General features: G+C 66.0%; 77 protein-coding genes, 1 other RNA gene and 9 pseudogenes. 55 read left to right on the top strand and 32 right to left on the bottom strand.

Annotation, left to right across the window (positions count from 1 at the left end):
- From OR16_RS48045 to OR16_RS02895, 3 genes and pseudogenes are all read right to left on the bottom strand, one after another.
- A pseudogene (locus OR16_RS48045) lies at positions 1 to 793 on the bottom strand (xanthine dehydrogenase family protein molybdopterin-binding subunit); the annotation flags it as partial.
- 49 nt (positions 794 to 842) lie between these two features.
- Positions 843 to 1,685, bottom strand: a pseudogene (locus OR16_RS48040) (xanthine dehydrogenase family protein molybdopterin-binding subunit); the annotation flags it as partial.
- Between the two features lie 10 nt (positions 1,686 to 1,695).
- Entirely contained in the window at positions 1,696 to 2,178 is a 483-nt protein-coding gene (locus tag OR16_RS02895) for a (2Fe-2S)-binding protein (RefSeq protein ID WP_006156462.1), read from the bottom strand.
- 366 nt (positions 2,179 to 2,544) lie between these two features.
- Between OR16_RS02895 and OR16_RS02890 the strand changes: the two genes are divergently transcribed.
- From OR16_RS02890 to OR16_RS02845, 10 genes are all read left to right on the top strand, one after another.
- Positions 2,545 to 3,123 carry a YqaA family protein gene (locus OR16_RS02890; protein WP_006156461.1) on the top strand — a complete coding sequence of 193 codons (579 nt, stop codon included), beginning with the start codon at positions 2,545 to 2,547 and terminating at the stop codon, positions 3,121 to 3,123.
- Between the two features lie 158 nt (positions 3,124 to 3,281).
- Complete coding sequence (locus tag OR16_RS02885) at positions 3,282 to 7,256, top strand: DUF3683 domain-containing protein (protein WP_006156460.1); 3,975 nt, start codon at positions 3,282 to 3,284, stop codon at positions 7,254 to 7,256.
- A gap of 52 nt (positions 7,257 to 7,308) precedes the next feature.
- Positions 7,309 to 7,743 (top strand): HIT family protein, encoded by a 435-nt coding sequence (locus tag OR16_RS02880; protein ID WP_006156459.1) that lies wholly within the window; start codon positions 7,309 to 7,311, stop codon positions 7,741 to 7,743.
- 139 nt (positions 7,744 to 7,882) lie between these two features.
- Positions 7,883 to 9,766 carry an ABC transporter ATP-binding protein/permease gene (locus OR16_RS02875; RefSeq protein ID WP_006156458.1) on the top strand — a complete coding sequence of 628 codons (1,884 nt, stop codon included), beginning with the start codon at positions 7,883 to 7,885 and terminating at the stop codon, positions 9,764 to 9,766.
- A 52-nt stretch (positions 9,767 to 9,818) separates the two neighbouring features.
- Positions 9,819 to 10,232, top strand: a complete 414-nt coding sequence (locus OR16_RS02870; protein WP_006156457.1) for a gamma-butyrobetaine hydroxylase-like domain-containing protein — start codon at positions 9,819 to 9,821, stop codon at positions 10,230 to 10,232.
- 44 nt (positions 10,233 to 10,276) lie between these two features.
- Positions 10,277 to 11,008 (top strand): bifunctional demethylmenaquinone methyltransferase/2-methoxy-6-polyprenyl-1,4-benzoquinol methylase UbiE, encoded by a 732-nt coding sequence (ubiE, locus tag OR16_RS02865; RefSeq protein ID WP_006156456.1) that lies wholly within the window; start codon positions 10,277 to 10,279, stop codon positions 11,006 to 11,008.
- Positions 11,009 to 11,060: 52 nt separating this feature from the next.
- Entirely contained in the window at positions 11,061 to 12,077 is a 1,017-nt protein-coding gene (locus tag OR16_RS02860) for a Tim44 domain-containing protein (protein ID WP_006156455.1), read from the top strand.
- A 361-nt stretch (positions 12,078 to 12,438) separates the two neighbouring features.
- Positions 12,439 to 13,113, top strand: a complete 675-nt coding sequence (locus tag OR16_RS02855; RefSeq protein ID WP_006156454.1) for a ubiquinone biosynthesis accessory factor UbiJ — start codon at positions 12,439 to 12,441, stop codon at positions 13,111 to 13,113.
- 97 nt (positions 13,114 to 13,210) lie between these two features.
- Positions 13,211 to 14,788 carry a ubiquinone biosynthesis regulatory protein kinase UbiB gene (ubiB, locus tag OR16_RS02850; RefSeq protein WP_006156453.1) on the top strand — a complete coding sequence of 526 codons (1,578 nt, stop codon included), beginning with the start codon at positions 13,211 to 13,213 and terminating at the stop codon, positions 14,786 to 14,788.
- 69 nt (positions 14,789 to 14,857) lie between these two features.
- Positions 14,858 to 15,493 carry a methyltransferase domain-containing protein gene (locus OR16_RS02845; RefSeq protein ID WP_006156452.1) on the top strand — a complete coding sequence of 212 codons (636 nt, stop codon included), beginning with the start codon at positions 14,858 to 14,860 and terminating at the stop codon, positions 15,491 to 15,493.
- A gap of 42 nt (positions 15,494 to 15,535) precedes the next feature.
- On the opposite strand, the gene OR16_RS02840 is transcribed toward OR16_RS02845, so the two are convergent.
- Positions 15,536 to 16,123, bottom strand: a complete 588-nt coding sequence (locus OR16_RS02840) for a hypothetical protein (protein WP_043418197.1) — start codon at positions 16,121 to 16,123, stop codon at positions 15,536 to 15,538.
- A gap of 342 nt (positions 16,124 to 16,465) precedes the next feature.
- On the opposite strand from OR16_RS02840, the gene OR16_RS02835 reads away from it, so the two are divergent.
- The 7 genes from OR16_RS02835 to OR16_RS02805 all read left to right on the top strand — a co-directional run bounded on the left by OR16_RS02835 (position 16,466) and on the right by OR16_RS02805 (position 23,530).
- Positions 16,466 to 17,902, top strand: coding sequence for a sodium:solute symporter family protein (locus tag OR16_RS02835; RefSeq protein ID WP_006156450.1), 1,437 nt, complete (start codon positions 16,466 to 16,468; stop codon positions 17,900 to 17,902).
- Between the two features lie 198 nt (positions 17,903 to 18,100).
- On the top strand, positions 18,101 to 18,472 hold the full coding sequence (locus tag OR16_RS02830; RefSeq protein ID WP_006156449.1) for an FmdB family zinc ribbon protein: 372 nt from the start codon (positions 18,101 to 18,103) through the stop codon (positions 18,470 to 18,472).
- A gap of 14 nt (positions 18,473 to 18,486) precedes the next feature.
- Positions 18,487 to 19,185: a DUF502 domain-containing protein gene (locus OR16_RS02825; protein ID WP_043418195.1), complete on the top strand. Its 699-nt coding sequence runs from the start codon at positions 18,487 to 18,489 to the stop codon at positions 19,183 to 19,185.
- 43 nt (positions 19,186 to 19,228) lie between these two features.
- Positions 19,229 to 21,040 (top strand): aspartate--tRNA ligase, encoded by a 1,812-nt coding sequence (gene aspS, locus OR16_RS02820; RefSeq protein WP_043418174.1) that lies wholly within the window; start codon positions 19,229 to 19,231, stop codon positions 21,038 to 21,040.
- A 376-nt stretch (positions 21,041 to 21,416) separates the two neighbouring features.
- Positions 21,417 to 22,307, top strand: coding sequence for a hypothetical protein (locus OR16_RS02815; protein WP_006156446.1), 891 nt, complete (start codon positions 21,417 to 21,419; stop codon positions 22,305 to 22,307).
- A gap of 105 nt (positions 22,308 to 22,412) precedes the next feature.
- Complete coding sequence (nudB, locus tag OR16_RS02810) at positions 22,413 to 22,889, top strand: dihydroneopterin triphosphate diphosphatase (RefSeq protein ID WP_043418192.1); 477 nt, start codon at positions 22,413 to 22,415, stop codon at positions 22,887 to 22,889.
- Entirely contained in the window at positions 22,886 to 23,530 is a 645-nt protein-coding gene (locus tag OR16_RS02805) for an endonuclease/exonuclease/phosphatase family protein (RefSeq protein WP_006156444.1), read from the top strand. Before nudB ends, OR16_RS02805 begins: the two co-directional genes overlap by 4 nt.
- On the opposite strand, the gene OR16_RS02800 is transcribed toward OR16_RS02805, so the two are convergent.
- Complete coding sequence (locus OR16_RS02800; protein WP_006156443.1) at positions 23,505 to 24,386, bottom strand: LysR family transcriptional regulator; 882 nt, start codon at positions 24,384 to 24,386, stop codon at positions 23,505 to 23,507. The two genes, OR16_RS02805 and OR16_RS02800, sit on opposite strands and share 26 nt — an antisense overlap.
- 135 nt (positions 24,387 to 24,521) lie before the next feature.
- Here OR16_RS02800 and OR16_RS02795 point away from each other — a divergent pair, with 135 nt between their 5' ends.
- Entirely contained in the window at positions 24,522 to 25,121 is a 600-nt protein-coding gene (locus OR16_RS02795) for a short chain dehydrogenase (protein ID WP_006156442.1), read from the top strand.
- Here OR16_RS02795 and mobB read toward each other — a convergent pair.
- Entirely contained in the window at positions 25,106 to 25,663 is a 558-nt protein-coding gene (gene mobB / locus OR16_RS02790) for a molybdopterin-guanine dinucleotide biosynthesis protein B (RefSeq protein ID WP_006156441.1), read from the bottom strand. The two genes, OR16_RS02795 and mobB, sit on opposite strands and share 16 nt — an antisense overlap.
- A gap of 138 nt (positions 25,664 to 25,801) precedes the next feature.
- Between mobB and clsB the strand changes: the two genes are divergently transcribed.
- From clsB to OR16_RS02755, 7 genes and pseudogenes are all read left to right on the top strand, one after another.
- Positions 25,802 to 27,118 carry a cardiolipin synthase ClsB gene (gene clsB / locus OR16_RS02785; protein ID WP_006156440.1) on the top strand — a complete coding sequence of 439 codons (1,317 nt, stop codon included), beginning with the start codon at positions 25,802 to 25,804 and terminating at the stop codon, positions 27,116 to 27,118.
- 373 nt (positions 27,119 to 27,491) lie between these two features.
- Positions 27,492 to 28,082, top strand: coding sequence for a TetR/AcrR family transcriptional regulator (locus tag OR16_RS02780; RefSeq protein WP_043418171.1), 591 nt, complete (start codon positions 27,492 to 27,494; stop codon positions 28,080 to 28,082).
- 73 nt (positions 28,083 to 28,155) lie between these two features.
- Positions 28,156 to 29,943 (top strand): acyl-CoA dehydrogenase C-terminal domain-containing protein, encoded by a 1,788-nt coding sequence (locus tag OR16_RS02775; RefSeq protein ID WP_006156438.1) that lies wholly within the window; start codon positions 28,156 to 28,158, stop codon positions 29,941 to 29,943.
- 207 nt (positions 29,944 to 30,150) lie between these two features.
- Positions 30,151 to 32,577: a 3-hydroxyacyl-CoA dehydrogenase/enoyl-CoA hydratase family protein gene (locus OR16_RS02770; protein WP_006156437.1), complete on the top strand. Its 2,427-nt coding sequence runs from the start codon at positions 30,151 to 30,153 to the stop codon at positions 32,575 to 32,577.
- 217 nt (positions 32,578 to 32,794) lie between these two features.
- A pseudogene (locus OR16_RS02765) lies at positions 32,795 to 33,737 on the top strand (acetyl-CoA C-acyltransferase).
- Positions 33,738 to 33,886: 149 nt separating this feature from the next.
- Positions 33,887 to 34,843 (top strand): DegV family protein, encoded by a 957-nt coding sequence (locus OR16_RS02760; protein WP_006156436.1) that lies wholly within the window; start codon positions 33,887 to 33,889, stop codon positions 34,841 to 34,843.
- Positions 34,844 to 34,896: 53 nt separating this feature from the next.
- On the top strand, positions 34,897 to 35,673 hold the full coding sequence (locus OR16_RS02755; protein ID WP_006156435.1) for an enoyl-CoA hydratase: 777 nt from the start codon (positions 34,897 to 34,899) through the stop codon (positions 35,671 to 35,673).
- 86 nt (positions 35,674 to 35,759) lie between these two features.
- Here OR16_RS02755 and OR16_RS02750 read toward each other — a convergent pair whose 3' ends face one another.
- From OR16_RS02750 to OR16_RS02740, 3 genes are all read right to left on the bottom strand, one after another.
- Positions 35,760 to 36,443: a Fe2+-dependent dioxygenase gene (locus OR16_RS02750; RefSeq protein ID WP_006156434.1), complete on the bottom strand. Its 684-nt coding sequence runs from the start codon at positions 36,441 to 36,443 to the stop codon at positions 35,760 to 35,762.
- A 52-nt stretch (positions 36,444 to 36,495) separates the two neighbouring features.
- The gene (locus OR16_RS02745; RefSeq protein WP_043418168.1) at positions 36,496 to 38,661 is read right to left on the bottom strand and encodes a TonB-dependent receptor; all 2,166 of its coding nucleotides are present in this window, start codon (positions 38,659 to 38,661) and stop codon (positions 36,496 to 36,498) included.
- A gap of 201 nt (positions 38,662 to 38,862) precedes the next feature.
- Positions 38,863 to 39,267 (bottom strand): acyl-CoA thioesterase, encoded by a 405-nt coding sequence (locus OR16_RS02740; protein ID WP_043418166.1) that lies wholly within the window; start codon positions 39,265 to 39,267, stop codon positions 38,863 to 38,865.
- Between the two features lie 200 nt (positions 39,268 to 39,467).
- Here OR16_RS02740 and OR16_RS02735 point away from each other — a divergent pair, with 200 nt between their 5' ends.
- The 4 genes from OR16_RS02735 (at position 39,468) to OR16_RS02720 (ending at position 44,330) form a co-directional block, all read left to right on the top strand.
- Positions 39,468 to 41,363: an ABCB family ABC transporter ATP-binding protein/permease gene (locus tag OR16_RS02735; RefSeq protein WP_043418163.1), complete on the top strand. Its 1,896-nt coding sequence runs from the start codon at positions 39,468 to 39,470 to the stop codon at positions 41,361 to 41,363.
- A 185-nt stretch (positions 41,364 to 41,548) separates the two neighbouring features.
- Positions 41,549 to 42,682, top strand: a complete 1,134-nt coding sequence (locus tag OR16_RS02730; RefSeq protein ID WP_006156430.1) for an ABC transporter substrate-binding protein — start codon at positions 41,549 to 41,551, stop codon at positions 42,680 to 42,682.
- 17 nt (positions 42,683 to 42,699) lie between these two features.
- Positions 42,700 to 43,542: an ABC transporter ATP-binding protein gene (locus tag OR16_RS02725; RefSeq protein WP_050982867.1), complete on the top strand. Its 843-nt coding sequence runs from the start codon at positions 42,700 to 42,702 to the stop codon at positions 43,540 to 43,542.
- A 2-nt stretch (positions 43,543 to 43,544) separates the two neighbouring features.
- A complete protein-coding gene (locus tag OR16_RS02720; RefSeq protein ID WP_006156428.1) occupies positions 43,545 to 44,330 on the top strand; it encodes an ABC transporter permease in 786 nt (261 codons plus the stop codon).
- Positions 44,331 to 44,800: 470 nt separating this feature from the next.
- Here OR16_RS02720 and OR16_RS02715 read toward each other — a convergent pair whose 3' ends face one another.
- Positions 44,801 to 45,238, bottom strand: a complete 438-nt coding sequence (locus OR16_RS02715) for an Lrp/AsnC family transcriptional regulator (RefSeq protein WP_043418185.1) — start codon at positions 45,236 to 45,238, stop codon at positions 44,801 to 44,803.
- Positions 45,235 to 45,837 carry a cysteine dioxygenase family protein gene (locus OR16_RS02710; protein WP_006156426.1) on the bottom strand — a complete coding sequence of 201 codons (603 nt, stop codon included), beginning with the start codon at positions 45,835 to 45,837 and terminating at the stop codon, positions 45,235 to 45,237. The genes OR16_RS02715 and OR16_RS02710 overlap by 4 nt, the downstream gene beginning before the upstream one ends.
- Positions 45,838 to 46,011: 174 nt before the next feature.
- On the opposite strand from OR16_RS02710, the gene OR16_RS02705 reads away from it, so the two are divergent.
- The 6 genes and pseudogenes from OR16_RS02705 to OR16_RS40735 form a co-directional block, all read left to right on the top strand.
- Positions 46,012 to 46,983, top strand: a complete 972-nt coding sequence (locus tag OR16_RS02705) for a LysR family transcriptional regulator (protein WP_006156425.1) — start codon at positions 46,012 to 46,014, stop codon at positions 46,981 to 46,983.
- A gap of 168 nt (positions 46,984 to 47,151) precedes the next feature.
- Positions 47,152 to 48,459 carry a Glu/Leu/Phe/Val family dehydrogenase gene (locus tag OR16_RS02700; protein WP_006156424.1) on the top strand — a complete coding sequence of 436 codons (1,308 nt, stop codon included), beginning with the start codon at positions 47,152 to 47,154 and terminating at the stop codon, positions 48,457 to 48,459.
- A gap of 367 nt (positions 48,460 to 48,826) precedes the next feature.
- Positions 48,827 to 49,726, top strand: a complete 900-nt coding sequence (locus tag OR16_RS02695; protein WP_006156423.1) for a glutamate/aspartate ABC transporter substrate-binding protein — start codon at positions 48,827 to 48,829, stop codon at positions 49,724 to 49,726.
- 63 nt (positions 49,727 to 49,789) lie between these two features.
- Entirely contained in the window at positions 49,790 to 50,518 is a 729-nt protein-coding gene (locus tag OR16_RS02690) for an amino acid ABC transporter permease (RefSeq protein WP_006156422.1), read from the top strand.
- 11 nt (positions 50,519 to 50,529) lie between these two features.
- Positions 50,530 to 51,213, top strand: coding sequence for a glutamate/aspartate ABC transporter permease GltK (gene gltK / locus OR16_RS02685; protein ID WP_006156421.1), 684 nt, complete (start codon positions 50,530 to 50,532; stop codon positions 51,211 to 51,213).
- Positions 51,210 to 51,647 (top strand): annotated as a pseudogene (locus OR16_RS40735) (amino acid ABC transporter ATP-binding protein); the annotation flags it as partial. The gene gltK and the pseudogene OR16_RS40735, both read left to right, overlap by 4 nt.
- On the opposite strand, the pseudogene OR16_RS02680 reads toward OR16_RS40735, so the two are convergent.
- Positions 51,648 to 52,427: pseudogene (locus OR16_RS02680) on the bottom strand (class II glutamine amidotransferase); the annotation flags it as partial.
- 130 nt (positions 52,428 to 52,557) lie between these two features.
- Here OR16_RS02680 and OR16_RS02675 point away from each other — a divergent pair.
- The 5 genes and pseudogenes from OR16_RS02675 (at position 52,558) to rnpB (ending at position 57,144) form a co-directional block, all read left to right on the top strand.
- On the top strand, positions 52,558 to 53,646 hold the full coding sequence (locus OR16_RS02675) for a tartrate dehydrogenase (protein ID WP_006156419.1): 1,089 nt from the start codon (positions 52,558 to 52,560) through the stop codon (positions 53,644 to 53,646).
- 17 nt (positions 53,647 to 53,663) lie between these two features.
- Positions 53,664 to 54,777: pseudogene (locus tag OR16_RS02670) on the top strand (glycerate kinase type-2 family protein).
- Positions 54,778 to 54,824: 47 nt separating this feature from the next.
- Positions 54,825 to 55,873 (top strand): annotated as a pseudogene (pyrC, locus tag OR16_RS02665) (dihydroorotase).
- Positions 55,874 to 55,899: 26 nt separating this feature from the next.
- On the top strand, positions 55,900 to 56,760 hold the full coding sequence (locus tag OR16_RS02660) for a DUF3025 domain-containing protein (protein WP_006156417.1): 861 nt from the start codon (positions 55,900 to 55,902) through the stop codon (positions 56,758 to 56,760).
- A 42-nt stretch (positions 56,761 to 56,802) separates the two neighbouring features.
- Positions 56,803 to 57,144, top strand: an RNA gene (gene rnpB / locus OR16_RS39445) — RNase P RNA component class A.
- An 81-nt stretch (positions 57,145 to 57,225) separates the two neighbouring features.
- Here the strand turns inward: rnpB and OR16_RS02655 are convergent.
- Entirely contained in the window at positions 57,226 to 57,648 is a 423-nt protein-coding gene (locus OR16_RS02655) for an OsmC family protein (protein WP_006156416.1), read from the bottom strand.
- 763 nt (positions 57,649 to 58,411) lie between these two features.
- Between OR16_RS02655 and rplM the strand changes: the two genes are divergently transcribed.
- The 5 genes from rplM (at position 58,412) to erpA (ending at position 60,705) form a co-directional block, all read left to right on the top strand.
- Complete coding sequence (rplM, locus tag OR16_RS02650; protein ID WP_006156415.1) at positions 58,412 to 58,840, top strand: 50S ribosomal protein L13; 429 nt, start codon at positions 58,412 to 58,414, stop codon at positions 58,838 to 58,840.
- Positions 58,841 to 58,851: 11 nt separating this feature from the next.
- Complete coding sequence (gene rpsI / locus OR16_RS02645) at positions 58,852 to 59,244, top strand: 30S ribosomal protein S9 (protein WP_006156414.1); 393 nt, start codon at positions 58,852 to 58,854, stop codon at positions 59,242 to 59,244.
- 327 nt (positions 59,245 to 59,571) lie between these two features.
- Positions 59,572 to 59,778 carry a hypothetical protein gene (locus tag OR16_RS02640; RefSeq protein WP_006156413.1) on the top strand — a complete coding sequence of 69 codons (207 nt, stop codon included), beginning with the start codon at positions 59,572 to 59,574 and terminating at the stop codon, positions 59,776 to 59,778.
- Positions 59,779 to 59,812: 34 nt separating this feature from the next.
- Positions 59,813 to 60,226 carry a bactofilin family protein gene (locus tag OR16_RS02635; RefSeq protein WP_006156412.1) on the top strand — a complete coding sequence of 138 codons (414 nt, stop codon included), beginning with the start codon at positions 59,813 to 59,815 and terminating at the stop codon, positions 60,224 to 60,226.
- A gap of 110 nt (positions 60,227 to 60,336) precedes the next feature.
- Complete coding sequence (gene erpA, locus OR16_RS02630; RefSeq protein WP_006156411.1) at positions 60,337 to 60,705, top strand: iron-sulfur cluster insertion protein ErpA; 369 nt, start codon at positions 60,337 to 60,339, stop codon at positions 60,703 to 60,705.
- 108 nt (positions 60,706 to 60,813) lie between these two features.
- On the opposite strand, the gene OR16_RS02625 is transcribed toward erpA, so the two are convergent.
- Positions 60,814 to 61,611 (bottom strand): phytanoyl-CoA dioxygenase family protein, encoded by a 798-nt coding sequence (locus tag OR16_RS02625; RefSeq protein WP_006156410.1) that lies wholly within the window; start codon positions 61,609 to 61,611, stop codon positions 60,814 to 60,816.
- 92 nt (positions 61,612 to 61,703) lie between these two features.
- Between OR16_RS02625 and OR16_RS02620 the strand changes: the two genes are divergently transcribed.
- A complete protein-coding gene (locus OR16_RS02620; RefSeq protein WP_006156409.1) occupies positions 61,704 to 62,618 on the top strand; it encodes a LysR family transcriptional regulator in 915 nt (304 codons plus the stop codon).
- Between the two features lie 30 nt (positions 62,619 to 62,648).
- Here OR16_RS02620 and OR16_RS02615 read toward each other — a convergent pair whose 3' ends face one another.
- Both OR16_RS02615 and OR16_RS02610 read right to left on the bottom strand, forming a co-directional pair.
- Entirely contained in the window at positions 62,649 to 63,791 is a 1,143-nt protein-coding gene (locus OR16_RS02615; protein WP_006156408.1) for an anhydro-N-acetylmuramic acid kinase, read from the bottom strand.
- A 19-nt stretch (positions 63,792 to 63,810) separates the two neighbouring features.
- Entirely contained in the window at positions 63,811 to 65,190 is a 1,380-nt protein-coding gene (locus tag OR16_RS02610; RefSeq protein ID WP_006156407.1) for a M23 family metallopeptidase, read from the bottom strand.
- Between the two features lie 227 nt (positions 65,191 to 65,417).
- Between OR16_RS02610 and tyrS the strand changes: the two genes are divergently transcribed.
- The 4 genes from tyrS to OR16_RS02590 all read left to right on the top strand — a co-directional run bounded on the left by tyrS (position 65,418) and on the right by OR16_RS02590 (position 68,613).
- Complete coding sequence (gene tyrS, locus OR16_RS02605) at positions 65,418 to 66,659, top strand: tyrosine--tRNA ligase (protein WP_043418160.1); 1,242 nt, start codon at positions 65,418 to 65,420, stop codon at positions 66,657 to 66,659.
- A gap of 19 nt (positions 66,660 to 66,678) precedes the next feature.
- Positions 66,679 to 67,179 carry a D-aminoacyl-tRNA deacylase gene (gene dtd, locus OR16_RS02600; protein ID WP_006156405.1) on the top strand — a complete coding sequence of 167 codons (501 nt, stop codon included), beginning with the start codon at positions 66,679 to 66,681 and terminating at the stop codon, positions 67,177 to 67,179.
- A 12-nt stretch (positions 67,180 to 67,191) separates the two neighbouring features.
- A complete protein-coding gene (locus tag OR16_RS02595) occupies positions 67,192 to 67,827 on the top strand; it encodes a YbhB/YbcL family Raf kinase inhibitor-like protein (RefSeq protein WP_423739628.1) in 636 nt (211 codons plus the stop codon).
- 111 nt (positions 67,828 to 67,938) lie between these two features.
- Positions 67,939 to 68,613, top strand: coding sequence for a histidine phosphatase family protein (locus tag OR16_RS02590; RefSeq protein ID WP_006156403.1), 675 nt, complete (start codon positions 67,939 to 67,941; stop codon positions 68,611 to 68,613).
- Positions 68,614 to 68,629: 16 nt separating this feature from the next.
- Here OR16_RS02590 and OR16_RS02585 read toward each other — a convergent pair whose 3' ends face one another.
- The 16 genes and pseudogenes from OR16_RS02585 to OR16_RS02510 form a co-directional block, all read right to left on the bottom strand.
- The gene (locus tag OR16_RS02585) at positions 68,630 to 69,355 is read right to left on the bottom strand and encodes a queuosine precursor transporter (protein ID WP_006156402.1); all 726 of its coding nucleotides are present in this window, start codon (positions 69,353 to 69,355) and stop codon (positions 68,630 to 68,632) included.
- Between the two features lie 129 nt (positions 69,356 to 69,484).
- Entirely contained in the window at positions 69,485 to 70,069 is a 585-nt protein-coding gene (locus tag OR16_RS02580; RefSeq protein WP_006156401.1) for a BPSL1445 family SYLF domain-containing lipoprotein, read from the bottom strand.
- A 174-nt stretch (positions 70,070 to 70,243) separates the two neighbouring features.
- Positions 70,244 to 71,302, bottom strand: coding sequence for a Holliday junction branch migration DNA helicase RuvB (gene ruvB / locus OR16_RS02575; RefSeq protein WP_006156400.1), 1,059 nt, complete (start codon positions 71,300 to 71,302; stop codon positions 70,244 to 70,246).
- Positions 71,303 to 71,349: 47 nt separating this feature from the next.
- The gene (ruvA, locus tag OR16_RS02570) at positions 71,350 to 71,931 is read right to left on the bottom strand and encodes a Holliday junction branch migration protein RuvA (RefSeq protein ID WP_006156399.1); all 582 of its coding nucleotides are present in this window, start codon (positions 71,929 to 71,931) and stop codon (positions 71,350 to 71,352) included.
- Between the two features lie 196 nt (positions 71,932 to 72,127).
- Positions 72,128 to 73,306 (bottom strand): glycerophosphodiester phosphodiesterase, encoded by a 1,179-nt coding sequence (locus tag OR16_RS02565; RefSeq protein WP_006156398.1) that lies wholly within the window; start codon positions 73,304 to 73,306, stop codon positions 72,128 to 72,130.
- Positions 73,307 to 73,393: 87 nt separating this feature from the next.
- On the bottom strand, positions 73,394 to 73,939 hold the full coding sequence (ruvC, locus tag OR16_RS02560) for a crossover junction endodeoxyribonuclease RuvC (RefSeq protein WP_006156397.1): 546 nt from the start codon (positions 73,937 to 73,939) through the stop codon (positions 73,394 to 73,396).
- Between the two features lie 542 nt (positions 73,940 to 74,481).
- Positions 74,482 to 75,997 (bottom strand): annotated as a pseudogene (gene purH, locus OR16_RS02555) (bifunctional phosphoribosylaminoimidazolecarboxamide formyltransferase/IMP cyclohydrolase).
- A gap of 17 nt (positions 75,998 to 76,014) precedes the next feature.
- Positions 76,015 to 76,248: a Fis family transcriptional regulator gene (locus tag OR16_RS02550; RefSeq protein ID WP_006156396.1), complete on the bottom strand. Its 234-nt coding sequence runs from the start codon at positions 76,246 to 76,248 to the stop codon at positions 76,015 to 76,017.
- Entirely contained in the window at positions 76,245 to 77,348 is a 1,104-nt protein-coding gene (dusB, locus tag OR16_RS02545; protein WP_006156395.1) for a tRNA dihydrouridine synthase DusB, read from the bottom strand. The genes OR16_RS02550 and dusB overlap by 4 nt, the downstream gene beginning before the upstream one ends.
- Before the next feature lie 228 nt (positions 77,349 to 77,576).
- Positions 77,577 to 78,818: a UbiH/UbiF/VisC/COQ6 family ubiquinone biosynthesis hydroxylase gene (locus tag OR16_RS02540; RefSeq protein WP_006156394.1), complete on the bottom strand. Its 1,242-nt coding sequence runs from the start codon at positions 78,816 to 78,818 to the stop codon at positions 77,577 to 77,579.
- Positions 78,799 to 79,301, bottom strand: a pseudogene (locus OR16_RS02535) (hypothetical protein). Before OR16_RS02535 ends, OR16_RS02540 begins: the two are co-directional and overlap by 20 nt.
- Positions 79,298 to 80,680 (bottom strand): aminopeptidase P N-terminal domain-containing protein, encoded by a 1,383-nt coding sequence (locus OR16_RS02530; protein WP_043418157.1) that lies wholly within the window; start codon positions 80,678 to 80,680, stop codon positions 79,298 to 79,300. The pseudogene OR16_RS02535 and the gene OR16_RS02530 overlap by 4 nt, the downstream one beginning before the upstream one ends.
- A gap of 80 nt (positions 80,681 to 80,760) precedes the next feature.
- The gene (gene murU, locus OR16_RS02525) at positions 80,761 to 81,501 is read right to left on the bottom strand and encodes an N-acetylmuramate alpha-1-phosphate uridylyltransferase MurU (protein WP_006156392.1); all 741 of its coding nucleotides are present in this window, start codon (positions 81,499 to 81,501) and stop codon (positions 80,761 to 80,763) included.
- A gap of 17 nt (positions 81,502 to 81,518) precedes the next feature.
- A complete protein-coding gene (locus OR16_RS02520; RefSeq protein ID WP_006156391.1) occupies positions 81,519 to 81,857 on the bottom strand; it encodes an AzlD domain-containing protein in 339 nt (112 codons plus the stop codon).
- Entirely contained in the window at positions 81,854 to 82,603 is a 750-nt protein-coding gene (locus tag OR16_RS02515; RefSeq protein WP_043418155.1) for an AzlC family ABC transporter permease, read from the bottom strand. Before OR16_RS02515 ends, OR16_RS02520 begins: the two co-directional genes overlap by 4 nt.
- A gap of 31 nt (positions 82,604 to 82,634) precedes the next feature.
- Positions 82,635 to 83,669, bottom strand: coding sequence for an aminoglycoside phosphotransferase family protein (locus tag OR16_RS02510; protein WP_006156389.1), 1,035 nt, complete (start codon positions 83,667 to 83,669; stop codon positions 82,635 to 82,637).
- Between the two features lie 156 nt (positions 83,670 to 83,825).
- Between OR16_RS02510 and OR16_RS02505 the strand changes: the two genes are divergently transcribed.
- The 5 genes from OR16_RS02505 to trpS form a co-directional block, all read left to right on the top strand.
- Positions 83,826 to 86,231, top strand: coding sequence for an LPS-assembly protein LptD (locus tag OR16_RS02505; RefSeq protein ID WP_043418153.1), 2,406 nt, complete (start codon positions 83,826 to 83,828; stop codon positions 86,229 to 86,231).
- Between the two features lie 9 nt (positions 86,232 to 86,240).
- Positions 86,241 to 87,731 (top strand): peptidylprolyl isomerase, encoded by a 1,491-nt coding sequence (locus OR16_RS02500; protein WP_043418178.1) that lies wholly within the window; start codon positions 86,241 to 86,243, stop codon positions 87,729 to 87,731.
- Positions 87,732 to 87,749: 18 nt separating this feature from the next.
- The gene (gene pdxA, locus OR16_RS02495) at positions 87,750 to 88,799 is read left to right on the top strand and encodes a 4-hydroxythreonine-4-phosphate dehydrogenase PdxA (protein ID WP_006156386.1); all 1,050 of its coding nucleotides are present in this window, start codon (positions 87,750 to 87,752) and stop codon (positions 88,797 to 88,799) included.
- Between the two features lie 20 nt (positions 88,800 to 88,819).
- Positions 88,820 to 89,641: a 16S rRNA (adenine(1518)-N(6)/adenine(1519)-N(6))-dimethyltransferase RsmA gene (gene rsmA / locus OR16_RS02490; RefSeq protein WP_006156385.1), complete on the top strand. Its 822-nt coding sequence runs from the start codon at positions 88,820 to 88,822 to the stop codon at positions 89,639 to 89,641.
- A 155-nt stretch (positions 89,642 to 89,796) separates the two neighbouring features.
- On the top strand, positions 89,797 to 90,514 hold a 718-nt coding region (gene trpS, locus OR16_RS02485; protein ID WP_006156384.1), incomplete at its 3' end, for a tryptophan--tRNA ligase.

The following is a 90,514-nucleotide window of genomic DNA, read 5'->3' as shown; positions in this document are numbered from 1 at the left end:
GAGCCGCCCACCGAGAGCGAGCGCGAGCCATAGGTGCCCATGCCGAACGGCACGCGCCCGGTGTCGCCATGCACGACTTCCACCGCATCCAGCGCAATGCCGAGCCGGTCCGCCACGATCTGCGCGAAGGTGGTTTCATGCCCTGGCCGTGGCTGTGCGAGCCGGTGAAGACGGTTACGGAGCCGGGTCGGGTGGACGCGGATCTCGCCCACTTCGAACAGCCTGCGCGCGCGCCCAGCGCGCCGGCGATATTCGACGGCGCCAGCCCGCATGCCTCGATGTAGCAGGAGTAGCCCAGCCCGCGCAGCTTGCCGCGCTGCCTGGCTTCATCACGCCGCGCGGCGAAGCCTTTGACATCCGCGAGTTCTTGCGCGCGCGCCAGGCACGGCTCGTAGTCGCCGGTGTCATAGGTCAGGCCGACCGGGGTGGCGTACGGGAAGTCGTGGATGAAGTTCTTGCGGCGAATTTCCGCCGGGTCCATCTTCATCTCGCGCGCCGCGGCTTCCACCAGCCGCTCCACCACGTAGGTGGCTTCCGGGCGGCCCGCGCCGCGGTAGGCATCCACCGGCGCGGTGTTGGTGAAGACCGCGCGCACCTCGGCGTAGATCGCTGGCGTGGTGTATTGCCCGGCCAGCAGCGTGGCGTACAGGATGGTCGGCACGCTGCTGGCAAAGGTCGACAGGTACGCGCCCATGTTGGCGGTGGTGTGCACCCGCATGGCCAGGAACTTGCCGTCGGCGTCCATCGCCAGCTCGGCCTTGGTGACGTGGTCGCGGCCGTGCGCATCGGTCAGGAAGGACTCCGAGCGTTCGCTCCGAGCGTTCGGCGGTCCACTTGATCGGGCGCTTGATCTTCTTCGAGGCCCAGGTCAGCGCCACGTCTTCCGCGTACAGGAAGATCTTGGAGCCGAAGCCGCCGCCCACGTCGGGCGCGATGATGCGCAGGCGGGACTCCGGCAGGCCGAGCACGAAGGCGCCCATCAGCAGGCGCTCCACGTGCGGGTTCTGGTTCGATACGTAGACGGTGTAGCTGTCGTCCTGCCGGGTGTAGCTGGCATTGACGGCGCGCGGCTCGATGGCGTTCGGGATCAGGCGGTTGTTGACGATCTCCAGCGTGGTCACGTGGGCGGCCTTGGCAAAGGCGGCGTCGGTGGCGGCGCGGTCGCCGTGGCCCCAGACATAGCTGGTGTTCTCCGGCACGTCGTCATGCACCAGCGAGCTGGCGGACGCCGCATGCGCGGTGTTCACCACGGCGGGCAGCTCCTCGTATTGCACATCGAGCTTCTCGGCTGCGTCCTTGGCTTGCTGCAGCGTCTCGGCCACCACCAGGGCGACCTGGTCGCCGACATGGCGGGCCTTGCCCTGTGCCAGCACGGGGTGAGGCGGCTCTTTCATCGGGCTGCCGTCGATGTTGTGGATCAGCCAGCCGCAGGGCAGGCCGCCGACCTTGTCGGTGGCCACGTCGTCGCCCGTGAAGATGGCGACCACGCCGGGCGAGGCCAGGGCCTCGGTCTTGTCGATGGAGACGATGCGCGCGTGCGCGTGCGGCGAGCGCAGGAAGAAGCCGTAGCTTTGCTGCGGCAGCACGATGTCATCGGTGTACTGGCCGTTGCCGGTGAGGAAGCGGTAGTCTTCCTTGCGCTTGACCGGGGCGCCGATCAGGTGCTGGTTGTCAGGTGCGTTCATGGCGGTCCCCTTATTCAGCGCTGACGCCATGCATCGCGGACTGGCCTTCCTGCACCGCGCGCACGATGTTGTGGTAGCCGGTACAGCGGCACAGGTTGCCTTCGAGCTGCTCGCGGATGGCGGTGGCGTCGGCATTGGGCTGCTGCCTGACCAGCGCGACGGCGCTCATCACCATGCCGGGCGTGCAAAAGCCGCACTGCAGGCCATGGCAGTTGCGGAAGGCTTCCTGCATGGGGTGGAGCTGGCCCTCCGGGGCGAGTCCTTCGATGGTGGTGATGCTGGCGCCATCCGCCTGCAGCGCCAGCATGTTGCACGACTTGACCGCACGGCCGTCCATGTGCACGGTGCAGGCCCCGCACTGGGCGGTGTCGCAGCCGACATGGGTGCCGGTCAGGCGGAGTTGTTCGCGCAGGAACTGGACGAGAAGGGTGTGGGGTTCTACCTGCGCATCGACGGCGCGGCCGTTGACGGTCAGGCGGATAGGAATCGCCATGCTTGTCTCCATGTGGGTGGACACGTGCACGACCAATCCCTGAATCCCGAAAAGCTGCGCGGGACTGGCCACGACGCGTTACTGCCGTTTGCTGGGTACGGCTATTTCGTGATGTTGGTACTGCGGTGCTGCCGGTAAGGCTGAATGCCGCCAGCTGACGCCGCGCCGCGAACGTTTGGCTGCGGCAGGCTCTAACAGTTAATCACAAATCGCCGGCGCATGCCATGCGGGTTGCCCCTTCGCCACCTGATGCAGCCAGGGCGGCGGACGGCCTCCGGCGCCGGCGCGCTGCGCGGCGCTGCTAGAATGGCCCGCCGTCCGATCGCTACATCAAGGCGCCGCCGCACCGGCACCAACATTGTCCATATGGAAGGCTTCATCGACTGGTTGTTCGAAACCGCTGCCCTGCCCAAAGTGGGGCTGCCGGCCATCTTCGTGGTCAGCCTGGTGTCCGCTACCTTGCTGCCCCTGGGCTCCGAGCCGGCCGTCTTTGCCTATATCAAGCTCAACCCGCATCTGTTCTGGCCGGCCATCATCGTGGCCACGCTCGGCAATACCGCTGGCGGCGCCATCGACTGGTGGCTGGGCTATGCGGCCAAGCTGGCACTAGTGCGTTTTCGCCGGCGGCGCCAGCAGCGCGCGCACGAGGAGGAGCATGCCGAGCACCGCCGCCATCCCCGCCGGCCGCGCAAACCGGCGCTGGACGCGCGTTACTTCCGCTGGATGCGCCGCCTGGGGCCGCCGACCCTGCTGGTATCGTGGCTGCCGGGCATTGGTGATCCTTTGTGCACTTTGGCGGGCTGGCTCCGGCTACCGTTCTGGCCTAGCCTCGTTTACATGGCGATTGGCAAGTTTCTGCGCTACCTTGCCATGACCATGGCCTTGCTCTGGATCCCGAACAGTTTCTGGCACGGCATCGCTACCAGCCTCAAGAGTCTGTTCTAGCCAGCGGCTCCGGCGCCACGACAGGGGTAAAGCAACCCTTGCCCAAGCAAGGTTCTGCCATGTTGCGGTGCGGCGAAACCAGGCCTTGAAGTACAATTGCCCTTTAAAGACGATCCGGCGCACCGTCCCCGTGCGCTACAGGAAGCGGTCCCCTCCCCATGAACGCCCCACTCGTGCTCGATGCCAAACTCGCCGTGCAGGATGCCCCCGCGCGCCTGCGAGAGATCCCTTATAACTACACGTCATTCTCGGATCGCGAGATTGTCATCCGGCTGCTAGGCGAAGAAGCCTGGCGTATCCTGGCGGAGCTGCGCGGCGAACGCCGCACCGGCCGCTCCGCCCGCATGCTGTATGAAGTGCTGGGCGATATCTGGGTGGTACGCCGCAATCCTTACCTGCAGGACGACCTGCTGGAGAACCCCAAGCGCCGCCAGATGCTGGTTACGGCACTTCATCACCGGCTCTCCGAGGTTGAAAAGCGCCGCGCCGCCGACCGTGCGGAGCACGCCGAGCCGGCCGCCGAGGACCGCTCGCACCGGGTCGAGCAGCTGGTCAGCTTCGCCAAGCAGGCCATCGAGGACTTCAAGCAGGAGTTTGCCGACGCCTATGACCTGCGCAAGCGCACCCAGCGCGTGCTCGGCCGCGTCACGCAGAAAGACAACATCAAGTTCGACGGCCTGTCCCGCGTCTCGCACGTGACCGACGCGACCGACTGGCGCGTGGAATATCCGTTCGTGGTCCTCACTCCGGACACCGAGGAAGAGATCGCCGGCATGGTCAAGGGCTGCTTCGAGCTGGGCCTGACCATCATCCCGCGCGGAGGCGGCACCGGTTATACCGGCGGCGCCGTGCCGCTGACGCCGATGAGCGCGGTCATCAACACCGAGAAGCTGGAACAACTCGGGCCGGTCGAGCAGACCGACCTGCCGGGCGTGTCGCACAAGGTCGGCACCATCTTCTCCGGCGCTGGCGTGGTGACCCGCCGCGTGGCGGATGCGGCGGACAAGGCAGGGCTGGTGTTCGCGGTCGACCCGACCTCGATCGATGCCTCCTGCATTGGCGGCAACGTGGCCATGAACGCCGGCGGCAAGAAGGCCGTGCTGTGGGGCACCGCGCTGGACAACCTGGCCTGGTGGCGCATGGTGGATCCGGAAGGCAACTGGCTGGAAGTCACCCGCCTGGACCACAACCTGGGCAAGATCCACGACGTGGCGGTTGCCACCTTCGAGCTGAAGTGGTCGGACGGCAACCGCGCGCCCGGCGAAAAGCCGCTGCGCACGGAAACCCTTGCCATCGAAGGGCGCAAGTTCCGCAAGGAAGGCCTGGGCAAGGACGTCACCGACAAGTTCCTGGCGGGCCTGCCCGGCATCCAGAAGGAAGGCTGCGACGGCATCATCACCAGCGCGCGCTGGATCCTGCACCGCATGCCGGCGCATGTGCGCACGGTCTGCCTGGAGTTCTTCGGCCAGGCGCGCGACGCCATTCCGAGCATCGTGGAAATCAAGGATTACCTCGACGCCGAATCGCGCACCCCCGGCGGCGCCATCCTGGCTGGCCTGGAGCACCTGGACGAGCGCTACCTGCGCGCGGTGGGCTATGCCACCAAGAGCAAGCGCAACGCCTTCCCGAAGATGGTGCTGATCGGCGACATCGTCGGCGACGACCAGGACGCGGTCGCCCGCGCCACCTCGGAAGTCATCCGCATGGCCAACGGCAAGAGCGGCGAAGGCTTCGTCGCGGTCAGCCCGGAGGCCCGCAAGAAGTTCTGGCTGGACCGCTCGCGCACCGCCGCCATCGCCAAGCACACCAACGCCTTCAAGATCAATGAAGACGTGGTGATCCCGCTGCCGCGCATGGGCGAGTACACCGATGGCATCGAGCGCATCAATATCGAGCTGTCGATCAAGAACAAGCTCCAGCTGACCGACGCGCTGGAAGCCTTCTTCGCGCGCGGCAACCTGCCGCTGGGCCGCAGCGACGACGCCAACGAGATTCCCAGCGCCGAGCTGCTGGAAGACCGCGTGCAGCACGCGCTGCAGCTGCTGCGCGAGATCCGCTCGCGCTGGACCTACCTGCAGAACCATCTCGACACGCCGCTGGCCACCGCGCGCGCGTCGCTGATCGGCCATGGCCTGGGCCTGCTCGGCCAGGCCTTCGAGGCGCGCCTCGAGCAGCAGCCGGACGCGACCGTGTTCCACCTGCTGCAGGACCGCACCATCCGCGTGTCCTGGAAGAACGAAGTGCGTGCCGAGCTGCGCAATATCTTCAACGGCGGCGAGTTCAAGCCCATCCTGGACGAAGCGCAGAAGATCCACAAGCAGGTGCTGCGCGGCCGCGTCTTCGTGGCGCTGCACATGCACGCCGGCGACGGCAACGTGCACACCAATCTCCCGGTCAACTCCGACGACTACGACATGCTGCAGGACGCCCACCGCGCGGTGGCCCGCATCATGGCGCTGGCACGCTCGCTCGACGGCGTGATCTCGGGCGAGCACGGCATCGGCATCACCAAGCTGGAGTTCCTGACCGAGGACGAGATCGGCGAATTCCGCGAGTACAAGCAGCGCGTGGACCCGCAGGGCCGCTTCAACAAGGGCAAGCTGTTGCCCGGCGCCGACCTGCGCAACGCCTATACGCCGTCGTTCGGGCTGATGGGGCATGAGTCCATCATCATGCAGCAGAGCGATATCGGCGCCATTGCCGACAGCGTCAAGGACTGCCTGCGCTGCGGCAAGTGCAAGCCGGTGTGCGCCACCCACGTGCCGCGCGCCAACCTGCTGTACAGCCCGCGCAACAAGATCCTGGCGACCTCGTTGCTGGTCGAAGCCTTCCTTTACGAGGAGCAGACCCGCCGCGGCATCTCGATCAAGCATTGGGACGAGTTCTCCGACGTGGCCGACCACTGCACGGTCTGCCACAAGTGCGTGACGCCGTGCCCGGTCAAGATCGACTTCGGCGACGTGTCGATGAACATGCGCAACCTGCTGCGCAAGATGGGCCAGAAGAAGTTCAATCCCGGCACCGCCGCATCGATGTTCTTCCTCAACGCCACCAACCCGCAGACCATCAACATGACCCGCAAGGTCATGATCGACTGGGGCTACAAGGCGCAGCGCCTGGGCAACGACGTACTCAAGAAGTTCGCCAGGAAGCAGACCGCGCACCCGCCCGCCACGGTGGGCCGTGCGCCGGTGCAAGAGCAGGTGATCCACTTCATCAACAAGAAGATGCCGGGCAACCTGCCCAAGAAGACCGCGCGCGCGCTGCTCGACATCGAAGACAACGAGATCGTGCCGATCATCCGCGACCCGAAGCGGACCTCGCCCGAGACCGAGGCGGTGTTCTACTTCCCGGGCTGCGGCTCGGAGCGGCTGTTCTCGCAGGTGGGCCTCGCCACGCAGGCCATGCTGTGGCATGTGGGCGTGCAGACCGTGCTGCCGCCGGGCTACCTGTGCTGCGGCTATCCGCAGCGCGGCAACGGCCAGTTCGACAAGGCCGAGAAGATGGTCACCGACAACCGGGTGCTGTTCCACCGGGTCGCCAACACGCTCAACTACCTCGATATCAAGACCGTGGTGGTGAGCTGCGGCACCTGCTACGACCAGCTGGCCGGGTATGAATTCGACAAGATCTTCCCGGGCTGCCGCATCATCGACATCCACGAGTACCTGCTGGAGAAGGGCGTCAAGCTGGAGGGCGTGACCGGTACGCGCTACATGTACCACGACCCCTGCCACACCCCGATCAAGACCATGGACCCGACCAAGCTCGTCAACGAGCTGATGGGCGGCAACGAGGGCGGCGGCAAGATCGAGAAGAACGAGCGTTGCTGCGGCGAGTCCGGCACCCTGGCGGTGTCGCGCCCGGATGTCTCCACCCAGATCCGCTTCCGCAAGGAAGAGGAGATGACCAAGGGCGCGGACAAGCTGCGCACCGACGGTTTCGTCGGCGACGTCAAGATCCTGACCAGCTGCCCGTCCTGCCTGCAGGGCCTGTCGCGCTACAAGGAAGACGCCACGGTCACCGCGGACTACATCGTGGTGGAAATGGCCAAGCACCTGCTGGGCGAGAACTGGATGCCGGACTACGTGGCCAAGGCCAACTCGGGCGGCATCGAGCGGGTGCTGGTGTGATGCCGAGCGGAGCTAATCCTGGACAGTGGGTTGATGCGCCAGGAGTCCGCGCGTGAACCTCGTCCCCAACTGCCCCCTGTGCGAGACCGACGGCGGGGAACTGGCCTGGCGCGGCGAGCGCGCCCGCGTCATCCTGGTCGAGCACGAGCGCTTTCCGGGATTTTGCCGGGTGGTCTGGAACGGCCACGTGGCTGAGCAGACCGACCTCTGCGAGGACGACCAGGCCTGGCTGATGCGCCTGGTGGCGCGCGTGGAGCGCGCGGTGCGCGCGACCATGTCGCCCGACAAGGTCAACCTTGCCGCCTTCGGCAATATGGTGCCGCACCTGCACTGGCATATCATTCCACGCTATCGCTGGGACACGCATTTTCCCGAAGCCGTCTGGGCGGCCCCGCAGCGCGAGCCCGACGCCGCGCGCCTGGCTGGCCTTGCGCAGCGCCTGCCGGCACTGCGTGCGGCCCTGGCAAAACTGGACGAAGTACGCTGACCCAAGGCGCGGATTGCTGCCGGTTTTTTGGAGTTCCCGGAACCAGTCGGGCAGCGCCGTCTTCTAACACCCGTTGTCTTTACTCCAACAAGAGCGGGGGCCGGTGGATCAGCCATGGCCCGCCCGCGCGAAAGGTGCCATGTCCACACCGACTTCCGTTACCGTTCCGGGCCCTGCCGTGCCGGCCCGTGCCCTCAAGATCCAGAGCCGCCTGCGGGTGGCCGAGACGTGGGACCTGATCAAGCCTTACTGGAAATCCGAGGACCGCAAGGCTGGCCTCGGGCTGCTAGGCTTCGTGGTCGCGCTCAATCTGGGCATCGTCTATATCAACGTGCTGCTCAACGAGTGGAACCGCGTGTTCTACAACGCGCTGGAGCAGCATGACTACGTCTCCTTCAAGGCGCTGCTGATCCGCTTTTCCTGGATCGCCGGTTTCTTTATCGTGGCGGCGATTTCCCGGCAGTACTACACCATGATGCTGCAGATGCGCTGGCGTACCTGGATGACGGGACGCTTCATGGAGCACTGGCTCAGCCACCAGGCGTATTACCGCATCGAGCAGACGCGCGCCACCGACAACCCCGACCAGCGGCTGGCGGACGACTTGCGCTCCTTCACCGACGGCGCGCTGTCGCTCTCGCTCGGGCTGCTCAACTCGGTGGTGACCCTGCTGTCGTTCGTCGGCATCCTGTGGGCGGTGTCCGGGCCGATCAGCTTCATGCTGGGCGGCAGCCAGGTCACGATCCCCGGCTATATGGTGTGGTTCGCCGTGGGCTATGCGCTGATCGGCTCGCTGATTGCCCACCTGGTGGGCCGGCCACTGATTGGCTTGAACTTCCAGCAAGAGCAGTACGAGGCGGATTTCCGTTTCACGCTGGTGCGCCTGCGCGAGAACAGCGAGCCGGTGGCGCTGTACCGCGGCGAGCCTACCGAAGAAGCCGGCCTGCGCTCGCGCTTCGACCGCATCCGCGCCAACTGGAACCAGCTGATGCGGTATACGCGGCGGCTGACCTTCGTCAATTCCGGCTATGGCCAGTTCGCCATCATTTTCCCGCTGATCGTCGCCGCGCCGCGCTACTTCGCCGGCAAGATGACGCTGGGCGGGCTGATGCAGATGAGCTCGGCCTTTGGCCAGGTGCAGGGCGCGCTGTCCTGGTTTGTCGACAGCTACGCCACGCTGGTCGGCTGGAAGGCCGCGGCCAACCGGCTGATCGATTTCCGCGACGCCATCCGCGTGGCCGAGCGCCAGGACCAGGAGCACACCGGCGTGCGCGACATCGAGGTGGTCAAGGCCGAGGCCGGCGCCGGCACGGACAACGACGGCATCCGCATCGACACCCTCGCGCTGGCGTTGCCGGTGCGCACCGGCAACGGTGGGGAGATCCAGCAACGGCCGCTGGTGGCGCCGTTCTCGCTGCAGATCGCGCCTGGCGAGCGCTGGCTGGTCAGTGGCCCCTCCGGCTGCGGCAAGAGCGTGCTGTTCCGCGCGCTGGCTGGTATCTGGCCTTATGGCAGCGGCACGGTAGCCATGCCGGGAGCGGCTCGCATGCTGTTCCTGCCGCAGCGCAGCTACCTGCCGATCGGCTCGCTGGCCGATGCGCTGGCTTATCCCGACGCCGGCACCGTGCATAGCAGCGAAGCCTTGCAGAAGGTGCTGCGCGAAGCCCGGCTCGGCGCCCTGACCGAGCAGCTCGACGTGTTCGATAACTGGTCGCTGCGGCTGTCGCCGGGCGAGCAGCAACGCCTGGCCTTTGCGCGCGCGCTGCTGCAAAAGCCCGATTACCTGTTCCTGGATGAGGCCACCAGCGCGCTCGACGAGGAAACCGAAAGCGCGATGTACCGCCTGATGGTGGAATCCCTGCCCGGCGCGGCCATCATCAGCATCGCCCATCGCAGCACCGTGGCCGCGTTCCACGGCCGCCGCCTGCAGTATGTGGCAGCACACGGAGCGCACTGGGAGGCGGACCGAGATGGGCAAGGCGAGGCGGCTGCGGTAAGCTATCGGGTCGTACACGAAGCGTAAAGGCCGGTGTGGCCGCAACTTGCGGCTCGCCCACAGCCGCACGCCACCCATCATGGCAGGCCTCGAAAAAGATACTCCCCATCCCACCGCCCTTACCGTGCACACCCAGTCGCGTGTGCTGGAGGTGGGTTTTGACAACGGATCCGCCTTCCGGCTGCCGTTCGAATACCTGAGGGTGAACTCACCCTCGGCCGAAGTGCAGGGCCACGGCCCGGGCCAGGAAGTGCTGCAGACCGGCAAGCGCGAGGTCACCATCGCCGCGGTGGAGCCGGTCGGCAACTACGCCATCCTGATCCGTTTTTCCGATGGTCACGATACCGGCATCTATTCCTGGGAACTGCTGTACCGCCTGGGCGCCCAGCAGGACGCCATCTGGCAGTCCTACCTGCAGCGGCTGGAAGCGGCCGGCGTCGATCGCGACACCCCCATGGTGGCCCCCGGCGGCCATGCCTGCGGCAACCATTGAGATTGCGTGCCCCCGCGGGCCATTACTGAATTCTGGAGCGAGTCATGAGCGAAACCCACTTCGGGTTCGAGAAGGTCAAGGAAGAAGAGAAGGCCGGCAAGGTGGCCGAAGTCTTCCATTCGGTGGCCAACAAGTACGACGTCATGAACGACCTGATGTCGGGCGGCATGCACCGGCTGTGGAAGATGTTCACCATCGCCCAGGCCGGTGTGCGGCCCGGCTTCAAGGTGCTCGACATCGCTGGCGGCACCGGCGACCTGGCCAAGGCCTTCGCACGCCAGGCGGGGCCCACCGGCGAGGTCTGGCTGACCGACATCAACGAGTCGATGCTCCGGGTTGGCCGCGATCGCTTGTTGAATAAAGGCATCGTCACCCCCACCTGCCTCTGTGACGCGGAGCGGATTCCGTTCCCGGACAACCACTTCGACCTGGTCACCGTCTCTTTCGGGCTGCGCAACATGACGCACAAGGATGTGGCGTTGTCCGAGATGCGCCGGGTGATCAAGCCGGGTGGCAAGGTCATGGTGCTGGAGTTCTCCAAGGTGTGGAAGCCGCTGGAAAAGGCCTATGACATGTACTCCCTGAAGTTCCTGCCGTGGCTGGGGCAGCGGGTGGTACAGGATTCCGATAGCTATCGCTATCTGGCTGAATCGATCAGAATGCATCCAGACCAGGCTTCACTTGTACGTCTTATGGAACATGCGGGCCTGGAGAATGTCGAATACTTCAACCTGACCGCAGGAGTGGTGGCACTCCACGTCGGGCGAAAGTACTAGACCGATATAGGCTCAAAGAAAAATGAGCGAACTTAACAGGGAAAGCACTGATATGTCGCTATTTCGCGCAAAATTCATGGCGGGTGTGCTGATTGGTACGCTTGCTCTCGGCATGGCGCTCGACGCCAATGCCAAACGCCTCGGCGGGTCGCGCAGCATTGGCAAGCAATCGTCCGGCGTGACGCAACGCCAGCAGGCGCCGGCCCAGCAATCGCCGTCGCAAACGCCCGCGCAACCGGCCCAGCAGGCCGCACCGGCTGCCGCAGGCGCCGCCGGCGCGGGGGCAGCCGCTGCTGCCGCACCCAAGCGCAATTGGGGTGGCATGCTCGGCGGCATCGCCGCCGGCCTGGGCATTGGCTGGCTGCTGTCGCACTTCGGCCTGGGTGGCGCCGCCATGGGCTTCCTGTCCAACCTGATCCTGATCGCGCTGGTGGCATTCGCTGCAATCTGGCTGATCCGCAAGTTCCGCGGCGGCGCCAAGACTGCGCAGCAACCGGCCTATGCCGGTGCAGGCGCCGGTAGCGGCTCGGGTAACGGCTTCGGCGGCAGCAACGAACCGGTACTGCGTCAACAAGAGCCGCTTGGCGCACCCAACCCCGTCATGCCCACGCCCCTCTCGTCGATGCAGTCCGCGGCGCCGGTGATGGCAGGCGCGGCCGCCGGCGCCGTAGCAGGCGCGGCCCAGCCCTGGGGCGTGCCGGCTGACTTCGACACCGCAGCCTTCCTGCGCAACGCCAAGATCTACTACGTTCGCCTGCAGGCAGCCTGGGACGCCGGCAACCTCGACGACATCCGCGAGTTCACCACCCCGGAGATGTTCGCCGAGATCAAGATGGACCTGTCCGAGCGCGGCGCCGAGGTCAACAAGACCGACGTGGTCACGCTGGAAGGCGAACTGCTCGGCATCGAAGACAGCGCGGCCCAGCATCTGGCCAGCGTGCGTTTCTCCGGCATGATCCGCGAAAAGGCCGGAGACCCCGCCCAGCCCTTCGCCGAAGTCTGGAACCTGGCCAAGCCTGTAACCGGCCCCGGCGGCTGGCTGCTGGCCGGGATTCAACAGAGTTCCTGAGTGCAGCGAGTGCCTCGCCGGCAGGTTCAAGTCCGGCAGGTGGCATAGAATGGAGGCCCACGTGAAAACGTGGGCTTTTTTTGTATGCGGGCATGAATCCTCTGGCCTGGCAGGCCCCCGGGATCGTGCATCCAAACGATGCGCGGCGAGGCGTGTAGGTGTGCCAAGGCTGTATGGGGCGCCTCGGGGGCGCCTCGGGGTCGCCGCCCCGCAGGGGTGGTGAAGCTGCAATCGCGGTTGCAGTTGTTCCTGAAGTCAAGCCTTTGAATTGATGCAGTTGAAGTTGAAGTTGACGTTGAATCCGACTCTAAAACCGACCAACCCACTACCCTGAAAGGCCCGCCCCCAGCCACACCCGATCATGACCACGCTCCCCACCCCCCTGGCCACGCCCCCCATCACCGCCCTGAACCACCTGCTAGAGCAGGAACCCTGGGCAACCTCGATGCTCCAGCCCTTTGCCGGGCGCATCATCCGCTTCGACGCGGCTGCGTTCGTGCTCGCATTGAAGGTGACGGGGCAGGGTCTGACGGAACTGGCCCCGGTGGACGAGACCCCGGCGGTCACCCTGACAGTGCCGCTGCAGCAATGGCCGCTGGTGGCCTCCGACGTGGCGGGCGGCGGCCAGGCGGCGGCGATGAAGCATGTGCGCATCGAGGGCGATGCCGAGCTGGCCAACACGGTCTCCACGCTGGCCCGCAGCCTGCGCTGGGATGCGGCCGAGGACCTGTCGCGCGCACTGCGCGGCATCCTGGGCGGCCCGCTTAGCGACAGCGTGGCGCAACGGGTGGTGGACGGCGTGCAGCAGGTGCATGCCCAGGCCACGCGGGTGGGCCGCGCGCTGGTCGATAACGTGACCGAATACCTGCTCGACGAGCAGCCCACCCTGGTGCGCCATGTCGCGCTCGACGAGTTCGCTTCCGGTGTGAGCGCGCTGCGCGACGATCTCGCCCGGCTGGAGAAGCGGCTGGAAAAGCTGGAGCAGCGTACCCGCTCCGAGCGCGGCGCTGGCACGCTGCCGTCCGCTCACCGCTGATCGTCCGCTGCCCGCCACCGCCAGACCCTTGCTTCTCCACGGCTTGAGCCATTGCCAGACCGGCCAATCAGCACGGCCACAACACTGAAGAACCTGCATGACCCGCTTCCTGCGCCTTTGCAAGATCGTTTTCGTCATCCTCTACTACGGCCTCGACGAACTCGTGCTGTCCGGTTTCAAGAGCCGCCGCATCCGTTTCCTGGTGCGTGTCATCACCATTGGCCGCAAGCTCGACATGCCCCGCGGCGAACGCCTGCGGCTGGCGCTGACGCGCCTGGGGCCGATCTTCGTCAAGTTCGGCCAGGTGCTCTCCACCCGGCGCGACCTGATGCCCGAGGATATCGCCGACGAGCTGGCCAAGCTGCAGGACCAGGTGCCGCCATTCGATTCGGTCGTGGCGGTCAAGATCATCGAGCGCTCGCTGGGCCGGAAACTGGCGACGCTGTTCGAGAGCTTCGATCACAAGCCGGTGGCCAGCGCGTCCATCGCCCAGGTGCACTTCGCCATCCTGAAGGGTGGCCCCAACCACGGCCGTGAAGTGGCAGTGAAGGTCTTGCGCCCGGGCATGCTGCCGGTGATCGACAGCGACCTGGCGCTGATGCGCGACCTGGCCGCCTGGCTGGAGCGTTTCTGGGCCGATGGCAAGCGTCTCAAGCCGCGCGAGGTGGTCGCCGAGTTCGACAAATACCTGCACGACGAGCTCGACCTGATGATCGAGGCCGCCAACGCCAGCCAGCTGCGCCGCAACTTTGCCGATACCAAGCTGCTTCTGGTGCCCGAGGTGTTCTGGGACTGGTGCAGCAGCGAGGTCTTCGTGATGGAGCGCATGCACGGGATCCCCATCTCGCGCACCGAATCGCTCCGGGCGGCCGGTGTCGACATGCACCTGCTGGCCGAGGAAGGCGTGGAGATCTTCTTCACGCAGGTGTTCCGCGACGGCTTCTTCCACGCCGACATGCACCCGGGCAATATCCTGGTGTCGGTGGCGCCGCAGAGCTTTGGCCGCTACATCGCGCTGGACTTCGGCATCGTTGGCGCGCTGTCCGAGTTCGACAAGAACTACCTGGCGCAGAACTTCATCGCCTTCTTCCGCCGCGACTACCATCGGGTGGCCTTGCTGCACGTGGAGTCGGGCTGGGTGCCGGCGAATACGCGGGTGGAGGAACTGGAGAGCGCGGTACGGGCGTGCTGCGAGCCCTATTTCGACAAGCCGCTCAAGGAGATCTCGCTGGGCATGGTGCTGATGCGCTTGTTCCAGACCTCGCGCCGTTTCAATGTCGAGATCCAGCCGCAACTGGTCCTGTTGCAGAAGACGTTGTTGAATATCGAAGGGCTGGGGCGCCAGCTCGATCCGGACCTGGACCTGTGGAAGACCGCCAAGCCCTTCCTCGAGAAGTGGATGCACGAGCAGGTCGGCTGGAAGGGTGCCTGGGAACGCATCCAGGTAGAGGCCCCGCAATGGGCCAAGATGCTGCCCGATTTCCCGCGCCTGGCGCACCAGTTCCTCGAGCGCCGCGCGCTGGTGGACAATGGCCAGCAGGAGAAGCTGCTAGCCGCGCTGGTCGCCGAGCAGCGCCGCACCAACCGCCTGGTCGGCACCGCCTTGCTGCTGGTGGGGGGATTTGTCGCGGGCGTGGTGCTGACCGAGCTGCTGGCCTGGGTCGGCTATTGGTAGCAAGCGGTAGCAAGCCCGATCGCCCTTGGGGGGCGTGGGCAAACGTGATGCAACGCAGTGGAGGCTAGCTTGACCAAATCCGATAACGCGCCGGACAAGAGCGGGGTCCCGCCAGCCTTTGCCACGCGCGACGCGGCGGATCCGGCCTTCTGGGATGAGCGCTTCGAGAAAGGCTTCATGCCTTGGGACCTGGGCGGCGTGCCGGCCGAATTCGAGGCCTTCGCCAGCGCAATGGCGCCTTGCCCCACGCTGGTCCCTGGCTGCGGCAACGGCTGGGAAGCAGGCTGGCTCCATGCGCGCGGCTGGCCGGTGACCGCCATCGATTTCTCGCCCGAGGCCGTGGCCAGCGCGCGCCGCGCGCTGGGGCCGGCCGGGGCCGTCGTGCACGAGGCGGATTTCTTTGCCTTCGTGCCCGAGCCTGCCTGCCAGTGGATCTACGAGCGGGCCTTCCTGTGCGCCTTGCCGCCAGCCATGCGGACCGCCTACGCCGCCCGCGTGGCGCAACTGCTGCCGCCGGGCGGCCTGCTGGCCGGCTACTTTTTCCTGGACGAGACGCGCGGCGGGCCGCCCTTCGCGATCCCCGAGGCAGAGCTGCGCGCGCTGCTTGCGCCGGCGTTCGATCTGGTCGAGGCCAGGGCCGTCACTGGCTCGCTGCCGGTATTCGCCGGCCGCGAGCAGTGGCAGGTCTGGCGCCGCAGGGCTTAGGTTTCTGGTTTCAGGTTTCAGCCCCAGGCGCCAGCCCTGGCTTTAGCCGCGCACGCGGGCGTTGTGCTTGTCGTGGTAGATCGCCCGGCTGTCGCGGTTTTCGGCGCGCTGGATGCCGCGCTGCGCGCCCGCGCTGACATGGCCGCTGGCGCCGGCACGCGCTTCGCGCCGATCGACGTGAGCCTGGCCGCGCTCGAGGCTGCCGGCCTCGCGATTCGTGAGCGAGCCGTTGGCCACGCCATTCTTGATGCGTTGTTCCTGGTTGATATTGCGTTGCACGTCGGCCTGCATGCGCTGCGACGAGGCGCTGGCGGGGTTGCCGGTGATGCCGTTATGTGTGTCGTGCGCGATGTCGCGGCTCACGTGGTTTTCGGCACGCTGGATCGACGCCTGCTCGCGCGGCGAGACCGAGCCATTGGCCATGGCGTGCGCTTCCATGTGGTCCACGTGCGCGGTCTGCTTTTCCAGGCTGGCCGCTTCGCGCGTGTTCAGGGTGCCCGACTTCAGGCCGTTCTCGATGCGCTGTTCCTGGTTGACGTTGCGCTGCACATCCTGCGAGACCGCCGCGGTCTGGGCGCTGGCCAGGCCCGCGCCGAGCAGGCCTGCTGCGATCATCAGGGTCTTGAGCATCTTGGATTTGGCTTTGTAAGCTGTGTAACCGTGCGTAAGCCGTGCATCTTGCGCACCATGGCGGAGCGCCGCGGCCGTGGCGGGCAGCCGCGGCGCTGTCCACGTCACCTGTGGCGCCAGGGCTGCACCATCCCGGGCAATTTCCGCGTGGCGGGGATTTTTTCTCGCCGCGCGGCAGGCGTCGCTATAATCCGCGTTTTGATTCGGCTACGACCGCAGGCTAGATCAGCCACCCATGCGGCCCCGACCGATGAATTGGACTCCGGGCAAGGCTGGCCGCATATCCCGCCTCACCGGCAACCGGTTTCTCGCCGCAAGGGCACTTTGGGATAGGGCAGCAGCATGCTGATCTGGTTCGTCATCATCTACTGGGTAATCTCGGTCGGCATCGGCCTGTGGGCCGCGCTGCGCGTGCGCAACGCCACCGATTTCGCGGTCGCCGGCCGCAGCCTGCCGTTCTATATCGTCACCGCCACCGTGTTCGCCACATGGTTTGGCTCGGAGACGGTGCTGGGCATCCCCGCTGTCTTCCTCAAGGAGGGCTTGTCCGGGGTGGTGTCCGATCCCTTCGGTTCCTCGCTATGCCTGATCCTGGTCGGCCTGTTCTTCGCGCGCCCGCTGTACCGGATGAACCTGCTCACCATCGGCGATTACTATCACAACCGCTACGGGCGGCTGGCCGAGGTGCTGACCACGCTGTGCATCGTGATGTCCTACCTGGGCTGGGTTGCCGCGCAGATCAAGGCGCTCGGGCTGGTGTTCTTCACGGTCTCCGACGGCGCGCTGTCGCAGGAGACCGGCATGATGATCGGGGCTGCCAGCGTGCTGGTGTACACCCTGTTCGGCGGCATGTGGGCCGTGGCGGTGACCGACTTCATCCAGATGATCATCATCGTGATCGGGATGCTGTATATCGGCTATGAAGTCAGCGGCCAGGCCGGCGGCGTGGCGGCGGTGGTGTCGCATGCGGCCGCGGCCGGCAAGTTCGAATTCCTGCCCTCGCTGGACCTGTTACAGATCATCGGTTTCGCGGCCGCGCTGTTCACCATGATGTTGGGGTCGATCCCGCAGCAGGATGTGTTCCAGCGCGTGACGTCGTCACGCACGGAGAAGATTGCCGGGCGCGCCTCGGTACTCGGCGGCGTGCTCTACTTCTGCTTTGCCTTCATCCCGATGTTCCTGGCCTATTCGGCCACCATGATCGATCCGGAGATGGTGCAAAAGTACATCAACACCGATTCGCAGCTGATCCTGCCCAAGCTGATCCTGACGCACGCGCCCATGTTCGCCCAGGTGATGTTCTTCGGTGCACTGCTGTCCGCCATCAAGAGCTGCGCCTCGGCGACGCTGCTGGCGCCCTCGGTCACCTTTGCCGAGAACATCCTGCGGCCTTATTTCCGCCATCTCGATGACCGCCGCTTCCTGCGCGTGATGCAGGCCGTGGTGCTGGTGTTCGCCGTGCTGGTCACGCTGTTCGCGCTGAACTCGCATCTTTCCATTTTCCATATGGTGGAAAATGCCTATAAGGTCACCTTGGTGTCCTCGTTCGTGCCGCTGGCCTTTGGCATGTTCTGGAAGCCGGCCACGCGCCAGGGCGGCCTCGCCGCGATCATCCTCGGGCTGGCTTCCTGGCTGTGCTGTGAAATCGCTTTCGCCGACGCGGCGGTGCCGCCGCAGATGGTCGGTCTGTTGTTCTCCATCGGCGGCATGGTGTTTGGCTCGCGGCTGCCGCAGTGGATCGGCGATCATCCGCGGGTCAAGGAAGTGCATCTGGCCTGAGCGTTGCCGGCGCCGGGCGCCTCACGCGTGCGCTCGAAGGCATTTTCTGCCCTTTTTCCGCCGGCCCGGCATTCTCAGATCAGTTTATAATTCAAGGCTTTGCACCGTGGGGCGGCGCGCGGGAGTGGCAACTTCCCGGCCAGCGCGACCCTGCGGTTCCACCCATTTTCCGTTCCAGAATCCTCGCGGAGAGCCACTATGCCGATCTATGCCTATCGTTGCGACGCCTGCGGCCACGGGCGCGATGTGCTGCAGAAAATGAGCGATGCCCCGCTCACCGACTGCACATCCTGCGGCGCGAAGGGCACGTTCAAGAAACAACTGACCGCCGCGGGCTTCCAGCTCAAGGGGTCGGGCTGGTACGTCACCGATTTCCGCGGTGGCAACAGTGGCGCCTCCGCCGCGCCCGCCACGCCAGCCGCGGCCGGCGCCACCGAGGGCAAGAGCGAAGCAGCGGCACCGGCCTCGTCCGGCGCAGCCACGGATTCCTCCAGCAACGCCAGCACCAGCACCAGCACGGCGCCGGCCAGCACTGCCGGCGGTTCTGGCAGCGCTGCCGCCAGCCATTGAAGGCAGAACGCATCGTGCCGGCTAAGAAAACGTCCGCCCTCAAGACCTGGTTCCTCACCGGGCTCTTGGTGCTGGTGCCGCTGGGCATCACGCTGTGGGTGTTGAACCTGGTCATCAGCACCATGGACCAGAGCCTGGCGCTGTTGCCTGAGGCCTGGCAGCCCGTCCAGCTGTTCAAGGTGCGCATCCCGGGCCTGGGCGCCATCCTGACGGTGGTGTTCATCCTGCTGGTCGGCCTGCTGACCCACAACTTCATCGGCCAGCGCCTGGTGCGCTGGTGGGAGGCGCTGCTGCGCCATATCCCGGTGGTCGGGCCGATCTACACCAGCGTCAAGCAGGTCTCGGATACGCTGCTTTCCTCGTCGGGCAATGCCTTTCGCAAGGCGCTGCTGGTGCAGTACCCGCGTGAGGGCTCGTGGACCATCGCCTTCCTGACCGGCCGTCCCGGGGGCGACGTGCAGAATCACTTGCAGGGCGAGTATGTCAGCGTCTACGTGCCGACCACGCCCAATCCGACCTCGGGCTTCTTTCTCATGATGCCCAAGGCCGATACCATCGAACTCGACATGACCGTCGACGCCGCGCTGAAATACATCGTCTCGATGGGCGTGGTGGCGCCGACCGAGCTGCCACGCAAGAGCGGCTCGGTGCGCGCCGGCGAAGCGGGGGCAGAAGCCCTCGCCGAATCCGCCGACTCATCGCATTCAAATTGATCGCCGGCCGCATCGGCGGCCGCGTTATTCCGGGAATTCTCTTATGTCCTCCATGCGTACTCACTATTGCGGTCTTGTGACCGAACAACTGTCGGGCCAGGAAGTGGCCCTCACCGGCTGGGTACAGCGTCGCCGCGATCACGGCGGCGTGATCTTCATCGACCTGCGCGACCGCGAAGGCCTGGTGCAGGTGGTGTGCGACCCCGATCGTCCCGAGATGTTCAAGGCCGCCGAAGAGATCCGCAACGAGTTCTGCGTGCGCATCACCGGCAAGGTCCGTCCCCGTCCGGCAGGCACCGAGAACGCCAACCTGACCTCCGGCAAGATCGAGGTGCTGTGCCATGAGCTGACCGTGCTCAACCCGTCGGTCACGCCCCCGTTCCAGCTCGACGACGACAACCTGTCCGAGACCACCCGCCTGACGCACCGCGTGCTGGACCTGCGCCGCCCGCAGATGCAGTACAACCTGCGCCTGCGCTACAAGGTGGCGATGGAAGTGCGCAAGTTCCTGGACGCGCAAGGCTTCATCGACATCGAGACCCCGATGCTGGGCAAGAGCACGCCCGAAGGCGCGCGCGATTACCTGGTGCCCTCGCGGACCAACCCGGGCCACTTCTTCGCGCTGCCGCAATCGCCGCAGATCTTCAAGCAGATGCTGATGGTGTCGGGCTTCGACCGCTACTACCAGATCACCAAGTGCTTCCGCGACGAAGACCTGCGTGCCGACCGTCAGCCCGAGTTCACGCAGATCGACTGCGAGACCTCGTTCCTGAGCGAGCAGGAGATCCGCGACCTGTTCGAGGACATGATGCGCACGGTGTTCAAGAACGCCATCGACGTCGACCTGGACGCCAGCTTCCCGGTGATGGAATTCCGCGAGGCCATGGCCCGCTTCGGTTCGGACAAGCCTGACCTGCGCGTCAAGCTCGAGTTCACCGAACTGACCGACGCCATGAAGGACGTCGACTTCAAGGTGTTCTCCGGCCCCGCCAACAGCGAGAACGGCCGCGTGGTCGGCCTGTGCGTGCCGGGCGGCGCCGCCATCTCGCGCAGCGAGATCGATGCCTACACCCAGTTCGTCGCCATCTACGGCGCCAAGGGCCTGGCCTGGATCAAGGTCAACGAAGTGGCCAAGGGCCGCGACGGCCTGCAATCGCCGATCGTCAAGAACCTGCACGACGCGGCCATCGCCGAGATCCTGAAGCGCACTGGCGCCAAGGACGGCGACATCATCTTCTTCGGCGCGGACAAGGCCAAGATCGTCAACGATGCCATCGGCGGCCTGCGCCTGAAGGTCGGCCACTCCGAGTTCGGCAAGACCCACGGCCTGTTCGAGGACGTGTGGAAGCCGCTGTGGGTGATCGACTTCCCGATGTTCGAGTACGACGAAGAAGACGCCCGCTGGGTCGCCATGCACCACCCGTTCACCAGCCCCAAGGACGAGCACCTGCAGTACCTGGAAACCGATCCGGGCAAGTGCATCGCCAAGGCCTACGACATGGTCCTGAACGGCTGGGAAATGGAAATGGGTGGCGGCTCGGTGCGGATCTTCCGCGAGGACGTGCAGAGCAAGGTGTTCCGCGCCCTGAAGATCGGCGAGGAAGAAGCCCGTGCCAAGTTCGGCTACCTGCTGGACGCGCTGCAATACGGCGCGCCCCCGCACGGCGGCCTGGCTTTCGGCCTGGACCGCATCGTCACCATGATGGCCGGTGCTGATTCGATCCGCGACGTGATCGCCTTCCCCAAGACCCAGCGCGCGCAAGACTTGCTCACGCAAGCACCGAGCTCGGTCGACGAGAAGCAACTGCGCGAGCTGCATATCCGTTTGCGCGCCGCGGAGCCGAAGACGGCCTGAGCCGGGTTTTCGTCTTCTGGAAGAAGGGCCGCGCGCAAGCGCGGCCTTTTTGTTTCCGGGGTGCCTTAAACGCTTGCCGCGGTCGCGGCCAAGCCTGCCACTCGAGACATGGCGGTACGCCGCAAGCCGCACCGCAACGACCTGCTGGACGCCTTCATCACGGACATGAAGGCGGCTCACGCCTGAGGTATGGGAGATCCGGCCAGGTCCCGCGGCATGGGTCTCGCGCGCGGCACGTGCCACAGTCAGCACCCGATGGCTGGTTTCCAATTGTTACATCGCGGAACGAAGCCCTTTCCGCCCAGTCTTCTCCCTTTATAGCGCCAAGCCGCAAGCCCATTTCGAAGGCACGCCGGCCGCGCGGGAGGAATTTGCCGTGCACCTGGATGTAGAACTGATCCGCCAGTTTTTACTGGCTCATGCCGAAACCATCGTCACCTGGCTGGTGGCCGGGCTGGTGATGATGCTGCTGGCGCGTTTCGAGCTGCGGCGCGCGGTGCGCCGCTCCGCAGTGGCCATGTCGGAGTCCGTGGCGACCACGGTGGCGGCTTGCGTGCCGGATATCGCCCATGCCGCGCAGACCGGCGGCGGTGTTGGCGTACCAATGCTCGAGCCGGTGGAAATGCAGCGCGCCGAGGCCTTGCGCCGGGTGGCGCTCGATACGGTGGGCACCGTCATGGCGCGTGGACGCTGGCTGGAGGACCTGGGCAACCTGAGGCTGGCCGACGACGCTTTGCTGCAGGGCAGCGGCGCCGGCGGCGCGGACCCGTTGCTGGTGGTGGCGCCGCAGCCGGTTGTGCAGGCTTACCTGACGGCCCAGCGCAGCTTCGACGAGTACGCCGCGCAGTTGCGCGACGAGCGCCGCGAGGCACTGCGGCTGCAGGACGGGTTGCAGGCGCTGGCCGCCGAGGCCACGCACATCGAGCAGGAAACCGGCAGCATCGTGATGCGCTTCGAGCAGGTCAACGCGCAGGCGGCCCAGGGCGTGGAGGCGGGGGACTATCAGCGCTTCCTGATCCAGAAGTACAACGCGCTGGGTGTGCGCGAGAAGGAGATCGCGCAGGAGCGCGCGCAGCTGCAGGCACAGGTCCAGCAATGTGCCGACCGCCTGGCCGTGCATGCGCAGGCGGCTTCGCGCGAATACACGCACTCGCTCACGCCGTTGATGCAGCAACTGCGCGCCGCGTGGGGCCACGGCGACTCGCCGGGCGTATTCGAGACCTGGCTGCGCGAGACGCCGGCGCAGCCCAGCGTCCACGCTGCATGAGCGGGCCGGACCCGCGAGACCGTCATGTCCACCATGCCCGCCATGTTTCCCATGGCGCAGGGGCGCAACTGCGGTAAGCTTGGGGACGCCGTTTGTCCTATCCCCATGTCCTACAAAATCCCTGAATCCGTCCTGGTTGTGATTCACACGCCGGACCTGCAAGTGCTGTTGATCGAGCGCGCCGACCGGCCGGGCTATTGGCAGTCCGTCACCGGCAGCCTGGACACGCCGGACGAGCCACTGGCACTGACGGCCGCACGCGAGGTGGCCGAGGAAACCGGCCTGATCGCAGCCGAGCACGAACTGGACGACTGGCAGCACACCATCGACTACGAAATCTACCCGCAGTGGCGCCACCGCTACGCCCCTGGCGTGACGCGCAACACCGAGCATTGGTTTGGCCTGCGCGTGGCGCAGCCGCGGCCGGTGACGCTGGCGCCTCGCGAGCACCTGCGATATCAGTGGCTGCCATGGCGCGAAGCCGCCGCGCTTTGCTTCTCGACCAGTAACGCCGAGGCCGTGCTGCAACTGGACTGGCGGGTACATCAGGGGCAGCGCGCGGCCTGCGGAGCGGATCGATGAGGCTGCGCGTCGTCACCTACAACATTCACAAGGGCGTGACCGGCATCAAGGGCAAGTCCCGGATCCATAATGTGCGTGATGGGCTGCACGTGGTCAACGCCGACATCGTCTTCCTGCAGGAAGTGCAGGACCGCAATGACCGCCTGGTGGCGGCGGCCTTGTTCGACCCTGACTACACCCAGCTCAACTACCTGGCGACCGACGCCTATCCGCATTCGGTTTATGGGCGCAATGCGGTGTACGACCACGGGCACCACGGCAACGCCATCCTGTCGCGCCACCCGATCCTGATGTCGGAAAACCTCGATATCTCCGACCATCGCTTCGAGCAGCGCGGGCTGCTGCATGCGGTGGCCGACATGAACGGGGTCGAGGCCCACCTGATCTGCGTGCATTTCGGTTTGTTCGCGCGCAGCCGCGCGCGGCAGGCGGAGGCGCTGGTCAAGCGCGTGCAGGATGTGGTGCCGGCACAGGCGCCACTGGTGATCGCGGGGGATTTCAATGACTGGAATCACCGGCTCGACAACCTGATCTGCACCACGCTGGGCGCGACGGAGGTGTCCTCCGCGGGCGGCGCGCGCAGGCGCATCAGGCGCATCAGGCGCATCAGGCGCTTCATGCCCCCATTTTCTCCAGCATGATCTGCACAAAGCTGGCCTGCTTGGGCAGCGGCCGCGGATCGCGCGGATAGAGCAGATGCACCGGCCTTGGCGCCGGCACTGCGTCTTCCAGCAGCGGCACCAGCAGCCCGCCGGCAATGTCCGCCGCCAGCAGCACTTCGGGTTGCATCACCACCCCACAGCCCGCCAACGCCGCGCGCCGCAGCGCCTGGCCGTTATTGGCCGCCAGCGGCGCCGAAGGCACCGCCGCCTGGTCGTCCGCGGTGGCCGGCCATCCCATGCCCTGCGGCCACAGCAGATGATTCAGGCAACGGTGCCCGGCCAGGTCCGCCAGCGTTCGCGGATGGCCCGCCTGCGCGAGATAGGCCGGCGCCGCGCAGATTGCCATGCGATACGGCCGCAAGGGCCGCGCCACCAGGTGGTCGGAATTGGCTAGCGCGCCGATGCGCACGGCGGCGTCGAAGCCGTCGGCAATCAGGTCGGTGAAGGCGTCATCGAGCACCAGTTCCACCGTGACTTCCGGGTAGCGCAGCAGGTAGGCCGATACCGCCTCGGCCACCGCCGTCTCGCCCAGCGTCACCGGCGCGGTCACGCGCAGGCGGCCGCGTGGCTGGCTGTGCAGGCGTTCGGCCACGGTTTCCGCATTGCGCACGCGCTCCAGGATCTGCCGGCATTCCTCCAGGAACAGCCGGCCGGCTTCGGTCAGGCTCTGGCGGCGCGTGCTGCGTTGCAGCAGGCGCACGCCCAGATGCCGCTCCAGCTGGCCGACATGCTTGCCCACCATCACCGCCGACAGGCCCAGCGCATCGGCGCAGGCGCTGAAGCTGCCGGCCTCGGCGGCGGCGGCAAACACCTCCATGCTGCGCAACTTGTCCATGGATTACTAATGAAAAGTTAGGGACACGCGAAATCCTAGCCCATTTATCGCTTTCGAATCCACTTCCACAATGCATTCCTGATGGCGGCGGAAGGAATTCCGTCTTCTTAAACAACCGGAATCATGGGGAATGCGATGAAAATTGTTGTGATCGGAGCCAGCGGCACGCTCGGCCAGGCGGTGGTAGAGAACCTGTCGGCCCGCCACGAAGTGGTGCGGGTCGGCAAATCGCGCGGTGATCACCGGGTCGACCTGACCCGGCCGGAATCCGTGCTGGCCTTGTTCGAAGCGACCGGCAGGGTGGACGCGATCGTCGCCACTACCGGAAGCCTGTTTTTCGGGCCGCTCGCGCAGATGCGGGCCGAGGACTTTGAAATCGGGCTGCAGGACAAACTGCTGGGGCAGGTGCGCCTGGCGCTGGTTGGCCAGCATTTCCTGAACCAAGGCGGCTCGATTACGCTGACCAGCGGCATCGTCGGCAGCGAGCCGATCCGCATGGGCGCCAATGCCGGCAGCGTCAATGCGGCGCTGGAGGGATTCGTGCGTAGCGCGGCGCCCGAGCTGGAGCGCGGCCTGCGCATCAATGTGGTCAGCCCGACGGTGGTGCAGGAGTCATGGCCTGCGTATGGCGATTTCTTCCCCGGCTTTGAGCCGGTGCCGGCGGCGCGCGTCGCGCTGGCCTTCCAGCGCAGTGTGGAAGGGCCGCGCAGCGGCCATGTCTACCGGGTCTGGTGAGGCTGCGCCAAGGTGGCAGCCAGTGCGGGCGTGACCGTGGGCGCGCTGTCACGGATGAGCTGGCAGATCGCGTCCAGGTCCGCCAGGTCTAGCACGGGCAGCGCGGTGAGCGTGGCCACCGCGTGCGGCTGGTCGCTGGCGACGGCCACGATGCTTGGCACCGCCGGCCATAGTGGCGGCCTGCCCAGGTCCGGCCGGAACACTTCAAGCTTGGGGAAATCGCTGTGCTTGTAGCCTTCCACCAGCACCAGGTCCGTGTCGGCGGGCAGCACGGCGAGCGCGTCGGCCAACTCCGGCGAGGCCTGGGCTTCGGGATAGTGGCGCATCAGCGTGAGGTGCCGCGCGCCCACCAGCACGACATTGGCGCAGCCGGCCTGGCGCATGCGCCAGGAGTCCTTGCCCGGGGTGTCGGGATCAAAGCCGTGGTGGGTGTGCTTGACGCCGGCCACGCGCAGGCCGGTGGCGACGAAGCGCGGGATCAGTTGATCCAGCAACGTGGTCTTGCCGCTGCCGGACGCACCGGAGATGCCGAAAACCTTCACGATGTGGGGGCTGCGAGGGGATAAAACGGCGACGATAGCAGAGAACGGCCGCCACGGCGCACATGGCCCCACGCGCTGTGCGCGTCGCGCGCCGCCTGGCGCACGCACAAGACATCGGCGTGCCTGATAATGTGCCGCATGTCCTCGATTCCGCTCCCACGCCCGCCCCGCGCGCCGCCTCCCGGGCTCACCGTGACCCGCGACGATACCCCCGCGCGCGCGTCGCGCCGCGCCGGCCCGCTGCGCTCCGAATGGCGCCGCGGCAGGCCCATGGGTGGCAACGCAGTGCGCCTGCTGCGTGGTGGCAACGCGTTCTTCCCAGCCCTGGTCGCGGCGATCGACCAGGCCGTCTTCTCGGTGTCGATCGAAACCTATATCTACGCCGACGATGAGGTTGGCGCGGCGGTGGGCGAGGCATTGATCCGGGCGGCCGGGCGGGGCGTTGCCGTGCATCTGGTGGTGGACGGTTTTGGCGCCGGCGACATGCCGCCCGGGCTCGCCGCGCGGCTGCGCGACGGCGGGGTGTGCCTCAAGATCTTCCGTCCCCTGCGCCGTTTCAGCCTGGCGCTGCGCAACCTGCGCCGGCTGCACCGCAAGCTGGCCGTGATCGACCAGCAGATCGGCTTCGTTGGCGGCATCAATATCATCGATGACCACAACCACGGGCCCTTCGAGAGCGCCGGGCTCGGCCCTCGCTATGACTTCGCCGTGGAGGTGCGGGGGCCGCTGGTCAACCAGATCGCGCTGACCGCGGAACGCCTGTGGTGGCAGCTATCGCTGCGCGGCGAAATGCGCAGCGTGGGCCTGGCGGGGGTGGCGGCCGAGTTCCCGCTGATCACCGACCTGCCGCTGCCGCTCCAGTACCAGGCCGGCGGCATGCGCGCCGTGCTGCTGCTGCGGGACAACCTGCGCAACCGCCGCGCCATCGAACGCCAGTACCTGCAGGCACTGGGCGGCGCGCGGCGGGAGGTGATCATCGCCAACGCGTACTTCCTGCCCGGGCACAAGATGCGGCGCGCGCTGCTGGCCTGCCGCAAGCGCGGGGTGCGCGTGCGGCTGCTGCTGCAGGGCATGGTTGAGTACCGTTTGCAGCACTATGCGACCCATTCGCTCTACGCGACCCTGCTCGGGGCCGGTGTGGAAATCTACGAGTACGCCGACAGTTTCCTGCACGCCAAGGTCGCCGTGGTCGACGATGCCTGGGCTACGGTGGGCTCCAGCAACATGGATCCATTCAGCCTGCTGCTGGCCCGCGAGGCCAATGTCGCCGTCTACGACGGGGCGTTTTGCGCCGAGCTGCGCGAGGAGCTGGAGCACGCCATCGCCTCGCGCAGCATCGAGGTCAAGGCCGCCACCCACGCGCGCCTTTCGGCGGTGCGCCGGATGGCGAACTGGGCCGCCTACATGGTGCTGCGTGTCGGCGTGATCATTGCCGGCGTGACAGGGCGCTACTGATCGCGGGACAATGCGAGGGGGGCGCGGCGCGATGTTGCTGCGCATCACGCGCGGCACGAAAACTCGCCGTCGCCCTGCGTCGCGGCATGTTGCAGCGCACGAGCGCGGCCGCTGCGTTTAGAAACCCCGATCTAATTAAAAGCTTGCCGCCGGCGAGCGCGATCACAATAATCTGAACGGTCGTTCTTTTTTGCCTTAGACTGCGTGCATTCGAGTCTGCCAGGCGGTGAAGCAGCCAGCCGGGCAGCAAAAATATGCATTACGTCAGGGTCATACGCAGCGCGATCAGTGTCGCGCCGCGAAGAACGGAGAAAAAATCATGCGACACCAGTCAGCCCGTCTCGAATCCGCCACTTCCGCGTCCCCCGCGCCTATGCGCAAGGGGGAAATGACGCGCGTGGCCATTCTGGATGCCGCACTGGAATTGTCGTCCCGCGACGGGCTCGAAGGCTTGACCATCGGGCTGCTCGCGGAACGCATGCAGATGAGCAAAAGCGGCGTCTTCGCGCATTTCGGTTCGCGCGAGGATTTGCAGGTGGAAGTGGTGCGTGAGTATCACCGCCGGTTCGAGCAGGAGGTTTTCTATCCCTCGCTGCACGAGCCGCGCGGGCTGCCCCGCCTGCAGTCCATGGTGCGCCGCTGGATGGAAAAGCGCATCCAGGAAGTGACCACGGGATGCATCTACATCAGCGGGGCGGTGGAGTACGACGACCGCGCGGAAAGCCCGGTGCGCGACGAGCTCGTCAAGAGCGTCACCATCTGGCGCGCCGCGCTCACGCGCGCCATCGACCAGGCACGCGAAGAGGGGCACCTGTGCGCGGACTGCGATCCGCGCCTGATGCTGTTTGAAATGTACAGCCTTGAACTAGGCTTGCATCATGACGCCCGCTTCCTGCGCCTGCCCGCCAGTGCCGAGCTTGCCATGGTCGCGCTCAACAAGTTGATTCAGTCTTACCGTACCTGACGCTGCCGCGGCGTCCCGTGCCGGATCGTGCATGGGCGGCGTAGCGGCTTTGCAAACCTCCAAGGAGTCTTTGATGGGCCAGTACACCGCACCGTTGCGCGACATGCAGTTCGTGCTCCATGAATTGCTCGGCGTGGAAGCCGAACTCAAGGCGCTGCCGAAGCACGCCGACGTTGACGCGGACACCATCAACCAGGTGCTCGAGGAAGCCGGCAAGTTCTGCTCGGAGGTCGTGTTCCCGCTCAACCAGAGCGGCGACCGCGAAGGCTGCACTTACGTCGGCGACGGCGTGGTGAACGCGCCCAAGGGCTTCAAGGAAGCCTACCAGCAGTACGTGGAAGCCGGCTGGCCGGCGCTGGGCTGCGACCCGGAGTACGGCGGCCAGGGCCTGCCCATCCTGGTCAACAACGCCTTGTACGAGATGCTGAACTCGGCCAACCAGGCGTGGACCATGTACCCCGGCCTGTCGCACGGCGCGTATGAGGCGCTGCACGCGCACGGCACGCCCGAGCTGCAGAAGGTCTACCTGCCCAAGCTGGTCTCCGGCGAATGGACCGGCACCATGTGCCTGACCGAGCCGCATTGCGGCACCGACCTGGGCATCCTGCGCAGCAAGGCCGAGCCGCAAGTCGACGGCTCGTACAGCATCACCGGCACCAAGATCTTCATCTCGGCCGGCGAGCACGATCTCTCCGCCAACATCATCCACCTGGTGCTGGCGCGCCTGCCGGACGCGCCGCAGGGCACCAAGGGCATCTCGCTGTTCGTGGTGCCGAAGTTCGTCCCCGATGCCAACGGCAACCCGGGCGAGCGCAACGGCATCAAGTGCGGCTCGATCGAACACAAGATGGGCATCCACGGCAACGCCACCTGCGTGATGAACCTGGACGGCGCGCGCGGATGGCTGGTGGGCGAGCCCAACAAGGGCCTGAACGCCATGTTCGTGATGATGAACGCCGCCCGCCTGGGCGTTGGCATGCAGGGCCTGGGCCTGACCGAAGTGGCCTACCAGAACTCGCTGGCCTATGCCAAGGACCGCCTGCAGATGCGCGCGCTGACCGGTCCCAAGGCACCGGACAAGCCGGCTGACCCGATCATCGTGCACCCCGACGTGCGCCGCATGCTGCTGACGCAGAAGGCCTTTGCCGAAGGTGGCCGCGCGTTCAGCTACTGGACCGCGCTGCAGATCGACCGCGAGCTGTCGCATCCGGACGAAGCCGTGCGCAAGGAAGCCGGCGACCTGGTCGCGCTGCTCACGCCCGTGATCAAGGCCTTCCTGACCGACAATGCGTTCACCGCCACCAACGAAGGCATGCAGGTCTTCGGCGGCCACGGCTACATCGCCGAATGGGGCATGGAGCAGTACGTGCGCGACGCGCGCATCAACATGATCTACGAAGGCACCAACACCATCCAGGCGCTGGACCTGCTGGGCCGCAAGATCCTGGGCGACATGGGCGCCAAGATGAAGGCTTTCGGCAAGATCGTGCAAGCGTTCGTCGAGCAAGAGGGCACCAACGAAGCCATGCAGGAGTTCGTCAACCCGCTGGCCGACCTGGGCGACAAGGTGCAGAAGCTCACCATGGAAATCGGTATGAAGGCCATGGCCAACCCCGACGAAGTCGGCGCCGCCGCGGTGCCTTACCTGCGCGTGGTGGGCCACCTGGTGTTCTCGTACTTCTGGGCCCGCATGGCCAAGATCGCGCTGGAGAAGGAAGCTGGCGGCGACAAGTTCTACACGACCAAGCTGGCGACCGCGCGCTTCTACTTTGCCAAGCTGCTGCCCGAGACCGCATCGCAGATCCGCATGGCGCGCGCCGGCTCGGCCACGCTGATGGCGCTGGACGCGGATCTGTTCTGATCGGCCGGCTTGCCGGTCGTCTTGCCGGTCGTCTTGCATTAACGCGGTTGTCTTAGCGCAGGCGCAAGCTGTTTGCTACGGCGCTGCCGATGCCGATGGTGTGCTCCTCCCTCCCATGAAACGGGGGAGGGGAGCACACCGCGGCAACCCCAGCGCCAGGCGCTGCCAACCCACCTCATCTCAACGCTCACTTTCCTAGGAGCGCGCATGTCCAATTTCATCGTCAAGAAGGTCGCCGTGCTGGGTGCCGGCGTCATGGGCGCGCAGATCGCCGCCCATCTCGTCAATGCCCGCGTGCCCGTGGTGCTGTTCGACCTTCCCGCCAAGGAAGGCCCCAAGAACGGCATCTCGCTGCGCGCCATCGAGAACCTCAAGAAGCTCTCGCCGGCGCCGCTCGGCATCAAGGACGAAGCCGGCCTGATCCAGGCGGCCAACTACGAGGACGACCTCGCGCTGCTCAAGGAGTGCGATGTGGTGATCGAGGCGATCGCCGAGCGCATGGACTGGAAGCACGACCTGTACAAGAAGGTCGCGCCGCACCTGGCATCGCACACAATCTTTGCCACCAACACCTCGGGCCTGTCGATCACCGCGCTGTCCGACGGTTTCGACGCGGACCTGAAGTCGCGCTTCTGCGGCGTGCACTTCTTCAACCCGCCGCGCTACATGCACCTGGTGGAACTGATCCCGACCGCGACCACGCAGCCTGCGATCCTGGACCGCCTGGAAACGTTCCTGACCTCCGCGCTTGGCAAGGGCGTGGTGCGCGCCAAGGACACGCCGAATTTCATCGCCAACCGCGTAGGCATCTTCTCGATCCTGGCGGTGTTCGCCGAGGCCGAGAAGTACGGCATTCCCTTCGACGTGGTCGATGACCTGACCGGCTCCAAGCTGGGCCGTGCCAAGTCCGCCACCTTCCGTACCGCCGATGTGGTGGGCCTGGACACCATGGCCCACGTGATCAAGACCATGCAGGACACCCTGCAGGATGATCCGTTCGCGCCGGTGTACAAGACGCCCGCCGTGCTCAAGGCGCTGGTGGATGCAGGCGCGCTCGGCCAGAAGACCGGCGCCGGCTTCTACAAGAAGGAAGGCAAGGCCATCAAGGTGATGGACCCCACGACCGGCCAGTACGTCGACGCTGGCAAGAAGGCCGACGAGATCGTGGTGCGCATGCTGAAGAAGGAGCCGGCCGAGCGTATCAAGCTGCTGCGCGAATCCACCAACCCGCAGGCGCAGTTCCTGTGGGCAGTGTTCCGCGACGTGTTCCACTACATTGGCGTCTACCTCGAGCAGATCGCCGGCTCCGCCGCCGACATCGACCTGGCGATCCGCTGGGGTTTCGGCTGGAATTCCGGTCCGTTCGAGGACTGGCAATCTGCAGGCTGGAAGCAGGTGGCCGAATGGGTGAAGGAAGACATCGACGCGGGCAAGGGTTTGTCCAGCGCGGCGCTGCCGTCGTGGGTGTTCGAAGGCCCCGTCGCTGACAACCAGGGCGTGCACGGCGCGCAGGGTTCGTGGTCTCCCGCCGCGCAGGCCTTCGTGCAGCGCAACGCACTGCCGGTCTACGAGCGCCAGGTGTTCCGCGCCGCCGTCAAGGGCACGGCTGCCGCCGATCCGCGCAAGGCAGGCCGTACCGTGGAAGAAAACGATGCCGTGCGCATCTGGGTGAGCGAAGGCCAGGACGACGTGCTGGTGGTTTCGTTCAAGAGCAAGATGAACACCATCGGGCCGGATGTGATCGACGGGCTGACGCGCGCCATCGACCTGGCGCAAGCCGAGTACAAGGGCCTGGTGGTGTGGCAGCCCACGTCGCTGCAACTGGGCGCGCCGGGCGGTCCGTTCTCCGCGGGCGCCAACCTGGAAGCCGCGATGCCGGCCTTCATGATGGGTGGCGCCAAGGGCATCGAGCCCTTCGTCAAGAAATTCCAGGACGGCATGATGCGCGTGAAGTACAGCGCGGTGCCGGTGGTGTCGGCAGCATCCGGCATCGCACTGGGCGGCGGCTGCGAGCTGATGCTGCATTCGGCCAAGCGCGTGGCCGCGCTGGAAACCTATATCGGGCTGGTGGAAGTGGGCGTCGGCCTGGTGCCCGCAGGCGGCGGGCTGAAGGAGGCCGCGCTGGCGGCGGCGCGCGCGGCACAAGCCGCGGGCAGCACCAACTACCTGCAGTTCCTCACCAACCGGTTCCAGGCGGCCGCCATGGCCAAGGTCTCCGCTTCGGCGCTGGAAGCGCAGAAGATGGGCTACCTCCAGCCGTCGGACACCATCGTCTACAACGTGCATGAGCTGCTGTACGTGGCCCAGGGCGAAGTGCGCGCGCTGGCCAACGCCGGCTACCGCGCGCCGGTGCCGGGCACGCTGGTGCCGGTGGCGGGGCGCTCGGGCATTGCCACCATCAAGGCGTCGCTGGCCAATATGCGCGACGGCGGCTTTATCTCGGCGCACGACTTCCTGATCGCCAGCCGCATTGCCGAGGCAGTGTGCGGCGGCGACGTGGAAGCCGGCTCCCTGGTGAGCGAGGAATGGCTGCTGGCGCTGGAACGCAAGGCCTTTGTCGACCTGCTCGGCACGGGCAAGACCCAGGAACGCATCATGGGCATGCTGCAGACCGGCAAGCCGGTGCGCAACTAAGGCAAGCGAGGAACCGACATCATGAAACAACTGCAAGACGCATACATCGTTGCCGCGACCCGCACGCCGATCGGCAAGGCACCCAAGGGCGCGTACAAGAACACACGCCCTGACGACCTGCTGGCCACCATCCTGCGCGCGGCGGTGGCGCAGGTGCCCAACCTCGATCCCGAACGTCGCGCGCATTGGCGCGCTGCTGTCGGGCCTGCCGAACACCGTGGGTGGCATCACCGTCAACCGCTTCTGCGCCTCCGGCCTGTCGGCCGTGGCCATGGCCGCGGACCGCATCCGTGTGGGCGAGTCGGATGTGATGATCGCCGCTGGCGTGGAATCGATGAGCATGGTGCCGATGATGGGCAACTCGCCGTCGATGTCGCCGGCCATCTTCGAGCGCGACGAGAACATCGGCATCGCCTACGGCATGGGCCTGACGGCCGAGAAGGTCGCGCAGAAATGGCAGGTCAGCCGCGAAGACCAGGATGCTTTCTCGCTCGCCTCGCACCAGAAGGCCATTCGCGCGCAGCAGGCCGGCGAGTTCAAGGACGAGATCACCCCGGTGGACATCGTCGAGAAATTCCCCAACCTGGCCAGCGGCCAGGTCGAGGTGAAGACGCGCACCCTCTCGCTCGACGAAGGCCCGCGTCCGGAAACCTCGATCGAAGGCCTGGGCAAGCTGCGCCCGGTGTTTGCCAACAAGGGCAGCGTCACCGCCGGCAACAGCTCGCAGACCTCCGACGGCGCGGGCGCGCTGATCCTGGTTTCGGAAAAGATCCTCAAGCAGTTCAACCTGGTGCCGCTGGCGCGCTTCGTGTCGTTCGCGGTGCGCGGCGTGCCGCCCGAGATCATGGGCATCGGTCCCAAGGAAGCGATTCCCGCGGCGCTCAAGGCAGCCGGCCTCACGCAGGACCAGATGGACTGGATCGAGCTCAACGAAGCCTTCGCCGCGCAGTCGCTGGCGGTGATGCGCGACCTGCAGCTGGACCCGGCCAAGGTCAACCAGATGGGCGGCGCCATCGCCCTGGGCACCCGCTGGGCGCACCGGTGCGATCCGTTCGGCCACCGTGGTGCACGCGCTGCGCCGTAACAACCTGAAGTACGGCATGGTCACCATGTGCGTCGGCACGGGCATGGGCGCGGCAGGCATCTTCGAGCGCGTTTAAACGCGCCACTGGGGCGTTGGATCGCGGGCGGGCAGCGTGCGCCGCGTGATCCATCTCCCCGACTCTCAATCAGGTGAAGAGGGCAGTGCCATCACAAGGAGACAGCTGCCGCCTCGATGCGGCTCACCTGACAGGGAGGAAACAACAAGATGCAGGAGACACTCATCCTGGCCGACGCTGCGTGCGACATGCCGCGCGCGCTGATGGCTGAACTTGGCGTGCGCACGGTACCGTTCCGCATTCGCGCGGGCGACCGCTTTGTGGCCGATGTGCGCGACGAGCCGGCCTTGCCGTCGCTCTACCAGCAGTACCTGGTCGGCAAGCAGGACCACTACGCCGAATCCATTCCCTTGCTCGAGCGCGAGATCGAAGACCACCTGCTCAAGCACGTGGTGACCTCATGCGACCGCGCGTTGCTGCTCACCATCGCCAGCAGCCGCAGCAAGCTGTACGCGCATGCCTCGGGCGCCGTGGTCGGCACCGTGGCCAAGAGCTTCAAGGCGCGCAAGGATGCGGGCCGCACCGGCCTGTTCGAGCTCACCGTGATCGACACCGGCGCGATCGGCCCGGGCCAGGCGCTGATCGTGCGCGAGGCCGCGCGCATGCTGGGCGGCGGCGCCAGCGCGCAGGCGGTGGTGGAGGCCGTGGAGACACGCCTGCGCGACGCCGCGCATATGTTCCTGGTGCCCGACGAGTTGCTGTACATGTACACACGGGCCAAGCACAAAGGCGAGAACAGCATCACCTGGGGCCGCTACATGCTCGGCAGCGCGTTCAATATCCGCCCCATCGTGCATATGCATCGCGGCCAGACCGAACCGGTGGCCAAGGCGCGTGGCGCGGACGAAGGCATGCGCCGCGTGATGGCGCATGCGGAGCAATGCATCCGCAGCGGCCGCTTGCAGAGCCCGGTGGTATCGCTGAGCTATGCGGGGCCGCCCGAGACGATTCAAGCGTTGCCTGCCTACCAGTCGCTCGCGCGCACCGCGCAGCAGCATGGCGTGGAGCTGATGCTGGCGCCGATGAGCCTGACGGTGGCGCTCAATGTCGGCGCAAAGGCCTTCGGGATGAGCTATCTTTGCGAGAATCCGCCAGCGTTCGAATGAACGCGTTTCGGCGCGCGGACAAGTCAACCAAGCAGTAAGGAGAAGACGATTTCATGAGCATCCTGACCACCATCGAACAAGGCATCCTGACCCTTGAGTTCGATCGCCTCGACAAGAAGAACGCCATCACGGCGGCGATGTACCAGGCCATGGCCGACGCGCTGCGCGCCGCCGATGCCGACCCCGCCGTACGCGTGATCGTGATCCGCGGCAAGCCGGAAGTGTTCACCGCCGGCAACGACCTGGAGGACTTCATGCAGCGCCCGCCCACCTCGGGCGAGGGCGAGCAACCGGCGCCGGTGTTCCAGTTCCTGCAGCAGATCAGCCAGGCCAGCAAGCCGCTGGTGGCGGCCGTGAGCGGCCCGGCGGTGGGCGTCGGCACCACCATGCTGCTGCATTGCGACCTGGTCTATGTCTCCGAGACGGCCAGGCTGTCGCTGCCATTCGTGCAGTTGGGCCTGTGCCCGGAGGCGGCGTCGAGCATGCTGTTGCCGCGCCTGCTGGGTCACCAGCGCGCCGCCGAGAAACTGATGCTGGGCGAAGCCTTCAGCGCGCAGGAAGCGCTGCAGATCGGTCTGGCCACGCGCGTGCTGCCGGTGGCGGAGCTCAACGAGTTCGCGCTGCAGCAGGCGCGCAAGCTGGCGGCGCTGCCGGCTTCGTCGCTGCGGGAGACCAAGCGGCTGATGAAGGGCAACGACAAGGCTGCCGTGCAGGCGAAGATGGCGGAGGAGGGCGAGGTGTTCCGGCGCATGCTGCAGGCGCCGGAAGCCAAGGAAGCCTTCAAGGCGTTCTTCGAGAAGCGCCGCCCGGACTTCTCGCGCTTCAGTTGAGCGTGCGGGCGTCCCTGGCCGCTATGGCAGATGGCCCGCCCCCTTCAGCTGCCGCCATTCGCGCGGCATCAAGGCCGAGGCCAAGGTCAGGGCGTCGCCCATTCGCGCAGCAGGTTGTGGTAGACGCCGGTGAGGCGCACCACGGTGGCGTGTCCATGGCCAAGCGCATGCCCGATATCCTGGATGGTGGTGTCCAGGTCGAACAGGAGCGCACGCTGGCGGGCGTCCCGCAGCAGGCTCTGGATCCAGAAGAATGCGCATAGCCGCGTACCCCGGGTCACCGGGCTGACACGGTGCAGGCTGGAAGCCGGATACAGGATCATGTCGCCGGCGGGTAGCTTGACCGCGTGCGTCCCATAGGTGTCTTCGACGATCAGCTCGCCGCCGTCGTAGTCGTCGGGCCCGCACAGGAAGAGCGTGGCCGAGATATCCGTGCGGATGCTGTCCGAGCCGTCGGGAAGGTAGCGGATGGCATTGTCGACATGGGTGCCGAACGATTGTCCGCCCGCGTAAGCGTTGAACAGCTTGGGGTAGATCCTGGCCGGCAGTGCCGCCGAGAAGAACAGGGGATGGCGCCGCAGGGCCTGCTCGATCATCGCGGCGATGTGCCTGCCCTGCGGGGAGTCGTGCGGCAATTGCAGATTGTCCTTGGCGAGGGAGGACTGGAATCCCGCGGTCGCCTTGCCGTCGGCCCAGTCGGCCTGCGTCAGCAGGCTTACGCTTTCCCGCACCTGTTCCGGCGTCAGTACGCCGGGTATGTGAATCATCATTTGGCTGACCCTGGGCCGGGGGCATCGGCTGCGGCGACCCCGGCGCGTAGCGTTAGAAGGAGTAGACGGCCGACAGCACTGCGAACCGGCCATCGCCATACTCGATCGCGGACGAGCGCGATGCGCTGCCGAGCGTCTGGCGCACCCGCTCCACATAGGCCTTGTTGAACAGGTTGTCGACGTTGAGCTGGAACTTGAGGTTCTTGTTCGGCGCATAGCCGAGCATGGCGTTGTGCACCAGGTAGGCGCCGAGCATGCCGTCCCCCACTGACGTCACGTTGCGCCTGCCGATGAAGCGCGCCCCGTAGCCCAGCGTCCAGCCCGCGGGGAGCTGGTAGGTGGTCCACAGGCTGAAGGAGTGCGCCGGTGTGTTGGCCAGGGCCTTGCCTTCGCGCTCGGGCAGAGACAGTGACTTGAGCGTCTTGCTGTTCAGGTAAGTGTAGTTGGCGAAAACGTCCCAGTTCGGCGTCACCTTGCCAGCCGCGCCCAGCTCGACGCCGCGCACGCGCTGCTCGCCGGCCAGGGCGTAGCTGCCATCGGCGAGGCGCTCGCGCGTGTTGTCCTTGTCGACTTGGAACAGCGCCGCGTTCAGCCCCAGGCGCCGCTCCATGAACTCCCATTTGCTGCCGAGCTCATAGGTCTTGTTTTTCTCGGGCGCCAAGTCCCCCGTGGCTTTGCTCACGCCCGAGCCGGTGCTGACCAGGAACTCGGCGGACGGGTTGAAGGACGTGCCGTAGGCGAAATAGATCCTGCCGTTGTCGGTGGGCTTGAACACCAGTCCCGCCCGGCTGCTGAGCTGGTTGGTGGTGCTGTCCGCGCGGTCGGTTGACTTGCCCAGCGGCGTGCTCTCGGCGCTGCCATCTATCCAGTCGTAGCGCAGGCCGAGGTTCAGATCCCAGTGCTTGCCCAGGGCGATGGTGTCAAGCGCGTACAGCGCCTTGACGTCAAGCCACGTCTTGTTGCGCGCGCTGTCGCGCCGGTCGGTGGGCGCGCTCCAGTAGCCTGGCGGGTTGGAGAGGTCGAAGCCGTTGGCGGGATAGTATTTGGCGAGATTGTAGGAGTAGGTGGTCCGGTTGTAGGTCTCGCGTGAGATCTCGAAGCCGCTGACCAGGGTGTGTCCCAGCCCCAAGGTGGCGAAGCGGCTGGTGAGGTTGGTCTGGTTGATCCACAGCTCGGTGGCCGAGTCGCGGCCATAGCCCTGCGGCCCTGCCGGCAGGTAGCGGCCTGGCGGCAGCCCTCTCTGGTTCACGTGCGAGGCCGAGATCACGGTGTCGCGGTGCAGGTGCGAATAGCGGGTCAGGTTCTGCAGCTTGAGGTTGTCGTTGAACTCGTGTTCGAACTTGACGGTGGCCGCATCGGTGGCGATGTTCTCCCGGTCCACGTTGCGCCAGCCAAAGTAGCTGTGCCGGCTGACGCCCGCGAGCCGCTGGCCGTTCAGCGCCGGCACGCCGTAGTCGGGCAGGTTGTCGTCGCTCTGGTGGAAATAGCTCAGCGTCAGGCGCGTCGGCGCGAGGCGGCGTTCAAGGGCGTCGCGCCCGGGCACGTCATTTTCGTGCGCCATCAGGTTCAGGCGGACGACTGCCGCGTTCTCGCCCCACGGCAGCGGCTGGTTGGTGTCCAGGGTCAGGCGTCGGAAACGGGCCGTGCCGACCCCGCCGCCCACATGCGTGAACCTGTCCGCCTTGGGTTGCTTGCTGATCATGTTGATGCTGCCACCGGTAGTGCCGGCGCCGCCGAAGACCGAATTCGGCCCCTTGATCACTTCGACCGCTTCGAGGTTGAAGAGGTCGGAGCGGTTGTTCTGCCCGCTGTCGCGCAGGCCGTCGATCTGCATGTTCGCGTTGGCGCTGAAGCCGCGGATATTGATGCTGTCGCCGGAGCCGCCGCCGCCCTCGCCGGCGTTGAAGGTGATGCCGGAAACGTTGGAAAGCGCCTGCCGCAAGCTCAAGGCGTTCTGCTCCTCCAGCACATGCTGCGGTACCACCGTGATGGTCTGGGGCGTATCGAGCAGCGGTGCCGCGTATTTGGCCGAGCCGGAGCCTTCAACCTTGGAACTGGGTGCTTGCGTTCCCGTGACCGTGACAGGTGCCAGTTCGATGTGTTTGCCTTGTCGCTGCAAATCGTCTGCCAGGACCGGTGTAGCGCAGGCCGCCGCCAGGACGACGGAAGCGAGTGGGCGCCGCGGCGGCAGCGCGGCTGACCTGATGTACGAACGCATTCAATGCCCCTTTAATGCAAATGATAATCATTCACATTTAAAGGGATATGGCGAGGCAAAGCAATCGGACAAGTCTGAATGTGCTAGCGGATATTCTGCTATTTCTGTATTTTTTGCGGGAGTTCAGGGCAGACGCGGATCCCCCACGCCGGCGCCCGGCCAGGCATGCCTGGCCGGGGAGCGGGCTTCAGGCGCGGCCGTTTATAGCGCGGGCAACACCCGCGGTTGCCTTGCGTCGTCCGTCGCCACATAGGTCAGGGTGGCTTCCGTCACCTTGACGATCTCGTTGCTTTGGCGCATGCGCTGCGCATAGACCTCCACGGACACGGTGATCGAGGTGCGCCCCGTCTTTTCGATATCCGCATAGAAGCTCACCAGGTCGCCGACAAAGACCGGATGCTTGAACAGGAAGGAGTTCACCGCCACCGTGGCCACGCGGCCCTGGGCGCGTTCCACCGCCGGGATCGAGCCGGCAATGTCCACCTGGGCCATGATCCAGCCCCCGAACACGTCGCCGTGCACGTTGGCGTCCGCCGGCATCGGGACCACGCGCAGGGCGGGATTCTTGCCAGGGGGGAGGCAGGGGAGGACGTTGGCTTGATTCATGATGGCTTGAGGCTGGATAGGGTTGGGGCGGGGCAGCAAGGGCCGCGGCGGGGTGCCGGCGCGCCGGTGCGCATGCCGGAGTGACCTTGCCGCCGTGCAGTCCGGGCGTCGCGGCGGTGCCGTGACGGGGATAAACGGCGTGGCGCCGGCTAACAAAGCCGATCTCTGCCACAATCGCATATTCGCCCGAATTCTAACGTATGCGACGCTACTCTACGTCGGCCGAGCCGTCCCCCGCCCAGCCTTCTTCCCTCTTTGGCAAATCCAACGATCCCCGCAGCGATTGGCAGACTGTGCGCAACCTGTTGCCCTATGTCTGGCACTACAAGTGGCGCGTGATCCTGGCGCTGGTGTGCCTGGTGGCGGCCAAGGTGGCCAACCTGGGCGTGCCGGTCCTGATGAAGAAGCTGGTGGACAACATGAATGTCCCCGCCGGCAGCGCGACCGCGCTGCTGGTGGTGCCGGTGGGGCTGATCGTTGCCTACGGGATACTGCGCTTGTCGGGCACGCTGTTTACCGAATTGCGCGAGATCCTGTTCTCCAAGGTCACGCAGAGCGCGGTGCGCGAGATCGCCTTGCAGGTGTTCCGCCACCTGCATGCGCTGTCGCTGCGCTTTCACCTGGACCGCCAGACCGGCGGCATGAGCCGCGACATCGAGCGCGGCACGCGCGGCATCCAGTCGCTGATCTCCTACTCGCTCTACAGCATCCTGCCGACCCTGGTCGAGATGGGGCTGGTGATGGGCTTCTTCATCCTGCACTACGACATCTGGTTCGCCGCCATCACGGGCTGCGCGCTGGTGAGCTATATCGTGTTCACCATCGTGGTGACCGAGTGGCGCACGCACTTCCGGCGCAAGATGAATGAGCTGGATTCGCGCGCCAACCAGAAGGCGATCGATTCCCTGCTCAATTTCGAGACCGTCAAGTATTTCGGCAACGAGGAGTACGAGGCTGGCCGCTATGACGAGAACCTGCGCAAGTACCGCAACGCGGCGATCCGCTCGCAAAACTCGCTGTCGTTCCTGAACTTCGGCCAGCAGGCCATCATCGCCACCGGCCTGATCCTGATCCTGTGGCGCGCCACCGTGGGCGTGGCGGCGGGCAAGCTCACGCTGGGCGACCTGGTGCTGGTGAACACCTTGATGATCCAGCTATACATCCCGCTGAACTTCCTCGGCGTGATCTACCGCGAGATCAAGCAGGCCACCACCGACATGGACCGCATGTTCGTGTTGCTGGGCACCAACCGCGAAGTGGCCGATGCGCCGGGCGCCGCCGCATTGCGTGTGCAGGGTGCGGCGGTGCGGTTCAACCATGTCGGCTTTGGCTACGAGAGCAACCGCGTGATCCTCGAGGAGGTGGACTTCACCATTGCCGCCGGCACCACGACCGCGGTAGTGGGCCACAGCGGTTCGGGCAAGTCAACGCTGGCGCGGCTGCTGTTCCGCTTCTATGACGTGAGCAGCGGCGCTATCGAGATCGACGGCCAGGATATCCGCTCGATTACCCAGGACAGCCTGCGCCGCGCCATCGGCATCGTGCCGCAGGACACCGTGCTGTTCAATGACAGCATCTACTACAACATCGCCTATGGCCGCCCCGACGCCAGCCGCGACGAGGTCATCGAGGCCGCGCGCGCGGCCCAGATCGACACCTTCATCCGCGAGCTGCCGCAGGGTTACGACACGCCGGTGGGCGAGCGCGGCCTCAAGCTGTCGGGCGGGGAGAAGCAGCGCGTGGCCATCGCCCGCACGCTGCTCAAGAACCCGCCCATCCTGGTCTTCGACGAAGCCACCTCGGCGCTCGACTCGCGCACCGAGCAGGCCATCCAGGCCGAGCTGATGCGGCTCGCGCAGAACCGCACCACGCTGCTGATCGCGCACCGGCTCTCAACCGTGGTGCATGCCGACCAGATCCTGGTGATGGACCACGGCCGCATCATCGAGCGCGGCACCCATGCCGACTTGATGCGGCTCGACGGCCGCTACGCCGAGATGTGGCGCATCCAGGCGCGCAGCGCGGCCGAGAGCGAGGCCCCCGTTGAGGATGCCGCGCTGGCCATCGAAGCGGGCGACGCGACCCAGGACGCCTGACGCGGCACTAGCCCGGAGCGCGAAGCATTGTCGACAATGCTTCGCGGCAAAGTGCACTGGACCATTCGGCCGCACGAATTTGGTTCGACAATAGGTGGCGTATCAGCCCCATCGTGGTGCGTGTTTGCATGGCACGCGCCTTGCAGACGAACTATCCAGGAAGACGACTAACTGGAGAGAGTTCAATGCCGCTATTCCGTGCCGCCACCCCGTTCGAAGCCACTGCCGCTCACGCCGGCGCCCAGCCGGCCCATGCCAGGTCCGGCGCCGGCGTGTCCACCGCGCGCCGCCGCTGGTTGCAGCTTGGCATGGCGCTAGGCACCGCCCTGGTGCTGTCGACACAATTTGCCGGCGAGGCGCACGCCCAGACCAAGGTCCGCTTCCAGCTCGACTGGCGCTTTGAGGGCCCGTCGGCGCTGTTCCTGCTGGGCGAGCAGAAGGGCTACTACAAGGCCGAGAAGCTCGATGTGTCGATCGACGCCGGCAACGGCTCGGGCAACGTGGTCAACCGCGTGGCTTCCGGCACCTACGACATGGGCTTCGCCGACCTGGCCTCGGTGATGGAGTTCTACGGCAACAACCCGGATGCAAGGAACAAGCCGGTGGCCGTGATGATGGTCTACAACAACACGCCCGCCGCCGTGCTGGCGCTGAAGAAGTCCGGCATCAAGGCCCCGCACGACCTGGCCGGCAAGAAGCTCGGCGCGCCGGTATTCGACGCCGGCCGCCGCGCCTTCCCGATCTTCGCCAAGGCCAATGGCCTGCAGGCATCCAGCTTCAACTGGCAGGCGATGGACCCGACCCTGCGCGAGACCATGCTCACGCGCGGCGACCTCGATGCCATCACCGGCTTCTCCTTCACGTCCATCCTCAACCTGAACGCGCGCGGCGTGAAGGACGAGGACATCGTGGTGCTGCCTTACCCGCAATACGGCGTGAAGCTGTATGGCAACGCCGTGATCGCCTCGGAAGACTTCCTCAAGAAGAACCCGGAGGCGGTCAAGGCCTTCCTGCGCGCCTTCGCCAAATCGGCCAAGGACGTGATCGCCAAGCCGGAAGATGGCATCAAGGCGGTCAAGGCGCGCGACGGCATCATCGACGAGAAGCTCGAGACCAAGCGCCTGAAGATGGCGCTGGACAGCGTGGTCAAGTCGCCTGACGCGCGCGCGGAGGGCTTTGGCCGCGTCAACAAGCCGCGCCTGTCGCTGATGGCTTCGCAAGTGGCGGATGCCTTCGGCACCAAGGGCCGCATCAACCCCGACAACCTGTGGACCGATGCCTACCTGCCGTCCGCCGCCGAACTGGATGTGCTGCGATGACTGCTGGCACGATCTCCATGCGCACAGCGGCCGTGGCCCCGCCGGACCTGCCGGCCGAGCCGGCGGCGCAGTCCTTCGTCGAGTTCAACCGGGTCTGGCTCGCCTATAACGACGAACTGGCGCGCCAGGGCGAGTTCGCCATCGAGGACATCTCGCTGCAGGTCGGGCCGGGCGAGTTCATCGCCATTGTCGGGCCGTCCGGCTGCGGCAAGTCCACCTTCATGAAGCTGGCGACCGGCCTCAAGCCGGCCACGCGCGGCGTGGTCAAGATCGCTGGCGAAAAGGTCACCGGCCCGCTCAAGATGGTGGGCATGGCCTTCCAGGCGCCGACGCTGCTGCCCTGGCGCACCACGCTGCAAAACGTCATGCTGCCGCTGGAGATCGTCGAGCCGTACCGCTCCACGCTGCGCCAGAAACGCGAGGAATACACGGCGCGGGCGCGCGAGCTGCTGCGTACCGTGGGCCTGGCCGGCTACGAGGACAAGTACCCCTGGCAGCTCTCGGGCGGGATGCAGCAGCGCGCCTCGATCTGCCGCGCGCTGATCCACGAGCCGCGCATGCTGCTGCTCGACGAGCCATTCGGCGCGCTCGATGCCTTCACGCGCGAGGAACTGTGGTGCGTGCTGCGCGATCTGTGGCAGGCACAGCGCTTCAACGTGATCCTGGTTACCCACGACCTGCGCGAGGCCGTGTTCCTCGCCGACACGGTCTACGTGATGAGCCAGCGCCCGGGGCGCATCCTCGCCCGCAAGGAGATCGATCTGCCGCGTCCGCGCGACCTCGACCTGACCTATACCGAACCCTTTGCCGATCTCGTGCACGCGTTGCGCGAGAAGATCGGCCACGTACGGCAGCATTGACCATGAGCACTTTTTCATCCTCGCCGAACGCGGCCCAGCAACGCCGCGTGCAGCGCGTGGCACCGTGGCTGTTGCTGGGTACCTTCCTGCTGCTATGGCAGGGTGCGTGCCTGGCGTTCAATGTGTCGGACTTCATCCTGCCAAGCCCCAGCGCGATCGTCACGTCGCTGTTCGAGTACTGGGACGTGATCGCCGGCCATGCCTGGCGAACCTTCTGGACCACCATGGTGGGCTTTGGCCTCGCCATCATCGTGGGCGTGGTGCTGGGTTTGCTGATGGGCTCGTCCAGGCTGGCCTACGCGGCCGGCTATCCGCTGATGACGGCGTTCAATGCGTTGCCTAAGGCGGCGTTCGTGCCGATCCTGGTGGTGTGGTTCGGGCTCGGCGCCGGCCCGGCGATCCTGACCGCCTTCCTGATCTCGTTCTTTCCGATCATGGTCAATATCGCTACCGGGCTGGCCACCTTGGAGCCGGAACTGGAGGATGTGCTGCGCGTACTTGGTGCAAAGCGCACCGACGTGCTGCTCAAGGTCGGGCTGCCGCGGTCGATGCCTTATTTCTTCGCCTCGCTGAAGGTGGCGATCACGCTGGCATTCGTTGGCACTACCGTGTCGGAGATGAGTGCCGCCAACGAAGGCATCGGCTATCTGCTGGTGTCTGCCGGTTCGGCGATGAAGATGCCGTTGGCGTTTGCCGGGCTGGTGGTGATTGCGGTGATGGCGATGGTGATGTATGAGTTTTTTGCTGTTGTGGAGAGGCGGATGACTGGGTGGGCGGATCGGGGGTGAAGGGGGGACGGGGGGCTTGCTTCTTTCGCTGTTTGTTTGATCGGCGATGGCGTCTTGCACCCAAGAGCGTACGACATCCCCCTGCGGGGGCCTCGGTGGTTGCGTCGTGCGGTCCTGAGTGTTGGCTGGCGTGTCTTACCGGCTCATAGGGCATCGCCACTGCATGACCCGATGGTCACGTGGTGGTGCCCCTGATCGCTTTGCTCGGTGAGCGTTCGGCCATCTGCCGTTCGCGGTGCCGAGCGCCACGATCCTGCCCGCATCGGTGGTTTCGTGGTTTTGTCTCTGGCGGCGGGCGCCCGGCCATTTGAGGCCCTGCCGTACCGGCGCGAGCGGCACCTTGCTCTAACGTCCCCGGTTTCGTGGTGGGCACCGTGGCAGAAACAAGCGACCACCCCAGCACGGGGGATGTCATACGCTCTTGGGTACAAGACGCCATCGCCGCCAAAACGAATCCCACCATCAATCAATCACGCATAATCCAAAGGCAAAGCCGTCGTGTACTTGATCTGCTCCATAGCAAAACTAGAACTAACATCGGCCAGTTCGGCCCCCTGAATCAGCTTCTTGTAGACGCGGTCATAGGCCGCGATATCCGGCACCACCACGCGCAGCAAGTAATCGGTATCCCCCGCCATCCGGTAGAACTCGGTCACCTCGGGAATCGATGCGACCAGGTCGTGGAAGGTCTTGAGCCACTTGACGTTATGCTGGCTGGTGCGTACCGAGACGAACACCGTTACCCCGACATTCAGCAGCGCGGGGTCCAGCAGCGCCACCCGCTTGCGTATCACGCCGCTTTCCTCGAGCTTCTGCACGCGCCGCCAGCACGGCGTGGAGGTGAGGCCCACCCGCTCGCCCAGTTCGGCCACCGGCACGGTGGCGTCTTCCTGGAGAGCGGGACTCAGGCCGCGTCCACCAGCAGGTTCACACCGCTGCAGATGTGTTCCTGGTCCACCCCATAGATATGCAGCGACACGGCAATTTCGTCGCTGTCGTTGCCGAGCGCATGGATATGGCGCAGCCCGGCCGGCACGCTGAAGGTATTGCCCACCGTGCGCGTGACCTCGCCACACGGGTGCGCCAGCCGTTCCTGCGCGTCCCAGCGGTAGTGGCGCTCGTGCAGCGTGCCGCGCAGCACCCGGTAGGCGCACCAGGTCTGGTGGCCGTGCACCGGGCTGTGCTGCCCCGGACGCCACACGATCAGCATGGCCGAGAAGCGCGCCAGCGGATCCGCGTGGACGAGGTGGCGCACATAGCCTTGCGCGGAGCCTTCGCGCAGCGATTCCGGCAACAGCGCCAGCAGCGTCGCGGCATCCGGCAGGCTGGCTTCGATGCCTTGCGCCACCATGCGCGCGCCGGCGGCAAAGGCGGAGGACATGCCGTGGGACAGCGGGCCGAAAAGATCCAGGTCCGGCTGGCCGCCGGCCGCCTCGAGGGTGCCAAGGACGCTGGCGCTACGCGCGTGACTGGCAATATCGGTAACGGCGGCTTGCTGGGTGGCCATGACGGGCTCCTTGTTGGTTTGCGACCATCATAGCGTCCTGCCCTTAGCAGCCACGTGCGTTTTGTCGTGCAAGTTTGACTGTAAGTGTAATCTGATTCCAATAAATATCAATAAGAAGGAATATTATTCCAGGTGGTGGCGGAGCCGCGGTGAGCCGGTGGATAATGCCGCCTCATGGAAATCAAGTGGCTTGAAGACTTCGTCAGCCTGGCCGAGACACATAGCTTCTCGCGCTCGGCCGAGCAGCGTCACGTGACGCAGCCTGCGTTCTCGCGCCGGATCCAGTCGCTGGAATCCTGGGTGGGCACGGAGCTGATCGACCGCTCCAGCTATCCCACCAGCCTGACGCCGGCGGGCAAGGTGTTCTATGAGCAGGCGCTGGCCATGCTGGCGCAGGTCAGCGAGACCCGTGCGCTGATGCGGGGGCAGCGTTCCGCCAATGCGCAGGTGCTGGAATTCGCCGTGCCCCACACGCTGTCGCTGACGTTCTTCCCCGAATGGCTCAAGGCGGTGGAGCGCGAGATCGGCACGCTGCCGTGCCGGCTGCGCGCGCTCAACGTGCATGACGCCGTATTGGCGCTGGTCGATGGCGGCTGCGACCTGGTGATGGTCTACCACCATGCGCGCCAGGCGATCCAGCTCGATCCCGCGCACTACGACATGATGGTGCTGGGCACCGAGCGGCTGTCGCCCTACAGCGTGCCGGACGCCGCCGGCAAGCCCCTGTACCGCCTGCCGGGCACGGACAAGAAGCCGGTGCCCTTCCTTAGCTATACGCCCAATGCCTTCCTTGGCCGCATGGTCGACATGCTGCTGTCCGAGACCACCGACGCGCTCAAGCTCGATAAATGCTATGAGACCGATATGGCCGAGGCGCTCAAGGTGATGGCGCTGTCCGGGCACGGCATGGCCTTCCTGCCGGAGAGCGCGGTGCGCGAGGAACTGGCCCAGCACCGGCTGGTGCGTGCGGAGAGCGCACGCGGCATGCCGCTGTCGATCGACATGGAAATCCGGCTTTACCGGGAGAAGCCGGGCGAACACGTCAGCGAGCGGCGCAGCGCGCAGGTTCGCAACAAACGCCAGCTGGTGGATCGCGTGTGGTCGTCGCTGGCAGCGCAGACCTTGCCCGCACTGCCGAAATCCTGAAGGCGCGCGGCTGGCGCGCCGGCAGCGCGGACACATAGCCGGGAGGGGCGGCACCGGGCGTTCGCCAAAGGTTATGCAAACCATGCATAACGGGATAATCAAACGGCATTGGCTTCGGCAGGGCTGCCTCCCCTAAGCTGGCGGCACCCTTCACACCGGAACCAAACGATGTCTTCCGCAGCGCCGTCCAATCCTGCCGTCAAGAACCACACCCTGCCTTCCTACCTGAACGCCGACGCGCTCGGGCCCTGGGGCATCTACCTGCAGCAGGTCGATCGTGTCACGCCGTACCTGGGCTCGCTGGCCCGCTGGGTCGAGACCCTCAAGCGCCCCAAGCGCGCGCTGGTGGTCGACGTGCCGATCGAGATGGACAACGGCACCATTGCCCACTTCGAAGGCTATCGTGTGCAGCACAATATGTCGCGCGGCCCGGGCAAGGGCGGCGTGCGCTTTCACCAGGACGTGACCTTGTCGGAAGTGATGGCCCTGTCGGCCTGGATGTCGGTCAAGAATGCCGCGGTCAACGTGCCGTACGGCGGCGCCAAGGGCGGTATCCGCGTCGATCCGCGCACGCTCTCGCGCTCGGAGCTGGAGCGCGTGACGCGCCGCTACACCAGCGAAATCAACTTCATCATCGGACCCAACAAGGACATCCCGGCGCCCGACGTCAACACCAATGAACAGGTGATGGCATGGATGATGGACACCTACTCGATGAATTCCGGCAGCACCGCCACCGGCGTGGTGACCGGCAAGCCGATCTCGCTGGGCGGATCGCTGGGCCGCCGCGAGGCCACCGGCCGCGGCGTGTTCGTGGTCGGTTCCGAAGCGGCGCGCAACCTGGGCCTTGAGATCAGGGGCGCACGGGTGGCCGTGCAGGGCTTTGGCAACGTCGGTGCCGTGGCCGCCAAGCTGTTCCACGAGGCTGGCGCCAAGGTGGTGGCGGTGCAGGACCATCGCACCGCGCTGTACAACCCGGCTGGCCTGGATGTGCCCGCCATGATGGAATATGCCTCGCACAGCGGCACCATCGAGGGCTTCCAGGGCGAGACCATTTCCGCCGAGCAATTCTGGCACGTGGATTGCGAAATCCTGATCCCGGCCGCGCTGGAAGGCCAGATCACCGCCCAGAACGCGCCCCACATCAAGGCACGCATGGTCATCGAAGGTGCGAACGGGCCGACCACGCCCGAGGCCGACGACATCCTGCGCGAGCGCAATATCCTGGTGGCGCCCGACGTTATCGCCAACGCTGGCGGCGTGACGGTTTCCTATTTCGAGTGGGTACAGGACTTTTCGAGCTTCTTCTGGACCGAAGAGGAAATCAACCAGCGCCTGGTACGAATCATGCAAGAGGCATTCCGGGCGATCTGGCAGGTCGCTCAGGACAATAAGGTTACCTTGCGCACGGCCGCCTTCATCGTGGCATGCACGCGGATTCTGCAGGCGCGCGAAATGCGCGGTCTCTATCCCTGATACCTGACACGGCTTGGCACCGCGGCGTCGCTCGATAGTGATGCTGCGACGCAACAAGCGCATCCAGGATTGGTGACGCGGCTGTCGGGCTTCCCGGCAGCCGCGTTGTCGTATGCGCTCGCTTTTCCCCTGCGCCAGAGGGGCATCCCCTGTTGGCCAGGCATGGCCGCAAGGCCGGCCCGAGGGGTTGGAACAAGGGTCATGCGGGATTGGAGGCATAGCTCGGTTTGCCCCGCAAACCGTGCCTGAAATGGCGTTGTTAGGGGAAAAACCCGTTGTCTTGAGTGCCTGCCTGCGCAATACTATTTCGTCGGCGGGTGGATTTTTGTTAGAGTCCCGCTTTTCTCTTCATGGTCAAGGAGATGTTATGAATGTTGCCAAGTTGGCTTCCCTGATGATTGCGGCTGGCGTGCTGTGCGGTACCGCGCAAGCTGCCGAGCAACTGACGGGCACGCTGCAGAAGATCAAAGACACCGGTGTGATTACGCTTGGCGTTCGTGAGTCGTCGATTCCGTTCAACTACAACCTGGGCGGTGTGCGCCAGGTCGGCTATTCCTACGACATCAACGTCAAGATCGTGGAAGCCATCAAGGACCAGCTGAAGCTGCCCAACCTGCAGGTCAAGGAAATTCCGATCACCTCGCAGAACCGTATCACCCTGCTGCAGAACGGCACCATCGACATCGAGTGCGGTTCTACCACCAATAACCTCGAGCGCCAGAAGCAGGCATCGTTTACCACCAGCATCTTCATCATCGGCACCCGCATCATGGTGAAGAAGGATGGCGGCATCAAGGACTGGGCCGACCTCAAGGGCAAGAACGTGGTGACCACCGCCGGCACCACCTCGGAACGCCTGCTGCGCAAGATGAACGATGACCAGAAGCTGGGCATGAACATCATCAGCACCAAGGACCACGGCCAGTCGTTCCTGACGCTGGAATCGGGCCGCGCGGTCGCCTTCATGATGGACGACGCACTGTTGTACGGCGAACGCGCCAAGGCCAAGAACCCGGCCGACTGGGTCGTGGTTGGCAAGCCGCAATCGCGTGAGTCGTACGGCTGCATGATCCGCAAGGATGATGTACCGTTCAAGAAGCTGTCCGACCATGTCATCACCGGCATGATGAAGGACGGCTCGATCAACACGCTGTACACCAAGTGGTTCCAGCAGCCGGTTCCGCCCAAGGGCCTGAACCTGGACTTCCCGCTGTCGGAAGACATGAAGGCACTGTTCAAGACGCCGAACGACAAGGCACTCGACTGATACTGGGATTCCGGTTGTGTGAAACGGAAGGCATGTCCTTCCGTTTCTTTTTGAGGACACATCATGAACTACAGCTGGCATTGGGGTGTATTCCTCGAACAAGCGGCCCAGAACGAGACCTACCTGGACTGGATGATTTCCGGCCTGAAGGTCACCCTTGCACTCGGGCTCTCGTCGTGGATCATCGCCCTCGTTATCGGCTCCGTGCTCGGCGTGCTGCGCACGGTGCCCAACAAGTGGCTGTCCGGCCTGGCCGCAACTTACGTCGAGATCTTCCGTAATATTCCGCTGCTGGTGCAGTTGTTCATCTGGTATTTCGTCATGCCCGAGCTGTTGCCCGGTGGCGAGTCGTTCAAGCAGATGAACCCGTTCGCCCAGCAGTTCCTGGCAGCCATGCTGTGCCTGGGCACCTTTACCGCGGCCCGGGTCTGCGAGCAGGTGCGCTCGGGGATCAACTCGCTGCCGCCCGGCCAGAGGAACGCCGGCCTGGCGATGGGCTTCACGCTCGCACAGACTTACCGCTACGTGCTGCTGCCGATGTCGTTCCGCGTCATCGTGCCGCCGCTGACCTCCGAGTTCCTGAACATCTTCAAGAACTCCGCGGTGGCGTCGACCATCGGCCTGCTGGAGCTGGCGGCGCAGGGGCGCCAACTGGTGGACTACACGGCGCGCCCGTATGAGTCCTTCATCGCGGTGACCATCATGTACGCGTTGATCAATATCGTGGTCATGCTGCTCATGCGCTGGGTTGAGGGACGCACCCGCGTGCCCGGCTTCATCGGCGGCAAGTAAGGGGACACGTCATGGCATATTCATTCGATTTCAGCTCGATCAACGCGACCACGCTGGAAGTGCTGGGCGAGGGCATGCTGGTCTCGCTCAAGATCACCGTCACCGCGGTGGTGGTCGGCATCGTCTGGGGCACTATCCTGGCGATGATGCGGCTGTCCTCCGTCAAGGCGCTGAACTGGTTCGCGCAGGGCTACGTCACCATCTTCCGGTCGATCCCGCTGGTGATGGTGCTGCTGTGGTTCTTCCTGATCATCCCGCAGCTGCTGCAAAAGGCGTTCAACCTGTCGCAGGCGTCGGACCTGCGCATGACCTCGGCGCTGATCGCCTTTGCCTTGTTCGAGGCGGCGTACTATTCCGAGATCATCCGCGCGGGTATCCAGAGCGTGTCGCGCGGGCAGATGTTTGCCGCGCAGGCCATGGGCATGACCTACGGGCAGTCGATGCGGCTGGTGATCCTGCCGCAGGCCTTCCGCAACATGGTGCCGCTGCTGCTCACGCAAGGCATCATCCTGTTCCAGGATACGTCGCTGGTCTACGTGAGCGCGCTGGCGGACTTCTTTGGCCAGGCCTACGGCATCGGCGAGCGTGACGGCCGCATCGTGGAGATGCTGCTGTTCGCCGGGCTGGTGTATTTCATTATCTGTTTCTCCGCATCGCTGCTGGTCAAGCGTTACCAGAAAAAGGTGGCCGTATGATTGAAATCAACAACGTCTCCAAGTGGTATGGCGCCTTCCAGGTGCTGACCGATTGCACCACCAAGGTCGCCAAGGGCGAAGTCGTGGTGGTGTGCGGCCCGTCGGGTTCGGGCAAGTCGACGCTGATCAAGACCGTCAACGCGCTGGAGCCCTTCCAGAAGGGCGACATCACGGTGGACGGCACCTCGGTGGGCTCGCCCAAGACCAACCTGCCCAAGCTGCGTTCGCGCGTGGGCATGGTGTTCCAGAACTTCGAGCTGTTCCCCCACCTGTCGATCACCGAGAACCTGACCATCGCCCAGATGAAGGTGCTCGGCCGTTCCAAGGACGAGGCGATGGCCAAGGGCCTGAAGTACCTGGATCGGGTGGGCCTGAAAGCCCAGGCGGCCAAGTTCCCGGGCCAGCTGTCGGGCGGCCAGCAGCAGCGCGTGGCTCGGCACCGTCAGCGTCATCACCGAGCGGCCTTCCTCGAACATCATCAGCTCGCCCGGGGCAAAGGCGGTCCAGGTTTCGTTGTCGGTCAGCGGGGCGGTGGCGATCACCGCCACGCGGTCGTCGGGCGTGGTGACCTGGGCGAAGTCGATCGAAAGATCGGCATCGATCAGGTGGGCGGTGGAGAACGGCCACTGGCGCACGATGTAGTACAGGCGCGTGGAGCAGTGGGAGAACAGCGCCTGGCCATTCGACAGCAGGTAGTTGAAGACGCCGTGCAGCGTGATCTCGCGCGTGATGTCCGCCAGCGCGTGGCACAGCTCATTGAGCGGCGGCTGCGAGCCGGGAAAGCGCTTGCGCAGCCCCTGCATCAGCGTGCAGAAGGCGAGTTCGCTATCGGTGTCGCCCACCGGCTGGTAGACCCCGGACAGGAAGGGCGAGAAGTTCTTCAGGTCGCCGTTGTGGGCGAAGATCCAGTGCCGGCCCCACAGCTCGCGCATGAAGGGATGGCAGTTTTCCAGCAGCACCGTGCCCTGGGTCGCCTTGCGGATATGCGAGATGACGTTTTTGGACTTGATCGGGTAGCGCTTGATCAGTTCGGCCACGGGCGAGGTGCCGGCGGACTGGTTGTCGATGAACAGGCGGCACGCCTTGTCCTCGAAGAACGCCACACCGAAGCCGTCGGCATGGTGATCCGTCACGCCGCCGCGGGCAGCGAAGCCGGTAAAGGAGAACGTCACGTCGGTCGGCGTGGCGCAGTTCATGCCGAGCAGCTGGCACATGGCGGGCACCGGACCGGCAGCAAGCTGCCGGATTGCAATAGAATGTTCCATTATCCGGCCTGCCCGGGTTATCTGCCAAGCGCAGCGCGTTTTTCCCCGATTTCAATACAATTCAGCGGGCTTTCGAGACATGAGCAAATACAGGATCGCAGTCATTCCCGGCGATGGCATCGGCACCGAAGTGATGCCGGAGGGCCTGCGCGTGATGGACGCCGCCGCGCGCCGGTTCGGCATCGACCTGCAGTTCGACCACTTTGACTTCTCCAGCTGCGACTACTATGCCCGCCACGGCAAGATGCTGCCGGACGACTGGTTCGACACCCTGGTCAAGTACGACGCCATCTACTTTGGCGCGGTGGGCTGGCCGGATGCCGTGCCCGACCATGTCTCGCTGTGGGGCTCCTTGCTGCAGTTCCGCCGCTCGTTCGACCAATACGTCAACCTGCGCCCGGTGCGGCTGATGCCCGGCATCCGCAGCCCGCTGGTGGACCGCGACGGCAACGCGCGCAAGCCGGGCGACATCGATTTCTACGTGGTGCGCGAGAACACCGAGGGCGAGTACTCCAGCATTGGCGGACGCATGTTCCCCGGCACCGATCGCGAGGTGGTGATCCAGGAAACGGTGATGACGCGCACGGGCGTGGACCGCATTCTCAAGTTCGCCTTCGAGCTGGCGCAGAAGCGCCCGGCCAAGCATCTGACCTCGGCCACCAAGTCCAACGGCATCTCCATCACCATGCCCTACTGGGACGAGCGGGTAGAGGCCATGGCCTCCAACTACCCTGGCGTGAAGGTCGACAAGTATCACATCGACATCCTGACCGCGCACTTCGTCCAGCATCCGGACTGGTTCGACGTGGTGGTCGCCAGCAACCTGTTCGGCGATATCCTGTCCGACCTGGGCCCGGCCTGCACCGGCACCATCGGCATCGCGCCCTCGGGCAATATCAACCCGGACCGCACCTTCCCCAGCCTGTTCGAGCCGGTGCATGGCTCCGCGCCGGACATCGCCGGGCGCGGCGTGGCCAACCCGATCGGCCAGATCTGGTGTGGCGCCATGATGCTGGAGCACCTGGGCCAGCCGGAAGCCGGCGCGGCCGTGCTGGGTGCCATCGAGAAGGTGTTGTCGGCCGGGCCGGAGCATGCTCCGCTGACCCGCGATATCGGCGGCAAGGCCGGCACGGCGGACCTGGGCCGGGCCATCGCGGACGCGCTGTGAGCACGGCCGCCCAAGCTTTGCCGGCCACCGCGGCCGAGGCACGCGCGCTGCTGCTGGATAGCTTCCACGCCGCGGTGGCCGGCAGCCGATCCGCTGCGCATCGTGGCGGATCACCTGCCGCCGCCGCAGGCTGGCGGGCGCACCCTGGTGGTCGGGGCCGGCAAGGCCGCTGCCTCGATGGCGCTAGCCGTGGAGCGGGCTTATGCCGGCCACAACAGTGCGGCGCAACTCGACGGCCTGGTGGTGACGCGTTACGCCCACGGCCTGCCGACCGCACACGTCCGCGTGATCGAGGCCGGCCACCCGGTGCCGGACGAGGCCGGCGAGCGCGCTGCCGCCGAGATCCTGGCGCGGGCCAGCGAGCTCGGGCCGGACGACCGGCTGATCGTGCTGGTGTCCGGCGGCGGGTGCGCCATCGCCTCCGGTCCCACCGTGCCCGATCCCAGCACCTATGCCGATGCGCAGGCCATCCTGCGCCGTTACGGTGCGGTGGTCCCTCCGGCGGTGCAGGCCTACCTGGAGCGCGGTGCGCGCGGCGAAGTGGCGGAAACGCCCAAGCCTGGCGATCCGCTGTTCTCGCGGGTGGAGAATCGCGTGATCGCTACTGCCCACGGCAGCCTGGTGGCGGCGGCGGAGCATTTCCGCGCGCGCGGCATCCAGCCGGTGGTGCTGGGCGACACGGTGACCGGCGAGGCGCAGGAAGTTGCCCGGGTCTACGCGGCGCTGGTGCGCGAGATACGCGCGTACAATGCGCCATTCGCGGCGCCTGTGGTGCTGATTTCCGGTGGTGAATGCACCGTCACGCTGCCGCAGGGCGGTGGCGGGGCGGCCGGAAAGCCCCGTGGCGGGCGTTGCTCGGAGTTCCTGCTGTCGCTCGCGCTGGAGCTGGATGGCGCTGATAATATCTACGCCATCGCGGCGGACACCGACGGCATCGACGGCTCCGAGGACAATGCCGGCGCGTTGCTGGACCCGTCCACGCTCGCGCGGGCGCAGGCCGCGGGCGCACCGGCGCGCGCCCGGCTCGACGCACACGACGCCTGGGGCTTCTTCGAGGCCGCCGGCGATCTCGTGGTGACAGGCCCCACGCGCACCAATGTGAACGACTACCGCGCCATCCTGATTCTGTAATCCAAAGAAAGCGCCAGCCGCGACCGCCGGCCGGCCCCCCGAAAGCCATGACCCAGACTCTCACCATCACCCGCCCCGACGACTGGCACCTGCACCTGCGTGACGGCACGGCCTTGGCCGCCGTCCTGCCCGATACCGCCCGCCAGTTCGCCCGCGCCATCATCATGCCCAACCTGAAGCCGCCCGTGACCACGGTGGCGCAGGCCGCAGCCTACCGCGACCGCATCCTGGCCGCGCTGCCGGCCGGCATGGCATTCGAGCCGCTGATGACGCTGTACCTGACCGACAAGACCACCGCCGAGGAAATCCTCGCGGCCAAGGCCAGCGGCTTCGTGCACGGGGTCAAGCTGTATCCGGCAGGCGCCACCACCAATAGCGATGCCGGCGTGACCGACCTGCGTCACTGCGCGGCCGCGCTGGAAGCCATGCAGCGCGTGGGCCTGCCGCTGCTGGTGCACGGCGAAGTGACCGATCCGGCGATCGATATCTTCGACCGCGAAGCGGTCTTCATCGACAAGGTCATGACGCCGCTGCGCCGCGATTTCCCGGCGCTCAAGGTGGTGTTCGAGCACATCACCACCAAGGATGCGGCCGAGTACGTGCGCGACGCCGAAGGCCCGGTCGCCGCCACCATCACCGCGCATCACCTGCTCTACAACCGCAATGCCATCTTCACCGGCGGCATCCGGCCCCACTATTACTGCCTGCCGGTGCTCAAGCGCGAGACCCACCGCGAAGCCCTGGTGGCCGCGGCCGTGTCGGGCAGCGAGCGCTTCTTCCTTGGCACCGACAGCGCGCCGCACGCGCGCGGGCTGAAGGAACACGCCTGCGGCTGCGCCGGCTGCTACACCGGGCTGCACGCCATGGAGCTCTACGCCGAGGCCTTCGAAGCCGCCGGCGCGAAGCCGCCGGCGCGCTCGACAAGCTGGAAGCCTTTGCCAGCTTCAATGGCCCGGCGTTCTACAGCGTGCCGCGCAATAGCGGCACGCTGACCCTGGTCCGCGAAGCGTGGGAGCTGCCTGCGGAACTGCCCTATGGCGACACCACGCTGGTGCCGTTGCGCGGCGGCGAGACGCTGCACTGGAAGGCCCGCTAAGCCGCGCTGGCGAAGTGGAAGCGGCAGTGCAAGCAGAAAGCCATGTCCGGCTGGCGCTGGCCGGCGCGGTGGCGCAGATCGACTGGGCGCAGCCGTGGTTCCGGCCGTTTGCCACCATCGGCACCGCGCTGGCCGGCGCGCTGCGCGGCGGCGCAGACCTGCGCGCCGTGCTCAGCGAAATGGCCGCGCAACGCAGGCTGCGCAACGCCCGCGGCGTGCCGCTTCGCTTCGTTGCGCAAGCCGAACTGCCCGCGGGCACGGCCTATGAGGCGCATATCCATGCCACCGGCGCCGTGCCAACGCGCGACAACCTGCATGATTTCTTCAATGCGCTGATCTGGCTGCATTTCCCTCGTTCCAAGCGTGTGCTGAACCGGCTGCAGGCCCGCGCCATCGCGGCGGCAGGCGTGCAGGGCCGCCGTGGCAGCCTGCGCGATGCCGCGACCCTGTTCGACGAGAACGCCATCTTGTTCCTGAGTGCCGACAGCGGTCTGGAGTCGGTGCTGCGAGGATTTGGCTGGGAGCATCTGTTCCTGGCGCGGCGGGATGCCTGGGACGGTAGCGAGCACGCCGGCAGCGGCGACGGCACAGCCGGCTGCGGCGTGGTGCCTTTTGGCCACGCCCTGCTGGAAAAGCTGGTGCGGCCCTACAAGGCCCTGACCGCGCATGCTTGGCCACTGGCGGTCCCGCCGGCGGCCGGCGCCGCGTTGCCCGGCTCGCTTGACGATGCGGTGTGCGCCTCGCTCGAGGCGGCCGAGCTGCACAGCGCCCGCTTTGCGCCATTGCCGGTGCTGGGCATACCCGGCTGGTGCGAAGGCAATCGCGATCCGGCCTATTACGCCGATACCGCCGTGTTTCGCCGGGGGCGCCGCGCGCAGCCGGCATGAGGGTGGCCGGTTCATGGCCAACGGTGTTAGACTGCGGGCCGCAAAGCAGGCCAGACAATCGCTGCTTGCACCCTTGTGGTGCAAGGGGAGGAAAGTCCGGACTCCACAGGGCAGGGTGTTGGCTAATAGCCATCCACGGCAACGTGCGGAATAGGGCCACAGAGACGAGTCTTGCCATCGGGTTCGCCTGATGGGAAGGGTGAAACGCGGTAACCTCCACCTGGAGCAATCCCAAATAGGCAGGCATTGAGGCGGCCCGCTGAGCCTGCGGGTAGGGAGCTTGAGCCGGTCGGTAACGGCCGGCCTAGAGGAATGATTGTCACGTGCCGGCAACCGCAAGGAAGCCGGTGCGCACAGAATCCGGCTTATCGGCCTGCTTTGCTTCTGATTCTTTCGTGTGGCGCGCACCCATTCCCCATGGGGGCGCCACAGCTGGCTCCCCCGGGGCCGGCCAGGCGCTAGCGCCTACGCTTCTACAATTTCCACCGTGTGCGTGATTTCCGCCGTCTTGGCCAGCATGATCGAGGCCGAGCAATATTTGTCGTGCGACAGGTGGATGGCCCGTTCGACCGAGCCTGGGTTCAGGTTCCGTCCGGTCACCGTGAAATGGAAGTTGATCTTGGTGAACACCTTCGGGTCTTCGCTGGCGCGCTCCGCTTGCAGCTTGACGCTGCAGCCGCGCACATCCTGCCGGCCCTTCTTCAGGATCAGCACCACGTCATAGGCAGTGCAGCCGCCGGTACCCAGCAGGACCATTTCCATCGGACGCGGGGCCAGGTTGTGGCCACCGCCCTCGGGCGCACCGTCCATCGCCACGATATGGCCACTGCCCGTCTCGGCCACGAAGCTCATGCCGTCGGCGCCCATCCAAGTTACTTTGCATTCCATTTTGTTCGATCCTGCGTTCTAGTGAGTGCGTATTCGATCATGAACACGCGATTTCAAAGCTTGCTTTTTGAGTATAGGCCACTTGCCTGGAAGCGTCGTAACTCGACACTTTTCCCGGAAACTGAAGCTTTCTTCTAAGATGACAGCGCTGTGACAGCCAGATAAACTCTTAAGTGATTGATTTTATTGTATAAAAAACACTCCAATGCCTTTTGACGATTTTTTACAATACGGAATGTCATTTCGCACTGCAAATTTCCTTGCGCTGGGAGGGCGCTCATGTATAATTTGAATCATTGAACGACGGCGCACAACACGGCGCAGAGTGCGAAAGCGAATCGGATGGCTTCAGCCACATTCGCCGGTCCGCACCGCGACCCAGCCCCGTCGATCTCCCGGTGTCTCCTCCACCCTCCTCCTTTGGTGGATTCAAACCCAAGCTCAATAGCTTGGGTTTTTTTTATTGCGCCTGCCCGGCCAACTGCGCTCTCAGCTGTGATGTGTCTCATAGCGTACTTTCGCACCCGCACCTGCGGTTCTGGTTAGCGAGCAGCACACGGCGGGGCACCATCTTGGCGTTATTCCCCAACTTTCCTTGTGCTCAGGCCGTAGTCCGCAGTATACTCGTGGGCTTTTCCGTCATGCCCGCGGGAAGGAATTCAGGGAGAGCCTGCACATACAAGCAGGAAGGTCAGATCCTAAGGGTCGGCCGACGACGTAAAGTCAATGTTTCGGGCAGGTTCTACAAGTCTCAGGAAAAATCATGAAGACCTTTTCCGCAAAGCCTGCAGAGGTTAAGCGCGACTGGTACGTGATTGACGCGACGGACAAAGTCCTCGGCCGTGTTGCCAGCGAAGTGGCACGCCGACTGCGCGGCAAGCACAAGCCGGAGTTTACTCCGCACGTCGACACGGGTGATTACATCATCATCGTCAACGCAGGCAAACTGCGTGTCACGGGTACCAAAGAAACCGACAAGAAGTACTATCGTCACTCGGGTTACCCGGGCGGCATTTACGAAACTACGTTCGGTAAGATGCAGCAACGTTTCCCGGGCCGCGCCCTGGAAAAAGCTGTGAAGGGCATGTTGCCGAAGGGCCCGCTGGGCTATGCGATGATCAAGAAGCTGAAGGTTTACGCCGAAGCCGAGCATCCGCATGAAGCGCAGCAGCCTAAAGCGCTGGAAATCTAAGGGGGCCATCCATGATCGGAAATTGGAATTACGGTACTGGCCGCCGCAAGAGCGCAGTGGCACGGGTCTTCATCAAGTCGGGCAAGGGCGATATCATCGTCAATGGCAAGCCCATCAATGAGTATTTCGCTCGCGAAACCTCGCTGATGATCGTGCGCCAGCCGCTCGAACTGACCGCCAACGCACAGACCTTCGATATCAAGGTCAACGTGACTGGCGGCGGTGAAACGGGTCAAGCCGGCGCAGTGCGCCACGGCATCACCCGTGCACTGATCGACTACGATGCCACCCTGAAGCCGTCGCTGTCCAAGGCCGGTTTCGTCACGCGCGATGCGCGTGAAGTGGAACGTAAGAAGGTCGGTTTCCACAAGGCGCGTCGTCGGAAGCAATTCTCGAAGCGTTGATGTGTGTTCGGCAGGTCCGGTTCGCCGGATCTGGCCGCGCAAAAAAACCGCACGGTTCGCCGTGCGGTTTTTTTTTGCCGGCAGCACCCGCGAAGACGCGTGCAATGGTGCGCAATGGCAGGCATTAACCACGTTTTACAAATACTTTGCGTCTCCCCGGCTACAATCCCTGCTCCTGCCGCCCGGAGAACCCGAGCATGCTGCACTGGCCAGCTGACCCGCACCGTGCCAGCCTGCCGGCGCCACGGCGAGGTCGCTCAACTCAAGGAGGACCTGGCCTTTTTCGAGGGCCCGCTGCCCGCCAGCAGTAATACATCGGAGTTACAGTTGGTCGCATCGCTGATGCGGGACGGCAAGCCGGTCACATCGAGCCTTCCCGAAAGCGGCGCGGGGCCGCTGCCTGGCCTGCGGGTCACGCACGATCAGCGGATCGAAGGCACCTTCGCGCTGCCTGCTGGCGCCACGGTGCGAGCAGGCACGGTACGAATTTTGCAAAACGGTCAGTTGCGCGCGACCCAGACGGCTATGCCGTAGGGCTGCGCTGGGCCAGCAACGAAAAAAGGGACCTATGTTGTTTTCCAAGAAGAAGGGCCTGTCGATCGATACCCTGATCGGCCAGCACAGCGTGATCCAGGGCGACCTGACGTTTTCGGGCGGCTTGCGCCTGGACGGCCGGGTACGCGGTAACGTGACGGCGGCTGCCGACCAGGCGAGCATGCTGGTCATCAGCGAAAAAGGTGTGGTCGAGGGCGAAGTGCGGGTCGGGCACCTGATCCTCAATGGCACCGTCACCGGGCCGGTGCACGCGACCGAGCTGCTGGAGCTGCAACCGCATGCCCGCGTGCAGGGCGAGGTGCACTACGCCGCGCTGGAAATGCACCAGGGCGCGTTGGTGGAAGGCCGCCTGGTACCGCTCGGCGGCACGGAGCCTAAGGCGCTGCCCAACCTGTTACTCGCATCGGGTGCGCAGGAATCCGCCTGATACGGCGCTTGTGGCCTGGTTGCACCAACAGAACCCCTTGAATTCACGGGGTTTCGGCACGATCTTCCCGGAGCGCTTAAAATACAGGCGTATCTACATAGGAGAACCCCATGAACGCAGTCGCAGAGGCACCCGTCACCGACGAGATGCCGGCCCCGTTCGTCTTTACTGACAGCGCTGCCGACAAGGTCAAGCAGTTGATCGAGGAAGAGGGCAATGCCGAGCTGAAACTGCGCGTGTTTGTGCAGGGCGGCGGCTGTTCCGGCTTCCAGTATGGCTTCACCTTCGATGAAGAGGTGAACGAGGACGACACCACGCTGGACAAGAATGGCGTCAAGTTGCTGATCGACTCGATGAGCTACCAGTATCTGGTGGGTGCCGAGATCGATTACAAGGAAGACATCAACGGCGCACAGTTCGTGATCAAGAACCCCAACGCAAGCACCACCTGCGGTTGCGGCTCTTCGTTCTCGGTGTAAGGCTCGCAGGAGCGCCGCGGATTCCGGCGCCTTCCGGCGCCTTCACGCGGCAGTAAAAAAAGCGCACTTCGGTGCGCTTTTTTTTTGTCGTCTGCGGGTGAGCCAGGCTCACGGCGCCCGGCGCCAGACCACCGGAAACCGGTCTTCGCGCATCCGCTCGCCGCTGGCCAGCCCGATCCCGGGGAACGGCGGCGAGGTGCGCCCCGGCCGCTCCAGGTAGCGCACGTCGTCGCCCAGGAAGCGCGCCGAGAAGGCCCGGCGCCGTCCCGCGCCGGTGTTGCCCGCGGCACCATGCACGGTGCGGAAGTCGAACACCACGGCATCTCCCGGCTCCAGTTCGGGCATGAGAATCGCATGGCTGCCGTCGTCCACGTCCGGCATCTCCATGAACTGGTCGCTGCCGGCATAGAAATTCTCGTTGCTGGCCCAGCGCTTGGGCCGCACCAGCTTGGGCCAGCGGTGCGAGCCCAGCACCACGCGCAGGGTATTGGCCGTGGTGACCGGGTCCAGCGGTATCCAGTAGCTCGCGGTCTGCAGGCCATCCACGCAGTAGTAGGGCAGGTCCTGGTGCCACGGCGTGGGCTTTGCCGTGCCGGGTTCCTTGACCAGGATGTGCTCGTGGAACACCTGCACGGCCTCGGCCTGCATGATATGGCCGGCGATGGCGGCGGCCGGCGAGCGCCGGATGAAATCGGCGAACGGCGCAATGCGTTCCCAGTTGCAGTAATCCTCGAAGAAGCGCCCGCGTTCGCCGTTGCCTACGTTCTCGATGGCAAAGGGGCCGGGCTCCGCGAGATTCTGCTCGAATCCTTCGCGCAGCGGCGTCACCCAATCGGCGAAGGCGCCCCGCAATACCAGGGCACCGTCGCGCTGGTAGGTCTCGATATCGGTTGCGGTGATGTGCATGGGGGTCCCGTTGATGGCTGGTTTGGGACGAGTATCGGGGCAGGGCATCAATAGGAAAAGAATATATTTCCTATGCTGTAGTATAGGAAATCATGATTGGATTCTCTTTTCGCCAGCTCGAGTACTTCGTCGCCGCCGCCGAGCACGGTAGCATCAGCGCGGCCGCGCGCGCACGCCACGTATCCCAGCCCTCGGTGTCGCAGGCCGTGGCGCAGCTGGAGCAAACGCTGGGCGAGACCCTGTTTCGCCGCCAGGTCAGCCGCGGGCTGGAGCTGACACCGGCGGGCCAGCGCCTGCTGGGGCGCGCCCGCGACATCCTGGCGCTGGCGGCCGGCCTCGCAAGCGATGGCGCGGATCAGGCCGAGTCACGCGGCCTGAGCGGGCAACTCTCTCTCGCGTGTTTCCAGGATCTTGGCGCCTACTTTGCGCCGCGGCTGCTGGCGGGCTTCCGGCGGCTGCATCCGCATGTTGCGGTGACGTTGTTCGAGGCCGACCTCGCCACGGTGCATCGCACGCTCACTGCCGGCAAGGCGGAACTGGCGCTGACCTACGACCTCGGCTTCGACCAGCGCATCGCACGCTGGATACTCGCGCGGCTGGAGCCCTATGCACTGCTGCCGGGCGGCCATCGGCTGGCCGCCCAGCAAAGCGTAAGCCTCAAGGATCTGGCCGGCGAACGCCTGATCCTGGAAGACATCGCGCAAACACGCGAGTACTTCCTCTCGCTGTTCTGGGCGCACGGTTTGCGCCCCCAGTTGCACCAGTACACACAGACCTTCGAAATGCAGCGCGGCCTGGTGGCGCACGGCTATGGCGTGGCGCTGTCATGCACGCGCCCGGCGGGCGACCACAGCTACGACGGCCAGCCCATCGTCTGCCTGCCGCTGCGCGAGGCCGTGACGCCGCAGCGCGTGGTGCTGGCGCGTTCGCCAGCCATGCGGCCTTCGCCCGTTGCCGAGGCATTTATCCAGTGGGTCTGCGAGGCAGGTCACGCCGAGCCGGCGTGAGGGGGCGAGGCTTCGTTACCGAGGGTATCGTTACCGAGGGTAGAGCGCACCCAATACGCGCGGGCCGGCCGCGCCGGTCACGGTGGGTACATTGCCCGGCGCCCTGCGCAGCATCTGGCGCGCCAGCCAGGCAAAGGCGATGCCCTCCACCTGCGATACCGGCACGCCCAGGTCGTCCGATTTTTGCACCGTGACGCCGGGCAACGCACGCGCCAGCAGCGCCATCACCAGGCCGTTGCGGGCGCCGCCGCCGCACACGATCAGCCGCGCCGCGTCGGGCGCGTGCAGGCGGATATCGCGGGCGATGGCCTCGGCGGTCAGCGCGGCCAGCGTGGCCTGCACGTCGGCGGGGTCGAGCGCTTGCCCGAGTTGGGTGAGATGGTGTTCCAGCCAGGCAGGATGGAACAGGTCGCGGCCCGTGCTCTTGGGCGGGGCCAGGCTGAAATAAGGCTCGGCCAGGAGGCGTGCCAGCAGCGCCTGGTCGACCTTGCCGCTGGCGCCCCAGGCACCATCGGCGTCGTAGGCCAGGCCGCGATGCCGGCCGATCCAGTCATCGAGCAGCACGTTGCCCGGGCCGCAGTCGAAGCCGGTGACCGGCCGCGCCGCGCCGCCTTCGCTGGTGGCGGGCAGCACGCTGATATTGGAGATTCCGCCGATATTGCAGGCCACCCGCGTCTGGGCGGCGTCGCCGAACAGCGCCTGGTGCAGGGCCGGCACCAAGGGCGCGCCCTGGCCGCCGGCCGCCACGTCGCGGCTGCGGAAATCCGCCACCACGTCGATGCCCGTCAACTCTGCCAGCAGCGCGGGTTGCTGGCTCTGGCGGGTATAGCCGGTGCCATCGTACAAGCCGGGCCGATGGCGTACGGTCTGGCCATGCGCGCCGATTGCGGCGATGGCGTGCGGCGCCTTCCCGGCATCGCGCAGCAGGGCCGCCACGCAAGCCGCATAGACGCGCGCCAGCCCATTGGCCGCTAGCGCCTCACGGTGGATTTCATCGTCGCCGGGCTGCTGCAGCGCTGCGAACGCATCGCGCAGTTCGGCCGGGAAGGGCTGGAAGGCCGCCGCCAGCACCGCGGGACGCGGCCCCGAGAAATCGACCAGCACGCCGTCCGCGCCGTCCATGCTGGTGCCGGACATGATGCCGATGAAGCAGTCTGGGGACGAAGTTTGCATGCTGGCCGCTCGGGCTCGATCAATTGCTGGCCGAAGCCACGTTGTAGGTACGCAGCGCGTTGATGCGGCTGAGCATCTCGCTGGTATAGCTCAGGAACTGCTGGCGCGCCGGGCCCGACAGCGCGGGCGTGTCGAGCGCCGCGATGGCCAGCGGGTTCAGCGGCACATCGTTGACGCGGAACTCGTAGTGCAGGTGGGGGCCGGTGGCCCAGCCGGTCTGGCCGACGTAGCCAATGACCTCGCCCTGCGACACGTGCTGCCCGCGCTTCATCGTGGCGAAGCCGGAAAGGTGCGCGTAGTAGGTCGAATAGCCGCTATGGTGCTTGAGGATGACGATGTTGCCGTAGCCGTTCTGCTGGCCGGCAAACTCGACTTCGCCGTCGCCGGTGGCCATCACCTTGGTGCCCGTAGGTGCGGCAAAGTCCACTCCTTTGTGCTGTGCCCAATGGTGGTGCAGCGGATGGTCACGCCCCCCGAAGCCCGACGACACGCGCGAGAACTCTACCGGCGAGCGCAGGAACGGCCGCTTCATGCTGCGCCCGTCGAACGTGTAGTACGCGCCCTGCTGGCTGCCTTCCGGTGCGTACCAGAGCGCCTGGTGCAACTGGTTGTGGTTGATCAGCTCGACCGCGACCACGCGCCCGTTGCGCACGAACGCGCCGTCGCGAAAGCCGGCTTCGTAGACGATGCGGAAGCGGTCGCCGCTGGTGATGTCGTGGTGGAAGTCGATCACGCCAGAGAAGATCGAGAGCATCTGCTGGACGATCTCGTCAGGCACGTTGGCCGCGTCCATGGCCTTGAAGAAGCCGCCCGTGGCGATGGCGCCGGACAGCATTTCGTAGTGCAGCTCGTTCTTCACGGACTGCACGCGGGCCTGGTAGACGGGGTCGTCCGCGTCGCCCGCGCGCTCGATCACCAGCTCGCGGGAGGCGTTCGCGTCACCGCCGAGGTTGGCTTGCAGCGACACCAGCAGGTTGTTCTCGTCGACCTCGGCCTGCACCGTCTGGCCGGGATTGAGGTCGAACAGGCCGCGCGCGGTGGTGTTGCGGCGGATAAACGCCTGCGCGTCCGGGTCGTCCACGCCGAGCCGCTTGAGCAGGCTAGCAATGGTGTCGCCGCGCTGCATGCGCTCTTCGCGCACAAAGGTGGCGTCGGTTTCGGTAAGCTGTTCGAGTTGCGCGCGCAAATCGGGCAGGCGTATCGCCTCCCGGACACGCGGAGCCTGGGGGTCGTCGTAGGCGTTACGGGGAGCCACGCCCATGGCGGCGGCCATGCCCAGCGTGAACACCGTGCCGACCGCTGCCGTCAACTGCTTGCGCCGACGGGCGTGCAGGGCATTGGTCGGATCCACGAGAACCACCAGCTCACGCGCGAAAACTTCGCGGAGTCTGGACCACATCACGTAAAATTCACTCTTTGTTTCGGGCTGCGCTGCCGCGACGATTTGCCTCGTCTGCCTTCCTCCCCCGAGGTGCGGCGCCTGCCATATGGGTTTGCCGCCTAGAATGGCGGTTGGCCTGCGGGACTAGTTCCCGTTGGCACAAGAAGCGCGGATTATACCAAAACCGGCCGCAAGGCGTTTTTGTATCCTCGTCTGAATTCTCATGTTTTTCAAAGACTTACGTCATGACTGAAGTTTCCTCCGGCGCTGCCACCTCCTACCCCCTCACGCCTACCGTGATGCACGCCCTGGAGGTGTCCAAGCGCGGTTGCGACGAACTGCTTGTCGAATCCGAATGGCTGGCCAAGCTCGCGCGCAGCGAAGCCACCGGCGTGCCGCTGCGCATCAAGCTGGGGCTGGACCCGACCGCGCCCGATATCCATATCGGCCACACGGTGGTGCTCAACAAGATGCGTCAGTTGCAAGACCTGGGCCACCAGGTCATCTTCCTCATCGGCGACTTCACCTCCACCATCGGCGATCCTTCCGGGCGCAATGCCACCCGTCCTCCGCTCACGCGCGAGCAGATCGAGGCCAACGCCCAGACCTACTACAGCCAGGCCAGCCTGGTGCTCGATCCGGCCAAGACCGAGATCCGCTACAACAGCGAGTGGTGCGATCCGCTCGGCGCGCGCGGCATGATCCAGCTGGCCGCGAAGTACACCGTGGCGCGGATGATGGAGCGCGACGACTTCACCAAACGGTTCCGCACTGGGATTCCAATTTCGGTGCATGAGTTCCTTTACCCGCTGATGCAGGGCTACGATTCGGTCGCGCTCAAAGCTGACCTGGAACTCGGCGGCACCGATCAGAAGTTCAACCTGCTGGTGGGCCGCGAGCTGCAGAAGGAGTACGGCCAGGAGCAGCAGTGCATCCTGACCATGCCGCTGCTGGTGGGCCTGGACGGCGTGGAGAAGATGTCCAAGTCCAAGGGCAACTACATTGGCGTGACCGAAGCCCCGAGCGAGATGTTTGGCAAGCTGATGAGCATCTCCGACGACCTGATGTGGAAGTACTTCGAGCTGCTGTCGTTCCGCCCCATGAGCGAGATCGACCTGATGAAGCAGGAGATCTCGCTGGGCCGCAATCCGCGCGACTGCAAGGTCATGCTCGGCCAGGAGATCGTCACGCGCTTCCACAGCGCTGCCGACGCCGAGCGCGCGCTGGAGGACTTCAACCACCGCGCGCGCGGTGGCGTTCCCGACGAAATCCCCGAGGTGAGCCTTGCCGGCGCGCCGCTGGGCATCGGCCAGTTGCTCAAGCAGGCCAACCTGGTGCCGTCCACCTCGGAAGCCAACCGCAATATCGAGCAGGGCGGCGTCAAGATCGACGGCACCATCGTCAGCGACAAGGGGCTGAAGGTCGAGGCCGGCAGCTACGTCGTGCAAGTGGGCAAGCGCCGCTTCGCACGCGTGACGCTGGCTTGAGGCCGGGCAGGAACGGCGCATGATCGCGTTGATCCAGCGGGTCGCCCAGGCCCGCGTCACTGTCGACGGCCGCGCCACCGGCGAGATCGGCGCCGGGCTGCTGGCGCTGGTCTGCGCCGAGCGCGGCGACACCGAAGCACAGGCCGAACGCCTGCTCGCCAAGCTGCTGGCCTACCGCGTGTTCTCCGATGCGGCCGGCAAGATGAACCTGCCCGTGCGGGATATCGATGGCCGCGGCACGCGCGGCGGCCTGCTGGTGGTGTCGCAGTTCACGCTGGCCGCCGATACCAACAGCGGCACGCGGCCCAGCTTCACACCGGCCGCGGCGCCGGCGGACGGCGAGCGCCTGTACAACCATTTCGTGGCGCGCGCGCGCGCCACGCATGGCGAGGTGCAGACCGGCGAGTTCGGCGCCATGATGCAGGTCAGCCTGGTCAACGACGGTCCGGTCACCTTCTGGCTGCGCGTGCCGCCGGCCGCGCCGTCCGCCAACTCCCAGCCAGCCCAGGCTAGCCGCTGATGCGGCGACGGCCTGACCAGCCGCGCAGCGCGCGGCGCAACCCAGCAAGGAGAGAATCATGAAGCTCTGGAGCAAGGCATTCAGCGACAACGGGCCGATTCCCATCGAGTTCGCTTTCGGCGCGATCAGACGCGTTCCTTCGTGCTGATCTGCCACGATCCGGATGTGCCCAGCCGTGGCGACGACGTCAACCAGGAAGACCGCGAAGTGCCCGCCTCGCTGCCGCGCGTGGACTTCTTCCACTGGGTGCTGGTGGATATTCCGATGGGCCTGCGCTCGATCTCGGCGGGCACGCATAGCGATGGCGTGATCGCGCGCGGCAAGCCGGGTCCGGAGGCCACCGGCGGCACGGCCGCGGCCGGCGGCCTGCGCCACGGCTTGAACGACTACACCGGCTGGTTCGCCGGCGACCCGGACATGCAGGGCGACTATTACGGCTACGATGGCCCTTGCCCGCCGTGGAACGACACCCTGGTGCACCACTATGTGTTCACCGTCTACGCCCTTGACCTGGACCGCCTGCCGCTGGAGGGGACGTTCACCGGCGCCCAGGTGCGCGAGGCCATCCAGGGCCACGTGCTGGCGCAGGCCACCTGCACGGGCACCTATACCCTCAATCCGAAACTCGCCGGCCAGCCGGCGAAGTAAGCCCTGGCCGCGCGGCGCGCAAGCGCTGCCCGCCGGTGCCGCCACGACCGCGTGGCGTCGGCTAAATCGCCTAAATCGCCTAAGTCGCCTAAGTTGCGTAGAGGAAACGGCATGTCGCAATTGCCCGGGCCACATTCGCTGGTCTTCACCCACCTGATCCTGATCCGTCATGGTGAGACCGCATGGAACCGCGAGCGGCGCTTGCAAGGCCAGCTCGACATCCCGCTCAACGCCACCGGCGTGGCGCAGGCGGATGCCTTGGCCCGGGCGCTGGCGGTCGAGCCGATCGACGCGGTCTACGCCAGCGACCTGTCACGCGCGATGCAGACGGCGGCCCCGTTGGCCGAGACGCTCGGCCTCGCGGTGCAGCCCGACCCGCGCTTGCGCGAGCGCTGCTATGGCACGCTCGAAGGCATGACCTACGCGGAAGTGGCGGAGCAACTGCCCGAGGATTTCGCCAGGTGGCAAGCGCGGGTTCCCGATTACGCGCCCGATGGCGGCGAGTCCCTGCTGGTGTTTCACGAGCGCGCGGTGGAAGCCGCGCTGGCGCTGGGGCGCCGCCATCCGGGCGAGCGCATCGCCCTGGTGGCGCATGGCGGCGTGCTGGACTGCCTGTACCGCGAAGCCAACGACATGACGCTGGAGGCGCCACGCCGGCACGAGTTGCTCAATGCCAGCATCAACCGGCTGCGCTGCGACAGCGTGCGGCTTACGGTCATGCAATGGGCGGACGTAGGCCACCTGGAAGCGTTGACGCTGGACGAAGTCGACCGCAGGGTGCCCTGAGCCGCGCCGGCGCGCCCTACACCCGCAGGCGGAAGGGCGTGAAATCGGTATTGCGGTCGTAGAAATCCTCGCGCTCGGCGCGCTTGAGGAAGTTCACTACCTTGTAGGTGACCGGCGTCATCACCACTTCCCACGTGGTCTTGAGGATGTACTGGGCAATGGCGACCTGGATCACTTTCTCCAGCGGCCAGATACCATGGAAGGCGATCACGTAGAACAGCGAGGAATCGACCAGCTCGCCGGCCAGCGTGGAGCCGATGGTGCGGGTCCAGAGCCAGCGGCCGTTGGTCCACAGCTTCATCTTGGCCAGCACATAGCTGTTGGTGAAGCTGCCGCAGCAGAACGCGATCAGCGAGCCCAGCGCGATGCGCCAGGTATTGCCGAAGACGTCTTCCAGGCTCTTCTGGTAATCGCTCATGAAGGGCGCCACCGGCATCTTCAGTACCACCAGGCTCATGAAGGTGGCGAACGCCAGCGCGGCGAATCCGGCCCAGACCACGCGGCGATCCCGCCCGTAGCCGTAGACCTCGGTCAGCACGTCCCCAAAAATGTACGAGATCGGGAAGAACAGCACACCAGCGCCGAAGGTCACCGTGCCGATCACCGGCAGCGTGACCTGGGCCGCCTTGGCCGCGCCGATCAGGTTGGAGCACAGCAGGACCGTGACAAAAGCCACCATCACGAGATCGTAATAACGATAGACGCGCCCGCTGTGGACGGGCGTGGCGCTTGAGGTGGTCATCGGGGTGTTCCAGGGGGCGATTTTGGGGCGATTATGCCAGCCGCGCCGCCACCTTGCCCCGCCACACTGTAGACGAGCGCGCGCCCTGGCCGGGTCGCCCCGGGCCAGGGCTGCCTGCGCGGGCTGCGGCTAGATGTTCAGCTTGCTGATCTTGGAGCCGTCCAGCGACACATCGAACATCAGCCCGGCATTGGTCTGCACGAAGCCGATCACAGGCTGCTGGCCGGTGATCGTATCGAGTTTGCCGTTGGCACCGACCTTGGCGAGCGCCACGCCGGCATCCGCACCGACCGTCCAGCCGCTGCTGTTGACGAACTTGTTGTAGGCATCGGGCGTCATGAACATCAGTACCACTGACTTGGACTGCCCGCCGGCGGTCGCGCCGACCGAGGCCGAGGTGGTGCGGTAATAGCCCACCGAGGCGCCCTTGGCGCGCAATACGCCCTCGCCGTATTCGCCACCGATCACGAGCCCTGCGGACAGCACCCGCGGGAACACGAGGATGCCCTGGGCGCGCGAGGCCAGCTCGCGCGAGCTGTCGACCGTCGTGAACAGCCGGTTGAGCGCGCCGTCGGCGCCCGCGTCGATCTCTTTCTTCTTGGCCGCCGCGTCGGTGGGCGCATTGGTGCCGGTGGTGGTGCAGCCAGCCGCGAACGCGGTGGCCACGACCAGGCCCGAGCCCGCCAGCCGGGTGACAAAGTGGCGTCGATTCATGTGCTCTCTCCTGTCTAGGTCAGTTAGCCGGCCGTCGGGCATCTGCCTTCTGTTGTCGCCTTGCCTTGGCGGTCGGGGCTAAGTCATTGTGGACAAGGAGGAGGCGGCCAGCAATGCACGACAAAAGAATTGTCTGCGGGCCTCGAAACTACTTAATGCGGGTTTCGACGCCGCTCAGACCGGGGCCGGGTCGCTGCTCTCGCCGGGCGCTGCCAGCCCGAAGTGCCGGTAGGCGGCGGGCGTGGCCATGCGGCCCCGCGGCGTGCGCTGCAGGTAGCCCTGCTGGATCAGGAAGGGTTCGAGCACGTCCTCGATGGTGTCGCGCTCCTCGCCGATGGCAGCGGCCAGGTTATCCACGCCCACCGGGCCGCCACTGAACTTGAGCAGGATCGCTTCCAGCAGCTTGCGGTCCATCAGGTCGAAGCCGACCGCGTCCACGTCGAGCATGGCGAGCGCAGCGTCGGCAATCGCGCGAGTGATGTTACCGTCGCTTTTTACCTCCGCAAAGTCGCGCACGCGGCGCAGCAGCCGGTTGGCGATCCGTGGCGTGCCGCGCGCGCGGCGGGCGATTTCCAGCGCGCCCAGCGGGTCGATGCGGGCACCCAGCAATTGCGCGGAGCGCGTGACGATGCGCGACAGCTCCTCGGCTGTATAGAATTCCAGCCGCGCCACGATGCCAAAGCGGTCGCGCAGCGGGTTGGTCAGCATGCCGGCGCGCGTGGTGGCGCCGACCAGCGTGAAGGGCTGCAGGTCCAGCTTGACCGAGCGCGCGGCCGGGCCTTCGCCGATCATGATGTCGATCTGGTAGTCCTCCAGCGCCGGATACAGGATTTCTTCGACCACGGGCGAGAGGCGGTGGATCTCGTCGATGAACAGGACGTCGTTGGCTTCCAGGTTGGTCAGCAGCGCGGCCAGGTCGCCCGGGCGCTCCAGTACCGGGCCGGAGGTCTGGCGCAGGTTGACGCCCATCTCGCGGGCGATGATGTGCGCCAGCGTCGTCTTGCCCAGTCCCGGCGGCCCGAACAGCAGCACGTGATCGAGCGCTTCGCGCCGGTTGCGCGCGGCGTGCATGAAGATGTCGAGCTGGCCGCGCACTTTCTCCTGGCCAACGTATTCGTCGAGCAGCTTGGGGCGCAGCGCTCGCTCGAAGGCCTCCTCGTTGGGGGAGACGGCGGTGGGGGCGATGACGCGATCAGCGCCCCGCTCGGTGGCTAGCTTGTCGGTTTCGATCATGTGACTGAGGCGGGCAGAGTGCCTGGATTGTAGCCCTTCCGGCTTGCTCAGCCCTTGGACAGGGACTTCAGCGCCATCTTGATGCCGTCAGACACGCCGGTGCCGGCCGGCACCGGCTTGATGGCCAGCGCCGCCTCTTTCTCCGAATAGCCAAGCGCGAGCAACGCATTGAGGATGTCGACGGCATTGTCGTGCACCGGCGTGCTGCCGGGCGCGGCCCCAAGCTCGGCGCCCAGCTTGCCCTTGAGCTCGAGCAGCAGGCGCTCGGCGGTCTTCTTGCCGATGCCCGGCACGCGCGTCAGGCGCCCGGCTTCTTGCAGCGTGATGGCCTGCGCCAGCTCGCTGACCGACATGCCCGAGAGCACTGCCAGCGCCATGCGCGCACCGATGCCGGTGATCTTGATCAGCTCGCGGAAGGTGTTGCGCTCGGTGGCGCTGCCGAAGCCATACAGCAGGTGCGCATCCTCGCGCACGATCTGCTGGGTCAGCAAGGTGACGGGATGGCCGACCGCGGGCAGGTTGTAGAAGGTGCTCATCGGCACGTCGATCTCGTAGCCGACGCCGTGGCAATCGACCAGCAGGTGCGGGGGGTTCTTCTCGATGAGGGTGCCGGCGATGCGTCCGATCATGGTGTGGTGTCTGCAGCGAATTACGGCGCGCGCGCCGGGATGGGAGGGGAGTGCGATGGCGGGCGCCGCGCAGGAGGCCCGCCATCGCGAAGGCCGCCAGTGTAGCCCAGCGCACGGCGTATGGGCGATGCCGGGCTACCGGCTACTGGCTACTGCTTACCGGCCCAATGGCTGGGTGGCTTGGTGGTTTAGTGGCTTACTGTCGCAGCGTGTCCACCGCCTGGCGTCCCAGCGCGGGATCGTCGGTGAAGAAGCCGTCGATGCCGGCGGCGAGGAATGCCTGCACCTCGCGCACCATGCCGCCGGGGCTGCGCGTGGCATCGTCGCCGCCGGTGCGCAGGTTGCGCGGCAGGAAGGTGTTCTCGGGCCGGAAGGTGTAGGGATGGACCAGCAAGCCGGCTGCGTGCGCGTTGCGCACCAGCGCGGTCGGCGTGCCGAGGTTGCCGTTGGCATCGCGGGGCACCACGTTGGACTTTTCCGGGCCGATGCCGTTAGCGTAGCTGGCCACTTCGCGCAGGCCGATCGGCGTCATCATGTCGGCGAAGGTGCGCGTGTCGCCGGCCAGGCGCCAGTCGGCCGGCCGGTTCTTCGCCCCGCCCATCAACTGGACCAGCTTTACATTGGGCATGCCCTGGGCCAGGCGCTGATGCAGTTCGCGCAGGTTGCCGGTCTCGAAGGACTGCACGAACACCGGCGCGCTGCGGGTGTACGCATGGGCTTGCAGGGTGGCCACCAGCTTCTCCTCCAGCGGCAGCCCGATGCCGCGGAAATAGCTCGGATGCTTGGTTTCCGGATACAGGCCGATCACGCGCCCGCTGCTTTGCGATGCCTTGGCCACCAGCTCGATGATTTCGTCGAAGGTGGGGATCTCGAACCTGTCGTTGTACTGGGTATTGGCCTTGCGCACCTGCGGGATGCGCTCGCGCGCGCGCAGCGTCTTGAGCTCGGCCAGCGTGAAGTCTTCGGTGAACCAGCCATCCAGGCGCTCGCCGTCGATCACCTTGACGCGCTTGCGGCTGGCAAAGCGGGGCAGCTCCGCCACATTGGTCGTGGTGCCGATCTCGTTCTCGTGCCGGGCGACCAGCACCCCGTCGCGCGTCATGACCAGGTCGGGTTCCACCACGTCGGCGCCGTCGTCGATGGCGCGCTGGTAGGACGCCAGCGTGTGCTCGGGGCGCAGCGCGCTGGCGCCGCGATGCCCGATCACCAGCGCCTTGGGGGCGGCGGGCGCAGGGCTAGGGGCAGGGGCTGCCGGCGCGGTGGCAACGGGAGGCGACGCGGCGCAGCCGGCGAGGACCGCGGCGGCCAGCGCGGACAGCAGGGCCGGCAGGCGGTTGGCGCGGGGGGGACTCAAGGTGCGGAACGAGCGAAGCATGCGGCATCCTTTGACGGGCGATCGCTCGATTGTAAAAGACTTGACGGTGCAGGCGGGCGCTGAATCGCTCAGCCGCCCGGGGCTCGCTCAGCCGATCAGGCGCCCGCGCCGTACCCGCATGCCCTTGCGGACCAGGTCCGGGGCCAGCCCGGTCAGGGCGGTGAGCGTATTGCTGCCGTTGGCATGGCAGATTGCCATGCCCAGCGCGTCGGCTGCGTCGGCACTGGGGCGTCCGGTCAGGCTCAGCAGGCGCATGACCATTTCCTGCACCTGCTCCTTGTTGGCGCGACCGTAGCCGACCACCGCCACCTTCAATTGCAGTGCCGTGTACTCGAACACCGGCAGGCCATGCGTGACCAGCCCGCAGATCGCCGCGCCGCGGGCCTGGCCCAGCAGCAGCGTGGATTGCGGATTGACGTTGACGAATACCTTCTCGATTGCGGCGCAATCGGGCGCGTAAGTGCGGGTGACTTCGCTGATGCCTTCGAAGAGGGTCTTCAGCCGTGCCGGCAGGCCACTATCGCCGTCGCTCTTGATGGTGCCGGAGGCGATGTAGGTTAGCTTGTTGCCGTGCTTCTCCAGCACGCCGAAGCCGGTGGTACGGAGGCCGGGGTCGATGCCGAGGATACGCATGAGGGTCGGGCTCGGCTTTTAATGGGTGATGGGGGATTGTAACGTTGGGAGGGTAGGGGTGACTGCTACTGCTACTGCTGCTACTGCTGCTGCTACTTCGACTGCAACGGCCTAATGTCAAAAGCAACTGCAGTTTCACCACCCCTGCGGGGCGGCGACCTACTTTCTTGTCTTGCCAAGAAAGTAGGCAAAGAGGGCGCGCCGGATGGGGCGACACCCCCTCGGGATTCGACGAAAAGAGCGGCCGGGACCCAAACTCGCATCGCCTTAAGGCGATACTCAAACATGGGTCCCTCTTTTCCGCTCTTTTCGCCGAATCCCGAGGCGCCCAATACGGCCTTGGCACACCTTGACGGCTCGCTTCGCATCGCGCTTGGGTGATTGCCGCCTGGGGGCGGGAATCACAGCCGAACCGAATCGATGCTTCAGCTCTCCTGCCGCTTTGCTCCCCTCTCCCGCTTGCGGGAGAGGGTGGGCGCTTGCGATGCCGCGATGAGTTCGTTTGCCAAGGCCGCTGCAACCGCACGGACCAGGCCCGGATCTCAATGGCGGAAGTGACGAACGCCGGTCAGGACCATCGCGATATTGCGCTCGTCGGCCGCGGCGATCACTTCGTCGTCGCGCATCGAGCCGCCCGGCTGGATGACACAGGTGGCACCTGCATCCACCACGACGTCCAGGCCGTCGCGGAACGGGAAGAATGCATCCGAGGCCACGGCCGAGCCTGCCAGCGTGAGGCCGGCGTTCTGCGCCTTGATGCTGGCGATGCGTGCCGAGTCCACGCGGCTCATCTGGCCGGCGCCCACGCCTAGCGTCATGCCGCCGCCACAGAACACAATGGCATTCGACTTGACGAACTTGGCCACGCGCCAGGCGAACATCAGGTCGTCCATTTCCTTGGGCGTGGGCTGGCGCTTGGTCACCACCCGCAGTTCGTCCCGCTGGACGTTCCTGGCGTCGGGGCCTTGCACCAGCAGGCCGCCGCCGACGCGCTTGAAGTCATACGGATTGAGGCCGTTGCCCAGCGGGATTTCCAGCAAGCGCACGTTCTGCTTGGCAGCAAACACGGCGCGCGCGCCGGCGCTGAAGGATGGGGCGATCAGTACTTCGACGAACTGCTTGGCCACGGCTTGCGCGGCGGCTTCGTCCAGCTCGACGTTGAAGGCGATGATGCCGCCGAAGGCCGAGGTCGAGTCGGTCTTGAGCGCTTTTTCGTAGGCTTCCAACGCATTGGCGCCGATTGCCACACCGCACGGGTTGGCGTGCTTGATGATCACGCAGGCCGCACCGGCGGTCGCGCCGAAGGTCTTGACGCATTCCCACGCTGCATCGGCGTCGGCGATGTTGTTGTATGACAGCTCCTTGCCCTGCAACTGCGTGTAGTTGGCCAGCGCGCCGTCGGAGGCCTTCAGGTCGCGGTAGAAGGCGGCCGACTGGTGCGGGTTCTCGCCGTAGCGCATTTCCTGAACCTTCTCGAAGGCCAGGTTCAGCGTCTGCGATGGCGCCGTCATACTGCGCGGTGTGGGCGAACACCTTGGTGGCCAGGCGGAAGTTGGTGTCGTAGCCAACGCTGTTGGCGTTGGCGCGCATTTCTTCCAGCACCGGCGCGTAGTCGGCCGGGTCCACCACGACGGTGACGTCACGGTGGTTCTTGGCAGCCGAGCGCAGCATGGTGGGGCCGCCGATGTCGATGTTCTCGATGGCGTCCGGCAGGGAGCAGTCATCCTTGGCCACGGTTTGCTGGAACGGGTACAGGTTCACGACCAGCAGGTCGATGGTGGGGATGTTGTGCTCGGCGAGCGCCGCCATGTGCTCGGGCAGGTCGCGGCGGGCCAGGATGCCGCCGTGGACCTTGGGATGCAGGGTCTTGACGCGGCCGTCGAGCATTTCGGGGAAACCGGTGTAGTCGGCCACCTCCGTGACTGGCAGGCCGGCTTCGGCGAGCAGCTTGGCGGTGCCGCCGGTGGAGAGCAGCGCGACGCCGAGCGCGTTGAGCTCGCGGGCAAATTCGACGATGCCGGTCTTGTCGGATACGGAGAGGAGGGCTTGCTTGATCATGGCTATGGGGAGACGCTTCAAAGTAAACCGTGCTGCTGCAACTTCTTGCGCAGCGTATTGCGATTGATGCCCAGGTAGGCGGCCGCGAGCGACTGGTTGCGCTCGGCGCGCGCCATCACTGCTTCCAGCAGCGGCCGTTCCACGGCTTCGAGCACCATGTTGTACATATTCGACGGCTCTTCACCGTCCAGGTCGCGAAAGTAGGCACCCAGGCTGTCCCGGATGCATTGGTCGATAGCGTTGCGGCTCATGCGGCAAGCAACTCCCCGTTATTGTTGTTGTTCGACTTGTTGCGTTTCTCGTCGGTGGCGTCGCCGGCATCATCCGTGCCATCCGCGCCGTCCTCGACATAGACCAGGCGCTCGGACAACAGCGCCTGCTCATCGAAGAACTCGTTGACCGCGGCGAGCTGGGCCGTGGTGCTGTCCAACGTGTTCATGCGGTGGCGGAACAGGTTGGCGCCGGCCAGGCCGCGCGTGTACCACGCAATGTGCTTGCGCGCGGTGCGCACGCCGGTGAACTCGCCGTAGAAGTCGTAGTGGTCTTCGAGGTGCGCGTTCATGATGGCGCGGATCTCGGCCACTTCCGGCGACGGCAGGAGCTCGCCCGTGGCGAGATAGTGCTCGATCTCGCGGAACAGCCAGGGCCGGCCCTGCGCCGCGCGGCCGATCATGATGGCGTCGGCGCCGGTCACGGCCAGCACATGCTTGGCCTTTTGCGGCGTGGTGACGTCGCCATTGGCGACCACCGGGATGGAGAGCGCTGCCTTGACCGCGGCAATGGTCTCGTACTCGGCTTCGCCCTTGTACAGGTCGGCTCGCGTGCGCCCGTGCACGGTGAGCATGCTGATGCCGGCATCTTCCACCATGCGCGCGATGCGAAGCGCATTGCGGTTCTGGCGGTCCCAGCCGGTGCGGATCTTGAGCGTGACGGGCACGCGCGGATCGACCTCGGCCACGGCGGCGACCACCGCCTGGACGATGCGCACCACCAGCGGCTCGTTTTGCAGCAGCGCCGAGCCGGCGGCCACATTGCACACCTTCTTGGCCGGGCAGCCCATGTTGATGTCGATGATCTGCGCGCCGCGCTCGACGTTATGGCGCGCGGCCTCTGCCATCATGGCCGGCTCGGCGCCGGCGATCTGCACCGCGATGGGCTCGACTTCGCCGGTGTGGTTGGCGCGCCGCATGGTTTTTTCGCTCTTCCACAGCTGCGCGTTGGAGGCGACCATTTCGGACACCGCATAGCCCGCCCCCAGCCGTTTGCACAGCTGGCGGAATGGCCGATCCGTCACACCGGCCATGGGCGCGACGAACAGGTTGTTGCGGAGTTGGTGCGGTCCGATTTGCACGATAGCGAATGTAGCGACTGACGAGGGGCCGCAAGGCGGCCCGCAACTAGACAAAAATGAAAATGGCATGCCCTGCCGAAACAGTGCTCGGCGTTATTCCGTGGGCATGTGTGAGGGCGGGATTTTACCGCCAAACGGCCCGGGTTGCTCAAGATTTGAGCAAATATTGCACCGGGCCGAATTGCAAACAATGTTCACGGCACGGCCTCCGGCGGCCCTTGGCAGCCTTTAGCGGCGCATGCCGTACATCATCTGGCGCGCCAGCGTGTCCTTGAGCGGTCCCAGGCAGGCAAGTGCGGCCAGCGATGCGCCGCGCGCGTGGGCAGCGAGCGGGTAGGACACGCCAAACACGCGCGGCAGCAGGTCGGTCACGCCGATGGTGACGGCCCGATCCAGCTTTTGTTGCGCCGCAAACGCCTGCAAGGCTTGCGGGCCGCAGTCGGCGCGCAGCGCGAGCGCCAGGGCAAAGGCGTCGCGCAGGCCCAGGTTGAGGCCCTGGCCGGCTACCGGATGCAGCGTTTGCGCCGCATTGCCGACCGCCACCACGCGGCCGTGCACGGTAACGGGCGCCGCATTCAGCCCGAGCGGGAAGGCATGGCGCTTGCCGATGCCGGTGAAGCGGCCCATGCGCGGGCCGAACGCTTGTTCCAGTTCGGCGAGGAACTCCCCTTCGGGCAGCGCGAGCCGGCGCGCCGCCTGGTCCGGCTGGCAGCACCAGACCAGGGCGTAGCCGGGCGTGCCGTGCTCCTCATGGGGTAGCAGCGCCAGCGGCCCTTCCTCGGTAAAGCGCTCCCAGGCCCAGCCAGGCTGCGGGCGCGAGCAGGCCACGTGGGCCACGATCGCGGTTTGGCCATAGTCGCGCCGGTATTTGCGCGCCTGCACGCCACGCTCCGCACGGGTGGTCTGCTGGTGGAACAGGCCGCCTTCGGCCTGCACCGCCAGGCGCGCGCTGAGGGCGGCAGGCTGCCGGTCATGCGCATGGCCGCTCAGGCGGACCAGGCCCGCAGTTTCCGGACCGGATTGCTCCAGGTGATCGATGCGTGTCTCGTAGACCCGTGCCAGGCGCTCGCCATCTGCGGCGGGGCAGGCCTGGATGGCCTGGGCCAGCGCGCGCTCGAGCGCCTCGCACAGCTCGCCGTAGCGCACCACATAACCCAGGGCGGGTACGTCGTAGTCGTGGCTGTGCAGCTTGACGTGGCCGAAGCGAGCGCGTTGCGACACATGGATATGCTCGATCGGCGTGACGGCGCGGGGCCACGCGCCGATCTGCTCGAGCAGCTGGCGGCTGCCGTAGGACAGCGCGATGGCGCGTGGATCGCGGGACGCGCGCGCCGGCGTGGCGGCGTCGATCAGGGTCAGCCGCCACGGGCTCTTGCGCAGCAGGAGGCAGGCCAGCGCGAGGCCTACCGGCCCAGCGCCAACGATGGCGATATCCGTGTCCGCAGGGACTTCAGTGCTTGCCGGGTTCATGTGCGCTGCCTGGCTGGGCGAACGGGTTGCTGTCGTTGTTCGTATTGCCCATGGCGCCGGACTGCGCCGGCTGCGCGCCGCGCTTCCAGCAATTGGCGTCGGTGCGGTGCTTGCCCGCCGCCGCGTCGCTCAGGGCGTTGTCCAGCTTCTGCTGGTTGAAGCCGGGAAATGCCTGCAGGCGTTCCACCAGTGCAGCATGATTGGCCGCATCGAGCGGCACCACGCAGCCCCGGGGCGCGCCATCGGCGTCGGGGTCTCCCACCAGGATCAGCCAGGCGCCCACGGCTCGCGGTTCGAGACCCGCACCACCACGCGCTCGATCACATCCCATTCAAGCTCTTCGCGCTGGCCATCGGGGCGATGTACCACCAGGCGGTCGTCATAGAGGTTGATCACGAACGGTTGCGCGAGATCCACGGAGCGCGCGCGGCTGGCCGGTGCACGCTCGCCAGCCGGAAGTATCTTGCGTAGCCAGTTGATCATCGCGCAGCTCCCGCGTCGCGCATCAGCGCCTCGATTTCGTCCGCCTTGACCGGGGCGCCGCGCGTCATCAGTTCGCAGGCGCCATCAGTGACAACCGCATCGTCCTCAATGCGGATGCCGATATGCCAGAAGCGCTCCGGTACTTCCGGTGCCGGGCGCACGTAGATGCCGGGCTCCACCGTCAGCACCATGCCGGGCTCAAGCGGGCGCCAGGCGCGCTCGCCTTCGGTGGGCGCCGCGCCGGGCACGCGGTATTCGCCCACGTCATGCACGTCCATGCCCAGCCAGTGGCCGGTGCGGTGCATGTAGAACTGGCGGTAGCTGCCGCTGGCGAGCACGTCGTCCAGGCTGCCGCAGCGGTTACGGTCGAGCAGGCCGGTATCGAGCATGCCCTGCGCCAGCACGCGCGTGGCGGCGTCGTGCGGCACGTTGTAGGGCACGCCGGGACGGGTCTCGGCGATGGCGGCATCTTGCGCGGCCACCACCAGGTCATAGAGCTCGCGCTGGGCCGGCGAGAAGCGGCCGGAAACGGGGAAGGTGCGGGTGATGTCGGACGCGTAGCCATCGAGCTCGCAGCCGGCGTCGATCAGGCACAGGTCGCCATTGCGCAGCTCGGCGGGGCCGGCGCGGTAATGCAGCACGCAAGCATTGGGGCCGGTGGCGACGATCGAGTTATAGGCGACGCTTTGCGCGCCATGGCGGCGGAATTCGTAGAGCAGCTCGGCTTCCAGGTGGTACTCGCGCAGCCCCTCGCGCGACGTGCGCATGGCACGCACATGGGCCTGGGCCGAGATCTCGGCGGCGCGGCGCATGGTGGCGATCTCGCCGGCGTCCTTGAACAGGCGCATTTCGTCGAGGATGGTGCGGATGTCGAGCGCCGCCGATGGCGCGGTCACGCCGGCGCGGCCTTGCATGCGCACCGTTTCGAGCCAGCGCCGCACCTGCATGTCGGTACGGGTGTTGGCGGCCAGTGGATAGGCCACCACGGCGTGGTTGGCCAGCAGCGACGGCAGCAGGGCGTCGATCTCCTCGACCGAATGCGCTTCGTCGAAGCCAAAGGCCGCCTGCGCGCCTTCCGGGCCATAGCGGAAACCATCCCAGATCTCGCGCTCTTCGTGCTTGGGGCGGCAGAACAGGATGCTGCGCTCGGCGCCGCACGCCTGCGCCACCAGGACCAGCACCGATTCCGGCTCGGTGAAGCCGGTCAGGTAGTAGAAATAGCTGTCGTGGCGATAGGGATAGTCGCTATCGCGGTTGCGCATGGCTTCCGGCGCGGTGGGCAGGATTGCCACGCCGCCGCCGGCGGCGCGCAATTGCTGCAGCACGCGGGCGCGCCGGTCGCGACAGGCGAGAAGGAGGGCGGAGTCGGGTGCGGACATGTGTTGGGCCACGTGGATGGGGAATAAGGCGATTCTAACGCCGCCGGATTGCCGGCGCGGGCCTGCACCGGCGGGATCGCTCAGGACAGGGGTGCGCAAGCGGTGCCGGCCCGGGCCCGCACCGCGGCATCGAGGGCCGCCAGCTGGGCCGGCGTGCCGACATTCTCCCAGGCGCCGTCGAAGCGCTCGCCGCTGGCCAGCCCGGCTGCCACCGCGGCGCGGTAATAAGGCGTCATGGCAACTTTCTGGCCGGGCTCGATGGCGGTGAATAGCCGGGTGTCGTACAGGCCGATATTGCCGAAGGTCAGGCTCGGCGCCGTCGCCGTGGGCGCGGGCAACACCAGGCCGTCGGCACCGAGCGCAAAATCGCCGCCCGGATGGAATGGCGGATTGGGCACCATCACCAGGTGCATGCGCGGCTCGGGCGCACCGGCCATGGCGCGCGCGCGGGGCAGCAGGGCGCGGAAGTCGTAGTCGGTGAAGATGTCGCCGGATACCGCCAGGAAGATCTCGCCGCGCTCGGGCGCGGCCGACAGCAGCGGCAGCGCCTGGGCGATGCCGCCGGCGGTTTCCAGCGCGCTGGGCTCGGCCGAGTACGCCAGGCGCACGCCGAAGCGGTTGCCATCACCGAGCGCCTGCTCGATCTGCTCGCCGAGCCAGGCGTGGTTGATCACAATGTCCTTGAAGCCGGCGCGCGCCAGCGCTTCGATCTTCCAGACGATCAGCGGCTTGCCGCCCACCGGCAGCAGCGGCTTGGGGTGGGCATCGGTCAGCGGGCGCATGCGCTCGCCGCGCCCGGCTGCAAAAATCATGGCTTTCAATGCAGGGCCTCCGGCGCTTATTTCAACGCGTGGTTCAGCAGGTATGTCAGCGCGATCAGGGTGCCCATGCCGCCGGCGATGGTCCAGCCGATGCTGCGCGTCCTGGCGGCGATGACAATGGCCACCAGGCCGGCTATCAGGCGCGCGTTGCCGGGACCGATGTCGACCTGGCCATCGCGCATCAGCAGGTCAGGCGCGATCAACGCCGACAGCATGGCGGCCGGCACGAACTGCAGCGCGGTGCGGAACCACGACGGCAGCCGCACCCGGCCTTCCACGGCAATGAAGGACAGGCGGATCAGGAACGTGGCGAAGCCGGCGCCGATAAACACCAGCAGCAGGGTCAGCTGGCTCATGCGGCAGGCTCCGTCGCGGCCGGCTTGCGCTGCCTGCGGTCCTTGCCCAGCAGCAGCATGCCCGCGGCAATCCCGCCCAGCGCCGCGACCATCAGGCCGAGCTTGTGCGGCATGCCGTAGCAGGCCACCGCCAGCGCCGTGGCCACCAGCGCCGCCGCGGCGTGCGAGCGGCGCTTGATGCCGGGCACGATGATGGCGATGAAGGTGAGCGGCAGGAAGAAATCGAGCGGCCAGTCGCGCGGGATCTGGGCGCCCACCAGCACGCCCGCCAGCGTCGAGACCTGCCAGCTTGCCCACAGCGCGAAGCCGGCGCCAAAGAAGAACCAGTGGCGGTAGCGCTTGTGTTCGTCGTCGTCGCTAAGGCGCCGCGTCATGGCGGCGAAGGCCTCGTCGGTCAGCAGGTAGGAGATGAGCGTCTTCCAGCGGCCCGGCAGGTGCGCCAGCGCCGGGGCCATGGTGGCCGAATACAGCGCATGGCGCAGATTGACCATCGCGACCGTCACGGCAATCAGCACCGCTGGCGTGCCAGCCGCCCACAACTGCGTCAGTATCATCTGCGAAGCGCCGCCGAACACGATCGCGCTCATGGCACAGGCCAGCCACGCGGGCATGCCGGCGTTCACCGCCAGCACGCCGTAGATCAGGCCGAACGGGGCCACGCCGAGCAGCATCGGTGCCAGCGCCCGCACGCCGGCCCACCACTCGACGCCTCGAGTGGTCGCCGTGGGTTTGCCGCCGGATGTCATGGTTGTGCGCCCGGCATGGCTTGCGCCGGCATCAGAACGTGTAGCCGACCGGGCGTTCGACGCCATCGAGGGCGTCGAACAGGCGTACCAGCCTGCGCAGCTCGATGTAGCGGCCTGCCACCTGGCGGGCGTACTTGAGCACCAGCGGCAGGTTGGTCAGGTAGCCATCCTTGCCGTCGCGATGGTACAGGCGGGCAAAGATGCCGAGTACCTTGAGGTGGCGCTGCAGGCCCATCCACTCGAAATCCCGGTAGAAATCGCCAAAATCGGGCGCCACCGGCAGCCCGGCCTTGCGCGCGCGCTCCCAGTAGCGGATCAGCCAGTCGAGCTGCTCCTGCTCGTCCCATTCAATATAGGCATCGCGCCATAGCGACACCGCGTCATAGGTGATGGGGCCGATCACCGCGTCCTGGAAATCCAGGATGCCGGGATTTGCCTCGCCCTCAAGCACCATCAGGTTGCGCGAGTGATAGTCGCGATGCACATAGACCTGCGGCTGGGCCAGGTTGTTGGCCAGCAGCGTTTGCATGACGTCGGCCAGTCCGGATTCCTGGTCCGGCGTAAGGGATACGCCCAGGTGCCGGGCCACGTACCACTGCGGGAACAGGTCGACTTCGCGCTGCAGCAGCGCGCGGTCGTAGGCGGGCAAGGTGCCGGGGCGAGTCGCGAGCTGGATCTTCACGAGCGCGGCGCTGGCATCGCCATAGAGGCCGCGCGCGCTGGCGGCGTCCAGCCGGGACAGATACGTGGTGTTGCCCAGGTCGCTCAGCAGCAGGAAGCCTTGTTCGAGGTCCTGCGCCAGTACCTTGGGCACGGTCACGCCAGCGGCGCCGAACAGTTCCGCCACATGGATGAAGGGGCGGCAGTCCTCCTGCGCGGGCGGCGCATCCATCACGATCACGCTCGGATGGTCGGGGTGGCTGGTGCTGGCCCGGAAGTAGCGCCGGAAGCTGGCATCGGCCGATGCCGGGGCGCAGGAATCGGGGTCAACGGACCAGGCCGGACCGAGTCTGGACACCCAGACTTTGAGCTGATCGAGACGCGGGTCGAGAGGATGTGCTGCCATGCCGGAAAGGGAGAATAGGATGCCCCGTATAATACCCGACCAGACCCGGGTCCCGGGGCGGCTCCCAGGCGGGCCTCCCACGGCCCGACAGCCTGCTTCGGCGGTGGCTGGCGGTTGCTGGGCCGCCGCCGCCGCTCTGACTCATGACCCGCTCGCATGACCGAACAACGACGATCACCGAACCAGAAGGCTAGCAAGACACCGGCACGACTCCCCGGCAGCGCGTTGCGCCCGCTCGTGTTGGCCATGGCCGGCTGGTCGGTGGGCGCGCACGCGCAGGCCGTGAGCTCCACCATTCCCGACCTGCCGGTGGCCGAGCCGACCGTCGAGGTGGCGCCCGAGGCCCCGCCGGTAGCCGGCGAACTGGTGCCGCGCCTGGCCGAACCGGGCACGGCCAAGACCAAGACGGCCGAGCCGGACGACAACCCGCCCACCTTTGTCTCCGGCGACCGCATGACCGGCTACAACCAGCGTGGCGTGGAGCTCGAGGGCAACGCCGAGCTGCGCCGCGATGGCGGCGTGGTCAAGGGCGACAAGCTCACCTACGACCAGGACAGCGACGAGGCTTTTGTCCATGGCAACGCCCGCGTCGCCCGCGACGGCTCGCTCTCGGTCGGGCCGGAAGCCCGGCTGCGGGTCGAGGCCAACGAAGGCTACATGCTGTCGCCGGACTACTATTTCCAGCAGACCGGCGGCTCAGGCAAGGCCGAGCGCATCGATTTCATCGACAAGAACCTGAGCACGATCAAGCGTGCCACCTACACGACCTGTTCTCCGGACAACGCGGACTGGTATTTCAGCGCGCGCGAACTGGAAATCGACAGTGACCGCCAGGTGGGTACCGCCTATGGAAGCGTGCTGCGCTTCTTCGACGTACCGATCATGGCGGCACCGGTGTTCAGCTTCCCCTTGAACAGCGAGCGCCGCAGCGGGGTGCTGCCGCCGCTGTTCGGCTACAGCTCGCGCTCGGGCATGGACCTCACGGTCCCGTACTACTTCAATATCGCGCCCAACCGGGACCTGACGATCTTCCCCCGCGTGCTTAGCTCGCGCGGGGTGCAGCTTGGCACCGACTACCGCTATATCGGTACCGGTTATTCCGGGCGTATCCGCGGCGAATTCCTTCCGGACGACCAGAAGACCAAGACCAACCGCTGGGCGTACTCGATCCAGCATGTCCAGAACATTGCCACGGGACTGAATGCGTACGTCAACCTGAACAAGGTGTCGGACGGCCAGTATCCCGACGACCTGACCCGCTCGGTGACACAGGCGACGTTGCGCCAGTACACGCAGGAAGGCGGCGTCACCTACAACTGGCAGGATTTTGCCCTGTTGGCACGGGTGCAGAAATTCCAGACACTCGCGCCCAGCCAGCCTTCGTATGAGCGTGTGCCTCAGCTCAACGGCAAGTACACGCGCTATGACCTGGGCGGCTTCGATATCCAGGTAGAAGCTGACTACACGCGCTTCCGCATTCCACTGAGCACGACAGGTACGCAACAGCCGCAGGGCGAACGTGTTTTCATCCAGCCCTCGATCAGCTATCCGATCATCCGGCCAGGCTGGTTCGTCACGCCCAAGGTAACGTTTAATGCCACGCAGTATCAGATGGAGTCGTCCACCAACACTGCGGGCACGCCCAACACGCTGAACCGGGCCCTGCCAACCATGAGCGTGGATTCGGGCATGACGTTCGAGCGCGAGGCGCCGACCGTGAGCCGGCTGTTCGGCGTCAATTACGTGCAGACTCTGGAACCGCGCCTGTTCTACGTCTACACGCCGTTCCGCGACCAGAGCCAGTTCCCACTGTTCGATACAGTGCAGTCGGACTTCGGCTACGGGCAGATATTCAGCGAGAACCCGTTCACCGGCTACGACCGTATTGCCGACAACAACAAAGTAACGGCCGGCGTGACCACTCGCCTAATCGAAGCGGCCAGCGGTATCGAGCGTTTCCGCGGCACGATCGCGCAGCGCTTCGACCTTACCGGCCAGCGCGTACAGCTCAATGGTACCGATCCGGCCAAGTCAGGCTATTCCGACCTGCTGGCGGCAACGACCATCCAGATGTTCAAGGGCTATTACCTCGACGCTGGCGTGCAGTACAACCCGGACAGCGATCGGGTGATCTACTCGAATATCGCCTTCTCGTGGCGGCCGGAGCAGCGCAAGACGTTGAATATCGGCTATCGCTACCGGCGCCCAACCTCGGTGACGGACAATACCGCCATCGACCAGTTCGAGATTTCGAGCCAGTGGCCGCTGACGCAGCGCACCTATGGCATCGGCCGGGTCGCGTTCGACCTGAGCGCGAGCCAGCTGGTTGACGCGCTGGCCGGCTTCGAATACGCGGCGGATTGCTGGGTTGGCCGTGTGGTCTACCAGCGCTTCCGCAATACCACGCAGGGCTACACCGGGCGTATCTTCTTCCAGGTGGAGTTCCGCGGGTTGTCCAAGATCGGTTCCAATCCGCTGGATGTGCTGCGGCTGAACGTGCCGGGTTATGAGCCCGTCCTCGCCAAGCCTGTTATCCCATCCCAGCTCGACCACTATGAATGACGGACCATGATGAAACGTCAAGAATTCAACGCGCGCCCCTCGATGTCGTCCCGCCTGACCGGCTGGCAAAGCCTGCTGCTGAGCGCACTGCTGGCCGGCTTTGCGCTGCCCGCTTCGGCGCAGCTGAAGGCGCCCGGGCAGAAGGCTACCGGCATCTTCATGCCCCAGGCCGGCGGTAGCGCTGCCGCCTCGCCCAGCCAGCCGCGCCTGGGCGTGACGCAGCCGGGCACCAGCGCCCAGCGCTCGCAACTGGTGGACGAGGTGGTGGCGATCGTCAACAACAGCGTGATTACACGGCGCGAGTTGCTGGATCGCGCCGATGAGATCGAATCGCAGCTGCGCCAGGCCAACCGGCCGTGCCGGCGCGACGCCGACCTGTTGGGCGAAGTGCTCGAGCGGCTGGTGATGGAGCGCGTGCAGACGCAGGCCGCGCAGGATGCCGGCATCAAGGTGACCGACCAGGAAGTCGACCGCGCCGTTGAGTCGGTGGCGCAGCAAAATCACCTGAGCGCGACCGACCTGCGCAGCCAGGTCGAGCGCAGCGGCATGACCTGGACCAAGTACCGCGACGAGCTGCGCAAGCAGGTCCAGGTGATCCGCCTGCGCGAGCGCGAAGTGGACTCCAAGGTCCAGATCTATGACGGCGAGATCGACAATTATCTCGCCGCGCGTGGCGGCCAGGGCGCCGCCGCCAGCGGCCCCACCGAATACAACGTGGCCCAGATCCTGGTGCGCGTGCCGGAGGATGCCTCCGAGGCACAGAAGGCCACCTTGCGCGCCAAGGCCGAGGGCCTGCTCAAGCAGGCCCAGGGAGGCGCGGATTTCGCCCAGTTGGCACAGGGCTCCGACGGACCCGAGGCGGCCCAGGGCGGCTCGCTCGGTTTCCGCGAGATCGGCCGGCTGCCGGCACTGTTTGCCAATGCCGTGCTTGACCTGCAGCCTGGCGGCGTGGCGCCCCAGGTCATCGAGAGCGCCAACGGTTTCCATGTGCTCAAGCTGGTGGCCAAGCGCACCGCGCCGGCGGCAGCGTCGAACCCGGCGGCCAGCGATCACATCACGCAGACCCAGGTGCGCCATATCCTGATCCGCACCGGCCCCAACATGCCGGAGGCCGAGGCGCGCCGCCAGCTGGCCACGCTGCGCGAACGGATCACCCACGGCGGCGACTTTGCCGACGCGGCCAAGCGCTTCTCGCAGGACGGCTCGGCGCAGAACGGTGGCGATCTCGGCTGGGTATCGCCGGGCGAGCTGGTGCCGGAGTTCGAGCAGGCCATGAGCCGCCTGCGCCCGGGCGAGGTGTCGGAGCCTGTCGTCACGCAGTTCGGCGTGCACCTGATCCAGGTGCTCAACCGTCGCGAGACCGAGATCACGCCGGAGAAGCAGCGCGACTTTGCCCGCGCGGAGCTTCGCGAGCAGAAGATACGCGCGGCATATGAAGACTGGCAGCGCCAGTTGCGCCAGGCGGCCTACGTGGAATACCGCGTCAACCGCCAGCGCTAACCAGAACGCATCGCCAACATGTCCGAGCCGCTCGCGCTAGCCATCACCACCGGGGAACCCGCCGGCATTGGTCCCGACATTACCGTCGGCGCCTTGCTGCAACTTGCCGGCGAGCATCCTCAGGTGCGTTTCCATGTGCTGGGCGACGCGCGCCTGCTGGCCGCGCGCGCCGCCGCGCTGGGTGTCGCGCAAGCCTGGGCACACCGGCTGGCGGATGGCAGCGTGGTGTGCGACGACATCCCTCTGGCGGTGCCTTGCGATGCTGGCCGGCTGGACGCGCGCAACGGCGGCTATGTGCTCGCCTTGCTCGATGCGGCCATCGATGGCTGCATGGCGGGCACGAACGGCGCGCGGCGCTTTGCCGGCATGGTGACCGCGCCCGTGCAGAAGAGCACCATCAACGATGCCGGCGTGCCCTTCACCGGGCACACCGAATACCTGGCCGAACGCGCCGGCGTGCCGCGCGTGGTGATGATGCTCGCGGGCCCCCAGCCCGCGCATGCCAACGCCATGCTGCGCGTGGCGCTGGCCACCACTCACCTGCCGCTGCGCGCGGTGCCCGACGCGCTCACCGTGTCCATGCTGGAAGAAACACTGGCCATCGTCGACCACGACCTGCGCCGGCATTTCGGCATTGCCCGGCCGCGCATCCTGGTCACCGGCCTGAATCCTCATGCCGGCGAAAGCGGGCACATGGGCCACGAGGAGATCGATGTGATCATCCCCGCGCTGGCCCATGCCGTGGACGCGGGCATCGACGCGCGCGGCCCATACCCGGCCGACACGCTGTTCCAGCCCCGCCACCTCGATGGGGCCGACTGCGTGCTGGCGATGTACCACGACCAGGGCCTGGCCCCGCTCAAGTACGGCACCTTTGGCCACGGCGTGAACATCACGCTGGGGCTGCCCTTTATCCGCACCTCGGTCGACCATGGCACTGCGCTTGACCTGGCCGCAAGTGGCCAGGCCGAGCATGGCAGCATGATCGAGGCGATCCGCAACGCCATCGCCATGGCTGGCCACGCCAACGGCCGGCCGCGCGCCGCGCCGCTGGCGGCAACACGCTGACGCCCGAGCGAGACCTAACTATGCGTTCCAACGTACACCAGGGCCATGTGGCCCGCAAACGATTCGGGCAGAACTTCCTGGTCGATGACGGCATCATCCACGGCATCGTCAGTGCCATCGACCCGCAGCACGGCGACACCCTGGTCGAAATCGGCCCCGGTCTCGGCGCGCTCACGCAGCCGCTGCTGGAGCGCCTGCCGCAGATGCAGGTGGTCGAGCTTGACCGCGACCTGGTGGAGCGCCTGCGCCGCCGCTACGGCGAACGGCTGGTGATCCACGCCGGCGACGCGCTGGCCTTCGATTTCGGCAAGCTGTGCGAAGCTGGCAAGCCCCTGCGCATCGTTGGCAACTTGCCGTACAACATCTCCAGCCCGCTGCTGTTCCACCTGGCCGAGTTTGCCGACCAGGTGCGCGACCAGCACTTCATGCTGCAAAAGGAAGTGGTCGAGCGCATGGTGGCCGAGCCCGGCAGCAAGGCCTTTGGCCGGCTGTCGATCATGCTGCAGGTCCGCTATCACATGGAGCATGTGCTCGACGTGCCGCCGGCCTCGTTCAACCCGCCGCCCAAGGTCGACTCCGCCGTGGTGCGCATGATCCCCTGGCCGCGGCAGCCCGACGGCCAGTTGCGCTCGCCATATCCCGCATGCAACCTGACGGTGCTGGGCGACGTGGTGGCCGCGGCGTTCTCGCAGCGGCGCAAGGTCCTGCGCAATACGCTGTCGATGCTGCGCGACCAGGTCGACTTTGAAGCGCTGGGCTTCGACCTGGCTCGCCGCGCCGAGGAAGTCCCCGTGGCCGAGTACGTCGGCCTGGCGCGCCAGCTTGAAACCCCGGCTGCATGATGCGCGCGGCCGGCTTCCGTTCCCATTGGTGGCGCTGCTGAACGCAGCGGCACGTCGTCATCCCCTGATCCCGACTCCAGCCGCCGCTTCCCGGTTGGCAGCAATCTGCCTGCGCTGACCGGCCCCGCGGCGCTTCTCTTACCGAAGGAAATGCCATGACTAGCGAAACGCAGGCGCCTCAGCGCAAGGTCATCCTCACCGGCGACCGCCCCACCGGCCAGCTTCACCTTGGCCATTACGTCGGCTCGCTCAAGAGCCGCGTGGCGCTGCAGGACACCCACAAGCAATACCTGTTGCTGGCCGACACCCAGGCCATGACCGACAACGCGCACGACCCGGACAAGGTGCGGCGCAACGTGCTGGAGGTGGCGCTCGACTACCTCGCGGTCGGCATCGACCCGGCCAAGACCACCATCACGGTGCAGTCACACCTGCCGGCGCTCGCCGAACTCACCCTGATGTACCTGAACTTCGTCACGGTGGCCCGGCTCGAGCGCAACCCGACCATCAAGGAGGAGATCCAGGCGCGCGGCTTCGGCCGTGACATCCCGGCGGGCTTCCTGTGCTACCCGGCCTCGCAAGCTGCCGACATCACTGGCTTCAAGGCCACCGTGGTGCCCGTCGGCGAGGACCAGGCGCCCCTGATCGAGCAGACCAACGAGATCGCGCGCCGCATCAACCATCAGGTTGGCCGCGAAGTGCTACCGGAAGCCGCCGCGCTGATCCCGCGCTTTGGCAGGCTGCCCGGGGTCGACGGCAAGGCCAAGATGAGCAAGTCGCAAGGCAACGCGATCTCGCTGGCGGCCTCGCCCGAGCAGGTCAAGGAAGCGGTCATGCGCATGTACACCGACGCCAACCACCTCAAGGTGTCCG

Source organism: Cupriavidus basilensis OR16, from assembly GCF_000243095.1.
Taxonomy (GTDB): domain Bacteria; phylum Pseudomonadota; class Gammaproteobacteria; order Burkholderiales; family Burkholderiaceae; genus Cupriavidus; species Cupriavidus basilensis_D.
This window is presented reverse-complemented; position numbering and strand designations above follow the sequence as displayed.

What these genes read in the sequence shown, in the direction of transcription:
- OR16_RS02895 (WP_006156462.1), bottom strand. Translation starts at nt 2,178, where the DNA reads ATGGCGATTCCTATCCGCCTGACCGTCAACGGCCGCGCCGTCGATGCG.
- OR16_RS02890 (WP_006156461.1), top strand. Translation starts at nt 2,545, where the DNA reads ATGGAAGGCTTCATCGACTGGTTGTTCGAAACCGCTGCCCTGCCCAAA.
- OR16_RS02885 (WP_006156460.1), top strand. Translation starts at nt 3,282, where the DNA reads ATGAACGCCCCACTCGTGCTCGATGCCAAACTCGCCGTGCAGGATGCC.
- OR16_RS02875 (WP_006156458.1), top strand. Translation starts at nt 7,883, where the DNA reads ATGTCCACACCGACTTCCGTTACCGTTCCGGGCCCTGCCGTGCCGGCC.
- OR16_RS02870 (WP_006156457.1), top strand. Translation starts at nt 9,819, where the DNA reads ATGGCAGGCCTCGAAAAAGATACTCCCCATCCCACCGCCCTTACCGTG.
- ubiE (WP_006156456.1), top strand. Translation starts at nt 10,277, where the DNA reads ATGAGCGAAACCCACTTCGGGTTCGAGAAGGTCAAGGAAGAAGAGAAG.
- OR16_RS02860 (WP_006156455.1), top strand. Translation starts at nt 11,061, where the DNA reads ATGTCGCTATTTCGCGCAAAATTCATGGCGGGTGTGCTGATTGGTACG.
- OR16_RS02855 (WP_006156454.1), top strand. Translation starts at nt 12,439, where the DNA reads ATGACCACGCTCCCCACCCCCCTGGCCACGCCCCCCATCACCGCCCTG.
- ubiB (WP_006156453.1), top strand. Translation starts at nt 13,211, where the DNA reads ATGACCCGCTTCCTGCGCCTTTGCAAGATCGTTTTCGTCATCCTCTAC.
- OR16_RS02840 (WP_043418197.1), bottom strand. Translation starts at nt 16,123, where the DNA reads ATGCTCAAGACCCTGATGATCGCAGCAGGCCTGCTCGGCGCGGGCCTG.
- OR16_RS02835 (WP_006156450.1), top strand. Translation starts at nt 16,466, where the DNA reads ATGCTGATCTGGTTCGTCATCATCTACTGGGTAATCTCGGTCGGCATC.
- OR16_RS02830 (WP_006156449.1), top strand. Translation starts at nt 18,101, where the DNA reads ATGCCGATCTATGCCTATCGTTGCGACGCCTGCGGCCACGGGCGCGAT.
- aspS (WP_043418174.1), top strand. Translation starts at nt 19,229, where the DNA reads ATGTCCTCCATGCGTACTCACTATTGCGGTCTTGTGACCGAACAACTG.
- nudB (WP_043418192.1), top strand. Translation starts at nt 22,413, where the DNA reads ATGTCCTACAAAATCCCTGAATCCGTCCTGGTTGTGATTCACACGCCG.
- OR16_RS02805 (WP_006156444.1), top strand. Translation starts at nt 22,886, where the DNA reads ATGAGGCTGCGCGTCGTCACCTACAACATTCACAAGGGCGTGACCGGC.
- OR16_RS02800 (WP_006156443.1), bottom strand. Translation starts at nt 24,386, where the DNA reads ATGGACAAGTTGCGCAGCATGGAGGTGTTTGCCGCCGCCGCCGAGGCC.
- OR16_RS02795 (WP_006156442.1), top strand. Translation starts at nt 24,522, where the DNA reads ATGAAAATTGTTGTGATCGGAGCCAGCGGCACGCTCGGCCAGGCGGTG.
- clsB (WP_006156440.1), top strand. Translation starts at nt 25,802, where the DNA reads ATGTCCTCGATTCCGCTCCCACGCCCGCCCCGCGCGCCGCCTCCCGGG.
- OR16_RS02780 (WP_043418171.1), top strand. Translation starts at nt 27,492, where the DNA reads ATGCGCAAGGGGGAAATGACGCGCGTGGCCATTCTGGATGCCGCACTG.
- OR16_RS02775 (WP_006156438.1), top strand. Translation starts at nt 28,156, where the DNA reads ATGGGCCAGTACACCGCACCGTTGCGCGACATGCAGTTCGTGCTCCAT.
- OR16_RS02770 (WP_006156437.1), top strand. Translation starts at nt 30,151, where the DNA reads ATGTCCAATTTCATCGTCAAGAAGGTCGCCGTGCTGGGTGCCGGCGTC.
- OR16_RS02760 (WP_006156436.1), top strand. Translation starts at nt 33,887, where the DNA reads ATGCAGGAGACACTCATCCTGGCCGACGCTGCGTGCGACATGCCGCGC.
- OR16_RS02755 (WP_006156435.1), top strand. Translation starts at nt 34,897, where the DNA reads ATGAGCATCCTGACCACCATCGAACAAGGCATCCTGACCCTTGAGTTC.
- OR16_RS02750 (WP_006156434.1), bottom strand. Translation starts at nt 36,443, where the DNA reads ATGATGATTCACATACCCGGCGTACTGACGCCGGAACAGGTGCGGGAA.
- OR16_RS02745 (WP_043418168.1), bottom strand. Translation starts at nt 38,661, where the DNA reads ATGCGTTCGTACATCAGGTCAGCCGCGCTGCCGCCGCGGCGCCCACTC.
- OR16_RS02740 (WP_043418166.1), bottom strand. Translation starts at nt 39,267, where the DNA reads ATGAATCAAGCCAACGTCCTCCCCTGCCTCCCCCCTGGCAAGAATCCC.
- OR16_RS02735 (WP_043418163.1), top strand. Translation starts at nt 39,468, where the DNA reads ATGCGACGCTACTCTACGTCGGCCGAGCCGTCCCCCGCCCAGCCTTCT.
- OR16_RS02730 (WP_006156430.1), top strand. Translation starts at nt 41,549, where the DNA reads ATGCCGCTATTCCGTGCCGCCACCCCGTTCGAAGCCACTGCCGCTCAC.
- OR16_RS02725 (WP_050982867.1), top strand. Translation starts at nt 42,700, where the DNA reads ATGCGCACAGCGGCCGTGGCCCCGCCGGACCTGCCGGCCGAGCCGGCG.
- OR16_RS02720 (WP_006156428.1), top strand. Translation starts at nt 43,545, where the DNA reads ATGAGCACTTTTTCATCCTCGCCGAACGCGGCCCAGCAACGCCGCGTG.
- OR16_RS02710 (WP_006156426.1), bottom strand. Translation starts at nt 45,837, where the DNA reads ATGGCCACCCAGCAAGCCGCCGTTACCGATATTGCCAGTCACGCGCGT.
- OR16_RS02705 (WP_006156425.1), top strand. Translation starts at nt 46,012, where the DNA reads ATGGAAATCAAGTGGCTTGAAGACTTCGTCAGCCTGGCCGAGACACAT.
- OR16_RS02700 (WP_006156424.1), top strand. Translation starts at nt 47,152, where the DNA reads ATGTCTTCCGCAGCGCCGTCCAATCCTGCCGTCAAGAACCACACCCTG.
- OR16_RS02695 (WP_006156423.1), top strand. Translation starts at nt 48,827, where the DNA reads ATGAATGTTGCCAAGTTGGCTTCCCTGATGATTGCGGCTGGCGTGCTG.
- OR16_RS02690 (WP_006156422.1), top strand. Translation starts at nt 49,790, where the DNA reads ATGAACTACAGCTGGCATTGGGGTGTATTCCTCGAACAAGCGGCCCAG.
- gltK (WP_006156421.1), top strand. Translation starts at nt 50,530, where the DNA reads ATGGCATATTCATTCGATTTCAGCTCGATCAACGCGACCACGCTGGAA.
- OR16_RS02675 (WP_006156419.1), top strand. Translation starts at nt 52,558, where the DNA reads ATGAGCAAATACAGGATCGCAGTCATTCCCGGCGATGGCATCGGCACC.
- OR16_RS02655 (WP_006156416.1), bottom strand. Translation starts at nt 57,648, where the DNA reads ATGGAATGCAAAGTAACTTGGATGGGCGCCGACGGCATGAGCTTCGTG.
- rplM (WP_006156415.1), top strand. Translation starts at nt 58,412, where the DNA reads ATGAAGACCTTTTCCGCAAAGCCTGCAGAGGTTAAGCGCGACTGGTAC.
- rpsI (WP_006156414.1), top strand. Translation starts at nt 58,852, where the DNA reads ATGATCGGAAATTGGAATTACGGTACTGGCCGCCGCAAGAGCGCAGTG.
- OR16_RS02635 (WP_006156412.1), top strand. Translation starts at nt 59,813, where the DNA reads ATGTTGTTTTCCAAGAAGAAGGGCCTGTCGATCGATACCCTGATCGGC.
- erpA (WP_006156411.1), top strand. Translation starts at nt 60,337, where the DNA reads ATGAACGCAGTCGCAGAGGCACCCGTCACCGACGAGATGCCGGCCCCG.
- OR16_RS02625 (WP_006156410.1), bottom strand. Translation starts at nt 61,611, where the DNA reads ATGCACATCACCGCAACCGATATCGAGACCTACCAGCGCGACGGTGCC.
- OR16_RS02620 (WP_006156409.1), top strand. Translation starts at nt 61,704, where the DNA reads ATGATTGGATTCTCTTTTCGCCAGCTCGAGTACTTCGTCGCCGCCGCC.
- OR16_RS02615 (WP_006156408.1), bottom strand. Translation starts at nt 63,791, where the DNA reads ATGCAAACTTCGTCCCCAGACTGCTTCATCGGCATCATGTCCGGCACC.
- OR16_RS02610 (WP_006156407.1), bottom strand. Translation starts at nt 65,190, where the DNA reads ATGTGGTCCAGACTCCGCGAAGTTTTCGCGCGTGAGCTGGTGGTTCTC.
- tyrS (WP_043418160.1), top strand. Translation starts at nt 65,418, where the DNA reads ATGACTGAAGTTTCCTCCGGCGCTGCCACCTCCTACCCCCTCACGCCT.
- dtd (WP_006156405.1), top strand. Translation starts at nt 66,679, where the DNA reads ATGATCGCGTTGATCCAGCGGGTCGCCCAGGCCCGCGTCACTGTCGAC.
- OR16_RS02590 (WP_006156403.1), top strand. Translation starts at nt 67,939, where the DNA reads ATGTCGCAATTGCCCGGGCCACATTCGCTGGTCTTCACCCACCTGATC.
- OR16_RS02585 (WP_006156402.1), bottom strand. Translation starts at nt 69,355, where the DNA reads ATGACCACCTCAAGCGCCACGCCCGTCCACAGCGGGCGCGTCTATCGT.
- OR16_RS02580 (WP_006156401.1), bottom strand. Translation starts at nt 70,069, where the DNA reads ATGAATCGACGCCACTTTGTCACCCGGCTGGCGGGCTCGGGCCTGGTC.
- ruvB (WP_006156400.1), bottom strand. Translation starts at nt 71,302, where the DNA reads ATGATCGAAACCGACAAGCTAGCCACCGAGCGGGGCGCTGATCGCGTC.
- ruvA (WP_006156399.1), bottom strand. Translation starts at nt 71,931, where the DNA reads ATGATCGGACGCATCGCCGGCACCCTCATCGAGAAGAACCCCCCGCAC.
- OR16_RS02565 (WP_006156398.1), bottom strand. Translation starts at nt 73,306, where the DNA reads ATGCTTCGCTCGTTCCGCACCTTGAGTCCCCCCCGCGCCAACCGCCTG.
- ruvC (WP_006156397.1), bottom strand. Translation starts at nt 73,939, where the DNA reads ATGCGTATCCTCGGCATCGACCCCGGCCTCCGTACCACCGGCTTCGGC.
- OR16_RS02550 (WP_006156396.1), bottom strand. Translation starts at nt 76,248, where the DNA reads ATGAGCCGCAACGCTATCGACCAATGCATCCGGGACAGCCTGGGTGCC.
- OR16_RS02540 (WP_006156394.1), bottom strand. Translation starts at nt 78,818, where the DNA reads ATGAACCCGGCAAGCACTGAAGTCCCTGCGGACACGGATATCGCCATC.
- OR16_RS02530 (WP_043418157.1), bottom strand. Translation starts at nt 80,680, where the DNA reads ATGTCCGCACCCGACTCCGCCCTCCTTCTCGCCTGTCGCGACCGGCGC.
- OR16_RS02520 (WP_006156391.1), bottom strand. Translation starts at nt 81,857, where the DNA reads ATGAGCCAGCTGACCCTGCTGCTGGTGTTTATCGGCGCCGGCTTCGCC.
- OR16_RS02515 (WP_043418155.1), bottom strand. Translation starts at nt 82,603, where the DNA reads ATGACATCCGGCGGCAAACCCACGGCGACCACTCGAGGCGTCGAGTGG.
- OR16_RS02510 (WP_006156389.1), bottom strand. Translation starts at nt 83,669, where the DNA reads ATGGCAGCACATCCTCTCGACCCGCGTCTCGATCAGCTCAAAGTCTGG.
- OR16_RS02505 (WP_043418153.1), top strand. Translation starts at nt 83,826, where the DNA reads ATGACCGAACAACGACGATCACCGAACCAGAAGGCTAGCAAGACACCG.
- OR16_RS02500 (WP_043418178.1), top strand. Translation starts at nt 86,241, where the DNA reads ATGAAACGTCAAGAATTCAACGCGCGCCCCTCGATGTCGTCCCGCCTG.
- pdxA (WP_006156386.1), top strand. Translation starts at nt 87,750, where the DNA reads ATGTCCGAGCCGCTCGCGCTAGCCATCACCACCGGGGAACCCGCCGGC.
- rsmA (WP_006156385.1), top strand. Translation starts at nt 88,820, where the DNA reads ATGCGTTCCAACGTACACCAGGGCCATGTGGCCCGCAAACGATTCGGG.